83 protein-coding genes, 6 tRNA genes and 2 riboswitches are annotated in these 85,113 nt (G+C 48.2%); of the genes, 69 read left to right on the plus strand and 20 right to left on the minus strand.

What is annotated here, in order from left to right; translation table 11 throughout:
* Positions 1-633 precede the first annotated feature (633 nt).
* Positions 634-984: a hydrolase/acyltransferase gene (locus ACQSGY_RS25590; protein ID WP_111270472.1), complete on the minus strand. Its 351-nt coding sequence runs from the start codon at positions 982-984 to the stop codon at positions 634-636.
* Positions 985-1,102: 118 nt separating this feature from the next.
* Between ACQSGY_RS25590 and ACQSGY_RS25595 the strand changes: the two genes are divergently transcribed.
* From ACQSGY_RS25595 to ACQSGY_RS25605, 3 genes are all read left to right on the plus strand, one after another.
* Positions 1,103-1,564 (plus strand): SprT family protein, encoded by a 462-nt coding sequence (locus tag ACQSGY_RS25595; RefSeq protein ID WP_188592705.1) that lies wholly within the window; start codon positions 1,103-1,105, stop codon positions 1,562-1,564.
* A 93-nt stretch (positions 1,565-1,657) separates the two neighbouring features.
* Positions 1,658-1,733 (plus strand) — tRNA-Asn (locus ACQSGY_RS25600).
* A 6-nt stretch (positions 1,734-1,739) separates the two neighbouring features.
* A tRNA-Ser gene (locus tag ACQSGY_RS25605) sits at positions 1,740-1,828 on the plus strand.
* A gap of 196 nt (positions 1,829-2,024) precedes the next feature.
* Here ACQSGY_RS25605 and ACQSGY_RS25610 read toward each other — a convergent pair.
* Positions 2,025-2,723, minus strand: a complete 699-nt coding sequence (locus ACQSGY_RS25610; protein ID WP_427181479.1) for an ArsR/SmtB family transcription factor — start codon at positions 2,721-2,723, stop codon at positions 2,025-2,027.
* 88 nt (positions 2,724-2,811) lie between these two features.
* Between ACQSGY_RS25610 and ACQSGY_RS25615 the strand changes: the two genes are divergently transcribed.
* Complete coding sequence (locus ACQSGY_RS25615; protein ID WP_427181529.1) at positions 2,812-3,459, plus strand: flavin reductase family protein; 648 nt, start codon at positions 2,812-2,814, stop codon at positions 3,457-3,459.
* 118 nt (positions 3,460-3,577) lie between these two features.
* Here the strand turns inward: ACQSGY_RS25615 and ACQSGY_RS25620 are convergent, their stop codons facing one another.
* Together ACQSGY_RS25620 and ACQSGY_RS25625 are read right to left on the minus strand one after the other, a co-directional pair.
* Positions 3,578-4,474, minus strand: coding sequence for a Cof-type HAD-IIB family hydrolase (locus ACQSGY_RS25620; protein ID WP_427181480.1), 897 nt, complete (start codon positions 4,472-4,474; stop codon positions 3,578-3,580).
* A 4-nt stretch (positions 4,475-4,478) separates the two neighbouring features.
* On the minus strand, positions 4,479-5,255 hold the full coding sequence (locus tag ACQSGY_RS25625) for a DeoR/GlpR family DNA-binding transcription regulator (protein WP_184190936.1): 777 nt from the start codon (positions 5,253-5,255) through the stop codon (positions 4,479-4,481).
* Positions 5,256-5,653: 398 nt separating this feature from the next.
* On the opposite strand from ACQSGY_RS25625, the gene ACQSGY_RS25630 reads away from it, so the two are divergent.
* The 11 genes from ACQSGY_RS25630 (at position 5,654) to urtE (ending at position 13,504) form a co-directional block, all read left to right on the plus strand.
* Positions 5,654-5,725 (plus strand) — tRNA-Glu (locus ACQSGY_RS25630).
* Between the two features lie 234 nt (positions 5,726-5,959).
* Positions 5,960-6,035: transfer RNA gene (locus ACQSGY_RS25635), tRNA-Lys, on the plus strand.
* Between the two features lie 20 nt (positions 6,036-6,055).
* Positions 6,056-6,138, plus strand: a tRNA-Leu gene (locus ACQSGY_RS25640).
* 157 nt (positions 6,139-6,295) lie between these two features.
* Positions 6,296-6,649: a DUF3221 domain-containing protein gene (locus tag ACQSGY_RS25645; RefSeq protein ID WP_427181481.1), complete on the plus strand. Its 354-nt coding sequence runs from the start codon at positions 6,296-6,298 to the stop codon at positions 6,647-6,649.
* Between the two features lie 375 nt (positions 6,650-7,024).
* Positions 7,025-7,450 carry a helix-turn-helix domain-containing protein gene (locus ACQSGY_RS25650; protein WP_427181482.1) on the plus strand — a complete coding sequence of 142 codons (426 nt, stop codon included), beginning with the start codon at positions 7,025-7,027 and terminating at the stop codon, positions 7,448-7,450.
* 288 nt (positions 7,451-7,738) lie between these two features.
* Complete coding sequence (locus ACQSGY_RS25655; protein WP_216516309.1) at positions 7,739-8,164, plus strand: helix-turn-helix domain-containing protein; 426 nt, start codon at positions 7,739-7,741, stop codon at positions 8,162-8,164.
* Between the two features lie 493 nt (positions 8,165-8,657).
* On the plus strand, positions 8,658-9,908 hold the full coding sequence (gene urtA, locus ACQSGY_RS25660) for an urea ABC transporter substrate-binding protein (protein WP_427181483.1): 1,251 nt from the start codon (positions 8,658-8,660) through the stop codon (positions 9,906-9,908).
* Positions 9,909-10,034: 126 nt separating this feature from the next.
* Entirely contained in the window at positions 10,035-10,940 is a 906-nt protein-coding gene (gene urtB / locus ACQSGY_RS25665; RefSeq protein WP_427181484.1) for an urea ABC transporter permease subunit UrtB, read from the plus strand.
* Positions 10,941-10,967: 27 nt separating this feature from the next.
* A complete protein-coding gene (gene urtC, locus ACQSGY_RS25670) occupies positions 10,968-12,083 on the plus strand; it encodes an urea ABC transporter permease subunit UrtC (RefSeq protein WP_427181485.1) in 1,116 nt (371 codons plus the stop codon).
* Complete coding sequence (urtD, locus tag ACQSGY_RS25675) at positions 12,022-12,831, plus strand: urea ABC transporter ATP-binding protein UrtD (RefSeq protein WP_427181486.1); 810 nt, start codon at positions 12,022-12,024, stop codon at positions 12,829-12,831. Before urtC ends, urtD begins: the two co-directional genes overlap by 62 nt.
* The gene (urtE, locus tag ACQSGY_RS25680; protein WP_427181487.1) at positions 12,809-13,504 is read left to right on the plus strand and encodes an urea ABC transporter ATP-binding subunit UrtE; all 696 of its coding nucleotides are present in this window, start codon (positions 12,809-12,811) and stop codon (positions 13,502-13,504) included. The genes urtD and urtE overlap by 23 nt, the downstream gene beginning before the upstream one ends.
* A gap of 88 nt (positions 13,505-13,592) precedes the next feature.
* Here urtE and ACQSGY_RS25685 read toward each other — a convergent pair whose 3' ends face one another.
* The 3 genes from ACQSGY_RS25685 to ACQSGY_RS25695 all read right to left on the minus strand — a co-directional run bounded on the left by ACQSGY_RS25685 (position 13,593) and on the right by ACQSGY_RS25695 (position 15,434).
* Positions 13,593-14,219, minus strand: coding sequence for a hypothetical protein (locus ACQSGY_RS25685; protein WP_145403392.1), 627 nt, complete (start codon positions 14,217-14,219; stop codon positions 13,593-13,595).
* A gap of 28 nt (positions 14,220-14,247) precedes the next feature.
* Positions 14,248-14,451: an XRE family transcriptional regulator gene (locus ACQSGY_RS25690; protein WP_111270484.1), complete on the minus strand. Its 204-nt coding sequence runs from the start codon at positions 14,449-14,451 to the stop codon at positions 14,248-14,250.
* A 281-nt stretch (positions 14,452-14,732) separates the two neighbouring features.
* Positions 14,733-15,434, minus strand: a complete 702-nt coding sequence (locus ACQSGY_RS25695) for an urease accessory protein UreF (RefSeq protein ID WP_216516323.1) — start codon at positions 15,432-15,434, stop codon at positions 14,733-14,735.
* 405 nt (positions 15,435-15,839) lie between these two features.
* Here ACQSGY_RS25695 and ACQSGY_RS25700 point away from each other — a divergent pair.
* Positions 15,840-15,922 (plus strand) — tRNA-Leu (locus ACQSGY_RS25700).
* Positions 15,923-16,127: 205 nt separating this feature from the next.
* On the opposite strand, the gene ACQSGY_RS25705 is transcribed toward ACQSGY_RS25700, so the two are convergent.
* Positions 16,128-16,604 carry a glutathione peroxidase gene (locus tag ACQSGY_RS25705; RefSeq protein ID WP_111270486.1) on the minus strand — a complete coding sequence of 159 codons (477 nt, stop codon included), beginning with the start codon at positions 16,602-16,604 and terminating at the stop codon, positions 16,128-16,130.
* A gap of 378 nt (positions 16,605-16,982) precedes the next feature.
* A riboswitch (cyclic di-AMP (ydaO/yuaA leader) is annotated at positions 16,983-17,158 on the plus strand.
* 114 nt (positions 17,159-17,272) lie between these two features.
* On the opposite strand from ACQSGY_RS25705, the gene ACQSGY_RS25710 reads away from it, so the two are divergent.
* Both ACQSGY_RS25710 and ACQSGY_RS25715 read left to right on the plus strand, forming a co-directional pair.
* The gene (locus ACQSGY_RS25710) at positions 17,273-17,704 is read left to right on the plus strand and encodes a hypothetical protein (protein ID WP_427181488.1); all 432 of its coding nucleotides are present in this window, start codon (positions 17,273-17,275) and stop codon (positions 17,702-17,704) included.
* Positions 17,705-17,823: 119 nt separating this feature from the next.
* Positions 17,824-18,540 carry an HAD family hydrolase gene (locus tag ACQSGY_RS25715; protein WP_427181489.1) on the plus strand — a complete coding sequence of 239 codons (717 nt, stop codon included), beginning with the start codon at positions 17,824-17,826 and terminating at the stop codon, positions 18,538-18,540.
* A 212-nt stretch (positions 18,541-18,752) separates the two neighbouring features.
* Here the strand turns inward: ACQSGY_RS25715 and ACQSGY_RS25720 are convergent, their stop codons facing one another.
* Complete coding sequence (locus ACQSGY_RS25720) at positions 18,753-20,102, minus strand: Nramp family divalent metal transporter (protein WP_216516329.1); 1,350 nt, start codon at positions 20,100-20,102, stop codon at positions 18,753-18,755.
* Between the two features lie 450 nt (positions 20,103-20,552).
* Here ACQSGY_RS25720 and ACQSGY_RS25725 point away from each other — a divergent pair, with 450 nt between their 5' ends.
* The 16 genes from ACQSGY_RS25725 to ACQSGY_RS25800 all read left to right on the plus strand — a co-directional run bounded on the left by ACQSGY_RS25725 (position 20,553) and on the right by ACQSGY_RS25800 (position 35,024).
* Positions 20,553-20,972, plus strand: coding sequence for an organic hydroperoxide resistance protein (locus tag ACQSGY_RS25725; protein WP_111270490.1), 420 nt, complete (start codon positions 20,553-20,555; stop codon positions 20,970-20,972).
* Between the two features lie 258 nt (positions 20,973-21,230).
* Positions 21,231-21,476, plus strand: a complete 246-nt coding sequence (locus tag ACQSGY_RS25730; protein ID WP_111270491.1) for a zinc ribbon domain-containing protein — start codon at positions 21,231-21,233, stop codon at positions 21,474-21,476.
* Positions 21,477-21,580: 104 nt separating this feature from the next.
* Positions 21,581-21,859: a hypothetical protein gene (locus ACQSGY_RS25735; RefSeq protein ID WP_111270492.1), complete on the plus strand. Its 279-nt coding sequence runs from the start codon at positions 21,581-21,583 to the stop codon at positions 21,857-21,859.
* A 122-nt stretch (positions 21,860-21,981) separates the two neighbouring features.
* Positions 21,982-22,404, plus strand: a complete 423-nt coding sequence (locus ACQSGY_RS25740; protein ID WP_427181530.1) for a thiol-disulfide oxidoreductase DCC family protein — start codon at positions 21,982-21,984, stop codon at positions 22,402-22,404.
* Between the two features lie 129 nt (positions 22,405-22,533).
* Positions 22,534-23,394 carry a DUF6612 family protein gene (locus ACQSGY_RS25745; RefSeq protein WP_427181490.1) on the plus strand — a complete coding sequence of 287 codons (861 nt, stop codon included), beginning with the start codon at positions 22,534-22,536 and terminating at the stop codon, positions 23,392-23,394.
* A gap of 208 nt (positions 23,395-23,602) precedes the next feature.
* Positions 23,603-23,986 carry a VOC family protein gene (locus ACQSGY_RS25750; protein WP_110898645.1) on the plus strand — a complete coding sequence of 128 codons (384 nt, stop codon included), beginning with the start codon at positions 23,603-23,605 and terminating at the stop codon, positions 23,984-23,986.
* Between the two features lie 131 nt (positions 23,987-24,117).
* On the plus strand, positions 24,118-25,482 hold the full coding sequence (locus ACQSGY_RS25755) for a hypothetical protein (protein ID WP_427181491.1): 1,365 nt from the start codon (positions 24,118-24,120) through the stop codon (positions 25,480-25,482).
* Positions 25,482-26,789, plus strand: coding sequence for a CpaF family protein (locus ACQSGY_RS25760; protein WP_427181531.1), 1,308 nt, complete (start codon positions 25,482-25,484; stop codon positions 26,787-26,789). The genes ACQSGY_RS25755 and ACQSGY_RS25760 overlap by 1 nt, the downstream gene beginning before the upstream one ends.
* Before the next feature lie 38 nt (positions 26,790-26,827).
* Positions 26,828-27,547 (plus strand): type II secretion system F family protein, encoded by a 720-nt coding sequence (locus tag ACQSGY_RS25765; RefSeq protein ID WP_427181532.1) that lies wholly within the window; start codon positions 26,828-26,830, stop codon positions 27,545-27,547.
* A gap of 13 nt (positions 27,548-27,560) precedes the next feature.
* Complete coding sequence (locus ACQSGY_RS25770) at positions 27,561-28,430, plus strand: type II secretion system F family protein (protein WP_427181492.1); 870 nt, start codon at positions 27,561-27,563, stop codon at positions 28,428-28,430.
* 72 nt (positions 28,431-28,502) lie between these two features.
* The gene (locus tag ACQSGY_RS25775) at positions 28,503-28,730 is read left to right on the plus strand and encodes a Flp1 family type IVb pilin (protein ID WP_427181493.1); all 228 of its coding nucleotides are present in this window, start codon (positions 28,503-28,505) and stop codon (positions 28,728-28,730) included.
* Entirely contained in the window at positions 28,708-29,388 is a 681-nt protein-coding gene (locus ACQSGY_RS25780; protein WP_427181494.1) for a TadE/TadG family type IV pilus assembly protein, read from the plus strand. The genes ACQSGY_RS25775 and ACQSGY_RS25780 overlap by 23 nt, the downstream gene beginning before the upstream one ends.
* Before the next feature lie 87 nt (positions 29,389-29,475).
* Positions 29,476-31,593: a hypothetical protein gene (locus ACQSGY_RS25785; RefSeq protein WP_427181495.1), complete on the plus strand. Its 2,118-nt coding sequence runs from the start codon at positions 29,476-29,478 to the stop codon at positions 31,591-31,593.
* 37 nt (positions 31,594-31,630) lie between these two features.
* Positions 31,631-32,587 carry a pilus assembly protein gene (locus tag ACQSGY_RS25790; RefSeq protein ID WP_427181496.1) on the plus strand — a complete coding sequence of 319 codons (957 nt, stop codon included), beginning with the start codon at positions 31,631-31,633 and terminating at the stop codon, positions 32,585-32,587.
* Positions 32,588-32,602: 15 nt separating this feature from the next.
* A complete protein-coding gene (locus ACQSGY_RS25795; protein WP_229729832.1) occupies positions 32,603-33,109 on the plus strand; it encodes an A24 family peptidase in 507 nt (168 codons plus the stop codon).
* Between the two features lie 76 nt (positions 33,110-33,185).
* A complete protein-coding gene (locus tag ACQSGY_RS25800) occupies positions 33,186-35,024 on the plus strand; it encodes a DUF6382 domain-containing protein (RefSeq protein ID WP_427181497.1) in 1,839 nt (612 codons plus the stop codon).
* 81 nt (positions 35,025-35,105) lie between these two features.
* Here the strand turns inward: ACQSGY_RS25800 and ACQSGY_RS25805 are convergent, their stop codons facing one another.
* Positions 35,106-36,017 carry a TIGR01777 family oxidoreductase gene (locus ACQSGY_RS25805; protein WP_145403382.1) on the minus strand — a complete coding sequence of 304 codons (912 nt, stop codon included), beginning with the start codon at positions 36,015-36,017 and terminating at the stop codon, positions 35,106-35,108.
* A gap of 185 nt (positions 36,018-36,202) precedes the next feature.
* Positions 36,203-36,670: a DUF2621 domain-containing protein gene (locus tag ACQSGY_RS25810; protein WP_427181498.1), complete on the minus strand. Its 468-nt coding sequence runs from the start codon at positions 36,668-36,670 to the stop codon at positions 36,203-36,205.
* Positions 36,671-36,839: 169 nt separating this feature from the next.
* Here ACQSGY_RS25810 and ACQSGY_RS25815 point away from each other — a divergent pair, with 169 nt between their 5' ends.
* Complete coding sequence (locus ACQSGY_RS25815) at positions 36,840-37,946, plus strand: deoxyribonuclease IV (RefSeq protein ID WP_188592685.1); 1,107 nt, start codon at positions 36,840-36,842, stop codon at positions 37,944-37,946.
* A 42-nt stretch (positions 37,947-37,988) separates the two neighbouring features.
* Entirely contained in the window at positions 37,989-38,882 is an 894-nt protein-coding gene (gene purU, locus ACQSGY_RS25820; protein ID WP_427181499.1) for a formyltetrahydrofolate deformylase, read from the plus strand.
* Between the two features lie 128 nt (positions 38,883-39,010).
* Here purU and ACQSGY_RS25825 read toward each other — a convergent pair whose 3' ends face one another.
* Complete coding sequence (locus ACQSGY_RS25825) at positions 39,011-39,487, minus strand: hypothetical protein (RefSeq protein ID WP_427181500.1); 477 nt, start codon at positions 39,485-39,487, stop codon at positions 39,011-39,013.
* A gap of 350 nt (positions 39,488-39,837) precedes the next feature.
* Between ACQSGY_RS25825 and tkt the strand changes: the two genes are divergently transcribed.
* The 5 genes from tkt to ACQSGY_RS25850 all read left to right on the plus strand — a co-directional run bounded on the left by tkt (position 39,838) and on the right by ACQSGY_RS25850 (position 45,316).
* The gene (gene tkt / locus ACQSGY_RS25830) at positions 39,838-41,880 is read left to right on the plus strand and encodes a transketolase (protein WP_184190302.1); all 2,043 of its coding nucleotides are present in this window, start codon (positions 39,838-39,840) and stop codon (positions 41,878-41,880) included.
* A 149-nt stretch (positions 41,881-42,029) separates the two neighbouring features.
* The gene (locus ACQSGY_RS25835) at positions 42,030-42,347 is read left to right on the plus strand and encodes a pyrimidine/purine nucleoside phosphorylase (RefSeq protein ID WP_427181501.1); all 318 of its coding nucleotides are present in this window, start codon (positions 42,030-42,032) and stop codon (positions 42,345-42,347) included.
* Between the two features lie 183 nt (positions 42,348-42,530).
* Positions 42,531-43,886 (plus strand): glucose-6-phosphate isomerase, encoded by a 1,356-nt coding sequence (locus ACQSGY_RS25840; RefSeq protein WP_427181502.1) that lies wholly within the window; start codon positions 42,531-42,533, stop codon positions 43,884-43,886.
* Between the two features lie 189 nt (positions 43,887-44,075).
* On the plus strand, positions 44,076-44,708 hold the full coding sequence (locus ACQSGY_RS25845) for a YigZ family protein (RefSeq protein ID WP_145403378.1): 633 nt from the start codon (positions 44,076-44,078) through the stop codon (positions 44,706-44,708).
* 5 nt (positions 44,709-44,713) lie between these two features.
* Positions 44,714-45,316, plus strand: a complete 603-nt coding sequence (locus ACQSGY_RS25850; protein WP_110898661.1) for a TetR/AcrR family transcriptional regulator — start codon at positions 44,714-44,716, stop codon at positions 45,314-45,316.
* Positions 45,317-45,479: 163 nt separating this feature from the next.
* On the opposite strand, the gene ACQSGY_RS25855 is transcribed toward ACQSGY_RS25850, so the two are convergent.
* Positions 45,480-45,881 carry a secondary thiamine-phosphate synthase enzyme YjbQ gene (locus ACQSGY_RS25855; RefSeq protein ID WP_111270506.1) on the minus strand — a complete coding sequence of 134 codons (402 nt, stop codon included), beginning with the start codon at positions 45,879-45,881 and terminating at the stop codon, positions 45,480-45,482.
* A gap of 257 nt (positions 45,882-46,138) precedes the next feature.
* Here ACQSGY_RS25855 and cysT point away from each other — a divergent pair, with 257 nt between their 5' ends.
* The 11 genes from cysT (at position 46,139) to ACQSGY_RS25910 (ending at position 55,793) form a co-directional block, all read left to right on the plus strand.
* Positions 46,139-46,954 carry a sulfate ABC transporter permease subunit CysT gene (gene cysT, locus ACQSGY_RS25860; protein ID WP_145403376.1) on the plus strand — a complete coding sequence of 272 codons (816 nt, stop codon included), beginning with the start codon at positions 46,139-46,141 and terminating at the stop codon, positions 46,952-46,954.
* On the plus strand, positions 46,951-47,748 hold the full coding sequence (locus ACQSGY_RS25865) for a sulfate ABC transporter permease subunit (protein ID WP_427181503.1): 798 nt from the start codon (positions 46,951-46,953) through the stop codon (positions 47,746-47,748). Before cysT ends, ACQSGY_RS25865 begins: the two co-directional genes overlap by 4 nt.
* Before the next feature lies 1 nt (position 47,749).
* On the plus strand, positions 47,750-48,814 hold the full coding sequence (locus tag ACQSGY_RS25870) for a sulfate/molybdate ABC transporter ATP-binding protein (RefSeq protein WP_427181504.1): 1,065 nt from the start codon (positions 47,750-47,752) through the stop codon (positions 48,812-48,814).
* A gap of 45 nt (positions 48,815-48,859) precedes the next feature.
* Positions 48,860-49,933, plus strand: a complete 1,074-nt coding sequence (locus ACQSGY_RS25875) for a sulfate ABC transporter substrate-binding protein (RefSeq protein ID WP_427181505.1) — start codon at positions 48,860-48,862, stop codon at positions 49,931-49,933.
* 334 nt (positions 49,934-50,267) lie between these two features.
* Entirely contained in the window at positions 50,268-50,714 is a 447-nt protein-coding gene (locus tag ACQSGY_RS25880) for a hypothetical protein (RefSeq protein ID WP_427181506.1), read from the plus strand.
* Positions 50,715-50,940: 226 nt separating this feature from the next.
* A complete protein-coding gene (locus ACQSGY_RS25885) occupies positions 50,941-51,753 on the plus strand; it encodes an MBL fold metallo-hydrolase (RefSeq protein ID WP_427181507.1) in 813 nt (270 codons plus the stop codon).
* 536 nt (positions 51,754-52,289) lie between these two features.
* Positions 52,290-53,111 (plus strand): RNA polymerase sigma factor, encoded by an 822-nt coding sequence (locus ACQSGY_RS25890; RefSeq protein ID WP_427181508.1) that lies wholly within the window; start codon positions 52,290-52,292, stop codon positions 53,109-53,111.
* 22 nt (positions 53,112-53,133) lie between these two features.
* Entirely contained in the window at positions 53,134-53,721 is a 588-nt protein-coding gene (gene clpP, locus ACQSGY_RS25895; protein ID WP_427181509.1) for an ATP-dependent Clp endopeptidase proteolytic subunit ClpP, read from the plus strand.
* A gap of 206 nt (positions 53,722-53,927) precedes the next feature.
* Positions 53,928-54,302 (plus strand): GntR family transcriptional regulator, encoded by a 375-nt coding sequence (locus ACQSGY_RS25900; protein ID WP_184190288.1) that lies wholly within the window; start codon positions 53,928-53,930, stop codon positions 54,300-54,302.
* Between the two features lie 5 nt (positions 54,303-54,307).
* Positions 54,308-55,174, plus strand: a complete 867-nt coding sequence (locus ACQSGY_RS25905; RefSeq protein ID WP_427181510.1) for an ABC transporter ATP-binding protein — start codon at positions 54,308-54,310, stop codon at positions 55,172-55,174.
* A complete protein-coding gene (locus ACQSGY_RS25910; RefSeq protein ID WP_427181511.1) occupies positions 55,167-55,793 on the plus strand; it encodes an ABC-2 transporter permease in 627 nt (208 codons plus the stop codon). The genes ACQSGY_RS25905 and ACQSGY_RS25910 overlap by 8 nt, the downstream gene beginning before the upstream one ends.
* 9 nt (positions 55,794-55,802) lie before the next feature.
* Here ACQSGY_RS25910 and ACQSGY_RS25915 read toward each other — a convergent pair whose 3' ends face one another.
* Both ACQSGY_RS25915 and ACQSGY_RS25920 read right to left on the minus strand, forming a co-directional pair.
* Positions 55,803-56,570 carry an MBL fold metallo-hydrolase gene (locus ACQSGY_RS25915; RefSeq protein WP_427181512.1) on the minus strand — a complete coding sequence of 256 codons (768 nt, stop codon included), beginning with the start codon at positions 56,568-56,570 and terminating at the stop codon, positions 55,803-55,805.
* A 645-nt stretch (positions 56,571-57,215) separates the two neighbouring features.
* Positions 57,216-58,622 (minus strand): PLP-dependent aminotransferase family protein, encoded by a 1,407-nt coding sequence (locus ACQSGY_RS25920; protein WP_427181533.1) that lies wholly within the window; start codon positions 58,620-58,622, stop codon positions 57,216-57,218.
* A gap of 135 nt (positions 58,623-58,757) precedes the next feature.
* Between ACQSGY_RS25920 and ACQSGY_RS25925 the strand changes: the two genes are divergently transcribed.
* Entirely contained in the window at positions 58,758-59,693 is a 936-nt protein-coding gene (locus ACQSGY_RS25925; protein WP_427181513.1) for a DMT family transporter, read from the plus strand.
* An 89-nt stretch (positions 59,694-59,782) separates the two neighbouring features.
* Here the strand turns inward: ACQSGY_RS25925 and ACQSGY_RS25930 are convergent, their stop codons facing one another.
* A complete protein-coding gene (locus ACQSGY_RS25930) occupies positions 59,783-60,352 on the minus strand; it encodes a TetR/AcrR family transcriptional regulator (RefSeq protein WP_427181514.1) in 570 nt (189 codons plus the stop codon).
* 174 nt (positions 60,353-60,526) lie between these two features.
* Between ACQSGY_RS25930 and ACQSGY_RS25935 the strand changes: the two genes are divergently transcribed.
* Positions 60,527-62,056, plus strand: a complete 1,530-nt coding sequence (locus ACQSGY_RS25935; protein WP_427181534.1) for an FAD-dependent oxidoreductase — start codon at positions 60,527-60,529, stop codon at positions 62,054-62,056.
* Positions 62,057-62,308: 252 nt separating this feature from the next.
* On the opposite strand, the gene ACQSGY_RS25940 is transcribed toward ACQSGY_RS25935, so the two are convergent.
* Both ACQSGY_RS25940 and ACQSGY_RS25945 read right to left on the minus strand, forming a co-directional pair.
* Complete coding sequence (locus tag ACQSGY_RS25940) at positions 62,309-63,112, minus strand: Cof-type HAD-IIB family hydrolase (protein WP_111270518.1); 804 nt, start codon at positions 63,110-63,112, stop codon at positions 62,309-62,311.
* Between the two features lie 258 nt (positions 63,113-63,370).
* Positions 63,371-64,375, minus strand: coding sequence for a lipoate--protein ligase (locus tag ACQSGY_RS25945; protein WP_145403365.1), 1,005 nt, complete (start codon positions 64,373-64,375; stop codon positions 63,371-63,373).
* 263 nt (positions 64,376-64,638) lie between these two features.
* Here ACQSGY_RS25945 and cobD point away from each other — a divergent pair, with 263 nt between their 5' ends.
* The 11 genes from cobD (at position 64,639) to ACQSGY_RS26000 (ending at position 76,372) form a co-directional block, all read left to right on the plus strand.
* Positions 64,639-65,823, plus strand: coding sequence for a threonine-phosphate decarboxylase CobD (cobD, locus tag ACQSGY_RS25950; RefSeq protein WP_427181515.1), 1,185 nt, complete (start codon positions 64,639-64,641; stop codon positions 65,821-65,823).
* On the plus strand, positions 65,820-66,728 hold the full coding sequence (locus ACQSGY_RS25955) for an adenosylcobinamide amidohydrolase (protein ID WP_427181516.1): 909 nt from the start codon (positions 65,820-65,822) through the stop codon (positions 66,726-66,728). The genes cobD and ACQSGY_RS25955 overlap by 4 nt, the downstream gene beginning before the upstream one ends.
* A complete protein-coding gene (gene cbiB / locus ACQSGY_RS25960; RefSeq protein WP_427181517.1) occupies positions 66,718-67,746 on the plus strand; it encodes an adenosylcobinamide-phosphate synthase CbiB in 1,029 nt (342 codons plus the stop codon). Before ACQSGY_RS25955 ends, cbiB begins: the two co-directional genes overlap by 11 nt.
* A complete protein-coding gene (locus ACQSGY_RS25965) occupies positions 67,737-68,438 on the plus strand; it encodes a histidine phosphatase family protein (RefSeq protein WP_427181518.1) in 702 nt (233 codons plus the stop codon). The genes cbiB and ACQSGY_RS25965 overlap by 10 nt, the downstream gene beginning before the upstream one ends.
* Before the next feature lie 172 nt (positions 68,439-68,610).
* A riboswitch (cobalamin riboswitch) is annotated at positions 68,611-68,746 on the plus strand.
* Between the two features lie 396 nt (positions 68,747-69,142).
* The gene (locus ACQSGY_RS25970) at positions 69,143-70,135 is read left to right on the plus strand and encodes an ABC transporter substrate-binding protein (protein WP_427181519.1); all 993 of its coding nucleotides are present in this window, start codon (positions 69,143-69,145) and stop codon (positions 70,133-70,135) included.
* Positions 70,132-71,178: a FecCD family ABC transporter permease gene (locus ACQSGY_RS25975; protein WP_427181520.1), complete on the plus strand. Its 1,047-nt coding sequence runs from the start codon at positions 70,132-70,134 to the stop codon at positions 71,176-71,178. Before ACQSGY_RS25970 ends, ACQSGY_RS25975 begins: the two co-directional genes overlap by 4 nt.
* A gap of 20 nt (positions 71,179-71,198) precedes the next feature.
* Complete coding sequence (locus ACQSGY_RS25980) at positions 71,199-72,008, plus strand: ABC transporter ATP-binding protein (protein WP_427181521.1); 810 nt, start codon at positions 71,199-71,201, stop codon at positions 72,006-72,008.
* A 181-nt stretch (positions 72,009-72,189) separates the two neighbouring features.
* Positions 72,190-73,266, plus strand: coding sequence for a nicotinate-nucleotide--dimethylbenzimidazole phosphoribosyltransferase (cobT, locus tag ACQSGY_RS25985; RefSeq protein ID WP_427181522.1), 1,077 nt, complete (start codon positions 72,190-72,192; stop codon positions 73,264-73,266).
* The gene (gene cobU, locus ACQSGY_RS25990) at positions 73,263-73,823 is read left to right on the plus strand and encodes a bifunctional adenosylcobinamide kinase/adenosylcobinamide-phosphate guanylyltransferase (RefSeq protein ID WP_184190259.1); all 561 of its coding nucleotides are present in this window, start codon (positions 73,263-73,265) and stop codon (positions 73,821-73,823) included. The genes cobT and cobU overlap by 4 nt, the downstream gene beginning before the upstream one ends.
* Positions 73,820-74,719, plus strand: coding sequence for an adenosylcobinamide-GDP ribazoletransferase (gene cobS, locus ACQSGY_RS25995; RefSeq protein WP_427181523.1), 900 nt, complete (start codon positions 73,820-73,822; stop codon positions 74,717-74,719). The genes cobU and cobS overlap by 4 nt, the downstream gene beginning before the upstream one ends.
* Positions 74,720-74,740: 21 nt before the next feature.
* Positions 74,741-76,372, plus strand: coding sequence for a cobyric acid synthase (locus tag ACQSGY_RS26000; protein ID WP_427181524.1), 1,632 nt, complete (start codon positions 74,741-74,743; stop codon positions 76,370-76,372).
* Positions 76,373-76,662: 290 nt separating this feature from the next.
* Here ACQSGY_RS26000 and ACQSGY_RS26005 read toward each other — a convergent pair whose 3' ends face one another.
* Positions 76,663-78,363, minus strand: coding sequence for a methyl-accepting chemotaxis protein (locus ACQSGY_RS26005; RefSeq protein ID WP_427181525.1), 1,701 nt, complete (start codon positions 78,361-78,363; stop codon positions 76,663-76,665).
* A 346-nt stretch (positions 78,364-78,709) separates the two neighbouring features.
* Here ACQSGY_RS26005 and ACQSGY_RS26010 point away from each other — a divergent pair, with 346 nt between their 5' ends.
* The 3 genes from ACQSGY_RS26010 (at position 78,710) to ACQSGY_RS26020 (ending at position 81,654) form a co-directional block, all read left to right on the plus strand.
* Positions 78,710-80,107: an L-cystine transporter gene (locus ACQSGY_RS26010; protein ID WP_427181526.1), complete on the plus strand. Its 1,398-nt coding sequence runs from the start codon at positions 78,710-78,712 to the stop codon at positions 80,105-80,107.
* 288 nt (positions 80,108-80,395) lie between these two features.
* A complete protein-coding gene (locus ACQSGY_RS26015; protein ID WP_216516395.1) occupies positions 80,396-81,079 on the plus strand; it encodes a queuosine precursor transporter in 684 nt (227 codons plus the stop codon).
* Between the two features lie 221 nt (positions 81,080-81,300).
* Entirely contained in the window at positions 81,301-81,654 is a 354-nt protein-coding gene (locus tag ACQSGY_RS26020; protein WP_427181527.1) for a hypothetical protein, read from the plus strand.
* Between the two features lie 170 nt (positions 81,655-81,824).
* Here ACQSGY_RS26020 and ACQSGY_RS26025 read toward each other — a convergent pair whose 3' ends face one another.
* The gene (locus tag ACQSGY_RS26025) at positions 81,825-82,913 is read right to left on the minus strand and encodes a M24 family metallopeptidase (RefSeq protein WP_188592662.1); all 1,089 of its coding nucleotides are present in this window, start codon (positions 82,911-82,913) and stop codon (positions 81,825-81,827) included.
* 549 nt (positions 82,914-83,462) lie between these two features.
* Between ACQSGY_RS26025 and ACQSGY_RS26030 the strand changes: the two genes are divergently transcribed.
* Positions 83,463-84,677, plus strand: coding sequence for a PQQ-dependent sugar dehydrogenase (locus ACQSGY_RS26030; RefSeq protein ID WP_427181528.1), 1,215 nt, complete (start codon positions 83,463-83,465; stop codon positions 84,675-84,677).
* Positions 84,678-85,113: the final 436 nt, after the last annotated feature.

Here is an 85,113-nt window from a genome sequence, read left to right on the forward strand (position 1 = left end):
TCCCATGTGGACACACCTCCGTTCCTCTTATTATCCTTCCGTCCGTTAACGGGTGTCCACTTTTTATTCTAGCAACACAGGAAAGCTTATTTGGGAAAATTGGTGTGAAAATGGGCATTTATCGTGGGTTTTCAGCAAAATAAGGTTTCTGGGGATCGTTACATTTTTAGAGAACCCTATTTAGCCTAAATAAGCTCATCTGAGATCGTTAAAAAAATAAGGTGTGGGGAACAGGCTTGGAAATTACTCTCGAGCAATCAAAACCCAACCCAACCCAACCCAACCCAACCTATACTTTGCTCAGACTTGAGCCCAAAGCGGAGGTCGCGTTAATATACATTCAGCTCAGAAAGAGCATGGTTATGTTCAATATTGTTGAGCATTGCGAGATTAAAATACCAGCGAAGCAATTACGGAGGTAAAAGTAAAAACAGTAGCAAAGCTGATCATACAGAAGCTATAAATTTTCGAAGTGAATAGCGCTTTTCCAATCTGCTGGAATTAAAAATGAGTGGAGATGGGATTAATATACTCCATGCAGAGTGTTATCCTGAAAAAATATATTGAGCGGCTGGATGAAAAAAAAGCGCATCACCCTGATCAGAGGCGGCACGCTTTGCATTTTGACGAACATTATTCCATTTCTTCCTCATACCATTGTTCCAGTTGGGCTTGTAACGCCCGAATCTCGGTTAACAGGGAGATCAGCGGATAATTGCTTTCACGCAGAGCGGCGAAACGCTCTTCAAGAGCATTGATATAATCAAGGCCGCCGATAATGGACAAGTCTTCATTCAGTAGGTCAAGCTGATCACATTCGGCGATAGCCCAGGGCAAAACGGGTACATCTGCTGCAGTGAGTTTATCAATTTCCTTGTGCAGACGCAGATTAAGTGCACTGAGCTGGTAAGCATAGTCCGCAGGCATTTCAACAAACTGCAATTGCTGCCCCTGCTGCAGGATGACATAGCGCATTGTAGGCATAACGAGTATTAATCTCCCCTCATACATTCTACTTGACAGTGTAGCCTACGAAACGGTTAAAATTCAAGTATTGTGCCGGAAAAACAAACGCGCCGAGGGGGTGCAGAAGGGAACAACGATGGAAAACAAGGAACTGCAGCAATGGATTGAGCAGATTTCACTGGAGCACTTCGGGGTTCCGTTCACCCATGAGGCGATTTTCAACCGTCGTCTGACGACAACAGGCGGGCGTTACATGCTGAAGAGCCATCGAATTGAAATCAATCCGCATCAGCTGGAAGTGTACGGAAAAGACGAGGTAGAAAAAATTATTAAACACGAGCTGTGCCACTATCATCTGCACATCCGAGGACGGGGGTATCAGCATCGTGACCCTGAATTCAAGGCGCTTTTGCAGAAAGTTGGCGGCTCAAGGTTCTGTCAATCACTCCCTGGAGATAAGGGCAGAAAACCGCTGCCATATCGATACAAGCTGTTGTGCAAGAGCTGTGGCATGGAATATTTGCGTAAACGAAAAATAGACCCCAAGCGTTATCGCTGCGGTCGATGCTCGGGAAAATTGACACTTCAAAACATCTGATCTGGCACTTTTTAAATCGGTTGTAAAAATTAATGGAAGGCATGTTGACTTGAATTATTAATCATGATAAATTAATGTTATTCAAGTTAATTTTCCCTGATAGCTCAGTTGGTAGAGCACTCGACTGTTAATCGAGTTGTCACAGGTTCGAGTCCTGTTCGGGGAGCCATTTCTTGGAGAGATACCCAAGTGGCTATAAGGGGACCCTCTGCTAAGGGGTTAGACTGCGTAAGCGGTGCGAGGGTTCGAATCCCTCTCTCTCCGTTCTGAGAATACTTCAATGTCAGGGATGAGAACCCTAAAGGTTCGTCGGAGCATAGGCTTCGATAGCGATACATCGCAGTCTCGAACAAAGTGAGAGTATGCCACTCTCCGTTTCCAATAAAAGTTTAAACCTCTTCAAATGAATGAGTCAATCATTCATTTGAAGAGGTTTTTTGGTTTTTAACGTGTAATCCGTCTACAGGGAAATTTCCAACACCTCGTATAATCCTGACTTTCCAGCCTCGGTTACTTCAATAGAGCGGCTTCCTGGTTTTTGACGAATCCAATTCAGTTCAAGTAACCGGTGAAAGAGCTGTTCACCAAGCAAACCGGATAGGTGATGACGGCGTTCGCTCCAGTCCAGACACTTACGAGCGATGGCCCGGCGTGATTCTGGCTTTGATTGAAGCTTGATCCCAAATGAGCTTAACCACTGCGATCCTTTCTCCGTGATTAGAAAATCCTTACTTTGCGCCTCTTTGGGTTCAACCAGATAACCGCTCTTAAGCAAAGCTTCACAGAGTGAAGTCCCGAGTTTCCCGGCCAGATGATCGTAACAGGTGCGTGCATGACTTAACTGCTGCAGTTGACTGGATTGCTTTAAGGAGCGAATCTGTGCCGGTGGAGCGATGCTGGCCATTTTCTCAATCAGATCAGCGATTTCCTGGCTAGCAAGACGATAATACCGATGACGACCTTGCTGTTCTACTTGCAGTAATCCTCCGGCTACCAGTTTAGCGAGATGATTACTTGCTGTCTGTGGACTCACACCTGCCATATAGGCGAGTTCTCCTGCAGGCAACGCCCGTCCATCAAGCAAAGCGGAGAGGAATATAGAGCGACTTTTATCAGCAATAAGTGAGGCAACAACAGTGATATTCGGATATGCATTCATACTTCGATGATAGCTGAACTAATGCTGTATTACAATGGGTTTTGAATTCTAATTATCCGAACAGGAGAGGTGTAAGGTGAGGAACAAGATGCAACAGCGCAACACTACAAAACAAACTAGTGAATGGGATCAGACGGATCGGCATGAGACCATTAACCCAAGTATTTTATACTACGGAACACCCGTCATCATTCTGAGCACATTAAATAAAGACGGATCTACCAATCTTTCTCCACTATCGTCATCTTGGGCACTGGGAGACTGTCTTGTGCTGGGTGTTGGCACGCAGGGCAAAGGTTATGAAAACCTCTGTCGTCATCCCGAGTGTGTCATTAATCTGCCGGATGCCTCCATGTGGCAAAACGTTGAAGCGCTGGGGCGCACGACAGGAAGCTCCCCTGTGCCCGAAACTAAAAGACAGATGGGATATGCGTTTTGTCAGGATAAATTCACTGCAGCAGGATTGACATCTCAGCATTCGGTTCAGGTAGCGCCTGATAAAATAGCAGAATGTCCGCTTCAGATAGAAGCGGTTGTACAACATATACGCCTTCCGGAGCATACGTCGTTTATGGCGATTGTAGAAGTAAAAGCGGTGAAGGTACACGCCCATAATCGTATGATCTCGGAGATCAACAGGATTGATCCGGAGCAATGGCATCCATTGATTTATAATTTCCGTCATTATTACGGGCTGGGAGAGAGACAGGGAGAGAATTTTCGGGCAGAGAAATAACTGGAGAATGAGGGCGATTGAGAGCCAGAGAGAGAGGGCACTACTTAACATGTGGCTGAATAACAAACAAGCACAGGCTCGGTTAACGAGTCTGTGCTTGTTTCCACTATAACCACCTTTACTGGCCTTCGGAAACAATGGTTTCCACAGGAGCGATAGGCTTGCCTTCGAGTAAGCTATAGATGGCATGAGCGACGCCGTGCTCAACATTGGTGCGTGTGATCGCTTTAGCCATGGCACGAATCTCAGGTTCAGCGTTGCCCATCGCAATGCCGAGTCCTGCCATTTGCAGCATGGAAACATCATTGAAGTTATCGCCGATAGCGGCGGTGTCCTGCATAGAGATATTCAGGTGTTCTGCCAGCTTCGTAAGCGCATTGCCCTTGGACACATCCGGGTGCTGCATCTCGAAGTTATGCTCAAAGGATACAACCATGGCAACATCGGTTCTGGACGAGAAGTGCTCGCGTCCGGCTTTGACTTTTTCCGGATTCAAGGAAAAGGCCATAATGTTATAGATACATGCTTCTGCCGGAATTTCGAGATGGTTTTTCACACGGTGATAGTCTTTTTTGTTGTAATGTTTTTTGATGGAATGAATCATGCGCTCGATATCTTCGCCGGGTTTTGAACCTAAAACACGTTCCAATTCGGCAAGCATTGCTTCGTGAGTTCTGATGGCGGCGTAAATACCCATCTGAGTCGAAGCTTCATAATAAATGTGCTCATCTTCCAGCCATTGCATGACAGACGCGGCTGTGTCACGTTCCAGCGGAAGGTGGAATAAGCGTTCTCCGTTCTCGTCATGAATGGTTGCACCGTTGGAGCCGATAATCGGGGTTTTGATTCCGCCCTGGCGGCTGATCGCAACAACATCTGAATATACACGTCCTGTGGCGATGGTGACTTTCATGCCAGCCTGTTGTGCTTTCTGAACAGCCTCTGCGTTTTCACGGCTAATCTGGCTATCTCGATTCAGCAGCGTTCCATCCAGATCGGTAGCAAATAATTTCATATCTTTACAACTCCTTTTCTTGTGTAGGTTCGGGAATAAGTAAATCAACCTGTTGTTCTGTTAAAAAATCAATCCACTCCTGATTCGGCATTTGATCAGTAATTAATACGTCAACCAGAGTCCAGTCTGCAAAACGGTAGCCATAACGTCTGCCCATTTTGGAATGGTCGGCAAGCACAATGACCTTTTTGGCAGATTTCATCATTTGATGTTTAATCTTGCCCTCTTCTTCGGAAGCACTGAAGCCATCCAGTGTGAGACCGCCAATGCCGATAAAAACTTTATCCACATAGTAGTGGGAAAGGGTTTCGATCACAGGTGTTCCATATACATAACGCTGTTCCTTATCGAGTTTGCCGCCAAGCAGGCGGATTTGAACTGCCGTGTGATTGGATAACAGCTCGGCAGAGTGTAACGAGTTGGTAATCACGGTGCAGGATTTGCCGTTCAAATTCTCTGCACAGGCCTGCACAGTTGTAGAGGAATCCAGAATAATGGTTTCACCTGAACGAACAAGAGCAGCAGCGAGTTTTCCAATCGCTCTTTTTTCCTCGGAAACATACTTGAGTCTTTCCTGGTACGACCTGAATTCCTGTGGAGGAGAGGGGAGAATGGCACCGCCACGTGTGCGGATGATGGCTTCCTGTTCTTCAAGCTTAATCAGATCACGGCGCGCAGTATCTCGGGATACATCAAATAATGTTACGATCTCTTCAGCCGAGATACGATTGTGTTTGCGTAAATGCTCAATGATGAGCTGCATGCGTTCTTCCTGAAACAAACGTAAAGCCTCCTTGATTTAGGGATGACCGTGCGTTGTACTATAGTTAAATTATAAGTAATTATAATGGGATGTGCAATGTTGTAAGTGAAAATAAGTTTTTATAAGTTTTTTGACTGTTATTTTACAAACTCAGCGTGTAGGCATGACAAGTGTATGATTTTTTGATTTAAACGATTACGTTTATATTGAGCGTGAGAGAATGAAAGCGAGAGAATTAGGAAAGTAAGTCAGTTTGATGGGTGAAATTTTAGTGAATAAGTCGATTCGAGGGCTAAAATAATTGTAAAGTAAAAATAATTATTTCCCTTCCAAAAAAATATAAAAAAAGTCTTGCACTAATCTATTTTCCTGTGATATACTCATTCTTGTCGCCAAGAAAGACAACTTGTTCATAAGGCCCGTTGGTCAAGGGGTTAAGACACCTCCCTTTCACGGAGGTAACAGGGGTTCGAATCCCCTACGGGTCATAGTAATTGCTATATCAAGGGATGAGAATCCCAAGGGTTCGTCGGAGGATTACTTCGTTAGCAACTGCTTCGCAGTCTCGAACGGAGTGAGAGTATCCCCTACGGGTCATAGTAATTTATTACTACTCTTCTTCACCATTTAGAGATTCGCATTCTTGATTAGGATTTCTTTAAAGTTCACTGCTCTGTATCATTTAATGAAGCATGGCATAACATCAGGTGGAGTTACATCAAGAGCCATTAGCTCAGTTGGTAGAGCACCTGACTTTTAATCAGGGTGTCGAAGGTTCGAGTCCTTCATGGCTCACCATTTACAAAACAATTAAATATGCGGTCGTGGTGGAATGGCAGACACGCTATCTTGAGGGGGTAGTGGGTGTATACCCGTGGAGGTTCGAGTCCTCTCGACCGCATCACAGCAACAAATTGAAATGGACTTTCATGATTATTCATGAGGGTCCATTTTTCTTTTTATACTTCTCCACTGCTTCTTATTTGTAGTAGGTGTGTAACTAAAACTGCTCTTCCAACGTTACTCTTATATAACGGTTATGAACTGGAGGGGTGGGCATGACACGTTTAAGGTGTATAAATTGGTCAGGTTATGTACTGGTGTTGATGTTAATGTTTATATTTACAGCTGGGTGTGGAGACGTTACCAATGACAGCTTGGATAATTATCGGAATCAAGGGGTGTCCGATGTGTCGAGGGAGGCGGATCTTGAAGCTGTCGTCACAGAAAAAGGGGAAAAAACAATAACGGTTGTTGGCATGGGGGCAGTTTCTCAAACTTATATACTTACGACGAATGGGGTTGCCTATACTGCGGAGGTTGGTGATCGGGTACGTATATGGACAACAGGACGATACCAGGAGAGTCATCCGGTTCAAGCAACTGCGATCAAGATCGAGCAAGTTGAATGAAAGTGTTGGGATCATGTGATCGTGTTACGTTGGTGAAAAACATAAATAGACTAGATCTCAGGAAGAGAATTACGATGAGCTCCCGAGTTCCACGTATGGTGTTAGTAACTTGAACGGGTTCTAGGACGTGTCTTGAAACCTACTGAAGTGCATCTTTTACCGCCTTTTCGCCCCCTGCTGCGTCACTTTCCCTTGACGTGCCCCGGCACGTCTGCGGAAAACTTCCTGGCTTGAAACGAAAATTCAGCAAAATCTGCCGCCTTCAGAGTTTTCAGACACGCCCTAGATATTAAAGGCTGAGCCTTCATAAATATTGTGCTATAATTCTATCATGTGACTATGCGTTGATTATTACGGTTGGAAGGCGGTCCTTGCATGCAGTCGATCTATGAGCGAATTGAACACCTGATTGCCGAACGAGGCATGACGAAGAAGGCTTTCTGTCAACAGCTGAAGATTAGCACAGGCAATCTGGGTGACTGGAAGCGTGGCAAATCCATCCCGAGCACGAATAAATTGATTGAAATTGCTTCGTTTTTCGATGTGAGCCTGGACTGGCTTATGATAGGACGATTATCGAAAGAAGCCATTGTGCGGGAAAAGCGGGAGGATTATTTTTTTAACGTGTTGCGGCAATTGGATTGCCAGGAGAGTGAATTGTCGACTGCGGAGCAGTCTTTTATCAGTGAATATATTGAGTTTACCCGCTATCGCAAATTCAAGGAAAGTAAAGAAGGTCGCGGTTATCTCTACCAGGCTGAACAGGATGATGACACGGCGTCGGACCAAAAAGAAAAGTGAAGCTTGGGGTAGTACTGCTGCTGGCGAGGCAGGAACGAATTTGTGGTGATGTGTGTTTAAGGATTGTACATAAAAAGCTCTATCCGCAGCACGTTTCTCCGAAGACAATGCGGAGCTTTTTTTGGTTAAGCTTGGACTGATCGTGGAAATGGAGTACGAAGTGGTCGAGATGTAATCATTGATATTTGGAAAAATGAAGATGCTTCAAAAGTTTTATCTGGCTAATGTTGTGCTATAATTCTATCATATGATATGGGTTGATTATTATGGTTGGAAGGCGGTTCTTGCATGCAGTCGATCTATGAGCGAATTGAACACCTGATTGCCGAACGAGGCATGACGAAGAAGGCTTTCTGTCAACAGCTGAAGATTAGCACAGGCAATCTGGGTGACTGGAAGCGTGGCAAATCCATCCCGAGCACGAATAAATTGATTGAAATTGCTTCGTTTTTCGATGTGAGCCTGGACTGGCTTATGATAGGACGATTATCGAAAGAAGCCATTGTGCGGGAAAAGCGGGAGGATTATTTTTTTAACGTGTTGCGGCAATTGGATTGCCAGGAGAGTGAATTATCGGCTGTGGAACAGTCTTTTATCAGTGAATATATTGAGTTTACCCGTTATCGCAAATTCAAGGAAAGCAAAGAAGGCGACGGTTATCGTTACCAACCGGAACAGGATGATGACAAGGGGCCGGAGCGGGACGAAAAGTAGGTGATTCCTTTATCGTTTTGTGCAGCAAGGCGGAGAAATGGTGCAGTACACTTTGTAGTACCTGGTTGGGAATACAGTATCTGGCAGTGCGAAAAGCGCTATTACAGGTGAAATTTGAATATTTAATGAGCATGCGGATGAAAGCCTCGTCTGTTCCGAACATCTTCGGACACAGTACGGAGGTTTTTTTTTGTTGTTGGAGTGGTGCTGTGCAAGACTGGAACATTCTGATGCTGAACACTACGGCAGCCCAAAATGCTGAATTGAGATCGAATCACTTCTTTGTGTTAAATATAATTACATGAAGTTATCCTAATGTCAATTGATTCAAGATTTTATTAGCAGAATGCATGAAAATCTTATGCGTAAAATAAAATTATGTAAGATATATTGACATTAAAAGTTCTGGACTCCATAATTTGGTTCAACGAACGTTTGAGTTATGTTCTGCCTTAATGTTCGTAAGTAGACTAAAAAAAGGGAGTGCAGACTATTGAAAAAGAGGTCGTTCCGATTATGGGGTATTCTGCTTGGTGTAATTCTGGTGGTAACAGGGTGTGTGGAAGGGAGCGCTCCCCCTGAGGTCTCTGGTTCTGAAGGAGCCGGGAATGCAGCTGCAACCGGTGACACGATCAAAGTTGGCATTCTTCATTCCTTGAGTGGGACGATGGCTATTAGTGAAGTTTCGGTCAAAGATGCAGAGATGCTTGCCATTGAAGAGATTAACGCAGCAGGCGGTGTTCTGGGCAAACAGATTGAGCCGGTCATTGAGGACGGTGCATCAGATTGGCCTACTTTTGCAGAGAAGGCGGGAAAGCTGCTGCAGCAGGATAAGGTAGCGGCTGTATTCGGGGGATGGACTTCTGCCAGCAGAAAAGCGATGCTTCCGGTGTTTGAACAAAACAATGGTCTGTTATTTTATCCCGTGCAATATGAAGGTCTGGAATCCTCCCCTAACATTTTCTATACGGGTGCAACAACCAATCAGCAGATTGTTCCGTCGGTAACCTGGCTGCTGGAGAACCGGGGCAAGACCTTTTATTTGCTGGGTTCGGATTATGTTTTTCCACGGACAGCCAATCAGGTGATCAAGGCGCAGCTTGCAGCAGAGGGCGGCGAAGTTGTAGGAGAGGAATACACACCGCTCGGACATACCGACTACAGCACAATCATCAGTAAAATCAAAGCGGCGAAACCGGATATCGTCTACAACACGTTAAACGGAGATAGTAATGTCGCTTTCTTCAAACAGCTGAAGGATGCGGGAATCACTCCAGATCAGATCACGACGTTGTCCGTAAGTGTGGCTGAAGAGGAAATTCGTGGAATCGGTGCAGATGTGCTCAAGGGGCATCTTGCTTCGTGGAATTATTACCAGACAACAGAAACTCCTGAGAATAAAGACTTTGTGGCGAAATACAAAGAGAAATACGGTTCGGACCGAGTTACGGCAGACCCGATTGAGGCAGGTTATGTGGCTGTTTATCTGTGGAAGGCAGCGGTGGAGAAGGCTGGATCAAGAGATGTTGAAAAAGTGAAGGAGGCTGCCAAAGGTCTGGAACTGGATGCGCCTGAGGGCAAAGTCACTGTAGACGGAGAGAACCAGCATATTTACAAGACGGTGCGAATTGGTGAAGTGCAGGAAGATGGTCAATTCAAGGAATTGTGGAATTCGGGCTCTCCTGTGAAGCCTGACCCTTATCTGAAAACATACGAGTGGGGAACTGCTTTAAGCAATAAATAGTGGTGGCGGCAGTATGCGAATACTTGGTTGATTGACAGAAAGAGAGGTGGAGGTGAAACAACACACCCTTGATCATTATTACGGTAAAGCGTTGTTGTGATAAATAAATGTAAAGGAGGGCCTGCAATGGAGATGTTTGTTTTACAGCTATTCAACGGACTGAGCATTAGCTCGATTCTGCTGTTGATTGCCTTGGGACTCGCAGTCACATTTGGACTGATGAATGTCATCAATATGGCACATGGCGAATTGATCATGATTGGCGCATATGCGACCTATGTGACGCAAAACTTGTTTATGTCTTATGCGCCGGCGTCCTGGTTCGGCATGTACTTTGTTGCAGCGCTGCCCATTGCGTTCGCGGCGGCTGCTCTGATCGGGTGGTTGCTCGAAGTGATTCTGATCAGGCATCTGTACGGCAGACCGCTGGATAGTTTGCTCGCCACCTGGGGTGTGGGCATGATGCTGCAGCAACTGGCACGCTCGATATTTGGTGCTCCGAATGTCGGTGTGTCCAGCCCTGCCTGGCTGAACGGCGGGTGGATGATCTCGGAAGGTATTGTTTTCCCGTATAAACGAATGTTTATCCTTGGGCTTGTGGCTCTAGTCTTGCTGTGCATGTACCTCTACATTTATCGCACGGCTTCAGGCAGGCGGATGAGAGCGGTGATGCAGAATCGGAATATGGCCGGCTGTCTGGGCATTTCCACACGACGGGTCGATGGCATGACTTTTGCAATCGGTTCAGGGATTGCCGGTATTGCAGGCTGTGCTTTAACGCTGGTTGGCCCGATTGGCCCTTCTCTTGGCACGTATTATATTGTGGATGCCTTCATGGTCGTTGTGCTCGGGGGTGTAGGGAAATTAATCGGAACAGTGTGTGGTGCGCTTGGCATCGGCATGTTCAACACATTGTTCGAAACGTATACCTCGGCCTCCATTGGCAAGGTGCTCGTGTTTGTATGCATCGTTGCATTTTTGCAATGGAAGCCTCGGGGTCTGGTTGCGATTCGCACGCGAAGCCTGGATTAACAGGGAGAAGGAGAGGAGGATTGAAGCATGCCGGCATTACTTAAAACAGGGAGTTTGAAAACAAGGATCGTCTGGGCGGTTGTGCTTATTCTGATGTGCCTTGCGCCGCTGGTTTCGACGGAATTTCGCCTAAGCTTGTTAGCCAAGTTTTTGGCGTTGGCCATTCTGGCGATTGGACTGGATCTGATCTGGGGATACGGGGGTGTGCTCAGTCTTGGGCATGGGGTGTTTTTTGGTCTTGGCGGCTATGCCATGGCGATGTATCTGAAGCTTCAGGCCAGTGGCGCAGCTATCCCGGATTTTATGGGCTGGAGTGGTCTCAGCGGATTGCCATGGTTCTGGGAGCCTTTTCGCTTCTTCCCGGCTGCACTATTTCTTGGCATAGCCATTCCTGCGCTTCTGGCCTTTGTGCTGGGGTGGTTCACGTTTCGCAATCGGATTACCGGGGTCTATTTTACAATTCTGACCCAGGCTCTCGTGCTTATTGCGGTAACGTTATTTGTTGGCAAACAGGAGTGGACGGGTGGGACAAATGGCATAACGGGTTATCAAGCGATCTTTGGGTTTACGCTGCATTCAGCAGGCACTACGATTGTGCTGTACTATATAACGCTTGCCATTCTGGTGCTCGCTTATCTGCTCTGCCGCCGCATGGTGAACAGCCGTTTTGGGCAGGTGCTTGAAGCTGCGCGTGATGGGGAGAATCGGGTTCGGTTTTTGGGGTATGACCCGGCAGGTTACAAAACGCTGGCATTTGCTTTGTCGGGCGCCCTTGCGGGTATGGCGGGCATGCTGTTTGTGCTGCAGGTAGGCATTATCTCGCCATCCATTATGGGCATTGTTCCCTCCATTGAGATGGTGCTGTGGGTTGCCTTGGGAGGACGCGGGACGCTGATCGGGGCTGTCATCGGGGCTGTCATGTTAAATACAGCTAAAACGGGAATAAGCGAGGCTTATCCGGAAGGGTGGCTGTTTGTGGTTGGTGGACTCTTCGTCACGGTTGTTCTGTTCATGCCGAACGGAATTGTAGGTGTGTACCGAAATATCGCCCGAATATTACAACGGAGAGGGGAGAGTTCACATGTCCAGGCTGCTTCAGAAAAACGAAAAGTCTTCGGAGCTTCAGGTGATACTGGCCGCTGAGAACATAACGGTGGCCTTTGGAGGTTTTGTTGCAGTCAAAGGCATGAATCTGAAGCTCCTTAATCGTGATTTGCACTTTTTGATCGGTCCGAATGGTGCGGGGAAAACCACAATGCTGGATGTGATCTGCGGCAAAACAAAACCGATATCCGGGTCGGTAAAGCTGATGGACGGTACGGAGTTGACAAAGCTCAAAGAGCATCAGATTGTTCGCAAAGGAATAGGGCGCAAATTCCAGGCACCTTCCATCTTTGCCAGTCTGACGGTGGAAGAGAATTTGGCACTCGCGGCGGAGACCCGCCGTCTTCCCTTTCAAGCCATCGGAATTCACAGACACGGCGCAAGAGGAGAAGCGATGGAACGTGTTATGCTTCAGACGGGACTGCAAGACCGGATCGGCGAGCGTGCCGGTGCGTTGTCGCACGGGGAGAAGCAGTGGCTGGAGATCGGTATGCTGCTGCTGCAAGAGCCGCAGGTGCTGCTGCTTGACGAACCTGCCGCAGGCATGACGGATGAAGAAACATACCAAACAGGGCGTCTTTTGCAAGAGATCGCGGCTGAACGCTCGGTAGTTGTTGTAGAGCATGATATGGAGTTTGTACGGGAATTTGCTGCCAAGGTGACGGTAATGCATGAAGGGAGGCTGCTTAAGGAAGGCACGATGGCTGAAGTTCAGGCAGATCCAAGAGTAGCGGAAGTGTACTTGGGGACAAGGGGGCAGGCAGATGTTGAGACTGCAGAACGTTGAGTCTGGGTACGGGGAGAGTCGTGTGCTTCGCGGTGTGAATCTGGAAGTGCTGCCCGGGCAAGTGACATGTTTGATGGGTAGAAATGGCGTGGGAAAAACGACATTGATGAAAACCTTGATGGGATTACTTCGAACACGAGAGGGAAGCGTTCAATGGAATGGCAGGGAACTGGCTTCACTGGAACCGGCTAAACGGGCAAAAGCGGGAATAGGTTATGTGCCGCAAGGGAGGGAAATATTCCCGCAGCTTACAGTGAAGGAGAACCTTTTGCTCGGACTGGAAATGAGTATCTCTGGTGTGAGAACGTTCCCTGAGGATGTGCTTGAGATGTTCCCCGTGCTTGCTTCCATGTATGGGCGCCAGGGGGGTGACTTGAGCGGCGGGCAGCAGCAACAGCTTGCATTTGCGCGAGCGCTGGCCTCCCGCCCTGGCTTGCTGCTGCTGGATGAGCCGACGGAAGGCATTCAGCCTTCGATCGTTGAGGACATCAGGCGAGTGATCCTTAAGCTGAAAGCGCAGGGGACGATTTCGATTCTGCTGGTGGAGCAAAGCATTGATTTTGTGCGTAGTGCCGCCGACTACATTTATGTGATGGACAAAGGCGTTATGACGCTGCAGGGGACGCCGCAGGAGCTGGATATGTCGCAGTTTGAATATCATTTGTCTGTATAATGCGATCCGGTTATCTGATGTCATTGTTGCGAGAAGATTCAGTGTGTGCTTGAATTGGCACAAACATGATAGGGCTGCGGTGCATACTTCAATGACGCTTATCCAAAATGTTGGAATACTTCGGGTACAGCCGACGAATGCATTCAGGGCAGATATCGTGGGTGAACTCGGCAGAGGTATGTTTCTCCAGATAACGTTCCACGGAGCTCCATTCGTCGGATTCGTCCTTGATGTGTTTGCAGACGGCACAAATGGGCAGCAGGCCGTGCAATGTGCGTGCTTCAGTCAGGGCTTGTCTTAACTGCTGCTCGGTCCTTTTCTGTTCGGTGATATCTGTATGAGCAATTAAAGCAAGATTATCGCCGAATAAGGGGCCGTCATGCAATGGGGTTAGCTCTACACGAAACCATTTTTCTTCGTTGTACGGAGTGGTCACAGAGATGTCGTATGTATGAGCATGCTTGAAAGGCACAACGTTATGTCTTAGATGCTGCGCAAACTTGGCTGGTGGGACACCTCTTTGTGCTGTCCACGCTTCCATCAGGTGAAGATAGTGGTTATGACGGCTGCTGCCTGAGTGTGAAAAGGGTTTATAGAATCCACGCTTCCAGGCTCGGTTGCAGCTTCGGATGATCCAATGTTGATCAATGATGATTAGCTGATGATTGGTGGACTGGAACGACAGGCTTTCGAGGTCCGATGTCATGTGTCTCATGAGTGAAGTCCTCCTTGGATAAAAGATGTTATCGCAGTTCCTCTGGTATGTCCAAAATATCAGCGACCTGATGCCTGAATCTCGTAGCTTTACGTGTGCCGTGAATAAGATTGGACAGGCGGTAGGGTGGGATGCCGTGCTGTTCGCAAAAGGTTTTTTGGTCAATCTGCAGTTCCGTTAGTCGCCGTTTGATAGCCCAACCGAACGGAGTGACGGGTTTCTTCTTGTTCAAAAGGGTTCACCCCTGAGTGGAATTATAGTATTCAGCAGGCGTTTCTTCGTGTAAACTGAATAGAAATGCGAGCTGTAATCTCCATTATATACGCAAATCCGTCATCTAACAATTAAAAAATACGGAAATAAGTGTATTTTTTGAATTAAAATGACGTATATACGCCATTTGTGGGCCTCCAAGGCTATATGTAGCAAGCTTTCATAAACGAAAAAACACGCCAGCAAGGGGGTTGCGGCGTGTTTTTGAATGGAATCAAGAAAGGGCTGGTGGGGAGGGGCTCAAGCTCTGTAAGCGTGAAGCCCGGCTCCGAGCATATGGAAGCTGGGGAATAACGTCTTCATAGACAGCGATGCAGGGTGCATGTGTCCATCTGGAGAAGAAGCACTCACGGTCTTCCATTCGTGCTCAAGGTCTGTGGTCAGGCGACCGGGCAGCTCCTTGGTGACATTCTCACTTAGAGGAATAGCTTTGGAGGCTTCGGATATACAGGCATACATGGCTGAATGCAGATAACCGAGGACCGCCTCTTCGACGGGGATGTCGAGGTGGTGGTTAATCCAGGCGTGAACGGTGGGGAGACAGCCGACGGAGCTGTATTTGGTGAAAATCTGTTCAAGCGGTTTGAAGTCGATCCAGGGATGCAGGGCGTGAGATAGCTTGATTAAACGTTTGCCGATGGTAGCTGCCTGTTCTCTAAGCTCGGCAGGTGTTCGCTGCACGTGAACAAGCTTGTCGATCAGGGCGATGCGCCAAGTGTCTTTGTGATCGATTGCGGTATATATGCCTTTGATGGCCATACCTTCAAGACGAACCAGACTGGGATGCAGCTGGCAGCGCATGAACGATTCAAGATCCTCGGCTGTACGGATGGTTCCTTCCTTGATATGTGTATCCATGCCGAAGAAATGGGAGAACCCTCCAACCTGAACAGAAGGATCAAGCAGCTTCACGTAATCTAGCAGCTTATTGCCACGGTTCACGATCTTTCGCCTCCAGTGCTTGTTTGTGTTATTTTATCTTACATAAAATACTCTTTTCTAAATCTTATGTGCTTAAATCCGAATTATATGATATATATATTCACATAATTATCCGTGTTTTGTCAATGGTTTGTATTGAAAAAAGCTTAAATTTCCTTCTTTATTATTATATATGTTATATAATATGACAATAAATTTGTTCTCCTTTAGAAATAATATTTGAAAATACGATGCTGCAAGAAATTCATTCTGGTTCCACTGCGGCCTTGGCATTTTTTCGGAATCAGATTCAGGATATGCGCACATTTGGGGAAATATGACTGATTTTTGGCGTGTTTAAATAAATGCTTTACATTTAGATAACATTCCGGTATAATCAATTCTGTTGCCGATAATTTACGACATGCGGTCGTGGTGGAATGGCAGACACGCTATCTTGAGGGGGTAGTGGGCGTACGCCCGTGGAGGTTCGAGTCCTCTCGACCGCATCATATGAAGTGTTATTGAAGGAAGCTTCCCTGTACGGGAGGCTTCTTTTTTTGTCTTTTGATCCTGCATAAATAACAGCTGAAAGGCGACAACGGGCGGAGATAAGTTTCATTAGCTGCGTAAAAAAGCCACCCTGTAAACCGAGCAGAACCGAGGCTCTGTGGTTTGGGGCAGCTTTTTTCAAAGTGTAGAAACGGGTGTTATTTATTTCAATAATTTCTGAATATCCTCTACAATTTTATCAGGTGTAGTCTGGGGAGCATAACGCTTCACAACGTTCCCTTCCTGATCGACAAGGAATTTGGTGAAGTTCCATTTGATGGCCTTGGAGCCGAGCAGACCTGGTGCTTCCTTAGTAATATGCTGGAATAGCGGGTGAGCACTGGCACCGTTAACGTCAATCTTCTCAAACATAGGGAAGCTTACGCCATAGTTCATCTGACAGAACTCAGCGATGTCATCAGAGGAACCCTTCTCCTGGGCAAACTGGTTGCTGGGAAATCCAAGGACCTCGAAAGGAGCATCCTGAAATTGATCCTGCAGCTCCTGCAGGCCCTTGAATTGAGGAGTTAGGCCGCACTGGCTTGCGGTATTTACAATTAACAACACTTTGCCGCGATATTGGGACATTTCAATCTCTTGTCCGCGAAGGGTGTTTACTTTGTAATCATAGACTGACATGGGGATCGCCTCCATCATATTATGTTGATAAGTTTATTATATTTTATACAATTAAATAATGCAAAATCAATTTACGGAGGACACTATTATCCTTATCGGCTCACCTTATTCATAGAAGGAATGCAATTCGCTTGATCAATTTTTTGTGCGGGCGAGAATTAGACAGCTTGGAAGAGTTGGATAGCGTATAAGCTCATTGTAAGCGTTATTATTGAAGTTTATTGCCGGAATTCTGACGATTCGGTGATCTGCCCGGACTTTACATGATCATGGCACGGGTGTATGATTCAAAGCGTAATTTGAATTTTAATTATATTGTACCTGAAAAACGAAACAGACGATGATATCGATCGGTCTTACATGCAAGATTTACGAACGATGTTTCAATCGCTGAGTTTCCATTCATCGTGGGTGGAAAACGGGGGAACCAACAGGATGGGCTGTATTACAGCAGCAGACATCCATGGGGTGAATTTTCCGGTGACAGCCGGAAATAGGGCGACTCTCGCGCCCGAATCCGTCAGCTAACCTCGTAAGCGTTAAAGGGAGAGGCAACAAACCGCACGCTGGTTCATGGCGTTTTCGCCATGGATTATTTAAGAAGCGTTTCGGAGGCCTTGGTCCCCACGCTTCTTTTTTGTTGTCTTTTCACGCCAAGGGAGGAACGAATGATGGATACAGAGATGATTTTAGTAACCGCACCAAATGAAGCTGGACGTAAATTTGTGAAGCTGCTAATGTACAAAAAAATGCCTTTTGCCGTTCTGACAAACAGTGCGGGTGAGGAGCGCAAGCTCCGCCGGATCGGAGTAGAGCATGTGATTCGTATGAATACAGCAGCAGCTCAAAAATGGTTTTTGCCGCAGACGAGCGTAGGCAACGTATTTATTTTTGAAAACAGTCTGAACCTGACTTGCCGTTACCTGCAGATTGTTCGCTCCTGGACATCCAAGTCTCTATGCGTGATAACGGAGCAAAGTCATCCAAAAGGCATTTATCGGGGCATGGGTGCGGACAAAATTGTGTATTCGTTAAATGGAGAAGTTGGATTCTTGCTTAATAGTTGCAATAAACTCGAAGCTGAAGCAAGCAGCTTATGATTGATCCTGTGTAAGGTGCCTGTTATAATTACAGGTATGGACTAACGGAATCCGAGGAGACTCATGCTTGTCGTGAGTCTTCTTTTTTATGGATACAGCATGCGCGCCCGGGATCGTCATTGAGTGGCGTACAAGGAGGAATTGGCTTGCCGGATATTGCCGGGTTGAAGTGGTTGTTTTTTGATGTAGGGGATACGCTGGTGGATGAATGGGAGCCTGTTGACGATATTATCGGGCAGTTTGTGCGTGAGGCGAATGCTTACGACTATCCTGTGAAAATTGAGGATGTACGGGAGCTGTTTGCACAATGTTACCAGAACTACGAACAATGGCCTATGAAGGTAGCCATACGGACATACATTCAGGATGAAGGTCACCGCAAACTGATTCAGGAGAAGCTGAAATTCCACAAAGAGCTGGAGCGGCCATTTCCTTCTGCAGCCAAGGTGCTCAAGCAGCTGTCGCAGCACTATCACATAGGCATTATTGCGAATCAGAGCCCGGGGACTGAAATGCGGCTGGAGAGTTATGGACTTCGAAAATATGTTCATGTACTGGCCTGCTCGGCAGAAGAAGGAGTGTCCAAGCCCGACCCGGAATTGTATGCGGTTGCCCTGAAACAGGCTGGTTGTGCCCCGGAGGAAGCGGTGATGATTGGAGATCGGATTGACAATGATATCGTTCCCGCTCGTAGTCTGGGCCTGCATACCATTCGTATTCTCCAGGGATATGGAAGGTTTCAGCCAGTGCAGTCAGAGCATGAGCGTGCAGACTGGACGGTTAAATCATTGGATGAACTGTTGCCGCTGCTCATACCTGATAACGATGCATCTTAGTTCATATGAGCATTAGGTTACATCAGGTCGAGTTAGAGGTTATATGCAGCTGGGCTGTATAACAAATGAAAGACTTAAAAAGGCTGATTCGCGTTGGTAATCGTACCAGACGGCGAGTCAGCCTTTTTTTATATTACGGGATTTTTGAAAGTTGAGATTATTCTGTCATCGGAGTGCAACTGTAAACGTCCTTAGTTCAGCTTATATATAAGTTAGAACAGCATAATAGTCTGGATAATCAGGTACACGTTCAGCACTACGATGATCGCAGCGATAATCCAGGAAACGACCTTGAGCCAGAGTTTATTAACAAACGGGCCCATGCTTTTTTTGTCACTCGTGAACATCACCAGCGGGATAACGGCAAAAGGCAGCTGCAGGGACAGTATAACCTGGCTCAGAATCAGCAGTTCCTCTGTTCCGCGTTCGCCCGCAATGGCGGTTACAATGACGGCCGGAATGATTGCGATCAGCCGTGTGACGAGACGACGCAGCCAGGCCGGAATACGAATATTCAGAAACCCCTCCATGACGATCTGTCCAGCAAGCGTACCTGTGAGGGTAGAGTTCTGACCTGATGCGAGCAAAGCGACGCCAAACAGGATGCTGGCAATGGTGGTGCCGAGCAGCGGAGTCAGCAGATGATATGCATCTGAAATCTCGGCAACCTGGGTCATGCCTGCGCTGTGGAATACTGCCGCCGATACAATCAGGATGGCTGCATTAATGAACAGGGCCAGCGTCAGTGCGATGGTTGAATCCATCGTGGTGTATCGAATCGCTTCTCTTTTCCCCTGAGCTGTCTGCTCGATCTGACGTGTCTGTACGATGGAAGAATGCAGATACAGGTTATGCGGCATGACCGTCGCACCAATGATGCCGATGGCAATGTAGAGCATAGCCGGGTTCTGCAAAAGCTCACTGCTGGGTACGAATCCGTGCAGTACACCGCCCATGTCCGGTTTCGCCAGAAAGAGGTCGATCCCGAAACAGAGCGCAATGGTGGCCATCAGCACGATGACAAGGGTCTCCAGTGCGCGGAAGCCTTTATTTTGCAGGACAAGAATGATCAGCACATCAACAGCGGTAATAATCACCCCATACAGCATGGGGATATTAAACAGTAGTTTCAGGGCAATTGCCGAGCCTATGACCTCAGCCAGATCGGTTGCTGCAATAGCGAGCTCACACAGAATCCATAACATCATAACTACAGGGAAGCTGAAGCGTTCACGGCAAGCCTGAGCGAGATCCCGTCCAGTAACAATCCCGAGCTTGCCTGCAAGAGATTGCAGGACTACAGCCATCATATTGGATATAAGGATAACGGATAACAAGGTATAACCGAACTGGGAGCCGCCTGCGATGTCCGTAGCCCAGTTGCCCGGGTCCATGTAGCCAACAGCGACGAGATAACCCGGACCGACAAAGGCGAGAAATTTTTTCCACCAGACTGCATTTTTGGGAACTTTCATGGAGCTGTGCGCTTCACCTAGTGACGGAGCAACTGCTGCTGTTGCATATTCACCGGATGGCGTATTGAACGGATTTCGTTGACTCATAGATGGATCACCTGACTTTACATTAAGATGGGGGCCGATTACCGGCTGAAAAAATCATGGAATTTGTATAACTTGCATTGGAACGAATATATAAATAGTGAAGTTGTGATAAATACGAATGTGGTTATATCTAAAATTTTATGTTCATATTTACATTGTACACACTCAATAGTTTTTGTCTAGTGCAACTTTTATGTATTGAGACAAAATGAAGGAAAAGAGCCTTGGAAGGATGTATAGAAGGAGCTTCAACAGGAATCATGTGAAGAGTTATAAATGGATGCATGAAATGAAGCCAAATGTAAAAGCTGTTAAAGAATATGATCTAAAAGCTGTTGAAGAATAGATGTAAAAGCTATTAAAGAACAAGGTCAAGGCGTTTCAAAACGAGCCAGAGGTTTAAAATGAATTGTAGGCAGTTCAAATTTTAACAGCGAAGGAGAGATTCTGATGGAAGCTTTATATACAGCAACAGCAACGGTAAAAGGTGGACGAACAGGTTCGGTAGCTTCTTCGGACGGTGTGCTGCAGCATGATCTGAAAATGCCGAAAGAGCTGGGTGGTGCCGGCGGTGAAGGGACAAACCCTGAGCAACTGTTTGCAGCCGGATACGGAGCATGTTATGAAAGTGCTCTGGCAAACGTAGCCCGCAAAGCAGGCGTGAAATTGGAAAATGTCGTGGTAACGAGCAACGTATCCATCGGTAAAGACCCGGCAGATGATGGCTTCAAGCTGGCCGTGCGTCTGGATGTAAGCATGCCGGGAGTCGATCACGGTCAGGCAGAGGAGCTTGCTCGCAAGGCGCATGACTTCTGCCCGTACTCCAAAGCAACACGCGGCAACATCGACGTTGTGCTGAATGTAGTGTGATTGCACAAATAAGTTGGCTCTTCTTCAAGAGTCATGCGTAAAATAAAGAGCAGGGTATCTTGCGATACCTCATGTTCAAGCACCAAGCCCTGCTGGCAGCTCAGCAGGGCTTGGTGCTTGGTTACCTGAATCTGACACATTGGGGAGGAAAATCCCCTAGTTAGCGCGTACTTTTTTACATAACAGAACAGTCAGTATAATCTTTCATGTTACATATTTATCACTTCATGCTACACATTTCCATAAGGGGGGACGGTCATGAGTATTGAAGAGATGATTGAGAGAAGATTTGTATGCACCAAATGCCGGGGCACGGATTGCAGCATCAAGGAGGTTTCGATGTCGGGAGCAGGGCTGAGCAAGGTGTTTGATATTCAGCATAATCATTATTTGTTTGTATCCTGCACGTCCTGCGGGTATGTGGAGGTTTTTAATCCGGATGTGCTCAAAGGAAAGAAGCAGGGACAAGTCGGCACCATTCTGGATATTCTGTTTGGCGGATGAGCGTTCTTGAGTTGACATTGACCTGAAATTTCTTTAATATGACTTAGTACGAAAAGTGTCAGTGTCATTAGCATGAACCAAATTTGAATTCACAGGTGATATCCATGTCTTATAGACCAAGTATTGCACAACTGCAAGTAGCCAGCAAAAATGAAAAAGACGGTTTGTACGAATTTACAATGAAACTGGTAGATGGTACACAGTGCCGTGTATTCTACTCCAAAGCACCGGAATGGAAAATGACTGCAATCAGCCGTCTGCAAAAGACACCTTGTCCTGTATGCCGTAAAGATTTCATCTGCAAATGCATGGATCAATGGTCAGGTGACCTGCATCAGCAAATGATCGAAGACGAATGGATGCAAAAAGCATTGGCTGAGTAATTGGCTGACTAATATGAGCGTAGGCACAGTGCCTGCGCTTTTTTTTCTTTTTTTTGCAAGAGAAAGGTTGTGCTTCAAAGTGGGTAAGTAATGTAACAGCGCCAGATGAGGAGGCTAACATGATGACAGTAGCTTTAAGGGATAAACATCAGGGGCACCCGATCGTTCTTGTGGATGGCGTGTGTCACTTCTGCCAGGGATTAACGAAATGGATTATCAGGCGGGACCCGGAAGGGAAATATCATTTTGCATCACTTCAATCGGATGTGGCTAAGGGGTTGCTGGAAAAGGGGGGCCTGAGCACAGACAGTATGGATACGTTTGTGTTGATTGAAGATGGAAAATACTATACTCGCTCAACGGCCGCATTAAGATTGGCTAAAGGTTTGAAATTTCCCTACCCGCTGTTCTACGGATTGATCATCGTTCCCAAATTCATTCGGAATGCAGTTTACAACTGGGTTGCGCGTAATCGGTACCGCTGGTTTGGGAAGGATGAAGCATGTATGCTGCCTACACCTGAGACTAAAGAACGATTTCTATAAGTATATAAGTAGCGGTTTTTCAGGATAATCTTCCATAAGTAAGAAATTGCCTGTAAGATGATTAATATCGGCAATTATTGGGTAATAACGCTGGTCACATTATTTTTACATTATTGGGAGGATAACAACTTGAAGAAATGGACGACAATGATTATCGGGGCTTTACTAGTAATGAGCTTGGCAGCATGCGGAAACGATAAAGACAACTCCGCAGCGCCGGCGACAGGAAGTGGATCAACAACAACGGAGAGCAACAACACAGAAGGACAGAGTGCGGCTGTTCCTACACTGGACGAATTGCTTGCCAAAACAGGTGAGGCAACTAAAGCGCTGAAAAGCTTCACTACGGAAGCGAATATTGATCAGCAAATCAAGGTGGATGCCGGAGAGCAATCTCAGGACCAGCAGGTGAAAACATCACTCAAGATGGATATCATTAAAGATCCGATGATGATCTATCAAGAGATGGAAATGGATATGTCCGGACAGAAGCAAAATGTGAAACAGTACATTACTTCGGAAAATATTTATTCCCAGGTTGGAGACCAGTGGGTAAGCATCCCTGAGGCCCAATCGAAGGAATTGATTGAGCAGATGAAAGCAAGCATGAATCCGGAAAAAGAACTGGATCAGTTCAAAAAAGTGAAAGACGATATCAAAATTACAGAAGAGGGCGACAGCTATGTCCTGAATGCAGATGTTTCGGGTGACAATGTCAAGGAATTGGCTAAATCCGTGATGGAACAAAACGGCTCAGATGCTCAAATGCAGGCTTTGCTGGATCAAATGAACATCAAGAGCATGAAAATGAAATATTGGATTAACAAAGAAACGTCTCTGCTTGAGAAAATGGATGTTGCGATGGTTATGGAGATGGAGCAAAGCGGTCAGAAAATGACAATGGACATGAAAATGGACACATCGTTCTCCAACCATGACAAGGTAGCAGAAATCAAGGTTCCTCAAGAGGCTTTGGACGCTGCAAAATAAGGAAACGCGGAACTGAATAAGGGAAACGTGGAACTAAATAAGGAACAATGGGAATGCCCCTGACTTTGAGTTCGGATTAACCAGTTGGTAGCCGGATGAGGAGCAGGGGTGTTTTTTTGGGACTTTGGTAGCAATTCAAAATGGTATAGAATAGACGGGGGAGCTTTATGTTTTTTGTTGCAGACACCGGAGAGGGGGCAATTCAGAGATGATTAGATATGCACATATTCATCATGTGAGCTTGGCGGTTCGAGATTTGCAGACGGCAAAAAAGTTTTATTCCGGCTTGTTAGGCATGCAGGAAATTGAACGTCCGCCGTTTCGTTCAACGGGTGCGTGGTATGCGATTGGCAGTCAGCAGCTTCATCTGCTTCAGCATCCAGAAGGGCATACGCTTCGTGAAGCAGGAATTGATACAACCGATGGGCATTTTGCACTATGGGTGGTCAGTTATTCGGAGACGATAGCCTGGCTGGAGCAGCAGGGCATCGAATATGAGGCAAGACCTGATAGCGTAGCTGGATTCGCTCAGATCTTTATTCTTGATCCTGATCGGAATATTATTGAATTTGGTGCACCTTACGGCTCTTAGGTAAAAAAGGTTAGAATAAATGTGTTGCTCGTCCAGAATTTGTATGATATAGTATCCATAAATTCATAGCACGTGACGGAAGCACCGTCCATATTCTGCATGTTCATGCGGATAATGGGCGGTGCTTTTTTGTGCTTTTTTTGCAGGGAGTGAAGCAGGAAGTGATTGTACTCAAAGTGGTGCTGGTATCGAGGGATAAAGATTATATTCGTGCCTGGCTCGATTATGTGCAGCGCAGCTCATTTGGCTCTCATATGCGGTTCATTGCCTTTTCCGAGTGGGAAGCATTCAGCAGTTATATGCTTGAACAGGCTGAACGAGAAATGCCCGATCTGCTTGTTGCTGAGCCCGAGTTTTTGAACCCTTGGCTGTTGAACGTTGGGGAACATTCCGGGGTCTCCTGGCTTCTTCTCAGTGAAGGACAGGATGAAGGACCTGAGACGAAGCAGCTTATGAAATATCAGCCATTACCTGTGCTGCTGGAAGCGGTAAGGAATGCATGCCGCCAGCCGCAAAGCCGGAGCAGTGCGCGTTCAGGTCGGAACACGTTAAGTATCGCTGTAGTGTCTGCTTCCGGAGGGAGCGGTAAAACAGCAGTCTCTCTGCATCTGGCCAAGCAGCTCGGGCTTGCTGGTTATTCTGTGCTCTATCTCAATCTGGAGACGATGGACAGCTCATTTCCTTTTCTGGAGAAAGGGTTTCGGCAGAGCAATAAAACTCTGGCTGATGCTGAAACGGGATTGTCGCGGCTGCTGTACGATCTGAAGGCCCACCGAAGGGCGGTGAGCGGGGAAAGGGTTCAGGTGCAGCGATCAGAGCAAAGACGAGAGTCCGGGCGAGTCCCGGCACAAGGCGTTAATGAAAAGGTCAGCAGAAGTTCAGGTGCTTTTTCAGACTTGCCTGACGATGCGATAACTACGGAGAAAATTAAAGCAGTGGAGGCGTATGTCATGCGGCATGAGACATTGAAGTCAGATGTGTTTTGGCCGTTAGCCAATCGGAAGGAAATGCTGCAGATGACGAAAACGGATACAGCTGACTTGATCCGGTTTCTGACCGGTTGTGGACAGTATGAGGTGTTAATTCTCGATGGGGACTCCAGCTGGGATGAACGAAGTGAAGGTGTACTCGAAAACGCGGATACGTTTGTCTGGCTGGTGAGGGATGATCTCGCTGCGATGCACCGATGGGGTCAATGGCTGCAGCATGCCGAGCGAACTCGGCCGGAGATGCTGGGGAGTGTATTGGAGCGTACATATTTTGTCATAAACGAACATCGGGAGCAGTTGCTTAATTCGCTGCCTAGAGTTGATCTGCATGTGGATGCGGTTCTGCCCTATATCCCTTCATGGAAGCAGCTGAATCAGGAGGATGTCATGTTAAGCTCGCCGATCTTCCAGCGTGAAGTGAAGCGGCTGTGTGACCTGCTGCTCCAGTCTGAAGATGAAGAACAGTGGCGTGCAGGACACATTCATTCAGAGGAGCTTTGGGTATGATGACAGAGCGGTCATGGAACACACTGGACCAGGAGGAGCAGTTTCAGCGGATACGCAGAGAGGTTCGTGCATCTCTCGATCTCACTTCTTCTGCAGGAGATGAGGAACTGTGGCAAGGGATTGAAAGGAAGGTTCTTGGTGATCCGAATCTGGAAGAACTGACTTCGGGCGAACGTCATGCATGGGTACAGCGATTGTTTGATTCGTTTCGCGGGTTGGACATCTTGCAGCCCCTCGTAGATCACCCGGACATTACGGAGATTATGATTAACAGTCATCAGGAGATCTTTGTGGAGCAGGAGGGGAATGTGAGGCGGCTTCCACTGCAGTTTGAGTCCAGAGAGCGGCTGGAGGATATTATTCAGATGATTGTTTCGGGAGTAAACCGGATTGTGAATGAATCTTCTCCGATCGTAGATGCTCGTCTCAAGGATGGGTCGCGGGTCAACATTGTGCTGCCTCCTATCGCGCTCAAGGGCCCAACGATGACCATTCGGAAGTTTCCTAGTGAACCGATGACAATGTCTGATCTGATTGAGAAGGGGGCCTTGCATCAGGAGGCGGCGATATTGTTACAGCAGTTAGTACGCAGTAAATACAACATTTTTATCGGTGGTGGAACCGGGTCTGGTAAAACAACTTTTCTGAATGCCTTATCACAGTTCATTCCTTCCGATGAGCGGATTATTACGGTTGAGGATTCTGCAGAATTGCAGATTGTGACGGTGCCCAATCTTGTATCTCTGGAGACGCGTAATGCCAATACCGAAGGAAAAGGCCAAATTTCTATCCGGGACCTGATCAAGTCCTCGCTGCGAATGCGTCCAAATCGCATTGTCATTGGGGAGGTAAGGGGGGCGGAGGCGCTCGATATGCTGCAGGCGATGAATACAGGACATGATGGTTCGTTATCCACCGGGCATGCCAATACAATCTCGGACATGATCAGCAGGCTCGAAACGATGGTGCTCAGCGGTGCAGAGCTTCCCGTTGCGGTTGTAAGACAGCAGATTAGTTCGGCCATAGATATTTTTGTCCATCTCTCCCGGATGCGGGATCATTCACGACGGGTGACCGAAATAAGTGAAGTCATCGGGATGCAGGAGGGTGAAGTGCTTCTAAACCCGTTATTTCGTTTCCAGGAGCAGGAGGAACGGGAAGGCCGCATTATTGGCGGATTGGTGCAAATAGGAAGACTGTTGAAGGTAGATAAAATCCGGATGGCTGGGCTGGGAGAATGGCTGGATCGATACATAGAGCAAATGGAAGGACAACACACGTGCTCAGGAGGAGGGGATCCAAGGTGAATCAGAGCAGCCAGACATTAACGGATTACACCGTATATATGCTCTCTGCAAGACAGCGGCTAATGTGTATGGTAGTCAGCGGTTCATTATTTTTCAGTGTGGGCCTGCTGTTTTACCACCACTTGCTTGCAGGAGCTGTATTGGCTACAGGCTGCATATGGGTGCCCGGGTTTTGGAGAAACGTACTGCTTGAACGCAGAAGGATGACACTAAGTCTGCATTTCAAACAAGCTCTTTATGCCTTGTCTTCGGCACTCGCGGCTGGGAAATCAGTCGAGAACGGTTTTAAGGAATCTGTAGAGGATCTGCGTATGTTGAATCCTGAGGCAGATACGGATCTGATCCGGGAGTTCACGATATTAAGAACACGAATGGAGTACGGGCAGCCAATTGAAGAAGCGCTGCAGGATTTCTCGGATCGGGCACAGATCGAGGACATTACAAATTTTGCAGATGTGTTTATTACATGTAAGCGAACAGGCGGTGATCTGGTGGAAGTGGTTCGTCGTACGTCCGCAGTGATCGGAGAAAAGCTGGATATACAACAGGATATTATGGTTGCTGTCGCACAGAAAAGATTTGAATCGAAGGTGATGTTTGCAGCGCCTTTCATTTTTCTGCTGTTTCTGAACCTGACAGCCAGCGATTTCATGGAGCCGTTATACAGCGGGATGGGATACCTTATTTCCACCGTGGCACTTGCTGTACTGGTCTGCTGTTATTTATGGATACATCGCATTATGGATATCAAAGTGTAGGGAGGTGAAAAAAATGCTGCTTCCCCTTGTCATTGCAGGAAGTTTGGGAGTGAGCTGGATCGTGCTTGATCGCACTCGGGGACCAACCTACAGACATTTACGGCAGCTTGATATGCAAGGTGTGCGTTTCAAAAAGATGCATGGCCCGTTTCTGTTTTTGCTGGAAAAGGTCGAAATAGGACGCAGATTACCTGTGCTTATGTTTCGTATGCAGCATGCTATTCAGAAGATGTACGGCATTCAGCATAGCGGTGAGAAAACGCTGCTCTATTGTGCCGAAATGTTGACATACACTTGGCTGATGCTGCTGGCTGGCTGTATGCTCGCACTCATTGGTGATACAGGCGGTGGCGGTATTGTCGGAGGGCTGGTGCTTGGAATTGCTGTACCGTTTGCCATGGTTAAGGATTTATACGCTAAAGTACAGCGGCGAGATCAGGATATTCTCATAGAGCTGCCTGAACTGCTCAATCGGATTGTGCTGCTGGTTGGAGCGGGGGAGACGGTGCAGAGGGCCATCATGCACTGTGTGGCAAGTCAAGGTGAGCGGCATCATCCGCTTTACAACGAATTAAGAAAGGCGGCGGTGGACTGGAATAACGGATACTCGTTCCAGCAAGCCTTTGAGCAGTTCAGCCGCCGCTGCGGTGTGCAAGAGGTGACGATATTTACAACGACGGTGCTGCTTAATTTTCGGCGCGGGGGAGGTGACTTTGTATTGGCGCTGCGGGATCTGTCACATGTACTGTGGGAGAAACGTAAGGCAGTGAGCCGGGCTAAGGGAGAGCAGGCATCTTCCAAGCTTGTGTTTCCCATGGTGCTGATCTTCTTTACGATCGTGGTTATGATCGGGGCGCCTGCTTTTATGATGATGAATATGTAGGTGGAATGGGGAAGGCGATTAATTGTATTGATAAGTGCAAGTGTACAAGCTTGAGAGGACAGGTGAATCAGAATGAAAGAGCAGGTGATTGAGATGAAGGCATATGCATCGGAAGTCATGAAGAACAAGGCAGCAGCTCTATGGAAGGAAGAAGAGGGGCTGGGCACGCTGGAGCTGATCCTGATTATCGGGGTTATCATTATTATTGCATTGATATTCAAGAAACAAATAACAGCGTTGATCACAAGTTTGCTTTCAAAAGTGGACACCAAAAGTAATGAATTTTTCCCGAATAGTTAGGCTGAGAAAGGAGGAAGGGAGCTTCACCATTGAAGCTTCCCTGGTCTTCCCGGTTATTCTGTTTATTCTGATACTGCTGCTGTTCTTCACGATATATATGTATCAAAAGGTATTTCTGAACCAGCATGCTTATGCAGCAGCGGAACGTGCCGCCTTCAGCTGGGACAACAGCCACAAACAAGCAATGACAGGTGAATATACTGCTGGAGAACAAGATTCCCTGTACTGGAGGCTGACGGATGACCGTCTCTTGGGAGCTGTGTTCGGATGGGCGGGTGCAGACAATGAGGTCACTGTGACTATAGCTGCTGGTGAGGGGGCCAGTCTCACGGAGAAGAAGCTGGCTCAGGCATCCGGCGGTATGCCTTTTGCTATGAGGGGCACGATGACGTACCGGAATGCGCTGATTCAGCGGAAAGTAACAACGAGGCTGGAGCAGGTGATTTCACTGCCGCTGCCTTCATTTTTGTTGGATTCAGGCAGTGGTGTAATTACACAGGGCTCGTCTGCTGCTGTAGAACCGGTTGAATTTATTCGAACAGTGGACTTGGCCCGTTACTACGGGGCAAAGTTCAAAGGCAAGGGAGGTAAAGCCGTCGTTTCAGCTGCTCAGGCTGGACAGGTTGTGCAATATTTTGGCAAAAGTAAAACAAAGTAAAGGGGGAGGGAGGCTCTGTTCAGAAAAAAAGACGGTGAAACCGGGGCCGTAACGCTGTTTCTGATTTTAATTCTGGCTGGAGTGTATATGTTTGTCGCGATCTTCATTGATTATGCACGCATCGCCGCTTTTAGAGTGCAGACGGAGCGTATGACACATGCTGCGATGAGATCGGTTATGTCTGCTTACGATACCTCACTGCGGGAGTATGGTTTGTTTGCGTATGGGGATAGCAGCGGGGAGGCCACTATGGCTAAAGTGTTAAATGATAGCGTGAAGCCTTCAGCTGTAAAGGATCGTTTCCCTGTTCTGGATATGCAGTGGGACACGACTTCACTCGGCATGGAGCGTGAGCTGGGCAGATATGATATTTTCAATCGCCAGATACAGGAGGATATGAAGTACAGGGCCCCGGTTGATTTTGTGCTGGAAGTGATTGATCGATTTAAACCGATGTCGGAGGAGATGAAGGAGGCGGCACATACGGTAGATCTATTGAAAAAGTTGCAAAAGCTCTATGACAAGCGTGAAAAACTGCTGGATGAAGCGATAGACAGTCAGGTTGAATCTGCGGATCAGGTTACAAGGCTTCCTGACTTGATTATGAAGCCGCCTGCACAGGCAATCTATGATGAAATGCTTGAAGAAACACCGAAGACAGCTGCAGAAGCAGCATCCCGATATGGCGATTATTTAAGCAAAAAGCAGGCAGATGAAGGTCTGCCTTTTATCGAACAGCAGTACATAGTTGAATTGGGGCGTTACCGGACAGGGGTTAACAGCATAGTTACAGGCATTAGCATGATTATACAGCCAGCGCTGCAGATACATCAGACCAGGCTTGTGGAAGCAGAGGCGAAGATTGAAGAGGCACGTCAAATCAACGAAGAGATGAAACGTGTGATTGCGGAAGGGGAGAACCGCGCTGAAAATGTCAGTTATGACGATGTAGGCAATTCGTCTCTGCCAGGGGCCGCCCTTGAGAAGACTGGTTCGGGTAGTGAAGCTAAAAGCACACGTTCTCTCGCTTCGGAGCTTGTACGAGAGGATGCTTTGTTTGATCGGTTAAAGTCTCGCGTGACATCACAGAATACGGAGTTCGCCAACGTTCGTAAAGACAGTATGGAGCTGAATACACAGCTCCGCAGTGTGACGGGAGAATGGGGCGTTCCGATCAAGCCTGCGGTCAGACAAGCCAGTCAAACGACGGAACGTTATATGAATTCTTATGAGCGGACGGGGCCTTCCAATCTCATTACGCAAAGCAAAGAAGAGCTTGAAACTGGCCGCGGTTCCGACGCGCAGCGCAAAGCGAATGACAAGCAGTCCAAAGGCAAGCTGCAAGAAATGAAACGGCTATTAACACGCATTGAGAAAGGAAGCTCTGGTGCACAGCAGGCGTTCAAGCAGCTTGAACAATATTATGATGCCAACATCGCATTGAATGAAAAAAGCTCCGAGCAAGCGGAAAAAGCCGAGATATCAAGTGATCCGTATGATTCAGGAGGAAATGCGATGAAAGGAATGGATCAGCTGTTTGGCGGTATGTCAGGCCTTCTAGCCAGCCTGGGCGATGAATTGTTCCAGAATGAGTACGCGCTCGCCTATTTTAATTCTATAGATTTTGGTCAATTGTTTTCCTGGACAGAAGGTGATGGTGAGGCCGGTGATATGTTCAAGCTGGAGAATCAGGAACTGGAATATATCATCTACGGATTTCACAATTCTTCTGGTAACATTGCGGCTGCATATGCAGAGATCTTTGGTTTGCGTCTTGCCATTCGAACGGCTGAAGGGCTGGCTGAGAACAGCAAGCTGGGTAATCCGCTGCTTGTTTTGTCTGCGGCCATTTTATACGGCATTACACATGCCATCGAGGACATGATGAAGCTGGCCAAAGAGGGCAGTGTGGAGCTGTCGAAATATATCAAGGTGAAGCTGACCTACAGAGATCATCTTCGTCTCTTCCTGCTTATGCACAGCAATAATGAACGTAAAATGTCTCGAATGCTGGCATTAATCCGAATGAATACGGGGGTAAACCCGGATGAAAAGTTTACATATGCTTCGGGTCAGATGCGCAGCAGCATCAAGCTGTGGTTTTTGCCTGGAGTCGTGCGAAGTATAGGTGCCGCTATGGGCAGCACAGATCAAGTGCAGGACGGACGTTTTTTTATTGAGCATAAGGCGGATTATTCGTATTGAACGGATGGAGAAATTTTGATGAACAGGTGGAGAAGTTTTGACGGAGGGGCGATGGATACAGATGCCTGAAGCCAAGAAAGAGCAGGGCAGTATGGTACTGGAAGCTTCGCTGGTACTGCCTGTATTTCTGTTTTTTATTTTATTTCTGATCTTCATTGTTCAGATGACATTGATCTCTACTGCTCTGCAAAGCACCGCGGGGGAAGCAGTGAAGCAGCTGTCAACAAAGGTGTACCCTGTATCACTCGTTTATAGTCCGTCGGATTCTGCAGGCGGAGAGGGTGTTAAGGGGGAGTGGAAGTGGCCGGAGCTCGCACTGACGGAATGGGCCGATGATTACGCATCTTCATTACCTGCACCGATAAGTGACTGGGTTCGGGCAGCGGCCAAAAACGGTGAAGAACCGCTGCAAAGGATCAAAACAGCAGCATTCGAGGCGGTGCTCGATCCTGTTATCAAACCACTGCTGCAGCCGTTTGTTGAAACGAGTCTGCTGGATCTGGAGCGGATTCATGTTAATGGAATATCTGTTCCCAATCTTAAGAGTAAAACGAATCCATACTTCAGACTTGAGCTGAGTTATGAGCTGCCTGTGAAAGTTCCCTTTTTGAGTAAACCGCTACGAATTCAAGCTGCCGCGGCTGAGCGAATATGGATTGGTGACACAGAGGAGGCGGCAGCCAGTGGTGAAGGGAATGACAGCAGTACGAGTGCGGCAGCTATTTTGTCGAAGCCAGAACCTGCATATATAGGCAATCATGCAACGATCAAAGTTCAGGTTGAGCCGGGAGCTTCAGCCAATCTTACGATATTTTACAAGTCAGGTGAGAGTTCTGCGAAGCATTTAGGCTGGGCTGCTGCTGACGAAAACGGGATCATCGAGTGGACCTGGTTTGTCGGCACTCGAACGACGGAAGGAACGTGGAGTTTTGTGGTGGAGACAGCGGAAGGTTCGCAGACGGAAACGACATTTACTGTGGCATCCAGAAAATAAGGAGAGGTGATGTAGGTGGAGTGGTTTTATACGTGCTGCTGTGTTTATCTTCTGGCCGCGTTTGTATCGGATATTCGCTCGATGAAAATTCCGAATCGGCTGACCTTGCCAGTAACCTTAGCTGGTGCGACTGCTCATCTGGCATGGGGCGGGTGGGAAGGTATGGTGTTTTCTGCAGCCGGATTTGCAGCCGGTTTCGGTATGCTTTTTCTGATGTATGTTATCGGTGCGGTCGGTGCGGGGGATGTAAAGCTGTTTGGAGGAATCGGAGCGTGGACCGGGTTTTCTTTTGGTGTGCACGTTGTAATTTATTCCATTTTATATGCTGGTGTAATTGGAATCATTATTCTGCTGTTTCGTAGAGACGGTGCGCAGCGCTTCCGTACTGTGATTTTTAATCTATTTGGTTTCTTCAAGCTGGGCTCTCTCACACTGGTAAGTCAGGAGAAAAGTCTAAAGTTCCCATTTATGCTGGCGGTTCTGCCCGGTTTCATCAGCTCGTGGATCTATATGACAACATAATGAGTGTGTGCATGACACAGAAAAACTATATAGTCATTCACACATCAACTAATAATATTAGAAAGTGAGGATCGGCATGTATGGATTAACGAGAGATTTTGTACGAAACGGCGGGGCATTTATGACTTTGGAAAAAGAAAACGGACTTCGCATGCAGGAGCTTAGCAGGGTACAGCTCGGGATGTTATCCTCGAACCGAATTCCGCGTATACTGCCTGTGCACACACGGGAGATCGATCAAAATGTGACGCTGCAGTACGACATCTCCGGTTATAAGATGTTATCCCAGATGTTGAGGTCTGGTCAGATTGCTCTACCCGTACTGTACAATCTTTTATTTCAGTTGGCTGATGCACTTGAAGAATGCAGACAGTATATGCTTGAGCCGCAAAATTTGTGGCTTCATGAAGAGTATATCTTTATTCAAGGGTCCATGGAGCAAGGGGCACTAGGTTTGATCTATGTGCCTATGATGGATGCCCGGCAAAAGGATCATACACCGATGTTATTCCGTGAACTGGTCATAAGACTTATGGCGTATGTCCAGGAGCTGCAGGGAGAAGGGATACAACGTGTTTTACAGCTTTGTGCTGACGGACGTTGGGATGTTCGGCAGTTACGTGATCTGCTGCTGGAATTGTGCACGGGGAGTGCAGCAGATTCAGGAATCGGGGCTGCAGCGCTGATGGGATCAAAAAATGAGTTCAGCTACGGGGTGAATAAATCAGATGTCTTGGAATTACAGGCTCGGCGTCAGCCATGGATAAGGGAGAATGCAGAGATTACGGAGGATGCAAATCATCCAAATCTGCGTTCAAAGTCTTTATTACATAGAAGAGCAGCTGAGCCGCCTGTTTCGAACAACTCAATCTCAAACTCTAATGCTATGAATGAGAAACAAAATGCTTCACAAATACAGCAAACCTCGTTTGCTGTGGATTGGGAGGAGAATACGAAAGAAAAACAGAGTGGGTCAACATCTGGCTCTTCAAGAACGACGTACATCTGGCTCGGCTGTATGGTCTCAATAGCATTAGTCTGGAGATTCATCTACATGGAGCAGCCAGGGCAGAACGAAATGATTCTCTCGAGTTCTCTAAGTGTCGGGCTTGCTGCAGCTGCATGCTGGATGTGGAAGCGAAAGGCAGGCTCTCACAGTGAATCAGGCATTCATAAGTCGTTTCCTGTTCCCGGCCTGGGCAGGCGAAAAAATCAGCAATCGAGACATGAAGAGGGCATGTATCAGGAGAGCTGGCGCTGGAATGCACCCGAGAAGTCTGGTGAAGCCGCAAAGCTGCATCGAGACTTGTCATCTGCCAGTTCTGAAGCTGAAGCCTCTACATCTTCTCGCCTACGCAATGTGCCTGCCGGGGTCGAAACCGCGATGCCTGCCGACATACCTGCTGGAAACAAGAGTGACACTTTATCTGTTCAGGAATATAAAGCAGGAACAGCTGCGGGTACAAGAGCAGGTATAAATGCAATTGAAAATGCAGGTGTCAGTGAAACTTCAGAATGGAATCGCACGACTGCAGCAGCGGATGCAACCGTGAATCTGCAGCAGTTGACCGCCTCAGGTGCTGAAAGGAATAACGCGGATGTATCCGTATATTATCTGGAACGGATTTCGAAAGAAGGTGCAAGAAGCGAGCGTGTAGATGTGAAGGGGGCTTCTTTTATAATTGGAAGAGCTTTGGATATGGTTCAATGTGTAGATAACTCTAATGGGGTCTCACGTGCACATGTGGAATTGAGCCGAAACCAATCGGGTGGATACGTAATCAAGGACCTGGGTTCGGTCAATGGAACGATGCTTCAAGGGAACCTGCTGGCTCCATACAAGGAATATCCACTGGCGGACGGAGACACATTCATTCTTGCTGAATCGGTTTATGTATACCGAGTGGCAGGATGAATGTATCTGTTCCGTTTACTCAATGGAAATTCAGACTAGAGCGGATGTAAGGTGAGATGGCGTTAGCTTGGTCCAGCCATGTTAGTCAGACAAGCCGCGATGCTTCAGATCCTCGAGAGCTTCAGTCAATGTGGGGAAGGTGAATTGGAACCCGTGATCCAGCGATTTCTGCGGAATGACCCGCTGTCCTTCAAGCAGGACAACAGACAATTCACCAACCAGTGTTTTAATCAAAAACCCAGGAACAGGGAACCAGTGAGGACGGTGATAGACTTTGCCTACTGTGCGTCCGAATTCATCATTTGTCACCGGATGAGGTGAAGATGCATTCACTGGACCTGAGATTTCTTTGTTGTGAATGGTAAAGTCAATCAACCGAACGATGTCCATAATATGAATCCAGCTGGTCCACTGCTTGCCACTGCCGATTTTGCCGCCGAACCCCAGCATATACGGAAGTTTCATCAACGGAAATGCGCCTTTTTTATGCCCTAAAACGAGACTGACCCGGATTTTGACCAATCTCACACCCTGGATCGCATCAGCAGCGATTTCCCACTGTTCCGACACCCGGGAAGGGAAGTTCATCGATTTTTGAGGACTGCTCTCATCAAAGGTTTCATCTGGAGAGGTTCCATAGATTGCCATAGCGGATGCCTGAACCACGACTTCAGGCTTTTGCTTCAGCGCTTCGACAAGCCGGGCAACCCGTGCAACGGTTGTCACCCGTGATTCCACAATCTCAAGCTTGGCCTTGGTGGTCCAGCGCTGGTTCAGCGTTTCACCCGCAAGGTTCACGAGAGCATCGAAACCTTCAAGCTCGTGCGGTGTTTCTTCGAGCTGCTCCCACGATATATATGAGAGATTTTTACTCGGATTATGCAGATCAGGCAGCTTGCGAGTGATTACTTTCACATGGTGTCCCGCTTGAAGCCAATAATCAACAAGAGCGCCTCCGACAAAACCGGTTCCCCCACAAATGGCGATTTTCATAAATAGAACATCCTCTCTAATAGGTCAAAAAGCTCCGCAGGGTAAGTTAAGTGTGTAACAAGACTTACCCGAACGGAGCTGATCTGTATTTAATTTAACCAATTTGGCCTCTCGTCTAACTGCTCTTTATTTATTACTTCCTCCGCCATTGGTTTGCTTTATTATATCATCTTCACGATGGTTTATCATTTCATCAGGTGGCGGTAGGGAGTATAGTCGATTTTATTTTTTTCCAAAAACTTCACCAGAAACTTATTGTCCCGTTTGGGTGTTGCAATGATATACCCTTTGATGCAATGATCTCTGGACACTTCGGTGGCATTATCCTCCACTGCAATTTTTCCAATCTCGGCTGCGATGGAATGTTTAGCAATATCACGGAATGGGCCGGGTACAGGCTCAACGAGTTGATCGAGAAATGCTTTGGCCTCATCCGTCCATAAATGACGGCTTGTCTCCACCCAGTAGTTCTGCCAATCCAGCTTGGACTTTCCGTCTGCCTTTGGCAGCACCTTGAGGAATTTGCGCATCATGAAAAATCCACCTATACACATGCTGCTCAGCAGCAAAACTGTCCAGAATGCAATCGTATTCATAAACCAGTTGCTGGGTGCATTGCTCGTCAGAATATGGGTGTATGCATTAACAATCATTGCGGAGTCACCTCGGTTTATTGATTTTTACGGGATAACGAAAAACGCTGCCCGACAGGGTATAATCAGCTGTCAAAAATAGCCTCTCACCTGAATTATAGCGCATTTCTAGATTTATTTCGATAATCGCGTTATGATAAGGGATAATTCAGAAAAAGGGGGATCAATGATGCTGAAAATCGGCTCCCACGTGTCCTTTTCGGACAAGGGATTATTGAGTGCAACGAAGGAAGCGTCCTCGTACGGTTCCAGTTCGTTTATGATATATACGGGTGCACCGCAGAATACTCGCCGCAAGCCTATTGAATCCATGTTTATTGAGGAAGGCAAGCAGGCGATGCAGGCAGGCGGGTTCGAGGAAATTGTTGTCCACGCTCCCTATATCATCAATCTGGGCTCTTATAAGGACAGCACGTACAGACTCGCCGTGGATTTCCTTCAGGAGGAGATTCGCCGTACCCATGCCATCGGTGTGAAAAATATTGTACTGCATCCCGGTGCGTTTACGGACAAGGATGCTCATTATGGTATTGAGCGTATTGCGCAGGGCTTGAATGAAGTGCTGGATGGCATTCAGGAGACGGATGTGAACATTGCTCTGGAGACGATGGCTGGTAAAGGGACCGAGATGGGCCGCAGCTTTGAGGAAATTGCGCAAATCATTGAGAAGGTAACACATAACGAACGTCTGACGGTGTGTATGGATACATGCCACATTCATGATGCGGGTTATGACATCGTTAATGATCTGGATGGTGTGCTGGATGAGTTCGATCGTACGGTTGGACTAGACCGCATTGCCGTAATGCACATCAACGACAGTAAAAATACTGCGGGTGCACGCAAGGACCGTCATACCCCTATCGGATCTGGCTGGATCGGTTTCGAAGCGATCAATCGCATTGTGAACCATGAAAAATTAAGCAATCGTCCATTCATTCTGGAGACACCTTGGATTGGTAAAGATGCCAAAACACAGCGCCCGATGTATGAGATTGAAATTGCTTTGCTGCGAGGAGACGTAGAGGGCCGCTTCGGTCAGGAATTCCTTACCGACGTTGAACAGCTTCAGCACTTCTTCAAAGGCAAGGACGTGCAATCTCGTTCCTATGTGCTTGATGTGTGGACGCTGCTCAAAAATGATGCCAAAGCCAAAAAAGCCGACCCACGTGAACCGCTGGAACGTTTGTATGACATGGTAACCGAAGCGGCATTGTTCCCGCATTTGAATGAAGAACAAGTGAATCATCGCTTGATTGCTTGGCTTGCAGGTTAATCCTGCAAGTCTTGCCTTAATTAAAGGAGGAAGATTAACCCGATGGAGATTCATGCAAAACAAGCACGACCAGATAATCAAAACCGCGCCAATCGTGCGCGTATGCTTATTTCCTGTCCGGATGGTCCAGGAATTGTAGCGGCAGTATCCCATTTCCTGCATCAGCATGGAGCCAACATTGTACAGTCTGACCAGTATACGATGGACCCGTCTGGCGGAATGTTCTTTATGCGGATCGAGTTCGATCTTCCGCAGCTGGAGAATAATCTGGAGAAGCTGAAAACGAATTTCGCAGAAGTTGCAGGGCGTTTCCAGATGGAATGGACACTTTCCGCGGTGAGCCGCAAAAAGAGACTGGCTATTTTTGTATCCAAAGAGGATCACTGTCTTGTAGAGCTGCTGTGGCAGTGGCAAGCTGGCGATCTCGATGCCGATATTGCGCTTGTTGTCAGCAATCACCTGGATATGAAGGACTACGTGGAATCATTCGGCATCCCGTATCATCATATTCCGGTTACAGCAGATACCAAAAAAGAAGCGGAGCAGCGTCAGCTGGAAGTGATCGGAAACGATGTGGATGTGATTATTCTCGCACGTTATATGCAAATTATCTCTCCAATGTTTATCGAGCACTACCGCAATCGCATTATCAATATTCATCACTCCTTCCTGCCGGCTTTTGTTGGAGGCAAACCGTATGCCCAGGCTTATAATCGCGGCGTCAAAATCATTGGTGCAACGGCGCACTATGTTACGGAAGAGCTGGACGGCGGTCCGATTATCGAACAGGACGTTCAGCGTGTAAGTCACGGGGATGATGTAACGGAGTTGAAACGGATCGGACGTACCATTGAGCGTGTTGTGCTTGCGCGTGCAGTGAAGTGGCATGTTGAGGACCGTGTGCTTGTTCATGAAAATAAGACGGTTGTATTTTAAGCTTGCGCTTTAATACTGTGCAAGGTTGATCCGTAACCTTACGAGAGAGTTGCTTTCCAGTAAGCCTATGACATATTGTTAGACCAGTAACCGTAATATAATCGTTAGACCAAGCGGCACCTGTTCCATTATTGAACCAGGGGCCGCTTTTTGGCGTGCACATATTTTCCGCATAGACCGAGCACTGCACCAAACAGGATATGTCCAGCGGTCCAATAAAGAACGGCTCCTATATCGTTAAGGTCAGGAACTCGTGTGGATAAGGGAGCAAGGGGGATAAAGAGCAGGGAGGTTACGGCACCGAGACATATCCCTCGACTGAGCGGATGTCCTGAACGATTGATCCACCAGATGTAGAAAATGCCAAAGACAACAGACACGCCAAGATGCAGAGAAAATTCAAACCATTCCGGCAGATGTGCAGGAAGACTAGGTACAAAATCAATATTCAGCAGTAAAGTGTATACCTTTTCGCCTGTTAATGCCTGAACAGCCTTGAGAAAGAACCCCAGAAAAACACCGCTAATCAATCCGGTTATGATTCCGGACAACCAGGGTAATGATGATTTTAACGAACGAGACGGGTGCCGGGCGGCATCGGGCATAGCAAATCCTCCTTGGAATGAAGTTGGTTGTGGAATCTGCTTTCGAATCGAGCGGAACAAGTTTAACATGCAAATTTCGCTTTAATCTCTAAAAAGTGTATGGTTTTCGAGTTAAAGGTTATACTTCATGCGATGGATTAGCAAGGTTCAGCCAGACATCAGCCGAATTTTCCGTAACTTTCTAAAAGAAGGTTATGGAAAAGCTTCACGCCAAGTGATACAATACAAAAGTGAATAAGTCAAAATGAAACATTCAAGCGGATTCACTTATTGTTTATGCGGTTTGCTTGTATGATGAGAGGGATTCGCTTGCGCACCCGACTTATCTAAAGACATGAGGAGGACAAACCATGACTGACAAGAACGAAGCGATTCAAAAGGACGAGAACACCACAATCGACAATCTGTCGATTACAACCGTACGTACTTTGGCGATTGATGCAATTGAGAAGGCAAATTCCGGACATCCGGGCATGCCGATGGGCTCCGCTCCAATGGGGTACCAGCTTTTTGCAAAAACGATGACTCATAACCCGGACCACCCGACATGGATTAACCGGGACCGCTTTGTGCTGTCCGCAGGACATGGTTCCATGCTTCTGTACAGCTTGCTGCACCTGAGCGGCTACGATCTTCCGATGGAAGAATTGAAACAATTCCGTCAATGGGGAAGCAAAACTCCGGGCCACCCGGAATTTGGACATACAGCTGGTGTTGATGCAACAACCGGACCACTGGGCCAAGGTATTGCAATGGCTGTTGGTATGGCTATGGCTGAAGCTCAACTGGGCGCAACTTACAACAAAGACAACTTCAACGTTGTTGATCACTACACATATGCAATTTGCGGTGATGGCGACCTGATGGAAGGCGTATCTCATGAATCAGCTTCCCTGGCTGGACGTTTGGGTCTTGGCAAACTGATCATGCTGTTCGATTCCAACGACATTACGCTCGATGGTAAACTGAATCTGTCTTCTTCCGAAAGCATCGCTAAACGTTTTGATGCGTATGGCTGGCAAGTGCTTCGCGTTGAAGATGGTAACGATCTGCCTGCAATTGAAAAAGCAATCAAAGAAGGTCAGGCAGACACTGCACGCCCTACATTGATTGAAGTGAAAACCGTTATCGGTTACGGAAGCCCGAACAAACAAGGTAAAGGCGGCCACGGCGGTACTCACGGTTCCCCACTGGGTGCAGAAGAGGCTAAACTGACTAAAGAATATTACAAATGGGTGTACGAAGAAAACTTCCACGTACCAGCTGAAGTACGCGACCACTTTGCTCAAGTTAAAGAGAAAGGTATCGCTGCAAACAAAGCTTGGGACGAGAAATTTGCAGAGTACAAAAAAGCATATCCGGAACTGGCTGCTCAGTTCGAAACAGCGATCAACGGTGATCTTCCGGAAGGCTGGGATCGTGATCTGCCTAAATATGCGGCAACAGACAAAGCTTTGTCTACACGTGTAGCATCCGGTAATGCTCTGAACGGTCTGGCGCACAACGTGCCACAACTGACAGGTGGTTCCGCTGACCTGGAAAGCTCCACAATGACGCACCTGAACAACCTGACTAACTTTACTCCAGAAGACTATTCCGGTCGCAATATCTACTTCGGTATCCGTGAATTCGGTATGGCTGGAGCAATGAACGGTATGGCTCTGCACAGCGGTGTGAAAGTATTCGGCGGTACGTTCTTCGTATTTACGGACTACTTGCGTCCAGCTGTTCGTCTGGCTGCTCTGATGAACCTGCCTGTAACGTATGTCCTGACACACGACAGTATCGCTGTTGGTGAAGATGGTCCTACACACGAACCAATCGAGCAATTGGCATCCCTGCGTATCATCCCGAACCTGACGGTGATTCGTCCGGCAGACGGTAATGAAACTTCCGCAGCTTGGGCTTATGCGCTGGAAAACAAAAAAAATCCGGTTGCGTTGGTACTGACTCGTCAAAACCTGCCGATCCTTGAAGGAACCGTAGAAGGTGCACGTGAGAACGTAAAACGCGGTGCTTATGTCGTATCTGATGCAAAAGACGGCAAACCGGTTGCACAAATCATCGCTACAGGTTCTGAAGTACAGCTGGCTGTTAAAGCTCAAGCTGCACTGGCTGAGCAAGGCATCCAGGTTCGCGTAATCAGCATGCCAAGCTGGGATCTGTTTGAGAAACAAGACAAAGCTTACAAAGAGTCCGTGCTTCTGCCGGATGTTAAAGCTCGTCTTGCAATCGAAATGGCTCACCCAATGGGCTGGGAAAAATATGTTGGAGATCAAGGTGACATTCTCGGAATCAGCACATTTGGTGCTTCCGCGCCTGGCGACCGTGTAATCCAGGAATATGGCTTCACTGTAGATAACGTAGTTAGCCGCGTAAAAGCGCTGCTGTAATCGCATTGCTATACCAGGCTGTCATGGGCGGAATAGCTTACGGCTGTTCTGGCTCATGACAGTTGTTATTTCCACAGAGCAAGGGGCGGCATGGCTGCCCTGATCTGTGTTGCCTTTTGTTTTGATTAACTTCAGGGGAGCGGGTACGCATGTCACAATTCGATCAAGTCAGTGTAGTGAAAAAGGCCAACATTTATTATGATGGTCAGGTAACCAGCAGAACGGTTATTTTGGGGGATGGCAGCAAAGTGACGCTGGGCATCATGCTTCCAGGCAGTTATGAATTCGGTACGGACTCTCGTGAAATTATGGAGATTCTGTCCGGAGATCTGAAAGTATTGCTTCCTGGTGAAGAAGAGTGGCAAGAGATTCAAGGCCAAGCTAAATTTCATGTGCCTGCCGAATCCAAATTCAAACTGGAGATACGCAGCGTTACCGACTACGTCTGCTCGTACCCGGCGGAATAACACAAGAAGGGGAACCAGAACCGCATCCCTGCGGATTCGGTTTGCCCTTTTTGCTTCTTGCCTGCTAACAGTCAAGTTCGCGTTGCAAGCTTGTCAGTCCGGTGGATTTGAAGTATCCTTAGGCTAAGTTGTTTAGCGTTGAAAACGGAAATAGTATACCGATATCAGGAGGTTTTTGAGATCATGGCAAAAAAAGTGACATTCGATTACAGTACAGCATTGCAATTTGTGAATCAGCATGAAGTAGATTATTTCGCTGAACCGATCCGTCTCGCTCACGAGCAGCTTCATAACGCTACAGGAACAGGCTCCGACTACCTGGGCTGGATTGACCTGCCAACAGCGTACGATAAAGAAGAATTTGCCCGTATTCAAAAAGCGGCTGCCAAAATCCAAAGTGATTCCGAAGTGCTGATCGTTATCGGTATTGGTGGATCATACCTTGGAGCACGTGCAGCGATCGAAATGCTGACACACTCTTTCTATAACAACTTGCCAAAAGACAAACGCAAAACGCCAGAAATTTATTTTGCAGGTAACAACATCAGCTCTACGTATGTAACACATTTGCTTGATCTGGTAGAAGGCAAAGACTTCTCCGTAAACGTGATTTCCAAATCCGGTACAACAACGGAGCCGGCCATTGCATTCCGTATTTTCCGTGCAGCACTGGAGAAAAAATACGGGAAAGAAGAAGCTCGCAAACGCATCTATGCAACAACAGACAAAGAGCGCGGCGCACTCAAAAAGCTGGCGAATGAAGAAGGTTATGAATCTTTCATCATCCCGGATGATGTAGGTGGACGTTACTCCGTACTGACAGCTGTAGGCTTGCTGCCAATCGCAACAGCCGGCATTAACATTGAAGAGATGATGCAAGGTGCGGCTGATGCTTCCAAAGAGTACAGCAATCCGAATGTTGCGGAGAACGAAGCCTATCAATATGCTGCGGTTCGTAACGCATTGTATCGCAAAGGCAAAGGCACCGAGATTCTCGTGAACTACGAGCCATCCCTGCACTTCGTATCCGAGTGGTGGAAACAGCTCTTCGGTGAAAGTGAAGGTAAAGACTACAAAGGCATCTATCCTGCATCCGTGGATTTCTCCACAGACCTGCACTCCATGGGTCAATTCATTCAGGAAGGCAGCCGTAACATCTTCGAGACGGTTATCCAAGTCGCTGAAGTATCCGAGCATATTTCTATCGAAGCGGATGCAGATGATCTGGATGGTCTGAATTTCCTGGAAGGTAAAACGATGGATTTCGTGAACAAAAAAGCATTCCAAGGAACATTGCTCGCACATACAGATGGTCAGGTTCCAAATCTGATTGTGAACATTCCAGATATGACTCCATATTCGTTCGGATATCTGGTATACTTCTTTGAAAAAGCATGCGGCATCAGCGGATATCTGCTGGGTGTGAATCCATTTGACCAACCAGGTGTGGAAGCATACAAGAAAAACATGTTCGCTTTGCTGGGCAAACCAGGCTTTGAAGAAGAGAAAGCAGCGCTTGAAGCGAGACTTTCTGAATAATTCACGGCTGTGCTCATATAGTTAAATAAGGTTGTAACATCCATTCGGAGAACGGTGCTCTGCGGAACACCGCTTCCCGGATGTGATTAAACAGGGCAGTTCATCCGCATGATGCGGGGAACTGCTTTCTTGTAAATGAATGATGGATGGAAGGTCAGGTTCAGAAGTTTCACAGAAAGTTGGATTGCAATGATGGAACGTTATCGAACGGTTCGGGGATCTGGGCAGCTGGAGATTGTGATCAAAAAATCGCGGTTTATCGGTCATATTATGCCAGTCACCACCGAGGAGGAAGCGATTGCTTTTATTGATGATATCAAGAAAAAACATTGGAATGCGACACACAACTGCTCTGCTTATATGCTTGGCGAGCGGGATGAGATTCAGAAGCAGTCTGATGACGGGGAGCCGAGTGGTACAGCAGGCAAACCTATTCTTGAAGTGATCAAGAATCAGCAATTAAAAAATGTAGCGATTGTGGTCACACGTTACTTCGGGGGAATCATGCTTGGCGCTGGAGGTCTGATTCGTGCTTATACGGACGGAGCTGTAGCAGCAATTGAAGCAGGAGAAGTCATTACGAAGGTGCTGCATCGTGAAGTGTTTGTTGAGCTGGATTATACGTGGCTAGGGAAAGTGGAAAATGAGTTAAGAAGCCGGGAAGTGCGTACAGGTGAAACTGCTTTCACCGATAAGGTTACGTTGACTTGTCTTCCGCCGGATAGTGAAACCGAGGCGTTTATCGCCTGGATCACGGATTTGACGCAAGGGCAATCCCGGATCACGGAGGGACAGCGGCTTTATTTTATTGAAGGGGAATAAAATATATGGCTAGAAGAGCAGTCGAACAGGAGTTGTCGAGGGAGCGGATACTGGAGGCGGCGAGGCATCTTTTTATTACCAAAGGATACCGCGCCATTTCGATGCGAAGCATCGGCCAGCATCTAGGCTATAGTCATGGGTCGCTGTATTATCATTTTAAAGAAAAAGCAGAGCTGTTTTATGCCATTGTGGTTGAGGATTTTAACCATCTGGGGCATCTGCTGCTGCAAGCCATGGTCAGGCCGGTTGCAGGCGGCGTGAGCAAGGTCGAGCACATTTTGATGGAATTTATTCGGTTTGGTCTGGAGAATCCATATCAATATGAGATCATGTTCATGATTCGGGACGAGGAGCTGTTGTCTTACTGTCGCACCGAGCAGGGACGCTGCTTTGAACTGTTTGCGTCGATCATTCGGCAGTACATGAAGGAAGAAGGCTGTTCCGAAGAGGATATACAGCATGTACCACGTACATTGTTTCTCGCTCTGCACGGATTCATTTCGTATTATATTCAAGACCGTTTGACATTTGCGGAGATTGAATCGTCCGCACTGTCTCATGTCAAAGTGTTGTGCCGAAACTTGGGCCAGCAGCCTGGCGTGCAATAACTGGCGCTTTTGCTTGCGTCCCTACACTTCAGGGCGGTGATTTGTCATAACATTAATTCTTTATAACGTTATCTTGCGAAAGCTACAATCCGCAGAAGACGAACACAGGCGGTTCCGATCCCGATGATCGGGAGGACCGCCTGTTTATGTTCTCATTTTTCGACTAACCTTCCATAATTTTAATGAAATACTCCCGATGACGCGGTCCGTCGAACTCACAGAAATAAATACCTTGCCAACGTCCCAGCAGCAGTCTGCCCTCATGAACAATAACAGTCTGTGACGGCCCTGTGGTTATGGACTTCAGATGTGAAGCCGTATTGCCTTCAGCGTGAAGGTATTGTGGATGCTCCCAAGGATATACTTCATCCAGGCGTAACAGGACATCATGTTTCACATCAGGGTCTGCATTTTCGTTAATGGCAATGCCTGCCGTGGTGTGGGGACAGTAAATCAGCACGGTTCCATTTTGCACGCCGCTGCGCTCAATGACCTGTTTCACTTCTCGTGTGATATCCTTCATTTCATCGCGTGTAGAAGTCGTTATGCTCTGCGTAAATAACATCATTCATCTCTCCTTAAAAATGGGTTTTACTCTACATAATTTTAACGCGGGAGCTTGTAACTTAACCAACAAAATAGTTCGAATAAAAGCATTGACGATTAGTACTGCAAACTGGTAAAGTATCAGATAAGCAAAATTCCAAGTAGACTAATGGGAATAATAATAAAGTAAACTTATCCAACTTAGGCAAATGTCGTATGAAGTCAGGTAGACTGCCGACCGGAGCTAAAGCCGGAGGCTGGGAGGGAACACAGCAAATGAACACCGTTCTTCGTCACAAGGGATGGACTTGGGGATTTCGCAGTACCGTATTGTTATATTTTATCGTGCTCATTGTGCTTCCGATTATCGGGGTGTACGCCAATTCCTTCTCTGAAGGATGGAGCAATTTTGCCGAGAGCATTATGGACCCGATTGCATGGAAGGCGGTGCTGTTAACGGTCCGTCTGGCCGTAGTCGCCGCTCTGATTAATGTGATCCTGGGAACCATGATTGCCTGGGTGCTGACAAGATATCGATTCGTTGGCAGATCGTTTCTTAACAGTCTCGTCGATTTGCCATTTGCATTGCCAACCGCTGTAGGCGGTCTAATGATAATGCTGCTGCTCGGGCCGGTGAGCGCTGTTGGCAAGCTGGCTGAGTCGCTCGGCTTCGAGATCGTATTTCATCAGCCTGCCATCGTTATTGCGATGACCTTTGTCACGTTTCCTTTTGTCATTCGCGCAGTGCAGCCACTGCTGGAGGAGATTGATCCTTCCGAGGAAGAGGCTTCATATACGATGGGGGCTTCCAAGGCACGTACATTTATGCAGGTCATTCTGCCATCCATGGCTCCGGGCATGATTAGCGGCGGCATGCTGGCTTTTTCAAGGGCGCTGGCTGAGTTCGGGGCCGTTGTGCTCGTAGCAGGCAACATTCCGGGCAGAACATTGACCGCTTCCGTTTTTATCTATGGTGAGATTGAAAGTGATAACCCGACAGGGGCAGCCGCAGTTTCCGTACTGCTGCTGACGCTCTCCTTCCTGATCCTCTGGCTGATTAATCTGGTACAGATGCGGGGGAGAAGACGATGAGAAGACTTTTAATCGGACTGACGTTTGCGGTATTCACCCTGCTGCTGATCATTCCGCTCGGACGAATTTTGATTGGCGCATTTGAAGATGGAGCAGGCGGTTTTGTAAAAGGCATTATGCGTCCCGAGGCACTGCACGCGCTGATGATGACCGGACTGGTTGTTCTGGTGGTGACTCTGCTTAATACGCTGTTTGGCATCATGATGGCAATCTATCTGGTTCGCGCGGGCTGGCTGAGTGACAGGGTCAAAGGGCTGCTCAACAGCATCGTTGACCTGCCTTATGCGGTATCACCCGTCATCGGCGGTTTGATGATTGTGCTGCTGCTTGGACCAAACAGCATTATGGGTGGATTTTTTGAGGGTATCGGTTTTAATGTGGTATATGCCTTCCCGGGCATGGTGATTGCCACGTTGTTCGTCACGTTTCCACTAATGGTAAGAGAGGTAATGCCTGTCTTGCAGGAGCTGGGTTCACAGCAGGAGGAGGCGGCGTCCACACTTGGAGCCTATGGCTGGAGAACGTTCTGGAGTGTAACCTGGCCTTCCATTCGTTGGGCGGTGGTCTATGGTCTGGTTTTGACGGTAGCACGCTCACTGGGGGAATTCGGGGCTGTGTTGGTGGTATCCGGCAATATTATGAACAAAACACAGACGGCAACAACGCTGGTGTATCAGGATGTAGAGAATTTCAATGTGTCGGCTGCAAATGGAGTGGCATTGGTGCTGGTAACCTTCTCCGTAGGGCTGTTGCTCCTGATGGAATGGGCCAAGAAGCGAAAGGAAGTGCATTGAGATGCATGTGGAAGTTCGTGATCTGAACAAACATTTCGGTGATTTTCATGCGGTAAAAGATGTCTCGTTCGATATTGCCAAAGGCCATCTGATCGGTCTGCTTGGTCCCAGCGGGGGCGGGAAGACGTCGATTTTGCGGATGCTCGCGGGTCTTGAAAGTCCGGGCTCAGGCGAGATTCGTTTCCATGGGAAAGTGGTCAATCATTTGCCGCCGCAGGAGCGGGGCATTGGATTTGTATTCCAGAACTATGCGCTGTTTAAACATATGAGCGTATTTGATAATATTGCGTTTGGTCTCAAGGTGAAAAAAACACCCAAAGCCCAGATTCGTGATCGCGTGATGGAACTCGTCGAGCTGACCGGGCTGAAAGGGTTCGAACAGCGTTACCCACATCAATTGTCGGGTGGACAGCGTCAGCGTGTAGCCTTTGCCAGAGCGCTGGCGCCAGAGCCGCAGCTGCTGCTGCTGGATGAGCCGTTTGCCGCCATTGATGCGAAGATTCGTCAGGAACTGCGTTCTTGGCTGCGCGAGCTGATTGAGCGTGTAGGAATTACGTCCATTTTCGTTACGCATGACCAGGACGAGGCGATTGAAGTCGCAGACGAGATTATGATTATCAGCCAGGGCAGGCTGGAGCAGAAAGGCACACCTTGGGATATTTATAAAAATCCACAGACACCTTTTGTAGCAACCTTTATTGGCGAATCTACGGTGGTGGAGGATGCTTCTCAGCTGAAAGGGTTCGAACATGCAGTACAGGGCGGGAACACTCGTGCGCTGATCCGACCGGAGTACATCGAGATCGGGTTGAAGAACGAATTCACCATGCTGTCGGCAACGGAAAAAGGCACCGTCAAGCATCTTCATTTCCGCGGCAGTGAGTGGATGGTGGAAGTTGAGGTGCAGGGCCACAAGCTTATTACGTATCGCTCGCTGGAGAAAACCACGCTGGAAATCGGGCAGACCATTCGTGTGCTTGTGCACCGTGCTTATCTGTTTAATGATTCGGAGAGCTGGGTCGTTGAGAATCGTCTCAAGGAAGATCCGATGCCGGTCATGATCTAGAGCGAGTCATTCTATGGAAAAACAGAAATGAAAGAAGGAGCAGCCATGCAGACGAGCCAAAACAAGAAGAAGTTCATCCCTCTATACGTTATTCTGATGCTTGTGCTTGTCTGTGTGACTGCCGGATGCAGCAAGCAGGAACAAGCGCAGCCAGAGCCAGCGTCGGTTTCAAGCGGTGATTCATCCCATACGCTTGTCATCGGTGCATATAGCGTAGCGAAGGATGCCGTGGGAGAGCTGTTGCCGAAGTTTCAGGCGGAATGGAAGGCAAAAACAGGACAAACGATTAACTTTCAGGAGTCATATGAGGCTTCAGGAACACAGGCCAGAGCCATTGTTGGCGGGTTTGAGGCAGATGTTGCCCTGCTTGCGATGGAAAGTGATATTGATAAACTGGTGAAGGCCAAGCTGGTCACTACCGATTGGAAGCAGACCCCGAACGCAGGCATGATTACCCGTTCAATCGTTGTTCTGGGTACCAGAGCGGGTAATCCCAAGGGCATTCAGGATTTTCAGGACCTGACCAAGCCGGGTGTGAAGGTGCTGTACCCCAATCCTAAAACTTCCGGTGGTGCACAGTGGGATATTAACGCCATCTATGGTGCAGGGCTGAAGCTGTCCGAAGAGCAGGAAGGCAAGAAGGACCCTGCCGCAGCCAAGGCATTTCTGGAAGAAGTGCATCAGAACGTCGAATCCCTGGACAAGAGCGGCCGATCCTCCATGGCAGCATTTGAATATGGCGTGGGCGATGTCATTGTGACGTACGAAAATGAACTGCTTGCCCGAATCGCCAAGGGAGTCAAGTATGATATCGTAGTTCCGAAAAATACCATTCTGATCGAAAATCCCGCAGTAGTGGTGGATAAATACGCGGACAAACATGGTAATCGGGAGCTGGCAGAGGCTTTTATCGCTTATCTGCGGACGCCGGAAGCACAGCGAATTTTTGCCAAGCATGGCTTTCGCTCGGTAGACCCGGATGTATTCGCGGAGACCAAAGCTTCGTTTCCGACACCAGCAGGGCTGTTTGATATCAACTATCTGGGCGGATGGGATGAGGTGCGCAACACACTTTATTCCAAACGCGGTGTATGGTATCAGGTGCTGGCGGGGTTGTAGTTCATTGAACGATGAACTATATAAGTTGAACTATTTGTTTACACAATAACGGAGAGGACAGAAAAAACCTGGAAAAGCGTAGCGGTCGCCTTTATCACCGGATTTTTCCCTTTAAAAAAGGGAATCCAAAAAATCTGGGGATAACAGCGATTGAAAGGTTATTCTGTCATCGGAGTGGACTGTGTAAAATCTTTATTTCCAGCTAATTTAGGGAAGGTGAGCCTTCATTTCGCGCATGCCGGGATGGAGGTTTTTTACTGCCAAAAGGTTATAACAGGAAGTATACTAATGCATATGAAGGCATAATTGATAATTGCAGAGAGGCGTGACAGGAATGAGTACAGAGATCAAATTATCCCAAAGTACCGCGATTCGACTGGAGCAGGCCCGGGGCAAGGGCATGCCGGAAGCAGATATTTTGAAGGCAATTCAGGCCAAGGACGTGTCGGCATTTGACGCTGTGTCCGAGGAGCATTATCGATATGATGAATTTTTTAACTATGCGGACGAGCATGGGGAGAAGCTGGAGGAGGCAGTTCTGAACGGGTATCGTATTACGTTTAATACTCGCGGAGGACTTGGCATCTGGCTGGAAAAGACATTTCGTCTGAAAGCAGATCAGGATTTCACAGTGGGTGAGGGCATCATCACCGGTCTGCAGTTGACGGCTGCCCAGGCAGAGGTGCTGAAGCAGCGTCTGGCGTGGAACTGGGTCATTACCGATGCCAAGGAGATTCCTGCAGGCCTTGAGCTGACCTTGAAACTGCGTGCGCTGGTGTAAAGCGAACGCCTTCTTTATGATGTCTGACCATGGGTTGCTCAGGGTCAGACGATAGACTTTCCCGGCGAGCGGTGAGGAGCTGCAGCGGGAGAGTCTTTTTTTGCAAAAGTATAGATAGGAGATTACAATTTACATAGAAAGTTTGAGATCAAGCGTAAGGGATTGCTGAACAAAAATGATAACATCTGAGCTGATTGGGCTTCAGGGATCGAGAGGGGAATGCGGAATGAATCAGCTCACCTTTCTGGGCACTGGCGATGCCATGGGTGTTCCACGGGTGTATTGTGATTGCGAGGTATGTACTGAGGCACGGCAGACAGGAGAGAATCGACGCAAGCGTTCATCTGTTCTGATCCACGGAGGCGGTCAGATTGGGGGTGCAGAAGAAGACGGGATGGTAATGATTGATTGCGGACCCGATTGGCGTTCCCAGATGGAGGATCAGGGGATACGTATGGTGCACACGCTGCTGATTACGCATGCGCATTTTGATCATATTGGCGGTTTGCCGGAATGGGCGGATGCGTGCCGCTGGTTAGGTGTGAAGGGCAAGCTGTATGCTCCCCGTGAGGTGATTGTCATCATTCAGGCGCAGTTTCCGTGGCTTGCTCGTCATATGGATTTTCTGGAGACGGATAACGGAATTGAACTGGGTGGATGGAACATTTCCTCCTGGAAGGTATGCCACGGGCACAATGGGTACTCCTATGCTTACCGACTTGAACGCGAGGGGTATGCGTGGGCGTACTGTTCGGATGCTATAGACTTGAAACCAGATGAGAAGGCGCTGCTGCATGGACTGGACCTGCTGGTGCTGGGTACAAGTTTTGTGCACGAGCTGGCGGAATTTTCGACGCGTTCGGTCTATGATATGCAGGAGGCACAGGAGCTTTTGCGAGAGCTGCGGCCAGGGCAGACGTATTTTACACATATGTCCCATGATGTTGATGTACGTCAGCATTACAAGCTGGATCAAGGCATAACGATAGCTCTGACGGGTATGACGGTGAAGCTGGGTCAGGATCGAAATGAGAAGTAAGGAATGAGCACAATTAACATATGAAAAAATAAAATGAAGAAGAGCGTATCCTTTACGGGAGGTTCTTCGTTTACATAATGAAACATCTAAATTATATAAGTTGAACTATTTTTTACACAATAACGGAGAGGACAGAAAAAACCTGGAAAAGTGTAACGGTCGCCTGAAAGCTTTCTGCAAGAAAGCTACATCGGAAGCGTACGCTTATCACTGGATTTTTCCCTTTAGTAAAGGAAATCAAAAAAATCTGGGGATAACCGCTACTCTCCAGGTTGTTCTCTCATTGGAGTGGATCGTGTGAAATTTTTAGTTCAACTTATATAGCATCAATCAGGAACCAGCAAAGGGGGGCCCCCGAGATGGCCTTTGTGAAGTCCGTAATTCGACCAATCAACAGACAACAGTATAAATGGAGCAGTTCGAGTAGTTATTGCAGGACCGATGAAACGAATGGGAGTAATAGAGCCAGTTCAGCATACGGAACCACGGTAGTTAATGAAACGAATCAAGTAAAGGCAGCGAAGCAAACACAGGGTATGGACAGAAGTAAGCATGCAGCGGTGGAAAACGTACCATACTCAACGCTACATGATGTATTGCCTGACCTGATGGGAGCATTGTATGCGTATTGCTATTCACTGACCAAATCCATGAACGAGGCAGAGGATCTGGTACAGGAAACCTGTCTCAAGGCGTTATCGTCTGCTGCGGCTCACGCCGTGAATCAAACAGAAGCGTTCAATTGGGAGGCTTATCTGATTCGAATCGCACGGAATACGTGGATTGATGGAATCCGCAAGCAGGAGAAGCAGCGATCCATATTGGATGGTCTGAAACCGGTGATGTCAGCGTATGTGGAGGAAGAGCCATGGGAAGAGCTGGAGTCGGCGGTGCGGCTTCTGATTCAAGAGCTTTCACCATGGCAGCGGGCGATTTATATATTGCGTGAAATGATGGGATATACGGCGGCAGAGACTGCGAGCATGCTGAGTACCACCGAGGGAGCTGTGAAGGCGGCTCTGAATCGTGCCCGCACAGCCTTGAGCAAGGTGAAGCAGAAGCTGGGAGAGGCCGGAACGGATGCCATATTTGAAATGAATTCGAAGGAAGGGGCTGCTGATGCAGAACAGGAGCAGCTTCGAAGCTACCTGATGGCTTTTCGCCGGGGGGATACAGCTCGTCTGATTGACCTGTGCCTGAATCGGATGCATGATCCGATGGCTGTGGCGGGCACGATCCTGCAGAGCACTTTGCCGTCTCCATCCATGCAGCCAGTGATGATGTACAACGAATATGCTGCTTCGGGTATGAAATCGATGTCTCACCAAGGCAGGTATACCGTTATCCTGGCTGCCTAATGATAAGGAGGCGACCTAACATATGAACGTAGTACCTTATGTAGTGGAGCAGACCGCTCGTGGTGAGCGGAGTTACGATATTTATTCACGTTTGCTGAAAGACCGCATCATTATGGTGTCGGGAGAGATTGAGGATCAGATGGCCAATGCCATCGTGGCTCAGCTGCTGTTTTTGAGTGCAGAGGACCCGGATAAGGATATCCAGATGTACATTAACAGTCCGGGGGGCTCGGTGACAGCAGGGTTCTCGATCTATGATACGATGCAGTTTGTGAAGCCGGATATTTCAACGATCTGCACAGGTATGGCGGCCAGCTTTGGCACAATTTTGCTCGTGGGCGGCACCAAAGGAAAACGCATGGCGCTGCCCAACAGCGAGATCATGATTCATCAGCCGCATGGCGGCACGCGTGGGCAGGCATCGGATATGCTCATTCATGCGAATCGTATTATTCAGCACCGCCAGCGGCTGAATCAGCTGCTCGCAGACCATACAGGGCAGCCGCTGGAGCGCATTGAGAAGGATTCCGACCGTGACTATTTCCTCGCGGCAGCGGAAGCGGTGGACTATGGTCTGGTGGATAGGGTGGTTATAGGTGCCGGCGCTTAAATGATAAGGGTACGTTTAAGTGTAAGTATAAGTTCGATGTGATTGTGAGATAAGTACAGGGATGACAGGAAACCGTCGTCCCTTTTTGTTTTTGTATAGCGCGTTGAAATTGTAAGGTTGACTTAAACCAGGCATAGTGTATATATTATATATATACACTATGCCTGGTTTGTTCGTAAGATGTAAAGGTGATGAGGTGAAAGAACATGAATATTCGGATATCCAACGCATCCAGCGATCCTATCTATATCCAGATATTATCCCAAATCCGGCAGAGTATTCTGAACGGAGAGCTCGCAGCAGGGGACAGTCTGCCTTCCATTCGGCAGCTTGCCAAGGATTTGCAAGTCAGCGTTATTACAACGAAACGTGTGTACGAGGAGTTGGAAAAGGAGCAGCTGATTGATTCCGTAGTTGGCAAGGGGAGCTTTGTATCCGGAGCGAATCAAGATTTTATCCGGGAGAGACGTATGAAACAATTGGAAAGCAAGATGCTTGAGGTTATTCAGGAAAGCAAGGAACTGGGCATGAGTTCGCAGGATTTGATTCATCATCTTACTTTGCTGTTAGAGGAGGAATAAACACGATGAACGCTATAGAATTGCGGAATGTGACAAAAGCCTACCCATTATTTAAGGTGCACAACATATCCATGGATGTAAAGGAAGGCTATATCACAGGACTCATCGGCCCAAACGGAGCTGGCAAAAGCACCCTGATCAAAATGATTACAGGGTTAATTCATCCCGATCAAGGAACATTGCGGACGTTGGGCAGTGAAATGCCGGAACAAGATGTGGCTGTCAAGCAGCGCTTGGGAATTGTATCCGATGAATGCTTTTATTACGAACATCTGACAATCCGGGAGATGGCCCGTATGATTGCTCCCTTTTACAACTGCTGGGATCATGCTTTGTTCAGCAGTTACCTGGAGCAGTTCGAACTGTCTCCGAAAAAGAAAATTCAGGATTTATCCAAAGGCATGAAGATCAAATTTTCGCTTGCTGTTGCCTTGTCACATGATGCCGATCTACTTGTCATGGATGAACCAACATCGGGTCTTGATCCCGTTTTTCGGAGGGAGCTGCTTGATTTGCTGGCGGGAATGATTCAGGATGAGACGAAGTCTATCATTTTCTCGACACATATTACGACAGATCTGGAGCGCATTGCGGATTATATCGCGTTTGTTAACCAAGGAACGTTGATTTTTAATGAAGCCAAAGACGACGTGCTTGAACGCTACACCATTGTCAAAGGGGACATGGAGCTGCTGGATGCCGATACGCGGCGACATTTTGTTGGCATACGAGAATCAACGGTTGGTTTCGAAGCGTTGTCAGATAATAAAGAGGAGGCAAAGCGTCTGTTTGGCAACGAGGTGCTACTACACAGGCCCGCCTTGGAAGACCTCATTTATTTCACCGCAAAAGGGGGACGTCAGCATGCTTAATCTGCTTCGCAAAGACTTTATTGTTCTGAAAAGCTCCTTGTGGACGATTGCGCTGTATTTGGTGGTGTTCAGCTTCGCTTTTATTCCAAGCAGTGAAATGTCTATGTATTTTGTGGGGGTTTACACCGCTTTTGGCTCGATTATGCTGGCCACGATGATTGATATCAAAAACAATAATCATAACTTTCTGGTGACTCTTCCAGTCAGCCGCAAACAGATCGTGAAAGCCAAGTACCTGTCCGCCATTCTTTATGCGCTGTTTGGAGTGTTAACCTCTTACGGAATTCACAAGCTGGTTAAACTGAATTATCCCGAGTTGAACAAACCCCATTATTCGATACTGGATATTGCGATCTCAATCGGCATAGTACTTGTGCTGGTGTCAATCTACATGCCACTCTTCTACGCACTTAGTAAAAAGGGGGCGGGCATCATCTATACTATCTTTTTGATCTGCATGATTATTTTGGCCCAGCCTGTTGCGTTTCTTCTCTCTGTGGCTGGTGATAAAGGGTTGAGTACAGCGCCGATAATCACCTCAGTTTCCGTGGCTATTATAGCGTTGTTTCTCATTTCATATATCGTTACGATTCGTCTGTTTGAGAGAAAAAATCTGTAAGTGGGTGATTCAAAAAGAAATGACCTCACCGTCTTTAGGAATCCAAACGGAACCTTCCAGATTTTGTTCCTTTATATACTCGGTAAGCTGATCCCGGCTCAACTTGCAGTGGTTAATGGTATTCAGGTGCACGGCGAGGAGTTTCGTTCTTGGCGATAAACGAGCTATGCGAGCGACATCTTCACGTGTCATGGTGATCGTAGTCCCCCATATCATTTGGGCTTCTCCTGTATTTAAAACAGCAATATCCGGATTATACTTACGAAAAACTGCTTCAATCGCAGTTGTATAGATACAATCACCAACGATATAAATAGATCCTTCTTCTATTGCATTTAATATAAAACCGGAAACTGGCCCTAATAGCTTTCCAGAAAGTCCCGTAGCATGCTGCCCGGTAATTCGTTTTATTTGAATACCTCCCCACTCCAAAGAATGATGGACGGGTATTGCTTTCAAAAAACCAGAGGATTGTATAGAGACCTGGTCGTTGGGTTGACAAAATACAGGTATATTTTTATCAAGTATGGAAATGGCCTTTTTATCCCAATGATCGAAGTGGCGATGTGTCAATAGAATGACATCTACTTCCTCAAAAACATGGAGTGGGACAGGTAAGGGGGTTAATGGGTTTCTACGATAATTTCGAGTTAAAGGCACAGGTGAGAGTATTCCGGCATCACTCAACATTGGATCAATCAGTATACGTTTATTTTTTATCGTTAAAATTGATGTTGCGTGTCGAATATGTTGTATTGAAATAGATATGTTAAACAACTCCCCAATAACTAATAACTACTTATTCCAGAAATTATACGTATATCAACTCAGACGACGGATTGACAGTGGTCTATTGCTAACGATTCTAGGAGACGCTATTTGCTGGATTTCAGTGGATTTGAAAATGTAACGATTTCAGGAGACGTTATCATCTTATTTTTGATGAAAAACAGGCTTAAATCTAACGTTTTAGTTGAAATAGCGTTACTGGGAATCGTTACATTTTTTTGTTCGTAAAAAAAGCTTAAATAAGGTTGCTGGGAATCGTTAGCGCTAGCGTTGGCGTGCTTAAAGGTATTGCAGCCAACTTGATGCCAGGAATGAATAAATATTGCCCAGTCCTATTTTTTCTCCAAACTTGCCCTTCGGTTATTTGAGCCATTGGCAGCGCTGCGATGTTTCGCTAACCACTCAAGCCCTTGGTAACTCAACTCTCCGAGCTTCCGTGTGTCGCCAGTCTTCTGGTATTCCTACAGCTTGTTTAATGCGTTTAGCCTTTCGATACCACGTGTAACTCTCAGCACACGGTGCCCTGCCTCATGACAAGGTGGTCTGCCACAGTCGTTTCGTGCGCATGCTCTCATCCTCACGCTCTTTCTGTGCTCCAGTAACCTGTATGTCCCCCGTTGAGGGATGCCTAACTTAATTTTTCGCTGCCAGGGTGATCAATCTGTGCATGCCTTCCCGAATCTGCTGCTCACGGGCATAAGAGAAGGAGAGACGCAGCTTGCAACTGCCGGAAGAATGGGAAGGATCAAAAACCGTTCCAGGCACAAAAGCAACCGATCGCTCCATGCTTCGATGCAGCAGTCTGCCTGTATCTATCCCTTCCGGCAGCTCGGCCCAAATGTTAAGGCCACCTTCAGGACGAGTCCATGTCCAGTCGGTCTCCTTCAGACATTGCTCCATGACTTCCATACGCAGCTGAATGGCGGTTCGCAGCTTGGACAGATGCTGATGCATACGTTCGGATTGAAAGTAACGCAAAAACAGCTTCTGATTCAGCAGCGGTGACCCGTTATCCGTTAAAGCTTTGATCGCCTGCAGTCCTGGCATGAGATGTGAACGGCACATGATAGCTGCAATCCGCAAACCGGGCACAACGTATTTGCTATAGCTGCGAATGTACAGCGTATGCCCGGAAGTATCGTAAGTAAAGATAGGGGCCGGGGGTTTCTCTTTAAAATAAATATCATAGGTGCTGTCGTCCTCCACCAGAAAGCAGCCGTATTGCTCAGCCAGTTCTGGCAGCTGTTTGCGCTGCTCCACCGAAATGCTGATCCCTGTTGGGTTTTGAAAGGTCGGTGTCATATAGAAGAGCCGAGGCTTCTCCGTTTTCATCAGATGCTCGATCTGTTCCAGATCGTAGCCCTCCGGGTGGATATCGGTGAAGACAAGTCGTGCCCCCTGCTTGCGAAAAATCTCCATGGCAGGGCCGTACGTTGGCCGTTCGATCAATACCCGGTCTCCGGGTTTGACCAGCGCACGGGAGATGACATCTATCGCCTGCTGTGCACCGGATGTAATCAGCACTTCGTCAGGAGAGAGGTAGAAACGTTCCTTGCTCGTCAGATGATCAGCGAGACTGCTGCGCAGCTCCAGATCGCCCTGAATGGTTGAATACGTGCCGAGCAGACGAGGATACTGGTCCAGCAGGTCGCGCATTAATTCACCCCAATATCGGTTGGGCAGCAGGGCAGGATCAATCAATGATTTGGAAAACTGATATTCAGCCTCGAGGGATTGGACCCGGTCGAGCGTGTCCCAATGAAGCCAGGCAGACACGGACGGATCATCCGCCTGTTCTGCTTCCGCTAGTGGTTTGGCAGGACTGATATAATAACCGGACTTGTCTTTGACATATACGATCCCGCGCTGTTTCAGCTCTTGATACGCCTTGAAAACCGTAAGCCGATGTACGCCAAGCAGCTCGGACAGGCTCCGTACTGAAGGAAGTTTCTCCTGTTCCGTCCATTCACCTGCTTCAATTCGCACCATGAGATAATGAATGACCTGCTTGTACCGCTTCATGCTGTTATCTGTCATCATGATTGTTTCGCCCACCCGATCCACGCTCCTTTTAAGCTATATTGTAACAGCTAATGGGAGGTAACTGTTCTGTTTTATTTATTCTGTTCTGTAAACGATGAGTTATGATGGAGAACAGAAAAAGGAGTGGTTAACATGGTGGGCATTGCATTTACGATTATGTGTCTCGTTTTCGGGACAACGTTTCTGGCGATTAAAATTGGAGTGGAGGCAGGCATGCCGCCGTTTCTGTCAGCAGGACTGCGATTTGTGATCGCAGGCGCTTTGATGTTTACATGGATGTGGATGAAAGGCAAAGTAAATCTGTCTCTCCTGTTCCGCAAAGAAATGCTGATTACGGGGGCGGGTTTAACCTTCGGTACTTTTGCTACGTTGTATTGGGCTGAACAGCATGTCAGCTCGGGTGTGGGTGCGATCCTTTCCGCTACAGGACCTCTGATGATTATGTTGATGCAGACGGCATTGTTGCGGCAAAAAACATCTGCCCGTATGATTGCTGGCTGTCTGATCGGTTTTACAGGTGTTGTGCTTGTTGTGCTGCCGGGAGTATCGCTTGGCGCAGGTTCACTATTTTTGTGGGGATGTATCGCGGTGCTTGTGGGGGAAATGTGTTATTCGGCAGGCACGCTGTACTCCAAAAAAGTCATTCACCAGTTCAGTGAGATGAGCCCTGTTGCCATCAATGCGGTGCAGATGATGTATGGTGGCGTGTTATTATTCATTCTGTCAGCGTTGACGGAAACCTGGAATATGTCGGCACTGGACGTCTTGCCTGCCGTATCTTCCGTGATCTATCTGACGGTCATCGGTTCGATGGTGGGGCACAGTCTGTTTTACTGGATTATGTCGCGTACAAATCCGCTGTTCCCGGCAACCTGGTTATATATTTCTCCACCAATAGCCGTCGGACTTGGAGCCATTGTTTACGGGGAGCATGTCAGCTGGGTAACGTGGATTGGCGTCGTGCTGGTCATTTCTGGTCTGCTGGCCATGAATGAGAAGGTGAGCCGTTGGTTGAAGAAAAAACCTGTGACAGGGGTGGGCCAAGCTCCTGAATCTGTTTTGAAATAGGATGTCAAGTTTGTATAAAGCTTTCTGATCATCATAAACTTAAAAGCTCAATCTCGAAATCAACTCCTGATTTTGGATTGGGCTGTTTGTTATTCTAACCTGATGTTCTCGTTAACCAATTGATAGTAATATTCATCCATCTGTTCAGCTGTAATTTCTTCTTCAAAATGAAGTATCCACCACGTTACAAGTAAACTGATAACCCCTGAATGAAATTCCGCTACAAGTTCTACAGGAAGTGCAAATTGCTTCCCCCTTCGCTTTAATTCCAGAAAATCTTGCTTGAAGAGTTCGCCGATATAATTTCTGAAAAAATCGTTAAATGCCTCATCTTCCTTTTGATTCTGAACGATCGTTGTAAGCACGTTTCCGAGCATAATTCCAGACAGACTTTGCAGTGGCTGCTGTAGACGCTTTTCTACATCCATTTGCAAATAATCTCGGAGGCACCAAGTGAGAGTGGAGGACAACAGCGCAAATTTATCTTCAAAATGCTTGTAAAACGTTGTGCGATGAACCATGGCTTGGTCACATATTTCATTAATCGTAATGTTACTGAATCGTTGGCCTTGCCTCGATAACAGTTCAATAAGTGCCATCGTTAACAATTTATGAGTTCGGGTAACTCTTAAATCGACCTTCTTACCAACCGTTTTCATCTACATCATTTCCTTATTGTAGTTTATCTGTATACTTATTTCATTTTGTCCCTTACCAAAAAAGAGATTTTAGTTATATATTGGTATTATAAGTATATTTTTGATTGATCTACAACTGTAGAAAAATAACCCTCATAGAAAAGGATAGAATTACGATGAAAGGATGGAGTTATGATGACTGATATGAAAAAAGCTGTCGTGATTGGCGCAGGAATTGCAGGGTTAATCACTGCAAGAATGTTATCTGATTATTATGAAGAGGTATGCATTATCGAGCGAGATGAATTGCCTGCTGAACCATCGAATCGGCAGGGTGTGCCTCAATCCTTTCATCCTCATCGGGTATTGCCGCGCGGCGGACTCATTCTGGAACAGTATTTTCCCGGATACAATGATGAATTGATTGCATTGGGTGCTATTCCTTCACAGAACGAAAAATTTGTGATAGCCAATCGTTACGGAACAATAGTCAACAAAGCGAATGCGGCTGCTTCGTCATTCAACATTGCATCGTGCAGCAGAGCCCTGCTTGAATGGGTCCTGCGTCAGCGAGTACAGAACATCGATCATGTAAGCTTCTTGACCAGTACGGAAGTTACCGGGTTAATCGTATCGGAAGATCGCCATTCCATTACAGGAGTATACACTAAAAAAAGAGGCCGGGATCATCGGATAGAAATGCTTGCAGCGGATATGGTGGTTGATGCCGCGGGACGCTCCTCCAAATTGATCAGGTGGCTTGATGAGATAGGAATACCCGTTCCTGAACCGGAGGTACTTAGGGTATCTCTTGGTTACAGCACCCGTTATTACAACATACCATCCTCTATTCAAAATGAATGGGGAACGGTGATCAAAGAATCAGACCCGGAGCAAGGAATTCGTGCAGGCATGTTCTCGCGAATTGAAAATGATATTGCGGGAGTATTGCTTTTCAACGCAGGAGGCAATGAATACCCTTCCACCGATCCGGATGAGTTTCAAAAGCAGATCAAGCAGCTGTTTGCTTCACATGAAATCGCAGCGTTGGTAGACCAGTTGGAGCCGCTTCAAGGACCGCGAGGATACCGTATTTCCGAGTCTGTCCGTCAACATTTTGAACTGATGGAGCATTGGCCTTCGGGATTACTCGTGCTTGGCGATGCATTCTGCAGCTTTGATCCGATCCATGGCCAAGGTATGACGGTTGCTGCAATTGAGGCCGAGACGATAGGGAAATGTCTAGAGGCACAGCGAGTGCATCCTGAGCCACAGTTTGAGCGCCAGGTGCTGCTTCGTATGCAGCAGGAGATCGAACCGGCCTGGTGGCTCAGCTCCGTGGCCGACCTGCGCTGGCAAGGTGTTGAGCATGTTGGGCCGTCCCGTCTGAAGGGGGTAACCTTTGCTCAGAAATATATCAATTTGTTTGTGAAGCAGGCAATGAAAAAGTCGAGTCAGGAAAACAATAATCGTCTCTTTTTTATGCACTTTCTGATGAATGCCTTAATTCTTCCACCAAGCGAATTTTTTAAAGGGGACATCCTGAACCTGATTTTGAATGACAATGGCTCCAAAGAAGAACTGGAGTTAAGAGCAGAGCTTGGTATAGAAGATCCAGAGCTTTTCCAGCAAAGAATAGATGAGATTATTCCGTCATTTCAGTTGGAGCCCGATGGTCGTATCCAGAAAATGATGGATTCTTTACGGCTTGCTATGAGCAAGTAAGGGGAATAGATGAAAAAAATTATATTAAATTTCATAGCCAGCGTTGTTATTTCTTTCATTGTATGTTTTCTCGTTTTGTTTTTTGCCGCAGTTCCAGATACAGATCGTGTCATTTTATCTATAGCCATTACGATATCACTTCAATTATCCTTAATCACCGCAGTATTGCTCTCGAAACATAAGAAATAAAAAAACAGTCCGGGACCACGAATTTTTGTGATCCCAGACTGTTTTTGTTAAGGAATTGATAATTTACTCTGCATTCAGTACAAACTTCTCAATTACCTCTTTGACCCCGTCTTCGTTGTTGCTTGCTGTAATGTAATCCGCCAGCTCTTTCAGGGCAGGAATGGCATTGCCCATCGCTACACCAAGACCAGCCACTTCCAGCATCTCGTGATCGTTCCATGAGTCACCGATGGCGATGCATTCGCTGAGCTGATGACCGAAATGCTCGGCCAGGAACGTCAGCGCATGGCCTTTCGTGCCTTCTTTATGCATGATTTCGAGGAAATACGGCTTGGACTTCGTAATGTGTACCTCGGGTCCGAGCAGCTCACGAAGCTCGACAGCCACTTGATCCAGATAGTCGGGCTCATCAATGATGAGCAGTTTTGGTGTAGGCTGTTCAATCACTTTAATGAAATCAGACTCAATGTAATATTGCGTGCCGTTTAGTTTGGCATAATCAAGTAGCTTTTGATTTTCCTCACGGGCATAAAGCTTGTCGTCGATGTACGTTTGCAAGTGCAGGTTTTTCTCCAGGCAGTAGTCAAACAGCTTGCGGGAAGCCTCCTGCGGCACATAGCGCTCATACAGCACTTTTTCGTCAAGCAGGTTTTTCACCAAAGCGCCTTGATACGTAATGATCGGTACGTTCAGCTTGGTTTGGCGAGCAAGTGCCTGTGCCGAAGCATACGCGCGTCCAGTAGCGAGAGTTACCACGACACCGTGGGCTACCGCTTGTTCCAGTGCAGTTTGCGTAGCGGGTGTAACTTCCTTGTTGTCGTTAATCAGGGTGTCGTCAATGTCAATCGCGATGAGTTTGTAAGTCATGTGTGCGTTTCTCTCCTTTTTTATCTGGCTCTATTTCATTGAACGAAATAAATAGATTACACGAGACACTCCAAATGCAGATTCATCTTCCGATCACTGTTATCCCCGGATTTTTATTAAAGTTTTACTGGATGGTAAAATCCGGTTCTAAACGCGAGCGCTTCACTTCTTCATATGAATTCTGCCTTTTCCGTTAAACGTGTAATCCTGAATCCGCTCAAACAATCTATATCCATCTAAATTGCTTGTTTATTTATGTTACTCCTCCAGGAAAATAAGACCGATGAAGTCTTCCAGCTCCAGGTTGCCGAAGTAATGTTTCACATCCAGGCCTTCCAGTGCTGAACGCACTTCAGTCTCGTCATAACGCTTGCCGCGCAGCATATCCTCGATATCTGCTACATCGCCAACACCGAAGAAATCGCCGAAGATTTTGATATCCTCGATGCGGCCATCCTTGATGTTCATGCGCAGGTCGATGATGCCCACCGGGAATTTGCGGGTATGCTTTACATTGCTTTCCGGTGACAGACCGTAGTTCCAGTCCCAGTTGTTATAACGCTCGGCCGAGATTTCCTTGATTTTGTCCCAGTCTTTCTCGGTCAGCTTGTACTGTGGAACGTCCTGCGGCTCCATACGGAAAATGTGACGCAGCAGCTCATCACGGAACTCTTCAATCGTCAGATTGGTGTCAATCAGATCACGAATGTTGGCCACGCGGCTGCGTACCGATTTGGTGCTCTTTGATTTGAATTTCTCGGGATTGACGTTCAGGGATGCCTGAACATGCTCCAGATTCAGATCAAACATCAGCGTGCCATGACTGAACATGCGTCCGCGAGTGGCGAATTGCGCGTTGCCGGAAATTTTCTTTTCACCGACTTGCAGATCATTGCGCCCGGTCAACTCGGCATTGACACCAAGCTCGTGCAGAGCTTCAACGACAGGCTGGGTGAATTTGCGGAAGTTGTGGAAGGATTGGCCGTCATCCGCAGTGATAAAACTGAAGTTCAGGTTGCCCAGATCGTGATACACCGCACCGCCCCCGGAAAGGCGACGTACCACCTGCACTCCGTTATCCTGAACGTACTCGATATTAATCTCTTCAATCGTGTTCTGGTGTTTACCGATAATGATCGACGGACGGTTGATGTAAAACAACAGATAGCTGTCATCCTCCATCGGCAGATGCTTCAGAATATACTCCTCAATCGCGAGGTTTACAGAAGGATCTGTAATGCCCTGATTATCTACAAACAGCATGGTCATTCCTCCATTAATGTATATGAGAGGCTTGTAAGCCCCCTATGTAGTGATGCTTGTACAAATGAATCAGAAAACCGAAGTTCCTGAAATTCCTCTTCTATTGTAAACGAATTGCGGTTAGGACACAAAGAAAACACGTAACCTCTTTGTTTACAACTTCTGGCTTTGGCCCCGATCATAAAATGAAAACAATACAGGATTGACCCGTAGCTCCTATGCCCTCCATAATAAAAACAACATGCAGAGAGGATGACGGATGAATGACCGGTTATATTGAAGTGTTCGGACATGGCGGAGATGTGGAGACCGCAGCTTCGCGTTTTGGAGGCAATGCCACAGATTTTCTGGATTACAGCGCCAATATTAATCCGTTAGGACCGCCGAGGGAAGTGCTGGAGGCTTTGCAGCAGGGGCTGCATTCTGTGCTTCGTTATCCCGATCCGGGGCATCGGGGATTCAAAGCGTTGCTGAGTGAACGGCTGGGTGTGACGCAGGAACAAATCTCTGTGGGCAACGGTGCGGCCGAAAGTATGGCGCTGATCCTGCTTGGACTTGCTCCGCGCAGAGTGGGCACTGTAGAGCCGGGCTTCTCGGAGTACCGTGCTCTGGCGCGCCAATTCGGTGCGGAGGTTACACATGCGATGGGGCGGGAAGAGCTGAACTGGCGTGCGAGGCCCGAAGATATTGAACGGCTAATGGAAGAGGTGGACCTGCTTTTCCTCGGACAGCCTAACAATCCAAACGGTGTGCAGTATCCGCTGGAGGTGCTTCACAGGCTCGCACGAAAAGCTGAAGAGAGCGATACGGTGCTTGTCATTGACGAGGCTTTTATTGATTTTATTCCGGCAGCAGAGCGTCAGTCTCTTGCTTCAGATATAAATAAGTATCCGAATGTCATCATCATTCGCTCCATGACCAAGTTTTACGCCATCCCCGGGTTGCGGCTTGGATATGCCATAGGCAGTCCGAAATATATCCAGGCGATGACACGGAAACAGGTCACCTGGAGTGTAAACGGGCTGGCACTTGTTGCAGGTGAAGCCTGTCTGCGCAGCGGCGAACGTTATGAACAGGAGACAATCGCGCAGATTGCGCAGGAGCGTGAACGGCTGGTTGCAGCGCTGGCGAGGTATGGATGCAGTGTAACACCGGGAGAGGCCAATTTCCTGCTGGTACATGTGCCCGCGCCTTGGACAGCGGCTTCCATGCAGGAAGCTTTGGGGCGGAGGGGCATTCTGATTCGCAGCTGTGCCATGTATCCGGGGCTTGAGGCAGGACATGTACGTTTTGCGGTCAAAGGTGCTGAAGCCAACGACAGGTTGCTTGACGTGCTCAAAAGTGTGCTTGAACGAAGCGAGGATCAGGACGAGGATCTGGCAGTGGCCGATCAGGAGAGTCAGCAGACGCAGCATTCCAAAAAAATTAAGGGAGGGGAGCAGGTGTGACACTCCCGTTTTATAACTATTTCACACATGGAAAAAAAGACGAGAACACCTATATGTCCTCTTCTTGGCCGGGTCTGCTCCTATCTGCACATAAACGGCATATCAGGGCGCTCAGTTCACAGCCTGCACAGGCATTATCAAGTGCGGTGTACGGTGGGGGGATGCTCGAACTGGACCGTGTCTTTAACATCTATGTGGACAAGCACTACCGTTGTGATGATCCGCCCCGTGACATCGAGCAGGCGCTGGTCGAATGGCAGGAACGAACGGAGCAGTGTGCCGGATTGTTAACAGCGGTCAGGCTGGAGCATACCTCGATTCAGGAGTATACATGTGATGCTTTTGGGTTGTTGTGTTGTACCACCGCAGGGGTATCGAATGCAGCACGTGCTGGTTCGGAGAGAACTGTTTTTGATGCTTACGGAGAAAAACATCAAGCGACGGCCTCGACACTGCGAGGGACGGAGGCTGTTTCAGCAGCTTACGATCGGCACATTGGAACGGATATCTCTGATACATCAAACAAAGCTTCATCCAATACATCAAGCACATTTTCATATGTTCCAGGCACAATTAATATCATGCTCTGGTTCAACGGTCAGATCACCCCGGGGGCAATGGTTAACGCCATTCAGACAGCGGTCGAGGCCAAGGCAGCGGCACTAGCCGATGCAGGCATCATGGATTCGGAGAACGGACTGACTGCCACAGGCACAACGACCGATGCCATTGTGCTTGCAGTGCGCCAGACCGAGCATGAGAGCCAGCCGCTGCATACGTACGCTGGTACAGCTACCGCTCTGGGTGCGGCGATTGGCAGACTGGTATATGACACGGTGACAGAAAGCCTGCAGGCTGGACTTCACTGGAAAGAGAGGAGAGGACAGGGCGACAATGACATTTGATGTTGGACACCTATGGGCATCATCGTTCTGGGCAGGCATAGCAGGAGCCTGGATCATTATACTTGCGTACATATTGGATCGGTGTATCGGAGACCCGCGCTGGATTCCTCATCCGGTGATCGGCATGGGGAAAGCGATCTCGGCGCTGGAACGTATGATTCGAGCACGCGTGAAGACAAATGAAGGTTTGACAAGAGCTGGTCTGTTATTTCCGCTCCTGATTGCGGGGGGGGCTTTTGTTGTCACATGGGGTGTGCTGCTCCTGCTGGGCTTGATACATCCGATCGTAGCCGGCATAGCCGAAGTCATTCTTATTGCCACGACCATTGCTTCCAAAGGACTGCGTGATGCAGGCATGGAAGTATACCGTCATCTGAAACAGCAGGACTTTGCTGCCGCGAGGCGTGCACTCGGCATGATCGTGGGACGTGATACAGCACATCTGGACGAGCCTGAGGTCGTTCGGGGAACGGTGGAGACGGTCGCGGAAAATATCGTGGATGCCATCGTATCACCTCTATTCTATGCACTCATTGGCGGTGCCCCGCTGGCTATGGCGTACCGTGCTGTCAACACTCTGGACTCTATGGTCGGGTATAAAAATGACAAATATCTGCATCTCGGCTGGGCTTCGGCCCGTCTGGATGATTGGGCGAACTGGATTCCTGCCCGTCTGACGGCGATGCTGTTAATTACGGGAGCATGGGTCATGAAGCTGGACGCCAAAGGCGCAGCGCGTATGGTTAGGAGGGATGCAAGACTGCATCCAAGCCCGAACAGCGGTTTTCCAGAATCGGCCGTTGCTGGTGCGCTGGGCATTCGGCTGGGCGGACATAATGTGTACCACGGCGTTTCCTCGTTTCGTGCGTATATGGGTGAACCAACGCGGCCAATGGAGGCAGAAGATATTGTGCAAACGACACGGCTGATGTTCTGGTCGGCGGGGGCTTTTGTTGTCCTGTGTTTCTTGACCGTACTTGTTGTACGGCTGACGGGAGGCGCACTGTTATGGCAATAAAGACAGGGCAGCAGCATCAAACAGAACGTAGTGCATCCTTAGTGGGTGAATCAGAGCAGCTTGGCCCGCAGCGCAGCATTGTGCTGATCCGTCATGGGACTACGTCCTGGAATGTGGAAAAAAAATATTTGGGGCATACCGACATCGGTCTGCTTCCTGATGCAAATGAAGAGCTGGCTATGCTGCGCGAGCAATGCCGCGGACTCGCATGGGACGCTGTATATTGCAGCGACCTGGTTCGCTGTCGCCAGACGCTTGCGCATATTGCGCCGCAGGCAGCTTCAGAGGCGAAGCTGGACCGGCGCCTGCGAGAGAATGATTTTGGACAGTGGGAAGGTCTGACCTATGAGCAATTGAAGCATAATCCGATCTACCGGAGCTGGATTGATCATCCGCAGGAGGTTACACCACCTGGGGGTGAAGCGTGGTCGTCTTTTGCCGAACGAATTGATTCATTTCTGGACGAGCATATTTGCTCGATGGATGATGTAAGGTTGCCACAAAGTAATCCACACAGGACACTCATTGTGACACATGGCGGGGTCATTCGTTATATGCTTTCCCGGCTTCTTGACGGTGTTGGCTTCTGGGATACTCACGTAATTCCCGGTCAAGCCATTCAGGTTCATCTGCAAAAGCAGGGCGGGAGATGGCTGGGCCGCAGGGTGTCTTTTCCGTCAATCGGGTTGTAAGGTCGTGCAATATACCCTATAATCACAACAGAAGTATGCTTGGTATGGACAGGTTGTACGGGGTGAGATGTGCTGCCTGAGCTGACGTGTTCTGTGCCGAATACTACAGCTGTGTTAGATTGGTTTTAATTCATTATTAACGACCAAGGGTCCCGTGTGTAGAGAGGTTATTCATGATAAGGAAACACAAGGTCATGATCTGCATTAGGGTAAAATGGGGAAGCCGGTGCAAATCCGGCACGGTCCCGCCACTGTGAAACAGGAGTATTCCTGTAAGTCAGATTACCAGCCCTGGACGTACAAGCCGCTGTTCCTTCGAGGAAAGGACAACGTTTCGGGCCATTCTATGCGCATGGACAGCCTAGGGCTGCACATGTACAGATTGCCGTAAGCGAGACGTTCTCCCTGATCCTTTGTAAGAGGGTCGGGGATTTTTCATGTTGTACACGATACAGTCAAGTAATCCTATACACGTTTAACGGAGAGTGCAGAACGAATTTGGAGAAACGAAGTGCTCGCCTGAAAGCTTTCTACAAGAAAGCTGCATCGGAAGCATACGCTTATCACCGGATTTTTCCCTTTACACAAGGGAATCAAAAAAATTCGGGGATAACAGCGATCGGAAAATGGTACTGCAATCGGAGTGGCTCGTGTATAACAAAAGCAACAACAATAGTACAGATAAAGAAGGGGAGTTTAAATCAATGATTAAGAACTGGAAAGCACTATCATCTCTGCTGAGTGCAGCGATGCTGGCACTGGCGCTGGCTGGATGCGGCAATACCGCAACAAAAGAAGGCGCGGGTAACTCACAGCAACCTGCACAGGAGCAGTCTCAGGAACAAACGCAAACGGATTTGAAAACCCAATATCCATTGACGGTTACGGATGCAACAGGTGAGTCTTTCACTTTTGAAAAGGCGCCAACCAAAATCGTATCGGTCTCACCTGCCGAGACAGAGTCTCTGTTTGCTCTGGGACTGGATAATGAGATTATTGGTGTGTCCGATTATGACGATTATCCGGAAGCAGCCAAAACGAAAGCCAAAATGGGCGGCATCAACAAGCCGAATGAAGAGTCCGTAATTGCAGCCGACGCCGATATCGTATTCGGAGGCATTTCATTAAGCGAGGATGCAGTGAAAAAGCTGCGTGATATGGGGATCACCATTTTCAAAACTGACCCTAAATCCATCGACGATGTCATGAAAAATATCGAAACCTTCGGTAAAATTACCGATCATCAGGAGCAGGCGCAGAAATTGATTGCACAGATGAAGCAGGATGTAACTGATGTGACCGAAGCGGTAAAAGCTGTAAAACCGGAGGATAAGAAAAAAGTATATATTGAATTCTCTCCAGGCTGGTCTGTAGGTAAAGGTGAGTTCATGGATGAACTAATCACGGTTGCAGGCGGAACCAATATTGCTGCAGACAAAGAGGGCTGGTATGAAATTAATGAGGAGAACGTCATTGCCTCCAACCCGGATGTTATTTTGTACGCCAATGATGTAGTGGAGGACTCCAAAACGCTCGATCAGATCATCAAGGCACGCAGCGGCTGGGATCAAATAACAGCAGTGAAGAACAATGCTGTTATTGGTCTGGATGCTAACTTGCTCAGTCGTCCGGGGCCACGTGTAACTCAAGGGCTGAAAGAAGTTGCCAAAGCGATCTATCCTGACCTGTTCAAATGAGCAGAAAGCTGATCCTGTTCGGAACAATGGGCATGGCGCTGCTGGTGCTTACCGTGCTCATCTGTACGGGCATCGGTTCAGTGGCGCTTCCTATCCGGGACATCGCAGGTATTCTCGTTCATAAACTGCCATGGGTGGGGGACTGGATTACACCTGATTGGAGTAAGGCTGCCGAACAAATTATTTGGAAAGTGCGGTTCCCGCGTGTCTTACTTGCGATGCTCGTAGGTGCTTCACTAGCGATAGCAGGGGCGGGCTTTCAAGGTGTACTGCGCAATCCGCTGGCTGATCCATTCACACTGGGGGTTTCCTCAGGTGCTTCAGTAGGTGCAGCGTTCCTGATTTTTTTCGGTTTGCAGTACGCTTTAATCGGCATTTGGACGTTGCCGCTGGTTGCTTTTTTGACCGGGGTTATTACGTTATGGTTTGTGCTGGCACTGGCTCGTGAAGGGCGGAAAATACCAACACATAGCCTCATATTGGCGGGTGTGGTGATGCAAAGTTTCCTGGGTGCGGTCGTTTCGTTCCTGTCGACCATGTCCAAGCAGACGATTAATGAAATTATATACTGGACGATGGGAAGTCTGGCTTTGCGCGGGTGGTCGTATACGGCCATCCTTTTCCCGTATTTCCTGCTTGGGCTGGTCTTTCTCTGGAGCCGGGCGCGTTCACTGAACGTGCTGGCACTCGGTGAACGTCAGGCTGCACATATCGGCGTTGGCGTGGACAGACTCAAGCTGTCCGTGCTTGCTGCGGGCACGCTGCTTACAGCCGCGGCTGTCTCTGTGTCTGGAGTCATCGGCTTTATCGGATTGGTTATCCCGCACATGCTGCGCCTGCTGGTAGGGCCGGATTATCGACTGCTGGTGCCTCTGTCTGCTATTGGTGGGGCAATCTTTATGGTGTGGGCAGACACGATTGCCCGCTCCCTGCTGGCTCCGACGGAAATTCCGCTCGGCGTTGTCACTGCATTTGTCGGGGCGCCGTTTTTTGCCTACTTGCTGCATCGGAACAAAAAGCTGCAGAAGGGGATGATGCCGTGAAGAAGCAGATGAAACAAAGGATGAGGGATTCTCAAATTCCTTCCTCCACGATGCTGGTGTCTCTTGCAGGGGCAGGCAAATCATATGGAGAGCATCCTGCATTACAGGATATAAACTGGAAGATTGCGGAAGGAGAATGGTGGGGCGTCGTTGGGGCGAATGGAAGCGGGAAGTCAACCCTGCTGCAGCTTATTGCCGGAACGGAAGGACTAAGTACAGGTCAGATTACGATAGATGGTCGCGATATCGGCTCTTACAGCCGCAAGGATCTGTCACGTATGATTGCCGTTTTGCAGCAGGACGGTCTGCCGGCGATCTCCTATCCTGTACGCGATGTCGTGGAAATGGGTCGATATCCGTATCAGAACTGGTTAGGTCGTGAATCGGCAGAGGGAGCCCGTGTGGTAGACAGTGTGATGGAAGAGCTGGGACTGACGGAGCTTGCAGAGCGGCCGCTGGATACGCTGAGCGGTGGTCAGCGGCAGCGTGTAGCACTGGCCAAAGTGATGGCACAGGAGCCGCGCCTGCTGCTGCTGGACGAACCAACGACGTTTCTGGATATTAAATATCAATTGCAATTTATGGAGCTGCTGGCTGCATGGAGGCAGAAAAACAACATCACTATAGTAGCTGTGCTGCATGATTTGAATCTGGCTGCATTGTTTTGTGATCGGATTCTGGCACTGAGGGAAGGTGCTATGGTCGGGAAGGGCACACCTCACAGCCTGATGACGGAAGAGCAGATTCGGGACGTTTTTCGCGTTGAACCTGTGATGGTGTCCCATCCGAGCCATGCCGTGCCTCAATTGCTGCTGCGTCGGGAGAAGTAAAAGTGCGCGAGTTAATCAAGTAAATGCAGGCGTGGTAACGGAAATAAATGCGTGTGTTGGTTTTAATGAAGCATGTGTGTGACATCTAATCAAGTGGCGTTGTTTAATGTAAATGCTGCGTGATCAACGGAGTAAACGAAGCGGGAGAACCCCCTATTTTGATGAAGGAAGTGCTGGTTGGATGAAGAATGAACAGATATTGGAACAATGGCTGACAAAAATTGTGGCTCCTGACCTGAACGTGGCTGCGGAAACGTCGGCTCATGTGGATGTACTCACGAAACCGCCCGGAAGTCTCGGGAAATTGGAAGAGCTTGTGATTCGTCTTGCAGGTATGACGGGGAAAGCTCAACCACGGTTTGATCGCAGAGCGGTGATTGTGATGGCTGCGGATCACGGTGTGGTCACAGAAGGCATTAGTGCTTTTCCGGCGGAGGTAACACCGCAGATGGTAATGAATTTCCTTGCTGGAGGTGCTGCTGTGAATGTGCTGGCCCGTCAGGCGAGAGCAGAGGTCATCTGTGTTGATATCGGTGTCAATGCTGATCTGCAGCATGCGGATCTGTTCTCCCGCAACGTTCGTAAAGGTACAGCCAACATGGCCCAAGGGGCGGCGATGACTCGTGATGAGGCGATTCAGGCCATCTTGACAGGTGTGGAGGTGGTCGCCGAAGAAGTGGCAAAAGGTACACAGCTGTTTGTCACTGGAGAGATGGGGATCGGGAATACCACGGCAAGTGCTGCGGTGATGAGTGCACTCACCGGCATAGCACCTGCTGCTGCGGTTGGACGCGGAACGGGTCTGGACGATGCGGGTCTGCAGCGTAAAGCGGCTGTTGTCAGCCAGGCGCTGAGTGTGAACCAACCTGACCCGGACGATGCGCTTGATGTGTTAAGCAAGGTGGGCGGGCTGGAGATTGCCGGACTCACCGGGGTTATCCTTGCCGCTGCAGCTCATCGCTGCCCTGTCGTTATAGACGGATTTATCTCCACAGTTGCAGCGCTGGTTGCGAGACAGCTGGCTCCTCTGAGTACAGCCTATATGATCGCATCGCATACCTCCAATGAGAATGCACATGCAGCGCTGCTGCGTGAGCTTGAACTGAAGGCGATGCTTGATCTGGATATGCGTCTTGGTGAGGGAACCGGCGGGGTATTAAGTCTGCATCTGATTGATGCGGCTTGCCTCATTCTGAATGAGATGGCAACCTTCACAAGTGCTGGTGTGTCCAATGGTTCAGGAGATGGCTCCCGATGAGTGTACTGGTCACAGGCGGGGCACGCAGCGGTAAAAGCTCGTTCGCCGAGCGTCTCTGTATGCAGCGTTCCTCGGAGGCATGGTATGTGGCGACAGCCCAGGCATATGATGACGAGATGCGTGAACGCATTGCGATGCATCAGAAGCAGCGCGAGGACTCGGGTTACCTCTGGCGTACGATGGAGGAACCGCTGGCATTGCCCGCGTTGATAAAACGTATGGGCGAAGGACATACGGGTACTTCTGCACCGACAATTCTGGTCGATTGCTTGACCCTTTGGCTGACCAATGTGCTTTTAGCGCATGAACAGGACGAGAGCCATGTGCTTCAGGGGCAGCTGGATGCGTTGGTGGAAGCGATTCGAACCTATCCGGGTCTGCTCGTGCTTGTCACGAATGAAGTAGGCGATGGAATTGTGCCTGAGTACAAGCTGGGCCGCATTTATCGTGACCTGGCGGGGGTGCTCAATCAGCGTATCGCAGCGATCTGCGGCGAAGTATTTCTCGTCACCGTGGGCATCGCGATTGAATTAAAAAGCAAGGAGTATCGTTTATGAAGCAGGATGCATCCGGCTCAGCCGTTCCGCAGCGGAAACATGCGGCTGCAGCCGCATTTCAATTTTTGTCCCGTTTTCCTGTGAAAATGCAGCTTGATTTTGTGCCGCCACTGCTGCGTGAAAGTGCAGTGTATTACCCGCTTGTCGGTGCGGCAATTGGTCTATGTGTCTGGTTTGTCGGCGCACTGAGCGGTCAACTGCTGCCTGCTTTTCCGGCAGCGGTTCTGACCTTGACGTTATGGGTGTGGCTGACCGGAGGGCTTCATCTCGACGGATGGATGGATACGGCGGATGGACTGCTCAGTTACCGCAGCCGTGAACGTATGCTGGAGATTATGAAGGACAGCCGGGTAGGAGCTATGGGGGTTATAGCCTGTGTACTGCTGCTTATGATGAAGGCTGCTCTGATCGCGGACTTTATTGCCCGCGGTAGCTGGGTGTACGGCGCTTTGCTGATTCTGCCCATGATCTGGAGCCGCTGGTTCATGGTGTACGCGATGTCGGCCTGGCCTAATGCACGCGGGGATGACGGGCTCGCTGTATTATTCAAAGGGCTTGGCGAGCGCAGCGAGGTCCAGCGATCACGTCGTGCCGCTCTCATGCTTACGCTGATTGCAGGCGTTGTCACGCTGGCTGCGGTAGGGCTTTTTAAACCGGATACAGCGATTGCGGATGTGATGGTCAGCGGGTTTGGAACCTTACCGTGGTGGCTGTATCCTGTATCGGCTGTTATTGTCCTGCCTGTCGCATGTTATTATATTGGCCGCTTTGTGGCTTCGCGGATCAGTGCACGACTTGGAGGGCTTACCGGGGATACATATGGTGCCATGAATGAACTTCTGGAAGCCGCTTTGCTGACGGTGTTAAGCGTGCTGCAAGGACTATTTTGGTTGTAACGATCGTTGTAAAGAAAGCAGATGCAGACAGGGGGGAGCAGCGTGCGTGAGAAACAAAAACAACCGGCGGCTGTACTGATGCTGCAGGGAACGGCTTCCGATGTAGGGAAAAGCGTCATTACTACTGCGCTATGCCGGATTTTCAAGCAGGACGGCTTCAGGCCTGCTCCGTTCAAATCACAGAATATGGCGCTGAATTCCTACGTCACAGCAGATGGCAAGGAGATTGGGCGAGCGCAGGGGGCACAGGCTGAAGCCTGCGGAATCGAGGCTACAACCGATATGAATCCGATTCTGATCAAACCTGTGCGGGATATGCATTCCCAGATTGTGGTACATGGTGTTCCTTTTGCGCAGATGAGTGCGTCAGATTACCGTCAGCATTTTCTGCCAGAAGCCAGGCAGACCGTAATGGATGCCTTGAACCGTCTTCGTGATGCCTACGATATCGTTTTAATGGAGGGAGCGGGCAGCCCGGCTGAGATCAATCTGAAGGACCGGGATATCGTGAACATGAACCTGGCCGGATGGGCGGATGCACCGGTGATTCTGATCTCCGATATTGATCGCGGTGGTGTATTTGCATCGATTGTAGGTACGCTTGAACTGCTGGAGCCCCATGAGGCAGCCCGTGTCAAAGGCTTCATTATTAACAAGTTCAGAGGGGATCTTTCCTTGCTTCAGCCCGGTTTGGACTGGCTTGAGGAACGCACAGGCATTCCTGTCCTGGGTGTGCTGCCATACATAAGAGATATACAGATTGAAGCAGAGGATTCGGTGGTGCTGGATTCCCTGCGTCATGGCAAAAGCGGGCAAACAGAGCTGGATATTGCTGTTATCCGATATCCGCGCATTTCTAACTTTACAGATTTCGATGCGTTGCTTCGCGAACCGGATGTGAATGTACGTTATGTGACCTCTCCAGAAGAACTGGGCAGGCCGGATGCAGTTATTTTGCCAGGTACAAAGGATACCATCGGTGATTTGATTTTTCTAAGGGAGTCGGGCCTGGAACGGGCGATCCTGAACGATATGGAACAAAAGGCAATGCAGTTGGTTGGCATATGCGGCGGATATCAGATGCTGGGACGTCACCTGAAGGACCCGTTTGCAGTGGAGGCCAATCAGATTCAGGAAGCCGAGGGCATCGGACTGTTGCCGCTGTCCACGACATTTCTTCAGCACAAACAGACGGTGCGGGCAGCGGGCAAGATACAGCCGCTTCATCCGTTACGTCTCAGTGGGATGACGAATTCAGACATAAACACAGAGCAAGAAGCACACACAAGCACAGCTTCTGTACCTGTAAACGGATATGAAATCCATATGGGGGTCACCGAGTGCCATGAGCCCGAGCAGGTGACTGCGCTGTTTGAGATTGCTCATGCAGAAGGAGAGCCCTTTCTGGAAGGCTGGGGCACTTCGGATGGAAGCGTATGGGGCACGTATTTGCACGGTTTGTTCGAAAGCGACCGATTCCGGCGCTCCTGGCTGAACGGTCTGCGAGAAGCGAAGGGACTTGCTCCGCTGGAGGAAACGTACAGCGCTCATGAGCGTAAGGAGATGGAATTTGATCGGGTGGCTGATTCTTTGCGCTCGTCACTGGATATGAAACGAGTATACGAGATTATGGGTGTAATGCAGCGAGAATAAATAAGAGGACTTCTATAAGCCGACTTCTATAGGAATAATCATCTGATCATCTTTGTATGTTCAACTTATATCGCATCTAATCCAAAGAACACCCCCAAGGGCGGGCAGTCCGTTCGGTATGAACGAAGCTGCTGCTATATGGGGGTGTTCTTTATCATTCAATCATGTTCTCCTGTTTAAATCATCTGATCATGTGTTCTTGTTTAAATCTTTGGAAGCAAGGTTATAGATATTTGTTCGTGCCCGGTTCTCGTATGTTCCAGTTGAGATTGGAGCATCAAGCGCGTCCTCTAGTTGATCGTGAACTTCTTCATCGCCGTTTGCAATTCGACAGCCCGCTCATGCAGGTGGCGAACCGTATTGGAGTGAGAATCCATCTCGCTTAGCTGCATTTCTGCCGTAGCAGCAATCTGCTGCATGCTCTCACGTGATCTGGATGTAATCTGTGCTGTTTCTTCCACCGAAGCGCTGACCTCTTCTGCACCTGCAGACACCTGCTGTGTGGATGAGGACACCGTCTGAATGGTGAGATTAACATTTTGAATGAGCTCATTTAGCTGCTGGAAGGCCGAACCAGCCTTCTGCACAACCTCGGTTCCAGAACCAATCTCCTGCGTTACACGGTTCATTGCACTAACGGAGCGCTCGGCGTCTTCGCGAATGGTGCCGAGGTAATCGGCGATTTCCTCTGTTGCCGTTTTGGATTGTTCTGCCAGCTTACGGACTTCTCCGGCGACGACAGCGAATCCGCGTCCGTGTTCACCGGCACGTGCAGCTTCGATGGAGGCATTGAGCGACAGCATATTAATTTGTTTCGTGATTTCAAAAATGGAATTGACGATTGTACCGATCGCGACAGAACGTTCATTCATCGTTTCAATGTAACGCAGCGATTCGCTGGCCGTTGCGCCGACACGCTCCATCTGTTCAACTGCATTCTGTGCAAGCTGATTTCCGTTTGTTGCTTCTGTTGCGGCTTCGCTAATCTGTTCCGAGACTTCTGATGCAGACGAAGCGATATGCATAATGCCCTGCGTGATCTCTTCCATGGCTCTTGCATTCTCGGATGCACTGGAAGCAATGCTAACGCTGCCCTTTCCGGCTTCTTCTGCAGCCTGGCTGGAGTTCTGTACCATGCCGGACATGGATTCCACCCGCTGCAGCAGGTCATTGGATCCAACCACCACTTCGTTGGAGGTAGACAACGCGTGGCTGATCATTTCTTTGAGATTATGCGTCATGGTCTGGAAGCTTGCGGCCAGCTGGGCAATTTCGTCCTTGCCTTTCATCTTGAGCTCCGTGGTCAGATCACCTTGAGCGATTCGCTTGCTGTGCTCAACGAGTGTGCTGATTGGTCTGGTAACTCTTTTGACCATACTGGTAGAGATGAGCCAGCCAAGTACAAATACCAAAGCAGTGATACCCAGGCACAGCCAGAAAATCTGGGCAATTTTATCCTGAATAAACTTGGCATCCATGCTGACGGCCATGAGCATATTACTTCCTGAAATCGGGATAAATACAGCTTTATGTACACCATAGGCATCTGCATAAACGGAACTGATCGCAGCTTGTTTCTTCTCGCCTGCCTCTGTCATTGCTGGGTTGATGTCTACGACATCTCCGGCCTTCATGCCTGAGTTATTGCTTGCAACAACGACGCTGGCCTGATCATCCTGAAGGGCAACAACGTAGACAGCATCCAGGCTGTGCTCTTTGGCTTCTTCGGACAGGGAGGATTCTAACGTCATGGCAGCACCCTCGGCGCCTGCTCCGCCACTTTGCACCTGCAAAATTTTGGATGCAGATGTGTTTTTGTATATATCCTGAATGGATGTGCTCAGGACTTTATCGAATTGTGGAAGCACATAACTTTGAATAATATTCATTGATACGGCGTAGAAACTGATACTGAACAACAGGGAGGCAACCAGCAGCACAAGGAACAGTGTACCCCTGATCTTGCCGGCAACGGTTCGTTTGCGAAACATACAATCATCCTTTCACGTCATATTCATTAACATTATCCCTTTTCTTTTATCGTATGGCCTTTTTACCAACGAACAAAGACCTAGTTTTCATGTTTATAAAACTTGGGAATAAGCGGATATACCTATTTTACAAAATTAACCGCGGGTTGAATACAACTTTTTTCATAAAACTGCAATTATTTTCATGAAACGTGCATCCGTTACACAAATATTACATAATATCAATTAATACCTACCAGAATAGTTTGATATGTGTTATATTGTTCATTGTCCCTTTTGTGGGAAACATATAAATAGAAAATCGGTTTGATCACCGGTTAAACATGTCTGAGGAGGATATGAAGTAATGAATACATTTCTAATGATTGTGAATGTAGTAGTTATGCTGGCACTGCTGGGTGTGCTCTACTGGATGCAGAAGAAACACATCTCGTTTACGAAGCGTGTATTTGCGGGGCTTGGTATGGGCGTTGTGTACGGTGTAATTCTGCAATTGATCTATACATCAGGTTCGGATGTCATTGCGAAATCAGTCGATTGGTTTAATCTGGTCGGCTCAGGATATGTTCGTTTGCTGCAAATGGTCGTGATTCCGCTCATCATGGTGTCGATTATTTCGGCGATCATGAATCTGAAGGGCAAGCAGAACCTCGGTAAAATGAGTGTTTCGATTATTGCAATCCTGTTGATTACAACAGCCATTGCTGCGGGGGTCAGCATTGTGACCAGTCTGGGCTTCAACCTGACTTCCATTGAGATTCAAGGAGGAGAACGGGAGACTGCACAGATTCAGAAGGTGGAGGAGCGCCTGGCTGATGTGAAGGATCAGACGATTCCACAGCAGGTGCTGGAGTTCATCCCTTCCAATCCATTTGCGGATATGACGGGTGAACGCCGTACATCGACCCTTGCTGTTGTTATTTTCTCAGCTTTTATCGGAGTAGCTGTGCTGGGACTGGATCGTAAAAAACCACAGCAGGCAGAAACGTTCCGCGGCATGGTCAATGCTGTTTATGCCGTTGTGATGCGGATTGTTACGTTGGTGCTGAGGCTTACGCCTTACGGGATTTTAGCGCTGATTACAAAAGTAACGGCGACAACCAATGCGGAAGAGATATTAAAGCTCATCAAATTCGTGATTGCGTCTTATGTCGCGCTGGCAATTATGTTTATTATTCACCTTATTATCATCACTTTGTCTGGCTTCAACCCGGTGACGTATCTGAAAAAGGTGCTGCCAACGCTGGTATTTGCCTTTACGTCCCGTTCAAGTGCTGCGGCTATTCCACTGAATGTGGAGACACAGACGAAGAAACTCGGCGTATCGGACGGGATTGCCAACCTGTCTGCAAGCTTCGGGGCTACGATTGGGCAAAACGGCTGCGCCGGGGTATATCCGGCCATGCTGGCGGTAATGATCGCTCCGACGGTCGGTATCGACCCGCTGAGCTGGGACTTTATTGTCACGTTGATCCTCGTCGTGATGATCAGTTCGTTTGGTGTGGCTGGCGTTGGCGGCGGGGCAACCTTCGCCTCCCTGATCGTATTGTCCACCATGAATCTGCCTGTGGCTCTTGTTGGACTGCTCATTTCCGTGGAGCCGCTGATCGACATGGGTCGTACAGCGCTTAACGTGAACGGGTCGATGACATCCGGACTGTTGACGAGCAAGATTTTGAAGGAAAACGATCGGGATACGTTTAACGATCAGAGCCGTGAGCTGGATTCTGCGGCTCACGCGTAAGCTGGGGCGGGGCCTTGCGCCGCAGCTCTTGCAAGAGATAAGCAGATGCTCGGCAAGGTGAGCATTCTGCAATAGATGGCGCAGAGCCGTCCTTCGGAGAACTTCGAAGGGCGGCTCTTGCGTATGTAATTACGCCGGAGCGTGCGGCAGGGCACGGGGCGGGAGTCTTTTTTTCCAATAGACAAGGGGGGAGGAGATGTGATAGAGTATTCATGTTTTGGCCCTGTGCCAAGCCGCGGTTCGTAACCATCCCGCGTAATCAAAACTAGGAAGGCAGTGTATGTATTCATGTTTAATTTAGGCTTTGGAGCGGTATTTGTTCTCGTGACGTATGGATTTTTCCTCTTGTGTTACCGCTTGTTTGGCAAAAAAGGTCTGTATGCCTGGATTGGTGTAGCTACCGTCATCGCTAACATTCAGGTGACCAAAACGATAGATATTATGGGCATTGTGCTGACGCTGGGCAACACGATGTATGTCAGTATGTATTTGACGAGTGACCTGTTGAATGAGAAGTATGGATCGGGTGAAGCGCGAAAAGCGGTGTGGTTTGGATTTTTCACGCTGATCATGACAACGGTTCTGATGCAGATGGTATTGTTCTTTGATCCGGCACCGACGGACTTTGCCCAGGAATCCATGGAAAAATTGTTTGGTCTGCTGCCACGACTGGCACTCGGCAGTTTATCTGCGTATTTCATCAGTCAGTTTCTGGATGTACGTCTGTTCAGTTGGCTGCGCAAAGTAGCGCCCGGACGCAATCAGCTGTGGATTCGCACAAACGGCAGCTCGATTATCAGCTCCTTTGTGGATACACTCGTATTCTGTACGGTTGCCTTTGTCTTCATCTATCCATGGGACGTATGGCTGGAAATTTTCCTGACCACGTATCTGATCAAGTTTGTGCTGACTGCGGTAGGAACGCCGTTTCTATATGCTGCACGCAGCTTCAAGTTCAAAGATGAGGCTTGATGAATATTCAAAAAGGATCATGTTGAGATTTCCCTCTGCGCAGCCGCTTGCAATTGGACTGTGCAGGGGGATTTTTAATAGACAGCATATTTTATCGAAACGAGAAATAATGCTTTTTACATTTTTATGGAAAAGTTATAATGGAAACAACCTGTCGTAATGAGCGAACGTGTAGCATTCGTGGGCAATGACTTCATACCAAGGGCAAAGGGGAATCACACATGTACTCAACACTGCGTTATACATTGGAAAGCAATGGCACAACCTACGAGAATGACAGCATTAATGCCTCGTTATTGGTGGAGTTAATTACGAATCTGGAATTGCAGGATTATGTGGTGCTTGAACCTTCAGAGTTGGTGGAGGGAAGTATGTATATGCAGGCTGCTGCGCTTAAGGAACCCGGGCAAATGGTGGCGGAGATTCGTTTGCAGGAAGGAGAGAACGGTTTCCGGCATTACAGCTATACTACGGCAGATCCGACGGTGATCATTCAATGGATTCTGGATTACTGGGGGAAGCAGCAGCTGCCACAACTGGCGTCCTGGAAGGATATTACGCATGAGTTGGGTTAATTGAAGGAAGTTTAATGGTAAGCAGTTTAATGATAAGTAGTAAAATTGTATAGGGGAATTGTAAGTGAGAAAATTAAAATATTAAAATCCCGCAAACCATGAGGTCATGGAATGCGGGATTTTTTTCGTTTGCGTGTGTGTCCGTGGCCTGTTCTGTATCTGTGTACAGACTAGTCTGTCAGGATTTGCAGTTCTTTCGAATAGGTGGTCAGCACCTCTACACCTGTCTCGGTTACGAGCACATCATCCTCAATTCGCACGCCGCCTGCTGCCGTATAAATCCCCGGCTCAATCGTAAACACGGTTCCAGCCTGAAGAAGGTCCGTATTTTCGCCGTGAAGTGAAGGATATTCGTGCACATCAATGCCGAGTCCATGTCCGACACGGTGCATAAAGCGCTCGCCGTAGCCTGCATCAATCGTTACCTGGCGGGCAGCATGGTCCACCGAAGCACAGGTAATGCCTGGTTTAACTACCTGAATAGCGGCTTCGTTGGCTGCAAGCACCGTGTTATAGATAGTACGCAGCTCTGGCGAGATATCTCCAAATGCAAACGTTCGCGTAATATCGGATGCATATCCTGCGGCATACACACCCATATCAAACATCAGCAGGTCTCCATGCTGAAGCTTGCGGTCACCAGGCGTGCCATGCGGCAGGCCGGTTTTGGGCCCGGTCAGCACCATCGTGTCAAAGGAAGGGCCATCTGCTCCAAGCTTTTTCATCTGATATTCCATCTCGGCTACCAGTTCAATCTCCGTTACTCCTGCACGCACATGGGTAAGACCTTGGCGCAGTGTTTCTTCAATAAGATAGATCGCGTGGCGAATACGAGCGACTTCATCCGGTGTTTTGTTGACACGCAGCGCGCGCAGCAAGGGACCGACATCTTCGAAGCTTGCACTACCGAGTGCTGAGGTCAATTGCTCATAACGGGAGACGGTGACGTATTCTTTTTCCAGACCAACCCGGCCCAGGCGTCCCTGATATCGGTCAAACAAGGCATAAGGATTATCGGTGTCCGAATGCGTCGCAATGTTGGATACGGAAGAAGCGGCTGCCGCAGCGTCGGCGTCCAGTGCGGGTACAATCAACAGCGGGTCTTCGCCACGCGCCAGCATCAGACCCATAAAGCGTTCATGCGGATTGCTGGCATACCCGGTCAGGTAATAAATATGTTTGGGATCGGTAATGAGCATGGCGTCCAGCCCTTGCCCGGACAGATCGGCCTCGAGTCTTGATAAAGGAGTTTGATTCATGATTGGATGTATCCACCTTTCCATATGTGCTGCATAGGTTCGTGATTCGTCGTGCTGTTTCTATTGTTGTGCTGTTTCTATTATAGAAGATATTCATGGATTTCCCAATCACAAGATGGTCGTGAGATGTTCAAATAAAAGGCATTCCAGAATTTTATAATCCCAAAGTGTATAGAGGCACTAACGACCACCGTTGTGCAACACGGAACCGCTGGAAGTTTTGTACGGTGCGAAAAGCGTTTATCCGTCAGAGTCTGCATGCAATTCGTAAGAAATGGCTGCATATGTGAGCATGGAAATACGAGTTTATATCGTTTAAGTGAGGAGTGGCAAGGGTAATACAGGGCGAAACGTTTTATCTTATGAATGCCGTTGTACATCAAGCAAGAATAAAGACATAGACACATGGAGCCATCGGAGCCATCAGAACCATGGAAGCCCTTTCAATTTCGATACGTTATAATGATTCCAGATAGAGCTGCGATGTGGGAGAGAGGCTGACATATATTATATCAATGAGATCAGAACGAAAGGAGAATTCAATCTGTTATGAACAATCGATTAACCGTGCCGCTGTATGCATCCTTACTTAGTATGGCTTTGTTGACCGCGTCCTGTACACCGGGTGATCCGGCATCAAGCTCACAATTGTCTTCTCAGGGAGAGGGAACGGGTCAAGGGCTGACGGCAAAGGGGAGTAATTCTGGAGCTGCTGCTGGACCTGGAGAGAGTGGAGAGCAAGGCAGCGTCGTTGTGCCTTATCAGGCGTCTGTGCTGGTGGAGGGGCTGAATGCACCTTGGGAGATGGTAACAGCTGCAGATGGGCAAATGTTTGTTACGGAGCGCCCGGGAACGATTCGTGTCATTACGGATGGAAAGCTGGAGTCTGAACCGCTGATTGAATTTGAGGCCCCTTTTAACGAAGAAGGAGAAGGCGGGCTGCTGGGGCTGGAGATTGATCCAAACTTCGAGAGTAACGGATATTTGTATGTGTATCACTCCTATCTGGACGGGCAGGATATCGCCAATCGGGTGCTGCGTTTGAAGGTGAATGATGGAAAAGCGGTGATTGACCGCGAGCTGCTTGCTGATATTCCTGGCGGGGTGAATCATAACGGTGGACGTATCAAGATTGGCCCGGATGAACGGCTTTACATTACCACTGGTGAACGTTACGAACCGGAGCTGGCACAGGACCAGAACAGTCTTGGTGGAAAAATACTGCGCATCGGTCTCGATGGCTCGATCCCTTCAGATAACCCTTGGCCGAATTCCCCTGTATACAGTATGGGGCATCGGAACGCTCAAGGGCTGGCATGGAACCCGGATAACGGGTATCTCTATGCGACCGAGCACGGTCAGCGCAATCATGACGAGATTAACCGGATTGTTGCCGGGGAGAATTACGGCTGGCCCGAAGTGGAGGGCGACGATGATGGTGGTGGCGCCTATCAGGCCCCGCTTGCGCATAGTGGCAATGAAACTTGGGCGCCTTCGGGCGTAGCTTATATTACGGAAGGCCCATGGGCCGGGTCGCTGGTAGCTGCCAACCTGAGAGGGGAGCAGCTGCTGCGGGTGATATTGTCCGAAGACGGTACAAAGGTCGAACAGGTAGTTCCTTTTTTCAAAGGGGAATGGGGACGCATCCGCAATGTGAGTGCCGGTGAAGACGGCAAGCTGTACGTGCTCACGAACAATCGCGATGGGCGCGGCTCGCCGCGTGACGGGGATGACAAATTAATCGTGCTTACTCCAGAAGCATGAAATGAAGAGAAAGTAACGATCAGTGGAGACACGTAAGGAGAAACTTCAGGTTCAATGGAACGAGAAAGCCGTGGTAAAAGAGTGTCAGGAGAGGGCGCACTGAGAGACAGAGCGAATGAAGTGACTCGGTTATTCTAACGATTCGAGGGAAGCTTATTTGGTGGATTTTGAGCGTTTGAAAAATGTAACGATTCTCAGGAACGCTATTTTGCTGAAAAGGTGCATAATTGGGAGATTCCAGAGGTATTTCGAGCAAATAAGCTCTCTAGGAATCGTTAAAAAATAAAAAGTGGCGAATCAGACCAAATAAGGCTTCTGGGAACACTAGTCATGCGTTAAACCTGACATGAATAATCAGCAAAAAAAGTGAATTTAGACTTCCAAACCATAAAAAAATCCCCTAATGTAAAAGTGTGGCACATGTTATCCACGACTC

Origin of the sequence: Paenibacillus sp. TC-CSREp1, from assembly GCF_050171015.1 — a bacterium.
In the GTDB taxonomy this organism is placed as follows: domain Bacteria; phylum Bacillota; class Bacilli; order Paenibacillales; family Paenibacillaceae; genus Paenibacillus; species Paenibacillus silvae.

Excerpts from the sequence above, each read along its gene's own strand:
- ACQSGY_RS25590 (WP_111270472.1), bottom strand. The coding sequence starts at position 984 with ATGCCTACAATGCGCTATGTCATCCTGCAGCAGGGGCAGCAATTGCAG.
- ACQSGY_RS25595 (WP_188592705.1), top strand. The coding sequence starts at position 1,103 with ATGGAAAACAAGGAACTGCAGCAATGGATTGAGCAGATTTCACTGGAG.
- ACQSGY_RS25610 (WP_427181479.1), bottom strand. The coding sequence starts at position 2,723 with ATGAATGCATATCCGAATATCACTGTTGTTGCCTCACTTATTGCTGAT.
- ACQSGY_RS25615 (WP_427181529.1), top strand. The coding sequence starts at position 2,812 with ATGCAACAGCGCAACACTACAAAACAAACTAGTGAATGGGATCAGACG.
- ACQSGY_RS25620 (WP_427181480.1), bottom strand. The coding sequence starts at position 4,474 with ATGAAATTATTTGCTACCGATCTGGATGGAACGCTGCTGAATCGAGAT.
- ACQSGY_RS25645 (WP_427181481.1), top strand. The coding sequence starts at position 6,296 with ATGACACGTTTAAGGTGTATAAATTGGTCAGGTTATGTACTGGTGTTG.
- ACQSGY_RS25650 (WP_427181482.1), top strand. The coding sequence starts at position 7,025 with ATGCAGTCGATCTATGAGCGAATTGAACACCTGATTGCCGAACGAGGC.
- ACQSGY_RS25655 (WP_216516309.1), top strand. The coding sequence starts at position 7,739 with ATGCAGTCGATCTATGAGCGAATTGAACACCTGATTGCCGAACGAGGC.
- urtB (WP_427181484.1), top strand. The coding sequence starts at position 10,035 with ATGGAGATGTTTGTTTTACAGCTATTCAACGGACTGAGCATTAGCTCG.
- urtC (WP_427181485.1), top strand. The coding sequence starts at position 10,968 with ATGCCGGCATTACTTAAAACAGGGAGTTTGAAAACAAGGATCGTCTGG.
- urtD (WP_427181486.1), top strand. The coding sequence starts at position 12,022 with ATGTCCAGGCTGCTTCAGAAAAACGAAAAGTCTTCGGAGCTTCAGGTG.
- urtE (WP_427181487.1), top strand. The coding sequence starts at position 12,809 with ATGTTGAGACTGCAGAACGTTGAGTCTGGGTACGGGGAGAGTCGTGTG.
- ACQSGY_RS25685 (WP_145403392.1), bottom strand. The coding sequence starts at position 14,219 with ATGAGACACATGACATCGGACCTCGAAAGCCTGTCGTTCCAGTCCACC.
- ACQSGY_RS25705 (WP_111270486.1), bottom strand. The coding sequence starts at position 16,604 with ATGTCAGTCTATGATTACAAAGTAAACACCCTTCGCGGACAAGAGATT.
- ACQSGY_RS25710 (WP_427181488.1), top strand. The coding sequence starts at position 17,273 with ATGATGGATACAGAGATGATTTTAGTAACCGCACCAAATGAAGCTGGA.
- ACQSGY_RS25720 (WP_216516329.1), bottom strand. The coding sequence starts at position 20,102 with ATGAGTCAACGAAATCCGTTCAATACGCCATCCGGTGAATATGCAACA.
- ACQSGY_RS25725 (WP_111270490.1), top strand. The coding sequence starts at position 20,553 with ATGGAAGCTTTATATACAGCAACAGCAACGGTAAAAGGTGGACGAACA.
- ACQSGY_RS25730 (WP_111270491.1), top strand. The coding sequence starts at position 21,231 with ATGAGTATTGAAGAGATGATTGAGAGAAGATTTGTATGCACCAAATGC.
- ACQSGY_RS25735 (WP_111270492.1), top strand. The coding sequence starts at position 21,581 with ATGTCTTATAGACCAAGTATTGCACAACTGCAAGTAGCCAGCAAAAAT.
- ACQSGY_RS25740 (WP_427181530.1), top strand. The coding sequence starts at position 21,982 with ATGACAGTAGCTTTAAGGGATAAACATCAGGGGCACCCGATCGTTCTT.
- ACQSGY_RS25750 (WP_110898645.1), top strand. The coding sequence starts at position 23,603 with ATGATTAGATATGCACATATTCATCATGTGAGCTTGGCGGTTCGAGAT.
- ACQSGY_RS25760 (WP_427181531.1), top strand. The coding sequence starts at position 25,482 with ATGACAGAGCGGTCATGGAACACACTGGACCAGGAGGAGCAGTTTCAG.
- ACQSGY_RS25765 (WP_427181532.1), top strand. The coding sequence starts at position 26,828 with ATGCTCTCTGCAAGACAGCGGCTAATGTGTATGGTAGTCAGCGGTTCA.
- ACQSGY_RS25770 (WP_427181492.1), top strand. The coding sequence starts at position 27,561 with ATGCTGCTTCCCCTTGTCATTGCAGGAAGTTTGGGAGTGAGCTGGATC.
- ACQSGY_RS25775 (WP_427181493.1), top strand. The coding sequence starts at position 28,503 with ATGAAAGAGCAGGTGATTGAGATGAAGGCATATGCATCGGAAGTCATG.
- ACQSGY_RS25780 (WP_427181494.1), top strand. The coding sequence starts at position 28,708 with ATGAATTTTTCCCGAATAGTTAGGCTGAGAAAGGAGGAAGGGAGCTTC.
- ACQSGY_RS25785 (WP_427181495.1), top strand. The coding sequence starts at position 29,476 with ATGTTTGTCGCGATCTTCATTGATTATGCACGCATCGCCGCTTTTAGA.
- ACQSGY_RS25800 (WP_427181497.1), top strand. The coding sequence starts at position 33,186 with ATGTATGGATTAACGAGAGATTTTGTACGAAACGGCGGGGCATTTATG.
- ACQSGY_RS25805 (WP_145403382.1), bottom strand. The coding sequence starts at position 36,017 with ATGAAAATCGCCATTTGTGGGGGAACCGGTTTTGTCGGAGGCGCTCTT.
- ACQSGY_RS25810 (WP_427181498.1), bottom strand. The coding sequence starts at position 36,670 with ATGATTGTTAATGCATACACCCATATTCTGACGAGCAATGCACCCAGC.
- ACQSGY_RS25815 (WP_188592685.1), top strand. The coding sequence starts at position 36,840 with ATGCTGAAAATCGGCTCCCACGTGTCCTTTTCGGACAAGGGATTATTG.
- purU (WP_427181499.1), top strand. The coding sequence starts at position 37,989 with ATGGAGATTCATGCAAAACAAGCACGACCAGATAATCAAAACCGCGCC.
- ACQSGY_RS25825 (WP_427181500.1), bottom strand. The coding sequence starts at position 39,487 with ATGCCCGATGCCGCCCGGCACCCGTCTCGTTCGTTAAAATCATCATTA.
- tkt (WP_184190302.1), top strand. The coding sequence starts at position 39,838 with ATGACTGACAAGAACGAAGCGATTCAAAAGGACGAGAACACCACAATC.
- ACQSGY_RS25835 (WP_427181501.1), top strand. The coding sequence starts at position 42,030 with ATGTCACAATTCGATCAAGTCAGTGTAGTGAAAAAGGCCAACATTTAT.
- ACQSGY_RS25840 (WP_427181502.1), top strand. The coding sequence starts at position 42,531 with ATGGCAAAAAAAGTGACATTCGATTACAGTACAGCATTGCAATTTGTG.
- ACQSGY_RS25845 (WP_145403378.1), top strand. The coding sequence starts at position 44,076 with ATGATGGAACGTTATCGAACGGTTCGGGGATCTGGGCAGCTGGAGATT.
- ACQSGY_RS25850 (WP_110898661.1), top strand. The coding sequence starts at position 44,714 with ATGGCTAGAAGAGCAGTCGAACAGGAGTTGTCGAGGGAGCGGATACTG.
- ACQSGY_RS25855 (WP_111270506.1), bottom strand. The coding sequence starts at position 45,881 with ATGTTATTTACGCAGAGCATAACGACTTCTACACGCGATGAAATGAAG.
- cysT (WP_145403376.1), top strand. The coding sequence starts at position 46,139 with ATGAACACCGTTCTTCGTCACAAGGGATGGACTTGGGGATTTCGCAGT.
- ACQSGY_RS25865 (WP_427181503.1), top strand. The coding sequence starts at position 46,951 with ATGAGAAGACTTTTAATCGGACTGACGTTTGCGGTATTCACCCTGCTG.
- ACQSGY_RS25870 (WP_427181504.1), top strand. The coding sequence starts at position 47,750 with ATGCATGTGGAAGTTCGTGATCTGAACAAACATTTCGGTGATTTTCAT.
- ACQSGY_RS25875 (WP_427181505.1), top strand. The coding sequence starts at position 48,860 with ATGCAGACGAGCCAAAACAAGAAGAAGTTCATCCCTCTATACGTTATT.
- ACQSGY_RS25880 (WP_427181506.1), top strand. The coding sequence starts at position 50,268 with ATGAGTACAGAGATCAAATTATCCCAAAGTACCGCGATTCGACTGGAG.
- ACQSGY_RS25885 (WP_427181507.1), top strand. The coding sequence starts at position 50,941 with ATGAATCAGCTCACCTTTCTGGGCACTGGCGATGCCATGGGTGTTCCA.
- ACQSGY_RS25890 (WP_427181508.1), top strand. The coding sequence starts at position 52,290 with ATGGACAGAAGTAAGCATGCAGCGGTGGAAAACGTACCATACTCAACG.
- clpP (WP_427181509.1), top strand. The coding sequence starts at position 53,134 with ATGAACGTAGTACCTTATGTAGTGGAGCAGACCGCTCGTGGTGAGCGG.
- ACQSGY_RS25900 (WP_184190288.1), top strand. The coding sequence starts at position 53,928 with ATGAATATTCGGATATCCAACGCATCCAGCGATCCTATCTATATCCAG.
- ACQSGY_RS25905 (WP_427181510.1), top strand. The coding sequence starts at position 54,308 with ATGAACGCTATAGAATTGCGGAATGTGACAAAAGCCTACCCATTATTT.
- ACQSGY_RS25910 (WP_427181511.1), top strand. The coding sequence starts at position 55,167 with ATGCTTAATCTGCTTCGCAAAGACTTTATTGTTCTGAAAAGCTCCTTG.
- ACQSGY_RS25920 (WP_427181533.1), bottom strand. The coding sequence starts at position 58,622 with ATGATGACAGATAACAGCATGAAGCGGTACAAGCAGGTCATTCATTAT.
- ACQSGY_RS25925 (WP_427181513.1), top strand. The coding sequence starts at position 58,758 with ATGGTGGGCATTGCATTTACGATTATGTGTCTCGTTTTCGGGACAACG.
- ACQSGY_RS25930 (WP_427181514.1), bottom strand. The coding sequence starts at position 60,352 with ATGAAAACGGTTGGTAAGAAGGTCGATTTAAGAGTTACCCGAACTCAT.
- ACQSGY_RS25935 (WP_427181534.1), top strand. The coding sequence starts at position 60,527 with ATGACTGATATGAAAAAAGCTGTCGTGATTGGCGCAGGAATTGCAGGG.
- ACQSGY_RS25940 (WP_111270518.1), bottom strand. The coding sequence starts at position 63,112 with ATGACTTACAAACTCATCGCGATTGACATTGACGACACCCTGATTAAC.
- ACQSGY_RS25945 (WP_145403365.1), bottom strand. The coding sequence starts at position 64,375 with ATGCTGTTTGTAGATAATCAGGGCATTACAGATCCTTCTGTAAACCTC.
- cobD (WP_427181515.1), top strand. The coding sequence starts at position 64,639 with ATGACCGGTTATATTGAAGTGTTCGGACATGGCGGAGATGTGGAGACC.
- cbiB (WP_427181517.1), top strand. The coding sequence starts at position 66,718 with ATGACATTTGATGTTGGACACCTATGGGCATCATCGTTCTGGGCAGGC.
- ACQSGY_RS25965 (WP_427181518.1), top strand. The coding sequence starts at position 67,737 with ATGGCAATAAAGACAGGGCAGCAGCATCAAACAGAACGTAGTGCATCC.
- ACQSGY_RS25970 (WP_427181519.1), top strand. The coding sequence starts at position 69,143 with ATGATTAAGAACTGGAAAGCACTATCATCTCTGCTGAGTGCAGCGATG.
- ACQSGY_RS25975 (WP_427181520.1), top strand. The coding sequence starts at position 70,132 with ATGAGCAGAAAGCTGATCCTGTTCGGAACAATGGGCATGGCGCTGCTG.
- ACQSGY_RS25980 (WP_427181521.1), top strand. The coding sequence starts at position 71,199 with ATGAGGGATTCTCAAATTCCTTCCTCCACGATGCTGGTGTCTCTTGCA.
- cobT (WP_427181522.1), top strand. The coding sequence starts at position 72,190 with ATGAAGAATGAACAGATATTGGAACAATGGCTGACAAAAATTGTGGCT.
- cobU (WP_184190259.1), top strand. The coding sequence starts at position 73,263 with ATGAGTGTACTGGTCACAGGCGGGGCACGCAGCGGTAAAAGCTCGTTC.
- cobS (WP_427181523.1), top strand. The coding sequence starts at position 73,820 with ATGAAGCAGGATGCATCCGGCTCAGCCGTTCCGCAGCGGAAACATGCG.
- ACQSGY_RS26000 (WP_427181524.1), top strand. The coding sequence starts at position 74,741 with ATGCAGACAGGGGGGAGCAGCGTGCGTGAGAAACAAAAACAACCGGCG.
- ACQSGY_RS26005 (WP_427181525.1), bottom strand. The coding sequence starts at position 78,363 with ATGTTTCGCAAACGAACCGTTGCCGGCAAGATCAGGGGTACACTGTTC.
- ACQSGY_RS26010 (WP_427181526.1), top strand. The coding sequence starts at position 78,710 with ATGAATACATTTCTAATGATTGTGAATGTAGTAGTTATGCTGGCACTG.
- ACQSGY_RS26015 (WP_216516395.1), top strand. The coding sequence starts at position 80,396 with ATGTTTAATTTAGGCTTTGGAGCGGTATTTGTTCTCGTGACGTATGGA.
- ACQSGY_RS26020 (WP_427181527.1), top strand. The coding sequence starts at position 81,301 with ATGTACTCAACACTGCGTTATACATTGGAAAGCAATGGCACAACCTAC.
- ACQSGY_RS26025 (WP_188592662.1), bottom strand. The coding sequence starts at position 82,913 with ATGAATCAAACTCCTTTATCAAGACTCGAGGCCGATCTGTCCGGGCAA.
- ACQSGY_RS26030 (WP_427181528.1), top strand. The coding sequence starts at position 83,463 with ATGAACAATCGATTAACCGTGCCGCTGTATGCATCCTTACTTAGTATG.